Source organism: Fundicoccus sp. Sow4_D5 (assembly GCF_052116365.1).
Lineage (GTDB): Bacteria > Bacillota > Bacilli > Lactobacillales > Aerococcaceae > Fundicoccus.
In genome coordinates this window covers 115,344-228,107 of the sequence record NZ_JBQKLF010000002.1, presented here as the reverse complement: position 1 = coordinate 228,107, position 112,764 = coordinate 115,344, and the positions used below count along the sequence as shown (strand labels likewise).

Annotated in this window: 92 protein-coding genes, 1 other RNA gene, 1 pseudogene and 1 other annotated feature (1 of these 95 cut by a window edge); of the genes and pseudogenes, 28 read left to right on the top strand and 66 right to left on the bottom strand. The window is 42.2% G+C overall.

The window, feature by feature from the left end; all coding sequences use genetic code 11:
- Positions 1–420: 420 nt before the first annotated feature.
- Positions 421–1,410 carry an aromatic acid exporter family protein gene (locus tag ACTQ45_RS05340; protein ID WP_441763136.1) on the bottom strand — a complete coding sequence of 330 codons (990 nt, stop codon included), beginning with the start codon at positions 1,408–1,410 and terminating at the stop codon, positions 421–423.
- The gene (locus tag ACTQ45_RS05335) at positions 1,410–2,330 is read right to left on the bottom strand and encodes an NRDE family protein (RefSeq protein ID WP_441751395.1); all 921 of its coding nucleotides are present in this window, start codon (positions 2,328–2,330) and stop codon (positions 1,410–1,412) included. Before ACTQ45_RS05335 ends, ACTQ45_RS05340 begins: the two co-directional genes overlap by 1 nt.
- Positions 2,331–2,551: 221 nt before the next feature.
- Here ACTQ45_RS05335 and ACTQ45_RS05330 point away from each other — a divergent pair, with 221 nt between their 5' ends.
- Entirely contained in the window at positions 2,552–3,475 is a 924-nt protein-coding gene (locus ACTQ45_RS05330; protein ID WP_441763135.1) for an acyl-CoA thioesterase, read from the top strand.
- A gap of 774 nt (positions 3,476–4,249) precedes the next feature.
- Here ACTQ45_RS05330 and ACTQ45_RS05325 read toward each other — a convergent pair.
- The 3 genes from ACTQ45_RS05325 to ACTQ45_RS05315 form a co-directional block, all read right to left on the bottom strand.
- On the bottom strand, positions 4,250–5,230 hold the full coding sequence (locus ACTQ45_RS05325) for an NADPH:quinone reductase (protein WP_441751398.1): 981 nt from the start codon (positions 5,228–5,230) through the stop codon (positions 4,250–4,252).
- A 184-nt stretch (positions 5,231–5,414) separates the two neighbouring features.
- Entirely contained in the window at positions 5,415–5,804 is a 390-nt protein-coding gene (locus ACTQ45_RS05320; protein WP_441763134.1) for a polyphenol oxidase family protein, read from the bottom strand.
- A gap of 155 nt (positions 5,805–5,959) precedes the next feature.
- Positions 5,960–6,133, bottom strand: coding sequence for a hypothetical protein (locus ACTQ45_RS05315; RefSeq protein WP_441763133.1), 174 nt, complete (start codon positions 6,131–6,133; stop codon positions 5,960–5,962).
- A gap of 303 nt (positions 6,134–6,436) precedes the next feature.
- On the opposite strand from ACTQ45_RS05315, the gene ACTQ45_RS05310 reads away from it, so the two are divergent.
- Positions 6,437–7,054 (top strand): NUDIX hydrolase, encoded by a 618-nt coding sequence (locus ACTQ45_RS05310; protein WP_441751402.1) that lies wholly within the window; start codon positions 6,437–6,439, stop codon positions 7,052–7,054.
- Between the two features lie 62 nt (positions 7,055–7,116).
- Complete coding sequence (locus ACTQ45_RS05305; protein ID WP_441763132.1) at positions 7,117–8,178, top strand: AbrB family transcriptional regulator; 1,062 nt, start codon at positions 7,117–7,119, stop codon at positions 8,176–8,178.
- A 72-nt stretch (positions 8,179–8,250) separates the two neighbouring features.
- Here ACTQ45_RS05305 and epsC read toward each other — a convergent pair whose 3' ends face one another.
- From epsC to fdrA, 18 genes are all read right to left on the bottom strand, one after another.
- On the bottom strand, positions 8,251–8,829 hold the full coding sequence (gene epsC / locus ACTQ45_RS05300) for a serine O-acetyltransferase EpsC (RefSeq protein WP_441751404.1): 579 nt from the start codon (positions 8,827–8,829) through the stop codon (positions 8,251–8,253).
- The gene (cysK, locus tag ACTQ45_RS05295; RefSeq protein WP_441763131.1) at positions 8,816–9,733 is read right to left on the bottom strand and encodes a cysteine synthase A; all 918 of its coding nucleotides are present in this window, start codon (positions 9,731–9,733) and stop codon (positions 8,816–8,818) included. The genes epsC and cysK overlap by 14 nt, the downstream gene beginning before the upstream one ends.
- A gap of 204 nt (positions 9,734–9,937) precedes the next feature.
- A complete protein-coding gene (locus tag ACTQ45_RS05290; RefSeq protein ID WP_441763130.1) occupies positions 9,938–11,932 on the bottom strand; it encodes a heavy metal translocating P-type ATPase in 1,995 nt (664 codons plus the stop codon).
- 432 nt (positions 11,933–12,364) lie between these two features.
- On the bottom strand, positions 12,365–12,628 hold the full coding sequence (locus tag ACTQ45_RS05285; protein WP_441751410.1) for a type B 50S ribosomal protein L31: 264 nt from the start codon (positions 12,626–12,628) through the stop codon (positions 12,365–12,367).
- A 122-nt stretch (positions 12,629–12,750) separates the two neighbouring features.
- Positions 12,751–15,219, bottom strand: coding sequence for a zinc-ribbon domain-containing protein (locus ACTQ45_RS05280; protein ID WP_441763129.1), 2,469 nt, complete (start codon positions 15,217–15,219; stop codon positions 12,751–12,753).
- A 35-nt stretch (positions 15,220–15,254) separates the two neighbouring features.
- On the bottom strand, positions 15,255–15,734 hold the full coding sequence (ybaK, locus tag ACTQ45_RS05275) for a Cys-tRNA(Pro) deacylase (protein WP_441763128.1): 480 nt from the start codon (positions 15,732–15,734) through the stop codon (positions 15,255–15,257).
- 614 nt (positions 15,735–16,348) lie between these two features.
- A complete protein-coding gene (gene rho, locus ACTQ45_RS05270) occupies positions 16,349–17,614 on the bottom strand; it encodes a transcription termination factor Rho (protein WP_441751416.1) in 1,266 nt (421 codons plus the stop codon).
- A gap of 30 nt (positions 17,615–17,644) precedes the next feature.
- Complete coding sequence (locus tag ACTQ45_RS05265; RefSeq protein WP_441751418.1) at positions 17,645–18,916, bottom strand: UDP-N-acetylglucosamine 1-carboxyvinyltransferase; 1,272 nt, start codon at positions 18,914–18,916, stop codon at positions 17,645–17,647.
- A 33-nt stretch (positions 18,917–18,949) separates the two neighbouring features.
- Complete coding sequence (locus ACTQ45_RS05260) at positions 18,950–19,777, bottom strand: hypothetical protein (protein ID WP_441763127.1); 828 nt, start codon at positions 19,775–19,777, stop codon at positions 18,950–18,952.
- A gap of 309 nt (positions 19,778–20,086) precedes the next feature.
- The gene (locus ACTQ45_RS05255) at positions 20,087–21,361 is read right to left on the bottom strand and encodes an MFS transporter (protein ID WP_441763126.1); all 1,275 of its coding nucleotides are present in this window, start codon (positions 21,359–21,361) and stop codon (positions 20,087–20,089) included.
- Positions 21,362–21,458: 97 nt separating this feature from the next.
- The gene (pyrE, locus tag ACTQ45_RS05250) at positions 21,459–22,112 is read right to left on the bottom strand and encodes an orotate phosphoribosyltransferase (RefSeq protein WP_441751423.1); all 654 of its coding nucleotides are present in this window, start codon (positions 22,110–22,112) and stop codon (positions 21,459–21,461) included.
- Positions 22,112–22,852 carry an orotidine-5'-phosphate decarboxylase gene (gene pyrF, locus ACTQ45_RS05245; protein ID WP_441763125.1) on the bottom strand — a complete coding sequence of 247 codons (741 nt, stop codon included), beginning with the start codon at positions 22,850–22,852 and terminating at the stop codon, positions 22,112–22,114. The genes pyrE and pyrF overlap by 1 nt, the downstream gene beginning before the upstream one ends.
- A 219-nt stretch (positions 22,853–23,071) precedes the next feature.
- Positions 23,072–23,302, bottom strand: a complete 231-nt coding sequence (locus ACTQ45_RS05240) for a hypothetical protein (RefSeq protein ID WP_441763124.1) — start codon at positions 23,300–23,302, stop codon at positions 23,072–23,074.
- Positions 23,303–23,313: 11 nt separating this feature from the next.
- Positions 23,314–23,925, bottom strand: coding sequence for an AEC family transporter (locus tag ACTQ45_RS05235; RefSeq protein ID WP_441763123.1), 612 nt, complete (start codon positions 23,923–23,925; stop codon positions 23,314–23,316).
- 270 nt (positions 23,926–24,195) lie between these two features.
- The gene (locus tag ACTQ45_RS05230; protein ID WP_441763122.1) at positions 24,196–24,525 is read right to left on the bottom strand and encodes a hypothetical protein; all 330 of its coding nucleotides are present in this window, start codon (positions 24,523–24,525) and stop codon (positions 24,196–24,198) included.
- A gap of 263 nt (positions 24,526–24,788) precedes the next feature.
- Positions 24,789–25,733 (bottom strand): carbamate kinase, encoded by a 945-nt coding sequence (gene arcC, locus ACTQ45_RS05225; RefSeq protein WP_441751809.1) that lies wholly within the window; start codon positions 25,731–25,733, stop codon positions 24,789–24,791.
- Positions 25,734–25,746: 13 nt separating this feature from the next.
- The gene (locus tag ACTQ45_RS05220; RefSeq protein WP_441751432.1) at positions 25,747–26,670 is read right to left on the bottom strand and encodes an oxamate carbamoyltransferase subunit AllH family protein; all 924 of its coding nucleotides are present in this window, start codon (positions 26,668–26,670) and stop codon (positions 25,747–25,749) included.
- A 6-nt stretch (positions 26,671–26,676) separates the two neighbouring features.
- Positions 26,677–29,691, bottom strand: coding sequence for an acyl-CoA synthetase FdrA (gene fdrA, locus ACTQ45_RS05215; protein WP_441751433.1), 3,015 nt, complete (start codon positions 29,689–29,691; stop codon positions 26,677–26,679).
- 176 nt (positions 29,692–29,867) lie between these two features.
- On the opposite strand from fdrA, the gene ACTQ45_RS05210 reads away from it, so the two are divergent.
- On the top strand, positions 29,868–30,761 hold the full coding sequence (locus ACTQ45_RS05210) for an alpha/beta hydrolase (RefSeq protein WP_441763121.1): 894 nt from the start codon (positions 29,868–29,870) through the stop codon (positions 30,759–30,761).
- 63 nt (positions 30,762–30,824) lie between these two features.
- Here ACTQ45_RS05210 and ACTQ45_RS05205 read toward each other — a convergent pair whose 3' ends face one another.
- Positions 30,825–31,964, bottom strand: coding sequence for an ArgE/DapE family deacylase (locus tag ACTQ45_RS05205; protein WP_441751437.1), 1,140 nt, complete (start codon positions 31,962–31,964; stop codon positions 30,825–30,827).
- Positions 31,965–32,167: 203 nt separating this feature from the next.
- Here ACTQ45_RS05205 and ACTQ45_RS05200 point away from each other — a divergent pair, with 203 nt between their 5' ends.
- Together ACTQ45_RS05200 and ACTQ45_RS05195 are read left to right on the top strand one after the other, a co-directional pair.
- Positions 32,168–33,100: an AEC family transporter gene (locus ACTQ45_RS05200; protein ID WP_441751439.1), complete on the top strand. Its 933-nt coding sequence runs from the start codon at positions 32,168–32,170 to the stop codon at positions 33,098–33,100.
- Positions 33,101–33,231: 131 nt separating this feature from the next.
- A complete protein-coding gene (locus tag ACTQ45_RS05195; protein WP_441751441.1) occupies positions 33,232–33,363 on the top strand; it encodes a hypothetical protein in 132 nt (43 codons plus the stop codon).
- Positions 33,364–33,743: 380 nt separating this feature from the next.
- Here the strand turns inward: ACTQ45_RS05195 and allB are convergent, their stop codons facing one another.
- The 4 genes from allB to ACTQ45_RS05175 all read right to left on the bottom strand — a co-directional run bounded on the left by allB (position 33,744) and on the right by ACTQ45_RS05175 (position 39,635).
- Positions 33,744–35,117 (bottom strand): allantoinase AllB, encoded by a 1,374-nt coding sequence (gene allB / locus ACTQ45_RS05190; protein WP_441751443.1) that lies wholly within the window; start codon positions 35,115–35,117, stop codon positions 33,744–33,746.
- Positions 35,118–35,148: 31 nt separating this feature from the next.
- The gene (gene allW / locus ACTQ45_RS05185; RefSeq protein ID WP_441751445.1) at positions 35,149–36,633 is read right to left on the bottom strand and encodes an allantoin permease; all 1,485 of its coding nucleotides are present in this window, start codon (positions 36,631–36,633) and stop codon (positions 35,149–35,151) included.
- Positions 36,634–36,918: 285 nt separating this feature from the next.
- Positions 36,919–38,145, bottom strand: a complete 1,227-nt coding sequence (gene allC, locus ACTQ45_RS05180; RefSeq protein ID WP_441751446.1) for an allantoate deiminase — start codon at positions 38,143–38,145, stop codon at positions 36,919–36,921.
- A 275-nt stretch (positions 38,146–38,420) separates the two neighbouring features.
- The gene (locus ACTQ45_RS05175) at positions 38,421–39,635 is read right to left on the bottom strand and encodes a pyridoxal-phosphate-dependent aminotransferase family protein (protein WP_441751448.1); all 1,215 of its coding nucleotides are present in this window, start codon (positions 39,633–39,635) and stop codon (positions 38,421–38,423) included.
- Positions 39,636–39,875: 240 nt separating this feature from the next.
- Here ACTQ45_RS05175 and ACTQ45_RS05170 point away from each other — a divergent pair, with 240 nt between their 5' ends.
- The gene (locus ACTQ45_RS05170; RefSeq protein ID WP_441751450.1) at positions 39,876–41,507 is read left to right on the top strand and encodes a PucR family transcriptional regulator; all 1,632 of its coding nucleotides are present in this window, start codon (positions 39,876–39,878) and stop codon (positions 41,505–41,507) included.
- Positions 41,508–41,673: 166 nt separating this feature from the next.
- On the opposite strand, the gene allD is transcribed toward ACTQ45_RS05170, so the two are convergent.
- Both allD and allE read right to left on the bottom strand, forming a co-directional pair.
- Positions 41,674–42,750, bottom strand: coding sequence for an ureidoglycolate dehydrogenase (allD, locus tag ACTQ45_RS05165; protein ID WP_441751452.1), 1,077 nt, complete (start codon positions 42,748–42,750; stop codon positions 41,674–41,676).
- A gap of 25 nt (positions 42,751–42,775) precedes the next feature.
- Entirely contained in the window at positions 42,776–43,567 is a 792-nt protein-coding gene (gene allE, locus ACTQ45_RS05160; RefSeq protein WP_441751454.1) for a (S)-ureidoglycine aminohydrolase, read from the bottom strand.
- A 1,909-nt stretch (positions 43,568–45,476) separates the two neighbouring features.
- Between allE and ACTQ45_RS05155 the strand changes: the two genes are divergently transcribed.
- Entirely contained in the window at positions 45,477–46,445 is a 969-nt protein-coding gene (locus tag ACTQ45_RS05155) for a lactate/malate family dehydrogenase (RefSeq protein WP_441751456.1), read from the top strand.
- A 118-nt stretch (positions 46,446–46,563) separates the two neighbouring features.
- Complete coding sequence (locus ACTQ45_RS05150) at positions 46,564–48,918, top strand: HelD family protein (protein ID WP_441751458.1); 2,355 nt, start codon at positions 46,564–46,566, stop codon at positions 48,916–48,918.
- A gap of 342 nt (positions 48,919–49,260) precedes the next feature.
- On the opposite strand, the gene fba is transcribed toward ACTQ45_RS05150, so the two are convergent.
- The 4 genes from fba to ACTQ45_RS05130 all read right to left on the bottom strand — a co-directional run bounded on the left by fba (position 49,261) and on the right by ACTQ45_RS05130 (position 53,547).
- Positions 49,261–50,118 (bottom strand): class II fructose-1,6-bisphosphate aldolase, encoded by an 858-nt coding sequence (fba, locus tag ACTQ45_RS05145; RefSeq protein WP_441751460.1) that lies wholly within the window; start codon positions 50,116–50,118, stop codon positions 49,261–49,263.
- A gap of 441 nt (positions 50,119–50,559) precedes the next feature.
- Complete coding sequence (locus ACTQ45_RS05140; RefSeq protein ID WP_441763120.1) at positions 50,560–52,179, bottom strand: CTP synthase; 1,620 nt, start codon at positions 52,177–52,179, stop codon at positions 50,560–50,562.
- A gap of 244 nt (positions 52,180–52,423) precedes the next feature.
- Positions 52,424–53,083 (bottom strand): DNA-directed RNA polymerase subunit delta, encoded by a 660-nt coding sequence (rpoE, locus tag ACTQ45_RS05135; protein ID WP_441763119.1) that lies wholly within the window; start codon positions 53,081–53,083, stop codon positions 52,424–52,426.
- A 44-nt stretch (positions 53,084–53,127) separates the two neighbouring features.
- Positions 53,128–53,547 (bottom strand): DUF1934 family protein, encoded by a 420-nt coding sequence (locus ACTQ45_RS05130; RefSeq protein ID WP_441763118.1) that lies wholly within the window; start codon positions 53,545–53,547, stop codon positions 53,128–53,130.
- A gap of 88 nt (positions 53,548–53,635) precedes the next feature.
- On the opposite strand from ACTQ45_RS05130, the gene ACTQ45_RS05125 reads away from it, so the two are divergent.
- Complete coding sequence (locus ACTQ45_RS05125) at positions 53,636–54,574, top strand: lipoate--protein ligase family protein (protein ID WP_441751467.1); 939 nt, start codon at positions 53,636–53,638, stop codon at positions 54,572–54,574.
- Positions 54,575–54,586: 12 nt separating this feature from the next.
- Complete coding sequence (locus ACTQ45_RS05120) at positions 54,587–55,984, top strand: HD domain-containing protein (RefSeq protein WP_441763117.1); 1,398 nt, start codon at positions 54,587–54,589, stop codon at positions 55,982–55,984.
- Positions 55,985–56,495: 511 nt separating this feature from the next.
- Here ACTQ45_RS05120 and ACTQ45_RS05115 read toward each other — a convergent pair.
- Positions 56,496–57,860, bottom strand: coding sequence for an oxaloacetate decarboxylase subunit alpha (locus ACTQ45_RS05115; protein WP_441751811.1), 1,365 nt, complete (start codon positions 57,858–57,860; stop codon positions 56,496–56,498).
- On the opposite strand from ACTQ45_RS05115, the pseudogene ACTQ45_RS05110 reads away from it, so the two are divergent.
- The 4 genes and pseudogenes from ACTQ45_RS05110 to citG form a co-directional block, all read left to right on the top strand.
- Positions 57,825–58,802: pseudogene (locus ACTQ45_RS05110) on the top strand (citrate:proton symporter); the annotation flags it as partial. The gene ACTQ45_RS05115 and the pseudogene ACTQ45_RS05110 sit on opposite strands and share 36 nt — an antisense overlap.
- A gap of 185 nt (positions 58,803–58,987) precedes the next feature.
- Positions 58,988–60,625, top strand: coding sequence for a phosphoenolpyruvate carboxykinase (ATP) (locus ACTQ45_RS05105; protein WP_441763116.1), 1,638 nt, complete (start codon positions 58,988–58,990; stop codon positions 60,623–60,625).
- 64 nt (positions 60,626–60,689) lie between these two features.
- The gene (locus tag ACTQ45_RS05100) at positions 60,690–61,385 is read left to right on the top strand and encodes a GntR family transcriptional regulator (RefSeq protein ID WP_441763115.1); all 696 of its coding nucleotides are present in this window, start codon (positions 60,690–60,692) and stop codon (positions 61,383–61,385) included.
- On the top strand, positions 61,378–62,250 hold the full coding sequence (citG, locus tag ACTQ45_RS05095) for a triphosphoribosyl-dephospho-CoA synthase CitG (RefSeq protein ID WP_441751474.1): 873 nt from the start codon (positions 61,378–61,380) through the stop codon (positions 62,248–62,250). The genes ACTQ45_RS05100 and citG overlap by 8 nt, the downstream gene beginning before the upstream one ends.
- Before the next feature lie 156 nt (positions 62,251–62,406).
- Here citG and ACTQ45_RS05090 read toward each other — a convergent pair whose 3' ends face one another.
- From ACTQ45_RS05090 to ACTQ45_RS05080, 3 genes are all read right to left on the bottom strand, one after another.
- Complete coding sequence (locus ACTQ45_RS05090; protein ID WP_441751813.1) at positions 62,407–63,087, bottom strand: methionine ABC transporter permease; 681 nt, start codon at positions 63,085–63,087, stop codon at positions 62,407–62,409.
- A 10-nt stretch (positions 63,088–63,097) separates the two neighbouring features.
- Entirely contained in the window at positions 63,098–64,159 is a 1,062-nt protein-coding gene (locus ACTQ45_RS05085; protein ID WP_441763114.1) for a methionine ABC transporter ATP-binding protein, read from the bottom strand.
- A 246-nt stretch (positions 64,160–64,405) separates the two neighbouring features.
- Positions 64,406–64,700 (bottom strand) — a binding site (T-box leader).
- Positions 64,701–64,823: 123 nt separating this feature from the next.
- Positions 64,824–65,033: a hypothetical protein gene (locus ACTQ45_RS05080; protein ID WP_441751478.1), complete on the bottom strand. Its 210-nt coding sequence runs from the start codon at positions 65,031–65,033 to the stop codon at positions 64,824–64,826.
- Between the two features lie 167 nt (positions 65,034–65,200).
- On the opposite strand from ACTQ45_RS05080, the gene ACTQ45_RS05075 reads away from it, so the two are divergent.
- A complete protein-coding gene (locus ACTQ45_RS05075) occupies positions 65,201–66,313 on the top strand; it encodes an IS4 family transposase (RefSeq protein WP_441763113.1) in 1,113 nt (370 codons plus the stop codon).
- Positions 66,314–67,617: 1,304 nt separating this feature from the next.
- Here the strand turns inward: ACTQ45_RS05075 and ACTQ45_RS05070 are convergent.
- Positions 67,618–68,586, bottom strand: coding sequence for a nuclease-related domain-containing protein (locus ACTQ45_RS05070; RefSeq protein ID WP_441763112.1), 969 nt, complete (start codon positions 68,584–68,586; stop codon positions 67,618–67,620).
- Positions 68,587–68,767: 181 nt separating this feature from the next.
- Here ACTQ45_RS05070 and ACTQ45_RS05065 point away from each other — a divergent pair, with 181 nt between their 5' ends.
- The 3 genes from ACTQ45_RS05065 to mscL all read left to right on the top strand — a co-directional run bounded on the left by ACTQ45_RS05065 (position 68,768) and on the right by mscL (position 71,767).
- Positions 68,768–69,931, top strand: a complete 1,164-nt coding sequence (locus ACTQ45_RS05065; RefSeq protein ID WP_441751482.1) for a pyridoxal phosphate-dependent aminotransferase — start codon at positions 68,768–68,770, stop codon at positions 69,929–69,931.
- 183 nt (positions 69,932–70,114) lie between these two features.
- Positions 70,115–71,260, top strand: coding sequence for an NAD(P)/FAD-dependent oxidoreductase (locus ACTQ45_RS05060; protein WP_441751484.1), 1,146 nt, complete (start codon positions 70,115–70,117; stop codon positions 71,258–71,260).
- A 129-nt stretch (positions 71,261–71,389) separates the two neighbouring features.
- Positions 71,390–71,767: a large conductance mechanosensitive channel protein MscL gene (gene mscL, locus ACTQ45_RS05055; protein ID WP_441751486.1), complete on the top strand. Its 378-nt coding sequence runs from the start codon at positions 71,390–71,392 to the stop codon at positions 71,765–71,767.
- Between the two features lie 48 nt (positions 71,768–71,815).
- Here mscL and ACTQ45_RS05050 read toward each other — a convergent pair whose 3' ends face one another.
- The 11 genes from ACTQ45_RS05050 to ACTQ45_RS05000 all read right to left on the bottom strand — a co-directional run bounded on the left by ACTQ45_RS05050 (position 71,816) and on the right by ACTQ45_RS05000 (position 79,586).
- The gene (locus ACTQ45_RS05050) at positions 71,816–72,358 is read right to left on the bottom strand and encodes a DNA-3-methyladenine glycosylase I (RefSeq protein ID WP_441751814.1); all 543 of its coding nucleotides are present in this window, start codon (positions 72,356–72,358) and stop codon (positions 71,816–71,818) included.
- Between the two features lie 39 nt (positions 72,359–72,397).
- Positions 72,398–73,432: a YdcF family protein gene (locus ACTQ45_RS05045; RefSeq protein WP_441763111.1), complete on the bottom strand. Its 1,035-nt coding sequence runs from the start codon at positions 73,430–73,432 to the stop codon at positions 72,398–72,400.
- 180 nt (positions 73,433–73,612) lie between these two features.
- Positions 73,613–74,512, bottom strand: coding sequence for a 16S rRNA (cytidine(1402)-2'-O)-methyltransferase (rsmI, locus tag ACTQ45_RS05040; protein ID WP_441763110.1), 900 nt, complete (start codon positions 74,510–74,512; stop codon positions 73,613–73,615).
- Between the two features lie 17 nt (positions 74,513–74,529).
- Complete coding sequence (locus ACTQ45_RS05035; RefSeq protein WP_441751492.1) at positions 74,530–74,883, bottom strand: GIY-YIG nuclease family protein; 354 nt, start codon at positions 74,881–74,883, stop codon at positions 74,530–74,532.
- A complete protein-coding gene (locus tag ACTQ45_RS05030) occupies positions 74,876–75,631 on the bottom strand; it encodes a tRNA1(Val) (adenine(37)-N6)-methyltransferase (protein ID WP_441763109.1) in 756 nt (251 codons plus the stop codon). The genes ACTQ45_RS05035 and ACTQ45_RS05030 overlap by 8 nt, the downstream gene beginning before the upstream one ends.
- 181 nt (positions 75,632–75,812) lie before the next feature.
- A complete protein-coding gene (locus ACTQ45_RS05025; protein WP_441763108.1) occupies positions 75,813–76,181 on the bottom strand; it encodes an initiation-control protein YabA in 369 nt (122 codons plus the stop codon).
- Between the two features lie 44 nt (positions 76,182–76,225).
- Positions 76,226–77,260, bottom strand: coding sequence for a hypothetical protein (locus tag ACTQ45_RS05020; RefSeq protein WP_441763107.1), 1,035 nt, complete (start codon positions 77,258–77,260; stop codon positions 76,226–76,228).
- A gap of 203 nt (positions 77,261–77,463) precedes the next feature.
- Positions 77,464–77,793, bottom strand: coding sequence for a cyclic-di-AMP receptor (locus ACTQ45_RS05015; RefSeq protein WP_441751499.1), 330 nt, complete (start codon positions 77,791–77,793; stop codon positions 77,464–77,466).
- Positions 77,794–77,837: 44 nt separating this feature from the next.
- Complete coding sequence (gene tmk / locus ACTQ45_RS05010) at positions 77,838–78,473, bottom strand: dTMP kinase (RefSeq protein ID WP_441751816.1); 636 nt, start codon at positions 78,471–78,473, stop codon at positions 77,838–77,840.
- A 151-nt stretch (positions 78,474–78,624) separates the two neighbouring features.
- Positions 78,625–79,221: a recombination mediator RecR gene (gene recR, locus ACTQ45_RS05005; RefSeq protein WP_441751818.1), complete on the bottom strand. Its 597-nt coding sequence runs from the start codon at positions 79,219–79,221 to the stop codon at positions 78,625–78,627.
- 38 nt (positions 79,222–79,259) lie between these two features.
- Positions 79,260–79,586: a YbaB/EbfC family nucleoid-associated protein gene (locus tag ACTQ45_RS05000; RefSeq protein WP_441763106.1), complete on the bottom strand. Its 327-nt coding sequence runs from the start codon at positions 79,584–79,586 to the stop codon at positions 79,260–79,262.
- Positions 79,587–79,815: 229 nt separating this feature from the next.
- On the opposite strand from ACTQ45_RS05000, the gene ACTQ45_RS04995 reads away from it, so the two are divergent.
- Both ACTQ45_RS04995 and ACTQ45_RS04990 read left to right on the top strand, forming a co-directional pair.
- Positions 79,816–80,811: a D-2-hydroxyacid dehydrogenase gene (locus ACTQ45_RS04995; protein WP_441763105.1), complete on the top strand. Its 996-nt coding sequence runs from the start codon at positions 79,816–79,818 to the stop codon at positions 80,809–80,811.
- A 157-nt stretch (positions 80,812–80,968) separates the two neighbouring features.
- Positions 80,969–81,523, top strand: a complete 555-nt coding sequence (locus tag ACTQ45_RS04990) for a hypothetical protein (protein ID WP_441751505.1) — start codon at positions 80,969–80,971, stop codon at positions 81,521–81,523.
- 444 nt (positions 81,524–81,967) lie between these two features.
- On the opposite strand, the gene dnaX is transcribed toward ACTQ45_RS04990, so the two are convergent.
- Positions 81,968–84,247, bottom strand: a complete 2,280-nt coding sequence (gene dnaX / locus ACTQ45_RS04985; protein WP_441751507.1) for a DNA polymerase III subunit gamma/tau — start codon at positions 84,245–84,247, stop codon at positions 81,968–81,970.
- A 347-nt stretch (positions 84,248–84,594) separates the two neighbouring features.
- On the opposite strand from dnaX, the gene ACTQ45_RS04980 reads away from it, so the two are divergent.
- Entirely contained in the window at positions 84,595–85,185 is a 591-nt protein-coding gene (locus ACTQ45_RS04980) for a hypothetical protein (RefSeq protein WP_441763104.1), read from the top strand.
- A gap of 64 nt (positions 85,186–85,249) precedes the next feature.
- Here ACTQ45_RS04980 and ffs read toward each other — a convergent pair.
- Positions 85,250–85,335, bottom strand: an RNA gene (ffs, locus tag ACTQ45_RS04975) — signal recognition particle sRNA small type.
- A 248-nt stretch (positions 85,336–85,583) separates the two neighbouring features.
- Positions 85,584–86,117, bottom strand: coding sequence for a tRNA adenosine(34) deaminase TadA (gene tadA / locus ACTQ45_RS04970; protein WP_441751510.1), 534 nt, complete (start codon positions 86,115–86,117; stop codon positions 85,584–85,586).
- Between the two features lie 140 nt (positions 86,118–86,257).
- Here tadA and ACTQ45_RS04965 point away from each other — a divergent pair, with 140 nt between their 5' ends.
- Positions 86,258–87,139 carry a PucR family transcriptional regulator gene (locus ACTQ45_RS04965; protein WP_441751512.1) on the top strand — a complete coding sequence of 294 codons (882 nt, stop codon included), beginning with the start codon at positions 86,258–86,260 and terminating at the stop codon, positions 87,137–87,139.
- A 355-nt stretch (positions 87,140–87,494) separates the two neighbouring features.
- On the opposite strand, the gene ACTQ45_RS04960 is transcribed toward ACTQ45_RS04965, so the two are convergent.
- From ACTQ45_RS04960 to ACTQ45_RS04950, 3 genes are all read right to left on the bottom strand, one after another.
- Complete coding sequence (locus tag ACTQ45_RS04960) at positions 87,495–87,839, bottom strand: hypothetical protein (protein ID WP_441763103.1); 345 nt, start codon at positions 87,837–87,839, stop codon at positions 87,495–87,497.
- 162 nt (positions 87,840–88,001) lie between these two features.
- Entirely contained in the window at positions 88,002–90,485 is a 2,484-nt protein-coding gene (locus ACTQ45_RS04955; protein WP_441751516.1) for an ATP-dependent Clp protease ATP-binding subunit, read from the bottom strand.
- A gap of 12 nt (positions 90,486–90,497) precedes the next feature.
- On the bottom strand, positions 90,498–90,965 hold the full coding sequence (locus ACTQ45_RS04950) for a CtsR family transcriptional regulator (protein WP_441751518.1): 468 nt from the start codon (positions 90,963–90,965) through the stop codon (positions 90,498–90,500).
- Between the two features lie 272 nt (positions 90,966–91,237).
- On the opposite strand from ACTQ45_RS04950, the gene ACTQ45_RS04945 reads away from it, so the two are divergent.
- The 4 genes from ACTQ45_RS04945 (at position 91,238) to ACTQ45_RS04930 (ending at position 96,304) form a co-directional block, all read left to right on the top strand.
- Entirely contained in the window at positions 91,238–91,963 is a 726-nt protein-coding gene (locus ACTQ45_RS04945; protein ID WP_441763102.1) for a CoA transferase subunit A, read from the top strand.
- Between the two features lie 2 nt (positions 91,964–91,965).
- Positions 91,966–92,619: a 3-oxoacid CoA-transferase subunit B gene (locus ACTQ45_RS04940; protein WP_441751522.1), complete on the top strand. Its 654-nt coding sequence runs from the start codon at positions 91,966–91,968 to the stop codon at positions 92,617–92,619.
- A gap of 418 nt (positions 92,620–93,037) precedes the next feature.
- Positions 93,038–95,635 carry a vitamin B12-dependent ribonucleotide reductase gene (locus tag ACTQ45_RS04935; RefSeq protein ID WP_441763101.1) on the top strand — a complete coding sequence of 866 codons (2,598 nt, stop codon included), beginning with the start codon at positions 93,038–93,040 and terminating at the stop codon, positions 95,633–95,635.
- Positions 95,636–95,713: 78 nt separating this feature from the next.
- Positions 95,714–96,304: a cob(I)yrinic acid a,c-diamide adenosyltransferase gene (locus ACTQ45_RS04930; protein ID WP_441763100.1), complete on the top strand. Its 591-nt coding sequence runs from the start codon at positions 95,714–95,716 to the stop codon at positions 96,302–96,304.
- A 172-nt stretch (positions 96,305–96,476) separates the two neighbouring features.
- Here the strand turns inward: ACTQ45_RS04930 and ACTQ45_RS04925 are convergent, their stop codons facing one another.
- The 5 genes from ACTQ45_RS04925 to ACTQ45_RS04905 all read right to left on the bottom strand — a co-directional run bounded on the left by ACTQ45_RS04925 (position 96,477) and on the right by ACTQ45_RS04905 (position 104,816).
- Positions 96,477–98,504, bottom strand: coding sequence for a beta-galactosidase (locus ACTQ45_RS04925; protein WP_441751528.1), 2,028 nt, complete (start codon positions 98,502–98,504; stop codon positions 96,477–96,479).
- A 13-nt stretch (positions 98,505–98,517) separates the two neighbouring features.
- A complete protein-coding gene (gene yicI / locus ACTQ45_RS04920; RefSeq protein WP_441763099.1) occupies positions 98,518–100,821 on the bottom strand; it encodes an alpha-xylosidase in 2,304 nt (767 codons plus the stop codon).
- A gap of 107 nt (positions 100,822–100,928) precedes the next feature.
- A complete protein-coding gene (locus tag ACTQ45_RS04915; protein WP_441763098.1) occupies positions 100,929–102,401 on the bottom strand; it encodes a glycoside hydrolase family 1 protein in 1,473 nt (490 codons plus the stop codon).
- On the bottom strand, positions 102,402–103,307 hold the full coding sequence (locus tag ACTQ45_RS04910; protein WP_441763097.1) for an ROK family protein: 906 nt from the start codon (positions 103,305–103,307) through the stop codon (positions 102,402–102,404).
- Between the two features lie 15 nt (positions 103,308–103,322).
- Positions 103,323–104,816 carry a glycoside hydrolase family 43 protein gene (locus ACTQ45_RS04905; protein ID WP_441763096.1) on the bottom strand — a complete coding sequence of 498 codons (1,494 nt, stop codon included), beginning with the start codon at positions 104,814–104,816 and terminating at the stop codon, positions 103,323–103,325.
- A gap of 924 nt (positions 104,817–105,740) precedes the next feature.
- Here ACTQ45_RS04905 and ACTQ45_RS04900 point away from each other — a divergent pair.
- Positions 105,741–106,739 carry a substrate-binding domain-containing protein gene (locus ACTQ45_RS04900; protein WP_441763095.1) on the top strand — a complete coding sequence of 333 codons (999 nt, stop codon included), beginning with the start codon at positions 105,741–105,743 and terminating at the stop codon, positions 106,737–106,739.
- Between the two features lie 163 nt (positions 106,740–106,902).
- Here the strand turns inward: ACTQ45_RS04900 and ACTQ45_RS04895 are convergent, their stop codons facing one another.
- The 5 genes from ACTQ45_RS04895 to ACTQ45_RS04875 form a co-directional block, all read right to left on the bottom strand.
- The gene (locus ACTQ45_RS04895; RefSeq protein WP_441763094.1) at positions 106,903–108,081 is read right to left on the bottom strand and encodes an NADH-dependent flavin oxidoreductase; all 1,179 of its coding nucleotides are present in this window, start codon (positions 108,079–108,081) and stop codon (positions 106,903–106,905) included.
- A 107-nt stretch (positions 108,082–108,188) separates the two neighbouring features.
- Positions 108,189–108,491: an ArsR/SmtB family transcription factor gene (locus ACTQ45_RS04890; protein WP_441763093.1), complete on the bottom strand. Its 303-nt coding sequence runs from the start codon at positions 108,489–108,491 to the stop codon at positions 108,189–108,191.
- Between the two features lie 316 nt (positions 108,492–108,807).
- Positions 108,808–110,832 (bottom strand): beta-galactosidase, encoded by a 2,025-nt coding sequence (locus ACTQ45_RS04885; RefSeq protein ID WP_441763092.1) that lies wholly within the window; start codon positions 110,830–110,832, stop codon positions 108,808–108,810.
- 8 nt (positions 110,833–110,840) lie between these two features.
- Positions 110,841–111,704: a sugar ABC transporter permease gene (locus ACTQ45_RS04880; RefSeq protein ID WP_441751548.1), complete on the bottom strand. Its 864-nt coding sequence runs from the start codon at positions 111,702–111,704 to the stop codon at positions 110,841–110,843.
- Positions 111,704–112,764 carry the 3' portion of an ABC transporter permease subunit gene (locus ACTQ45_RS04875; protein ID WP_441763091.1) on the bottom strand. The gene runs 202 nt beyond the window's last position, so the window shows 1,061 of its 1,263 coding nt (coding positions 203–1,263); its start codon lies beyond the right edge, outside the window; the stop codon is at positions 111,704–111,706. The genes ACTQ45_RS04880 and ACTQ45_RS04875 overlap by 1 nt, the downstream gene beginning before the upstream one ends.

Genomic DNA, 112,764 nt, shown 5'->3' with positions numbered 1-112,764 from the left:
ATGAATTTAGAGAGGATTTAGGTGATTTCAGCCCTTTTATGCTCAAGTAGACCATTGATTTTACACGCTATAGGTGATGTTTAGGTTTTAATTGTCCCACTCGGGATTTGACTGGGACAATTAAAACTTTAACGTGACCACTCAGATGGCGAGTGGGACAATTCGAATGAGTTTAGAGGGGAATGACCGAAAAGATAAAGGTGTCACTCCATTGCATTCCGTGACGATTTTATAAAAGCAGTGGTTCATGAACGGGCGCCTAGCAAACACTAGCCCTCCCGCTCTCTGGGTTCGGTAGCTTTTTAGAAGAAAGTATTCCCGTACGAGAAGCTTTTCTGGCGGAGTGCATAAGGCAAGAATGAAAAGACCACACTCTAGGCTTGTTTATCACAAGCTTGAGGGTGGCTTATTTTTGCTCAATTATTTAGGTACAAAGCGGTTTTGGTAGGTGCTTGGGTCCATGTGGACAAAGAAGTCGCGTTTGACTTCTAGAAAGCGTTCGAAGTCGGTTAACATTTGGAACAGTAAGGCGCGAGTTTCAAATTCTTCGCGCGTTGTGGGTAATTGAGAATCGCGGAAAACGCGGTAGAGTTGAGATATGTTGTCCAACAGAGCCGTGCCGGTGTTGAGTTCGTTGAATTCGTCAGCGGTTAGATGGAATAATTGCGACATCATGTTGTTGGATTCAGTCGCCAGGTGCAGGTCTGGTAGGTTAACCGTCATGTGTTGCATGATGTGGACTTGGTCGCGACGCATATTGATGTAATTCAGAAAATAGTCTGAATTTCTAAACAATTGATTATCGTATTCCGTCAAAGCGATTTCTTTCATTTGGTCCAATAAGTGATTCAGCCAACGGCAGCCTTGGTGGATTTCATTAAAATGGTCCGGAGTGTTCGTCAAAGCATCGCCCATCATATGCAGAATGTCACGCATTTGACATTCGATTTCTTCTTTCAACTGTTCGAGCTGCTTGGCGTAAGATGGCATCCATATATGAAAAACGAGCGCCATCAAGGCACCAATTGTCATCAGCATCAGGCCATTCAGTTGCCATTGCCAGGCAATGCTTTCTGCTATCATAAAATGGGTCACGAGGACCGAACATGGCGCAATCCCATCCTGAAGACGAAATTGATAAGCCAAAGGCACATAAAGCCCCAGGTACAAGCTGAAAGCATAAATGTTAAAGCCGACTAGCTTGAAAATCAAGCTCGCAATCGCGAAGGCTAATAAAGTCGATAAAAAGCGCGCAATAGCGGTATTTAAGGACGCTTTACGTGTATCGAGCACACTCAAAATCGCGACAATTCCTGCCGCGAGTGGGTTTTGTAAATTTAACAGCTGCGCTAGTAGGATTGAAGCTAGGGCTGCGAGAACTATTTTGATCGTTCGTTGGACGATACTCACTATTCATTCACCTCATTTGTTACTTGGCCATGCGGTCGCACACTTTGCTCGCTTGGCCCTAATTTAAATTGTTTTTCACTTATTTCGATCATATCTTCTTGATTATAACGCACTTCTTTAGCATGCACCCAACCGTCGCGGTCGACTAAAATCACGGTTGAGCCGACCGTTCCGAAATAATCCCCCTTAATAAATATCGACGAATTATTGCGCGCGACTTCCAGCGGCAACTGTTCAGGAATAATCGTCAAATTGCTGGCCGGGACGCTGTCTTGGAAAATCTCTAACAACTCATCAGGATCCAAGACCTCACGGTGAGTGGTAAAAGTGTCCGTTGTGTCCCCGGATGCAAGCCCACCATCCGCCAAATTCTGGGTTTCCTGTTCGCCACCAATCACACCCATACTCACCGCCATCCCCAGATAACCTGCCAACAAACCAAGCGAACGCATTTCCTTATGCATAGTCAAATCATCATATGTATTGCCGACACTATGTAGGCCATGTGCGTAGCGCTCGACGCAGTCTTCAACATTGGAATAAACCCACAAGCCACCCTCGAGCGAACCGAAAATCAAATGGTAGCCTTCATAACGCTGACGACTAGCACGCAAAACGTCCAAGTAAGCCTCAGCTGAGTGATCCCCCTTTAGAAAATCACTGACCAAACTCCCGCGCGACACCGGTTCATGCGGCTGCCACTCTGTAAAAGGATGATTGGTCAAGGTCGCAAAACGCCCAGCCCGCGTCAAACCTAACCAAGTCCCACCATGATCTAAATCCCGACCTGCCAACACATCTGGCTGATCGTCCCAAAAATGTAGCCCCGCAGTCGGCCGCTCATAACGCTCATCGCGGTTCGCCACCAAAACGAACGGATAACGCTGATGCCCCCCTACCGCAAACGTCACTAAACACATCGCACACACTCCTTCCTCAAACTAATCACCTTAAATTATACACCAAATACCAGCCCAAGACCCCAAACATGATATACTTTACCTATTGGAAAATATTACTATACAGTTTATCAAGAAAAATAAACAGTCCAAAAACCTCAATCGCCACCCAGAGTGAAGGACAAAAAGTATAGTGACCAATTAAATGATAATGAAACTAACACGTCTAGGAGGATTTTTTTATGGCAAGCAATTGGAAACACTTAGTACAGTATTATGAAACAGATCTAGCGGGGATTGTTCACCACTCAAATTACGTCCGCTGGTTTGAAGAAGCCCGTACCTGGATGATGAGCGACATGGGCTACGACTATGCAAAAATGGAAGCCGACGGCGTTTTAGTGCCGGTCTTAGCAATCACAGCTCAATATAAGCGCATGACCCGCTTTGGTGAAACGGTAACTATCGCGGCCAAAGTTGAACAATTCAACGGTGTCACCATGACCCTTTCTTATGAAGTCACTGATGTGGCGACTGGAAAAGTCAAAGCCATCGGTTCAAGCATGCATGCCTTTCTTGATAAAGAAAGCTACCGTCCCATTGCCTTAAAGCGTTCTCTACCAGCAGTTCACGATATCTTCGCAGCTCGTTTTGAAACCGACCAAACAGATGGTAAAGACGGCGACTCAATTAAGAGCACACGCCGTGCGCGTCAAAGCATACCTGAATTTGACTTTACAACGCCTTCATCTGTAAGCACCCTTCATAAGGTTCAAGTCTATGAGACTGACCAAATGGCGATTGTTCATCATTCGAATTTCATTCGCCTGTTTGAAGAAGCACGTACGGAATTGATGGCCCATATCGGTTTCACGGAGAAAGAACAAGCGGAATTGGGTGTCCTAGCAGCCTTAGTGAAATTGAGAGCCGACTATAAAACAATGATTCGCTTTGGTGAATCGGTGACAATTCAAGCTAAAATCAGCGGCGTCGAAGGCAATCAGATTCATATCGCCTACCAAATTCTTGATTTAGTCAGTGGCGAATTGCGCAGTGTCGGACAGACAACGCTACAAGCCATCGATTTAGGCGGCGACCGCAGCTTCAAATTTGCCGACGCCTTACCTGACTTATACGCAAAACTTGAAGCATTGGCGGCCGAGTAAAGTTGATGTGCTCGTGACTTTCGCGAACGGCGATAGCACCGCTCGTGACGTAAGCCTGTGATGTGGACACTCGGATTGAGTTGGCATTCTTCCTATAATCGGTCTTTCCCCACAAAATATAGCTTGATTTAGTGGGGTTTGCTAGAGTTTGTCCCTTTCCACATCATCGCGAATCGAGCCATGATGTGGAACACGCGCCAGGATTCGTGGCTCAAGTCGCCATGATGTGAGTTCAGAATTGGCTGGTCCTCAAAACTAAATTCCCAAGCTTACTTGCTGTTAGTCACAGCCCACCTGAAGATTCAAATGCTTCACGCACCAAATGATTCAGAAGGTGTGCTGGCAAGCCAGCCCGATTTTAAGTCTAGCTGTCTTTATAAAATCGTCGCGAACGCAGAGAGCGACACCTTTGTGTTTTCAATGCGGGCGTCTTTTATCCCAAACAAGAATTAGCTGATTCACCCTGCTTTCCTAAAAAGCATACTAACGTTGTGTCTGCGCGAACAGCGATTGCCCCGCTGGTTACCCAGCACTTCGTCCACAGACATTCAAAACCAAAGGTGTCGTTCGCTTATCGCTCACGACGATTAAAGTTATCGTCAACCCTTATCAAATCGTTTGAAACGCAGTGACGGACGCCTTATAATCGTTCTGCATGAAAATTTTTCCGAGGCGGATTCGAACGACTATCCATTGGCTTGAGCCAGTCACAAGCCAAAAAAAGCTGCAGCCTCGACTCTTCCAAAGAGTTCAAGGCTGCAGCTTGTTGCTTTTCTAAATAAGTTTCAGCACTAACTTACCATTCCCTTTTTTCGTCAAAATTTGTTCATGAGCTTCAGCCGCTTTATCCAGCGGTAGCACATCGCCCACTAATGGTAAAATCTCGCCTTCATCGACCAATCTAGTCAACTCTTTATAAGCTGCAGCCAATTCAGTCGCGTCCAAGTTGATGGAACTCAAACCCAAAATCGTTAAACCTTTAGTCATCGTGTGACGCGGATCGATTTGAATCTTACCACGTGAACCAAGAATGATGATACGAGCTTCTTTGGCCGCAATTTCCATATCAGTCTCCAAGTTCTGGTTGGCTAACATCTCGATTATCACGTCCGGCCCTTGGTCATCAGTCACGGACATAATTTCATCATACTCGCCTTTAGCAACATGAGGCATCGCCACATCTGCACCAAGTGCACGAATCAACTTGCGCCCTTCTTCAGTACTAGCTGTTGCAATCACTTTCGCACCCAATGCCTTAGCAATCTGAATAGCCGTCAGCCCAACTGCGCCACTTCCACCATGAATCAGCACAGTATCGCTTTCTTTAACTTGCGCCCTTAAAACAATCGCCTGATAGGCGGCCAAACCAGGAATCCCCAATGCAGCCCCTTGTTCAAAAGTCAGCTCTTCGCTCAACGGATGAACACAAGTTGCATCTACGACGACTTTTTCAGCATAGGTACCAGTGTTACGTTTGGCCATAAAGCCACCGATATAGACACGGTCCCCTGACTTGAAATGAGTCACGCCTTCGCCAACGGTGTCAATCACTCCTGCTCCATCGAAGCCCGGTGTATAAGGTAACTCTGGAATATAAGCGCCGTAAGTGCCGGTACGTGCATAGGCCTCGTTGGGATTGATCCCTGCAGCATGTATGCTGATACGCACTTCTTGCGGCCCCGGCGTCGGTTCCGCAATCTCTACCAACTTCAAAACCTCAGGTCCACCAAACTCTTTAATTTGTATTGCTTTCATCTTAAATCCACCTTTCCTGATCATCGTTACAGACATCTTACCACTATTGTAACCGATATAACGAAAGGAAGTCGCCTAATTTCGCTAGATAGGTTCACCTTACAGGCCGACTGCGGTTTGCGCACATTACAAGCTTTAGCACCCAACTCACCCCGCGCTAATGCACCCAATAACACAACTAGCTCTATATGATCGTTATCAACGCGTTCAGACCATAGTCCGCTCCTTCTCTCTTAGCAGAATGCAAAGCCGGGTTTTCAAAAGTCGGCTCACGCGACACCTCAATCTGCTCACGTCTCAAGCCATGTGCCAACAACAATACTAAATTGGCATCCGACATACTCAACAAAAACTTCTCCCCATGCGGTTTAAAAAATTGATCGCGCTCTGCAAAGTCCCCAAAAGCCTCATAAACACCTATACCAACTTCATAATTCATCTGATCAATCGACGGCCCTAAATAAACTACCAAATCTTCACGCCGACACTTAAAGTCTGACTCCAGCCGCTCCAATGCATGCGCCGCAATCTCTTGCACCGTCCCGCGCCAACCCGAATGTAAGACAGCCTGCACTTTCTTGACCGGATCAAATAAGACAATTGGCGTACAATCTGCAAATTTAATCTATAAAGCGACAGCCGGGTGATCCGTGATCAAACCATCTGTCTCCGGAAAAATCTTTCCAACCAGAAAATCATCCCCACGCAGACCATCACAATATTCAATAGTCACTCCATGAACCTGCGCGCTTGAATACAAGGCCCCGGCTCAATCTGCATCTGTAACAACACCCGCTCCACATCGCCAGCCAAACGCTCGCCCACCTTCGCATAACGAAAATCAAAGCCCGCCCCCGCAACATAATGTGACAAACCCTTCTGACTCAACTTAATCGAATGCATCTAACCAACCCTCTCCACTGAATACCCTCATCATACTATTAATCAACCCAATTTAAACAAAATAAACCCTTAATCTTCCCAGAGAAAGAAATACACGCCGCTCCGCCTTTTATCCTTTTTTGTCCCCTGTTTAAAGTCTCGTTTTAGTTAAAAGCCCCTCGTCACTTGCACCTAGAAAACAACCGCCTCTTAGACAATGACAGTTGAAAGGACCCACTCTCCAATAAAACACACTTTTAGCACCATAAAAAGAACAGATATCTGATATAATGAGATGGATTATCTTAGAAAGGTTTGAATGGTATGGATCATAACATTAAACACATTATTGAGAACTATCAAGCGCGACCTTACGGAGAACAGCGACACTATTCGGTCTTGTTGCCTTTGATTGACGTCGATGGTGAAACGCACGTCCTTTACGAAGTACGCAGTCATAAGATTTCACAACCAGGCGAAACTTCTTTTCCAGGAGGACGCGTCGAAGAAAACGAAGATTTCGCAACAGCAGCGGTGCGTGAAACGACCGAAGAACTGAATGTTAAAGCAGAAGACATTGAACTCTTTGGCGCCATTGACTATGTGATCAGTGATTGGGCAATTATTTACTGTTACGTCGGCCGCCTCAACGTGAAGCTGGAAGATATTCAATACAACGAAGAAGTCGAACGCGTCTTCACAATTCCGCTCGCCTACTTACTCGAAAACGAACCAAAGTATTATACGATTCGTGTAAAGTCGATGTTTGATGATGAATTCCCTTTCCATTTACTACCCAATGGACCCAACTACCAATTCAAGCATCAAGTGCATAAAACACCCTTCTACAATTTACCGGTAGAAAACTTGTGGGGTTACACCGCCAACCTCACACACCGTTTTTCTCGTATTCTGTTAGATGGAGACTTTACTATAAATTAAACACCAACATCGCGAGTCCAGACTTGTGATGTTTTACTTTGCTAATAAACAGGAGGAAGAAAATGGAAAGTTACTTAATGATGGCCATCACCCTCGCACTCGCGATTCTCGTCGGTCATGGCTTTATGAAAGCCCGCATCCCAGGCGGTCTACTCGTCGGCGTCATGTTAGTCTTTGCGACCATGCAAGTCCTGACCGGCACACTCTGGGCACCACCAGGCACCAAAGAAATCGCCCAAATGATTGCCGGTAGCTTTATCGGCGCGTCCCTGTCAACCGCGGACCTCAAGCGCCTGCCCCGACTGTGGAAAGCCTTCGCGACGATCATTTGCGGCCTAATTATTCTCAATATAACCATCGGCCTCCTACTGACCCAAGTCAGCGAGCTATCGCTCGTGACCGCACTTTTCGCCTCAATTCCCGGCGGCATGGGCACCATCCCAATCATCAGCCAGGACTACGGAGCCGATCCGATTACCGTCACCGTTATGCAATTCATCCGCATGGTGATGGGCATCGGCGTTTTCCCGTCGCTGGTCGTCAAACTCAATCAACATTTCAAAACTGATCAAAGGGCTGACACTCAAAATCAAGAGCCAACACCTCAGTCCACTCTGGCGCGAATAAGACCCATCAACAGCTTGCTTGCCTTAGTGGCCGCTAGCTTGTTCGCATGGGCGGCGAGTCAATTCTTAACTGGACTAAACCTAATGGTGCTGGCCTTAATTGGGATGGCCATCTTAAAGCTAACCATCGGCGTCACCCCCTTGCCAATCGGCTATCGCCGCCTGGCACAAATCCTATCAGGCTGGTATGTTGGTACGACCTTTTACGCCGAACAATTATCAGCCTTGTCCCAACTGGTCGTTCCCATCCTTGTCTTAATCCCAATGTTTCTACTGGGCTGTCTGGTGATTGGCTTTCTGGTTCACAAATTCCAGAAAATGCGTCTGACCGATTCAATGTTAGCTTCAATTCCAGCCGGCGCTTCAGACGTTGTCTTAATTTTAGGCGACTTAAATATCACCAACTCGGATATTGTGGTTTTGCAAGTCTTGCGCGTGATTGTCGTCACCAGCCTCTTTCCACAAATCGCCGTCTTCATCAACCACTGGCTAGTCTAAAAGCACTTGGAGCTTCCATCCACACACATAAAAGCGCACCTTCCACAACAAATGGAAGGTGCGCTTTTGCCTTTAAATCTGATACTCACCAATTCGGTTCCAGTCTTTGTCATGTAGAATGATTCGAGCAGGCACACCCACCGCTGTCGCATAAGGAGGCACGTCATGTAAAACGACCGCTCCCGCCCCTACTTTCGCATGATGGCCCACTGTGATATTCCCTAGCAAGGTGGCATTAGCGCCTATTTCAGCATCATGATGAATACTTGGATGACGCTTTCGACCTTTTTCGCTACCAGTCCCACCTAAAGTGACCCCGTGAAACAACTTCACCCGGTCACCCACGACCGCCGTCTCGCCAATCACCACACCCATGCCATGATCAATAAAAATATCTTGACCTAAACACGCTCCCGGATGAATTTCAATCCCGGTTTCGTGACGCGATGCTTCAGACAGTTTACGCGCCTCGTAGACTTCGCCCACTTGATATAAATGATGGGCTTGATGATGACTCATAACCGCCTTAAAGCCAGGATATAAATCATAAACTTCTTCCCAACTGGACGCTGCAGGATCTTTCTCATAAATATATTGCGCTAATTCATAGGCTTTTTCCTGCAACTCTTTAGGATACCTACGCTTGTCCATCGCCGAAAAACCCTGTCGATAGGTAACGTTCGCCGCTATCTGGTAAAACGACCACGACTTTCTTGCCTTGACCTAATTTTTTAGCCATTCGTAAAGCCACCGCATAGTTGGCACCTGATGAAATTCCCGCTAAAATCCCTTGAGACTTCGCTAATGCTACCGCAGTGGCAATCGCCTCATCGTTAGAAACTGTTTCAATTTTATCGATCACTGATTGATCTAAAATCTCAGGAATAAAGTTGGCACCTAACCCTTGAATTTTATGGGAGCCAGCCTTACCTTCTGTTAATAAAGGCGACCCTTCTGGTTCAACCGCCCACACGAGCGTATCCTTCGACTGCTCTTTCAAGACTTGACCGACACCAGAGACCGTACCACCCGTACCGATTCCAGCTACGAATCCATCGACGTTTGGTAAATCCTCTAAGATCTCACGCGCCGTTGTTTCCACATGAGACACCACATTCGCATCATTCGTGAACTGCCCAAAGACTACAGCACCACGCTCTTTGGCAATCTCCTCACCCTTGTCGCCCGCTAACTTCATACCACCCGAAGCAGGCGTTAACACTAACTCCGCACCGTAAGCTTGAATAATTGTGCGACGCTCCACACTCATCGAATCTGGCATTACAATCACGACATTGATACCTAAAGCCGCACCAACCATCGCCAAACCAACCCCCGTGTTTCCACTCGTCGACTCAACAATCGTGCCACCCTTAGCTACCTCACCACGGTCCAACAAATCTTGGACAATATACTTCACCGGACGGTCTTTAACAGAACCACTCGGATTATTCTTCTCTAATTTCACATACACATCCGCATAAGACTCGTCTAAACCGTTAATCTTAACTAAAGGCGTGTAACCAATCGCATCCACAATATTATTAAAAAGCATGAAAATCCTCCTTCTAAATAGTTAAATTTTAATACAAATTATTATTAGAATGTTATCCTTTAAACACAGAAAAGTCAATCATTCCGCTCAGAAAATAAGACTCAATTTATCATGGCGAAACACGCTAGCCTTCAACCTCACTCGCCTCTTATTTGACACTGTAGATAAGTGCTAGAGAATTATTAGAGCTATTTGGCCTTGGGGTTAATGAAGCAACAAGCGTAGCCCATTCAAGATAACGACCAAGGTGCTGCCTTCATGAATAATCACGCTAAGGGTGATGTCCGCGCGGTTTGTCAGCGTAACAAACACTAAGAAAAGCACGACGGCCATCGAGAAAACCAGATTTTGTCTAATTATTCGATTCATTTTCTTGGCGGTTTGATGGGTTTGAACCAGTTTGTTCAAATCGTTTTTCATCAAGACGATATCAGACACTTCGACGGCGACGTCCGTTCCTTCACCCATCGCGATGCCAACCGCTGCATTGACCAATGCGGGCGCGTCATTAATGCCGTCACCCACCATGGCATTTGTGCCGTAACGTTCTTTCTGCTCGCTGATCAAGCGTGCCTTATCCTCAGGCATCACGTTGGCGATAATTTCCTGGATCCCCAAACTTTGACCAATCGCCTCTGCTGTTTTGGCTGCATCGCCCGTTATCATCGAGGTATGAATGCCCTCGCGATTGAAATACTCAATCGTCGTCTTGGCATAATCCTTGGCCACATCGAGGAAAGATAACACTGCCAGCACTTCTTCGTTGCAAGCAACATAAACAACGGTTTGACCTGCAGCCGCCCATTGGTCATGCTGTTGAGTGATATCGGTCGCAACCGCTTCAAAAGACGACGGTTTGCCGATTCGGTAGTTTTTTCCTTGATAAGTGGTCATCAGCCCTTGTCCCGTTTGATTGTTGACATTTATCAAGTCGATGGTGCTTGCATTAGGAAAACCATTAATTACCGCTTGAGCTAGGGGATGACTCGATTGTTTTTCGAGCGATACAATCAAGTCCGTTAAAAATTGAGTATCGCTAACTTGTGGGCTGAAATAGTGATGAGTCATTTGAGGTTTACCTTGGGTTAAGGTGCCTGTTTTATCAAAGGCAATTGCTTGAATTGTGGCAAACTGAGACAAGTAGGCACTCCCCTTAGAAAGTACGCCTTTTTTGGCTAAGTGGGACGTGGCTGATAATGTGACCGAAACCGTCGCGGCTGCTAAGGCACAAGGCGAAGCAGCTACCAATAGCACCAAGCCTTTATAAATACTTTCTGACCACGTCCAAGCAAGTAATGTCGGACCGGCCAACATCAAAAGGATGACAACAATCAATACTGCATTCACATATTTGGGCTCAAAGCGTTGGATAATGCTCGCGACTTTTGTTTGATTAGTCTGGTTGTGGCTAACGAGCTCGAGAATTTTAGCAAAGACCGTATTCTCATTCGTTTTGGTCACTTCCATTGTAAAGGAACCCGTCCCATTGATTGTGCTAGCATATACTAAATCGCCGACCGTTTTTTCAGCCGGCATGCTTTCACCGTTAATCGCCGATTCGTCAATCGCAGTTGTACCTGAAAGAATGCGTCCATCAATGGGTACTTGGTCGCCATTCAATACACTTAAGCGATCGCCAATCTTTAGTGTGCTAACAACGACTTCTTTTGTTGAACCATCTTCTTTTAACAAGCGTGCCGTCGTTGGATTAAGTTTCATCAATTGGGTAATTTCGCGTTGGCTTTTACCTTCAGCATATTCTTCTAAAAAGTGAGCGCCTGAGAAAATTAAAATCAATAGACACCCTTCCCAATAATTACCTAATAGCGAAGCGCCAATCGCTGCTAAACCCATGAGTATATGAGAATTCGGTGTAAACCAGTTGGCTTTTTTCGTGCGCTCGATTGTTTCTCCAAGCCCTTCTAATACGATCACATGATAACCAGCCGTGATTGACGCTAGCGCGAATAGACTGTTTTGAATCAGCTGTGACTGGTTCGACAGCAAGAGGCCTAAGACAGCAGCCACTAAACCGATAAAATATAGAATAAGTGGTGCTTTACCATGATCGTGAGTATGACTATGCGAATGTGAATGACTGTGTGTATGCTTCTTGTGATGAGAGTTGTGGTTGTGAGCGTCACTGTCTTGAGCATGACGTTGCTGTTGTAGTATAGGTGCTTGAGTATCTTTTTTCATTTACCTTCACTCCTGTTCGTATAATGTAATGAGTACGCTTTACACATGAGCGCCGCATCATGTGTTGAATAAAAAATAAACCCACGCATCATATGCATGTTTAATCATATGATATACTTCTCATGTATATTTGTCAAACGTAATGACTTTCAAGGTAGAATGATAAATGACGGTCACAAAAGATTAATTAACTTCAAAAGAAAACAACACGATCACACGGGTTTGCCTCCTTTGGGGTACTCCCATTTAAAAAGCTCATGCGATAGCTTAGCGTCCAAGCAAATGCTTGGCCTTTACTTCTAGCTTCTACGTACAAATAGATAAAAAAATTGCTAGATTGATTGTCGACCAACTTTTTTTCTATCTCCATACACAAAAAGACTACCTCGAGAGGTAGTCTTCGTGAATGCTTTAAAGCATTTAAGTTTAAAATTAAGCTTCTGCGTTTTTGTCTTGTAGACCGTATTTTTTGTTGAACTTGTCCACACGTCCGTCTGCTTGCGTGAATTTTTGACGGCCAGTATAGAATGGATGCGAATCAGATGATGTTTCAACACGGATTAATGGGTACGAGTTTCCGTCTTCCCATTCTACTGTCTCGTTAGAGTTTCTAGTAGAACCTGTGATGAATTTAAAACCTGTTGATGTATCCATAAAAACAACTGTACGGTATTCTGGATGAATTCCTTGTTTCATTATGTTTACTTCCTTTCTGCCCTAAACTATTTGCTAATTTAGAGTTAATTCATTTGCGTACTCTGCAACACTAGAATAATACCATGACTGTTAGAGAAATGCAAAGGTATTTTGTCGAAATTTTAATTTGCAATATCTTGTACTTCGACAGAGAGAATCGTCAGTTGTCCACCGTTGTCTGCAAGGACATAAACCTTGCTTTGAGCTTGAACGGCGGCTACGCCACCAAGCGTATAATCGAATAATTCTGTTGTTGTTAATACCATTTGTCCGCTATCATTAGGCTCAACGCTGATGATTTCATAGGTGGCAGTATTATAGTAAATACCGTTAGTGACTACCTCGTTTTGAATCCAGCTTGCGGTATTGGCATACCATTCTGATTCATCCCCATATTTAGCCAACATGTCGGGTGCTCTAAAATTAATCGCATCAACGAAATCGTTCTGGAAGATTTGAAGCCAAGTTTCTGCACTTTCAGCAGGTGTACGATTAGCAATCATGTCGGCATTAGCGGCTTCAATCGCTTGTAATTTAGTCAGTAAGTCGCCGTCGTCAGCAAGTGATACGAGCACTTGGCTGTCATCTTCTAAATGAATTTCTTGTTGTGAACTCTCAATGGCTTCACCGAAGTACTCTCCGCGAATGGATACTGTAAAACTTTGACCCACATAACCATTCAACGTAATAATATCAGCCGTATATTCTTGACCATCAATCACAAAACCTGTCGCTGTAAATTCTTGTGGATAGGCTCCCGGTAATGTCGTTAGATCTGCTTGAATACGGTTTTCTACTTCCTTTAGAGAAATAGGTAATGTGCCGTCTGCCATTAAGGAATAATTTAAATCAAGCCCGATTTCGCGCGTTTCATCGTTTTCTGTCAAACGAACTATAATGTAATTTTCACGTGGCTCTAAGATCACGGCATCGCCAGCTGTAATTGGTTGTGCTTGATGTGAAAAGGTTGTTATTGCGATATCGCGGTAATCATTTGGGACAGATAGTGCGACGTTAATCGCATGGACGAAGACTTGGTATTCAGGAAAGAGCCCTAGAAAACTCGGCTCACTATCTACTTCCAATATGAGATGGTTTCCTTGGACTAATTCTGTCGCTTCTGGGTTTTCTGCTAATAAAGTACTTAAATCAACTTGTGCTTGTGCGTAGTTGGCAATCATTTGTTCGACATCGTCACCTGTCCAAGCATGACCATTAGTGCTAGCCGTTAGACTCGCTGCCTTGTCATAATCTTGAGCCACAATCGCTTCGCTATATTCTTGGTAGACTGCATTCGCTGTTTCACCTTTGAAAAAATAGAAATAAGCGAAGACGCCACCTGCGATTAAGAGGACTAACAACAGTAACGTAATGAGCCAACCATAACCACGTTTGCGTTCTTTCCTATGTTTCTTTTTCTTCTTACGTTTGTTTTTAGTTGTTTCTTCCAAAGTTGACTCCGAATTGATGTAAGCTGGAACAAATAAGGCGTCATCAACCGCATCATTTTCTGATGGACTTGTAAAAGTACTCGTTCCTGCTGTCGACTCTGTTTGAGTGTCGATGATTTGATCTTCGTAAGCATATAATTTCTTTTTACATACTTGGCAGAATGAATAGTAATCCGGATTCTGATGGCCACAATGTGGACATTCGATGGTTGAAACGACCGCTGCTAATTCTGCATCCAATTTACGTTGTGCTTCACGCGCACTGGGACCATAGGTTTCTGGTTTTAAATAAACAGGTTCCCGTTTAAACATTGGATTTTCTTCATGTTGTTTAGTCTGTCGTGCTTGTTTTTTATTCGAAGGCTTACAATTTTCAAGTGAGTCGTTCGAGACTGTTGGTTCATCTGCCTCTGTGGTTAATGGGGCTTCGCTTGAACTTGTAGGTTCACTTAGCACCGGTGCTGGTGTAACTAAATCCGTTTCTTGTAAAACAGACTGTTTGTCAGTGACAGAATCCTCTTTAGTCACTTCGTCTTCAAGAAGATCTACTTCCTTTTGAGACGTTCGTCGATTCGCTCGTTCAAAGGGGCGCTCCACTGGTGTGACAGGTTCTGCGGAATGAGCCCTTCCAACACGTTCAACGGGTACCGCTAAACTTTCTGGGTCGACTGGATCGGCATCTTCACTGTGCCAGTCAACGATGTCTGCATCTAAATCGATGTCAGTTTCGATGTTAGCCAACACATCGGCAATAAATACATCGCCTGTATCAGCCAGTCGCGTTGTTTTTGGTGCTGAATCAAGACTTCCAACGAATGCTGGTTCTTCTTGTCTGACCGTTTGGCGAACTTCAGACATTTTCTTATGCTTACTCTGGATTGAGGGTTGGTCCCTCGTTGATGAAACTTGCGTTTCTTCTGTTGAACGCAAACTTACCTTATCCTTCATTCTTAATGTTTTAGGACTTTCATTCGTCAAGTCCGTTTCGACAAACTCTAAATCGTCTAGTGAGGGTCGTTTGTCTTCCTTTGACATGTCATTTTTAGACATAGGCCTCTCGCGTGCAATTAAACCGCCACATTGATGACAGAATTTAGCTTCATCTAAGTTAGCTGCCCCACAGTTTGAACACTTTTTCATCGCTTACTTCACCTCATGTACATAATATATTTGCTTTATTTAAAAATAATATCTGCTATTTTTAAAGGAAGGATATTCTCTAAGATATCAGGCGCCAGTTGGACAGAATAACCTTTTTTGCCAGCGCTAAATAAAATGCTTGAATATTCTAAGGCACTTTCGTCAAGTACCGTTTGAAATTCTTTCTTCATCCCTATTGGCGAACAGCCTCCATGAACATACCCCGTCAGTGGGAATAATTCTTTTTCTTTAATCATGGCCACACTTTTTTCATTTACCGCTTGTGCTGCTTTCTTCAAATCTAATTCAAATTGGACTGGCACCATGAAGACATAGTGCTCCCCTGACTTAGCCTGTGTCACCAATGTTTTGAACATTTGAGTGGGTGAAACACCCATCTTCTCTGCAACATCTGCACCAGAACGAACGTCGTCACCCAAATATTGGTGGATAGTATACGGTATTTTCAGTTGCGTTAATATTCGCATGACATTTGTTTTGGTTACCTTTGCCATTCGACTCACCCTTAACTTTTGTGTTGAGATAAAATCCATAAACTGCACACTTATTATCGGTGCTCATTTGATGGTATGATACAATTCAAAACAATCCCCTTTAATCGTTATTGTTTGAATGTTGTACCTAGATTTTACCATATTGCTGTCTATAATGATAACTCTCTTACGTGTCATTATTAGTATTTTATCATAATTATGGTGATTTGTTATGGTGAGCTTTAATCTTTCCCCGTGACAGGCGCTTAGGACTTGGCCTTTGGGTGTGTAAGTGGAGGCAACTTACTCATTCCCAAGAGCATTCCTATCGAATAAAACCGATTCACCCTTTTATGGCTTTAACGTGTTCACTCCCAGCTTGAGTCGACTCATTTGGCCAGTCGACACGCACAAGCCACACCCCCTATCGCAGTCGAACCAGCTTTCTCACAATACCTCCACCAAAACCGAGCCCTCCCCATACTCCCCAACAAAGACATCATCCGCCCCACACAAAACAAAAAAAGACACGGATATCCAAGATACCCGTGCCCATCACTCTTATTAAATTTCAATTAAGCGCAACACTAAACCAAGCCAAAGCCTTAATTCAAGCTTCGTCTTAGTCAAGTAAATTACTTCATGACAATCTTCTCAAATTGAGTGAAGAAATCATCATTGTTTTTCGTTTTACGTAATAGTTGAATCAATTGCTCGGTGTACTCTAAAGACTCGCCTTGCATCATCTTACGCAAGCGCCATACTTGTTCAAGCTTGTGAGCTTCAATTAATAATTCTTCTTTACGTGTACCAGAACGTTTAATATCAATCGCAGGAAAAATACGTCTTTCAGCCAATTGGCGAGATAAGTGTAATTCCATGTTACCCGTACCCTTGAACTCTTCATAAATGATATCGTCCATCCGACTACCAGTATCAACTAAAGCTGTTGCTAAGATGGTTAACGAACCGCCACCTTCGATATTACGCGCCGCACCAAAGAAACGTTTCGGGAAGTAGAAAGCAGCCGGATCTAAGCCCCCACTTAAAGTACGACCTGAAGGACGAACCACTAAGTTGTAAGCACGAGCCAAACGCGTGATACTATCCATTAAAACGACAACATCACGACCGTCTTCAACAAGACGCATTGCACGCTCAAGCACTAATTCTGAAATACGGATATGATTTTCAGGCTGTTGGTCAAAAGTAGACGATACAACATCTGCCTTCACACTACGTTCAATATCGGTTACCTCTTCGGGACGTTCATCGATTAATAAGACAATCAATTCAACATCTGGATGATTTTCTTTAATACCGTTCGCAATTTCTTTCAAGATGGTTGTTTTACCTGCTTTAGGCGGTGACACAATCAAACCACGTTGACCAAAACCAACAGGCGAAACTACATCGATTAAACGGTTCGAAATCGACTGCTTTTGGTACTCTAATTTAATTTGCTCATTCGGATACAGTGGCGTCAATCCTGGGAAATGATCTCTTTGCTTAGCAGCTTCAGGATCTTTACCATTGACGGTCGAAATTTGCATTAAACCATAATAACGCTCGTTCGCTTTTGGTGGACGCGCTGGACCAGCGACTTTATCTCCATTACGTAAATCAAAACGACGAATCTGTGAGTTAGATATATAAATATCTTCTTGACTCGGCGAATAGTTAATTGGACGTAAATAACCAAATGACTCATCTGAACGAATATCAAGAACACCTTCAACTTGGAAGAATCCTTGCTTTTCTTCTTGTGTTCTCATTACTGCTAAAGCCAATTCTTTCTTACTTAATTGACTATAGTTAGGTATATCGAGTTCACGCGCGTACGCGTATAACTCTTTCACTTCTTTCTCTAACAATGTTTCTAACGAAAAAGCGTCTGCCATGAGATGCCTACTTTCTATACTTTTTTAACTTTATGCTTCTTCTTGGTCATCTTCAATCATGTCGATATCTGCGCCAATTGCACGCAATTTACCAACGATATCTGTATAACCACGTAAGATGTTTTCTACACCTGTGATTGTCGTTTCACCTTCAGCCATTAAACCAGCAATCACAAGGCTGGCGCCTGCTCTTAAGTCACTCGCACGAACCGGTGCTCCTGATAAGTTTGAAGGGCCTTCAACGCGAATAATATCGCCATCCACTCGGATGTTAGCTCCCATACGATTTAATTCTGGAATATGTTTCACTCGTTGAGGATAAATTGTATCCATCACTGTCCCTTTACCAATAGCTTTCACTAATAGTGGCGTAATCGGTTGTTGTAAGTCAGTCGCAAAACCTGGATAAGGTAATGTCTTCAAGCTGACCATTTGTAAGTCATCTGATTTATGGACTAAAATACTGTCCTCACCAATTTCCATCTTCGCGCCCATTTCATCTAATTTCGCAATATAGCTTTCAATATGCTCATAGATGACGTTATTTACACGAACTTCGTCACCCATTGCGACTGCAGCAGTTAAATAAGTGCCCGCTTCAATACGGTCTGGGATTAAAGTATGACTCGTTCCATGTAAGATTTCGACACCTTCAATACGAATCACGCTCGTGCCTGCACCACGAATTTTAGCGCCCATTTTATTTAATAAAGTAACTACATCAATGATTTCTGGTTCGCGAGCTGCGTTTTCAATCGTTGTTTTACCTTCTGCTTTCACCGCTGCAAGAATAGCGTTGATTGTTGCACCAATCGATACAACGTCCATATAAATACGTGTTCCTTGTAAACCGTTAGGTGAACTTAGGCTAATCACGCCAAAATCATCATCAATTTCTGCACCTAAAGAACGGAAGGCTTTAATATGTTGATCAATCGGACGCGGGCCTAAGAAACAGCCTCCTGGTAAACCAATCACACCTTCACCAAACTTAGATAAGGTGGCACCCATAAAATAATAGGACGCACGTAAACTTTGAATCTTGCCTGTTGGCATTGGAATTGATGCAATTTCCGAAGGATCGATTTTCAACGTATTATTTTTAAATTCAGTTTTAACGTTAAAATCGTTTAAAATTTCAAGCAACGAATACACATCTTGGATATCCGGTACACCTTCTAAGATGACTTCTGAATCGGCCATAATAGCAGCTGGAATTAAAGCAACAGCACTATTCTTCGCACCATTAATTGTAATTTCACCTGTTAATGGCTTGCCTCCACGAATGACTAATTTCTTCATACAAACGTAAACTCCTTTAGTATAGTAGATAGTTTAATTTGCCCGAATCTCTTGGATTCTGGCTTTAAATAATTCTTTCAATTGTTCATTTAAATCACTTATAACATCCCATTGCTTTTGATCGTCTAGGCCTGCGATATAGATTAAACGCATTAATAATCCATGTATTTCATCCGCATCCATATTCGATCGTTCTTGCAACCAAGCATCATCTACGAATAGCACTTCATGAGCCACTATGTTTCGCAAGTCTTTCTCAACTTGACGCACTTGAGTCGCTGTCTCTTTAATATCCTCATCTTTGCCATAATCCATCAATAATTTCAAAAGATGACTCGAACTCACATAATGATTGTAATTGAAATGCTTCCCATAATATTTCTGCCAGCTTTTATGCACCTGGTTATGACCACTCTCAATTTCCTCTTGATTCCACTGCAAACCCTTATAAATCAAACGACCATCTGTCGTTTCTTTTGATACTTGTATCATATACTGATCCAAATCGGGTAACGCATGTTTAACCACCACAAGGCGCATAACATCCACCAATATAGGCGTTAAACCACGCAAATAGTCTGCATATTCATATTCTGAAAGATTTAGCATCAAATTTTGCGTATAACTATATACTTTACGCTCAAGAAAAGAAGGGTGTTGTAGAAAATCAAGATGAAGTTTTGGGGCCAATGTTTCGATTGTCTTCAAGTCCACACTAATAATCGCCTGAAGCAATGCTAATGTATCCTGAATTTGGGAGGTGCTCCAATGAGGGTGGTTCGCTAAAAACTCATCCAACGGGATATATTGATAATAATCTAACATATGCGTAATAAGAGCCCCTTGAATCCGAAGCTCCATCGACGAATCAGATGCCTGAACCAAACACAATCACCTCACAATATATTACCCCAGTATTTTAACATACTATCCACCGAACTTACATGAAAAAAAACTAACCTAACCAATTCTTAAAGGCTACGTAACAAAATCCTAAAAGCCAAGACCACTATTAATGGCAAAATAGGGCTAAAAAGTCTCGCTCGATGATTCTATCAGAGCCAGACGCTAAAAAGCAAGCTTTCGGCCTTTGATACTTAGCCACACAAAAACACACGCCACCTTTACAAGGCAACGTGTGTTCATAAGTAAGCTTATCTATAGTAGACTTTAAATTTCTGCCAAGGGAGCTACCGCCACAGAACTGGCTTTGCTGGCACTTTGCCCATGTTTTATATAGCGCGCCTGTTTCAGATTCGGTAAACTCATCATAAATACGAAGCTAATGACATACAGGCTAGCTAGAAAGAGCATCACGGTTGGAACACCTGACGAATCAAGAATCATTCCGATAATTACTGATGAGAAGCCTCCCACGGCACGACCCACATTTAAAATCGTATTGTTCGCGACCGTTCGAACTTCATAAGGATACAAACGAGTAATCATTGCCCCATAGCCGGCAAACATCCCGTTAACGAAGAAGCCTAAGATTGCGCCTCCAATTAATAATTGGGGCCCTGTTTTAGCAAAGGTAAAGCAGTAAACCGATGCAGCAGAACAACAAAGAAAGACGCCGTAAACTAAGCGCGGACCAAAGTGATCAAGTAATTGACCGAAAACTAGCATACCTAAGCACATTCCAAGAATCGTCGTGACCATCCAAGCGCTTGAGCCACTAACACTGACGCCGATATTGGCTTGCATAATCGTCGGTAACCAGTTCATCATGCCAAAGTAACCCGCAATTTGAACAGTCGTCATAACCATTAAAGCAAGCGTTTGATGCATCAAAGCTTTCGTTTTAAACAAGTCAGCGATGCGCCCTTTACTTGTTGATGCTGAATTCGTCGTTTGGCGACCGCTATCTGATACATGAGTGGCATCAACCGCAAAGTGCATCCAGATAACTAAAACAAGTGGTAACAGACCGAACAAGAACAGTCCGCGCCAACCGAATAGTGGGGCGATTAAACCTGCTAGAATCGCTGATGTAATCGAACCAACTTGGCCGACAATCCCATTTAAAGAACTGATACGCCCCATTCTTTCTTGAGGGACAATACCGGCCATAATCGAGATAGCTACACCGTATTCTCCCCCAACACCGATTCCCGCAATAAAGCGCATTAAGTATAGATAGCCTATACTTTCTGTAAAGAAAACTAAACCGGTTGCGACCGAGAAAATAATGACGGTCCATTTAAATACCTTAAATTTATTGTAACGGTCTGCTAAAACCCCGAAAACCACGCCGCCAAATAGCATGCCAAAGTTGGTAATCGTACCGATCCAACCGCCTTGGGCACTGGTTAAATTAAGTTGTGTAATAATCGTCGACATTGAGAACGCTAGAAACATGACGTTTAAATCGTCCATGCCTGAAGCGATAATGGCAGCAACTAGCGCTCTGCGGTCGTTCTTATTCTGTTCATATGTGTTCATTGTATTTTTTCCCCTTAATGGAAGCTCACAGGCTTCCTTTATTAATGGCTATTGAGTTTTCGCAAGTGACTTGAGTACTTTGTTACTATGTGATCGCCTATGATTGAGTAAAGGCTTGTGACCAAGCTTGTGGATCTTGATACCATTGCTCCAACGTTTCTCGGTGGGCTGCTAAGTTTTCGTTTTTGACTGCTTGATTAATTAGAATTTGGTAATCCGTTAAGGTATGTAGCGGATAAGTCGTTTCTTCAAAGGCCACTTTGCCTTTAGCAAGTAAGTAATTGAAGATGGCACACACCCCGAGTACTTCACCGCCGGCTTGTGTGACCATGTCGGCTGCTTGTATCACGCTGCCACCCGTACTGATTAAATCTTCAATCATCACGACTTTTTGACCCGCTTTTAGCTGACCTTCGATGGCATTCTGTTTGCCGTGGGCTTTGGCGCTCGAGCGCACGTAGATCATTGGTTTATTCAGTAAGTAAGCAACAATCGCCGCATGTGGAATGCCGGCTGTGGCTGTGCCTGCAATGACATCGACGTCAGAAAATTCGCTTTGAATTAAATCAGCTAATGCCTGTTCGACTTGTTGACGAGCCGCTGGATAACTGATAATCAGACGATTATCACAATAAATCGGTGTCTTCAAGCCACTTGCCCATGTAAAAGGTTCTGTCGGATTCAAGCTGACTGCACCGATTTCTAGTAAGATATCGGCTATTTCTAAACTGGTTTTAGGTGTGTGTGTCATTAGGCTTCCCCCTTAGTTTTAGCTGCTTGCCAGGCTTGTGTTAGTTGGCGGTAAGTTTCGAGCGGCTTCTGTGCACGCGTGATTGGACGTCCGACTACAATATAGTCGCTTCCGATGGCAGCGGCTTTTTCGGGTGTGGCGATTCGGTATTGGTCATCTTGAGTGACTTCATTACTTGCCAAGCGAATACCCGGAGTGACCGTTAGAAAGTTTTTACCTAACGCTGCTTTGATTTGTGCTGCTTCAAGTGGCGAACAAACGACACCATCCAGACCAGCAGCAGCTGTCGTTTTAGCATATTGGCTGACGCTTTCGTTGAGGCTGACACGGCTCAATTGTTCGTTGAGCACTTGTGCTTCAGTGGTTGACGTTAATTGAGTCACTGCGATCAGTAGCGGTGTTTCAGCTCCTGCTGGGGTACCGGCTACTAAACCTTCTTTGGCCGCTTCTAGCATGCTTGATCCGCCCATTGCATGGACATTAACCATTGAAACGCCTAATTGAGCAAGGATGCTCATGCTGCGCTTGACAGTGTTGGGTATATCGTGCAATTTCAGATCTAAGAAAAGTTTGTGTCCAGCGGCTACCAATTCGCGCACCAATTCAGGACCGTTCATGTAGTACATTTCCATCCCCACTTTTAAATTGAGTGTTTCACCCGTGGGAAATAATGTTAAAAACTCATGCAGCTCGTTGACAGTTGCGAAATCAAGCGCAATAATTGGTAGTTTACTATCCATTTTTATCAAACTCCTTATGCTTAAGATTCATATTTGGCCCATAAAAAAAGATCAGTAACCGTAGTTACTGATCGTGAGTACACAAAGAAAGACACTCAGCCCTATTGTGGGGGCAAAGTTAAACGTGTGATTCTTTCGTGTTTCACGGAACACGATTAAAGAAATTCTATATAAGTTGTTTGTATTTTAGACCTTATCCAGCCCTTTGTCAAGCAAGTATTACGTCAGACCCAATAGATTCACAATGAAAGGGATGGTCACGACCGATAATAAGGTCGAGACAAAGACATAGCGAGCAGCTAGGCCGACGTCCGCCTCATAGAGAATCGCAAAACTGGTAGAAACTGCGGGTCCCGGCATGCCGGCAATCACAATCAGAACACTCAATATAATCGGATTGCTGATAAAGGAAGCGAATATCAGATAGACCATCATCGGGAAAAGCAGCATCTTAATAAAAGCTAAGCCAGAGGCGTTGTCATGGCACCCACTAGACTAAAAAAATCCGCCATTACGATGGGCAATCTCCAATCGAAAACGAAGAAAACAATCACCACAATCGAAGTCAGAAAGCCTGGCGAGAATAGAATTTTTACGAGTGATGGTGGTTTAGCCTCTTGATGGCTGTGTTTGGCCATTGCCCAAGCACCATAAGAAAAAGAAAACAGGTTAGTCGGGATATTCATCAAAGCCGCATAAAACATCGCCCCTTCACCGTACATCGCTAAAATTACCGGTAGACCCATGAAGCCTGTATTGTTGTTGATCAACAAAAACTTGGCGACTCCCAGGGATTTCTGGGGGAATTTAAACCACCTGGTCATTAAGCTCGCGAGGGGAATATACAGTCCGAATAAGAGAAAGGCAATCAACAGGAAGATCATTGCCTCACGCTTAGTTCCTAGTGAACCGGCCGAGTTCACGGTCGATAAAATAAGGGCAGGCGAAGCGATTTGCGTGATCATGACCGATAAGTCCGACTCAGCATGGTCACTAAACAAGGATAACTTAGCCGCAATGAACCCTCCTATCATTACAGCAACTAACAAACTCATTGGTACAATTGCTGACATACGCTCGTCCCCTTTACCATATATTATTCCATATGATACCATATAAATTCGTTTTCATTGCGATATTTTTTTGCGTCTAGCGCTATTCTTTCTTGGGATAGTTTTCACTTGCCTTACTTTTAGGGACGGGCCGCCGGCAGGCACCAAGCGGCTGGGAGTTGAGGCTTTAAGGGCCTTTCAAGTTGAGGGCTGTTGTGCCTCTTTGATTCGTGGAAAACATAAACAGCCAGACGTAACGTCTGGCTGAGTGTGTTAATTTATGTGATTGCGCTAAGCGAATGTTTCTGTTTCGCTAAAGATGAGTCGTTGGGCGTCTGGTTCGGAATAGAAGGTCCATTGGCCTGTTCCAGTTCTGAGTGTTTCTCCGACGGAGACTTTGGCAATGATGTTGTTCAACGCTTCTGCTTCGACTGATATTTCTGCTTCTAGGCCGTCGTTTTTATGGGGGACGAGTTCGATTTCTCGGTCCTCGATGGATAATGTGATGGAATCGTCTGATACTTTAGTGACCTTTGCACCTACAGCTGATTGGGTAGCGAACCAGTCTGAAAGTTCTTGTTTGATCCTCACTGTACTTCTGAACATATTCTTGTTTCTCATTCTATACACCGCTTTCTTCGAAAAACATCTACACCATGTGAATGGTTATGCACATTAAGATTCATTGAAACTACCCTTTTTCGCGCATTTCTTCAACACGCTACTTCTTTAGTATACCATATTTGCTTCTGCTTAGCTAAGGGACACCCTTGTGCTTGGTTTTCCGGCGCTTTTAAGTGGCATTTTTTTCGTTTAGGGTGAAAACAAACAGCCCTCCCTCGTCGATTGTTTTCGTTGAGGAAGGGCTGTTGGATATTTGGATATTATTCGGCTGAGACAACAGTTGCGGAGCCTTCGCCCATGACTGCTTCGATGTTTTCCAATGATGTGATGACTGCTTTACCTTTTGGGTTGTTTTCCACAAAGGAAATTGCGGCTTCTACTTTTGGTAACATGCTGCCTGGTGCGAATTGCTCTTCTGCAATCCAGTTGTTCAACTGAGCGACAGTGACGTTTTCTAATTTTTCTTGGTTAGGTTTGTTGTAGTTTACGAAAACATTGTCGACTCCTGTTAGGATAACTAGGAAGTCAGCTTCGACTAATTCTGCTAATTTGGCTGAAGCGAAATCTTTGTCAATGACGGCTTCAACGCCTTCATAACCATAGTCAACTTTTTTAACTGGGATACCGCCACCACCTGCAGAGATTGTAACAAAATCTTGTTCAATCATTGCTTTGATGACTGGGTACTCTACAATGCTGATTGGTTTTGGTGAGGCAACCACTTTACGGTAGCCACGACCAGCATCTTCCACATAAGTATCGCCGGTAGCTTCTGTAGCTGCTTTGGCTTCTTCTTCTGTTAAGAATGGGCCAACAGGTTTTGTAAGATGAGTAAAGGCACTGTCGTTTTCGTCGACAACGACTTGAGTTACGACCGAAGCGACTTGTTTGTCGATGCCGCCTTCGGCTAGTGCTTCATTCATCATGTTTTGTAGCCAGTAGCCAATTGAACCTTGTGTCATCGCCACTAAAGTGTCTAGAGGCATTGCTGGGTTCTTTTCTGAATCTGCTGCCACTTGTTGAAGCAATAAGTTACCGACTTGTGGCCCGTTTCCGTGACTAATAATCAATTGGTGCCCTTGTTTAATTAATTCAATCAGACGTTTGCTTGTGTAACGTAAGGCTTCAATTTGTCCTTTAGCTGATGGATCATCTGTTAAAATGGCGTTTCCGCCCAATGCTACTACGATTCTTTTTCCCATAATTACCTCCGAAAATTTAAATAAATTTCAACACATTTAACATACCTAAGAGAATATCGTTGCCAGAAGTTGCGCCGTAGGCTTGTATCTGCTGGACAGCAGCTTTGAGTTGGCCTGTGTTGTCTGTTTTGATGGCCGTCAAGAGTTTCACCCAACTTAAGTTAACTTTTCCTGCAAACAGTGCCTGATAATAGGCCTGGCTAACGGCTGTCGTTGAGCGTTCTTGTAAAGCTGTTTGGACATAGTCAGACAAGCTATAACTGGGTCTTTCTTGTCCATGGTGACTTGCTGGTAAGGCGGCTTTGACGACCGTGTCAGACAAGTTCGTGTCCCTAGCGACTGCTTGTTCCAGCAATAGCATTCCTTGCAAGAAGTCGTCACCACTAGGCGTCAGGCCAATTCCTGCTCCGATGAATTGGCGAAGCAAGTCTGGCTGAAGAAAGTCCCCTGAAAGTTGGAGCGCAGCTTGATACTGCTCCAATAGCTGGGTCATGTCTGCTCTAAGTGCGAAACCAGATTGAGCGTAGACGTTAGCTGCCTCGAGGCTTTCCTCTAGAGCGCTAGTCTTCAACTGTTCAAGGGTAATCGGCACAATATCTACAGCCACTTTCTCCACGTGACCTGGCACTAATTGTAGCAAATTTGGTCGCGAATAAAAAGTCCACGCCGTCGGTGTGATTCGAACTCTTTGCCCGACAACAAGGGCCTTTTGCAAATGTGAAAAGACCGATGCTTCGAGTGTTAAACCAAAGGCCGATACATCGCCACCGTGTTTACCGACGAATATCAGCTGACCTTGTAAATCTAAATTAAAGCCATTCGGAAAAACCGAATGGACTTTAATTTGCTGATGCGTCTGTTTGCCTAATAAGTCATCAGCCAAATACTGGCTGATGACAAATGAACTAGTCAGTGTTTGTTGAAAAGATTTAGTTGCCACCTTAACTTACTCGCTATCGACGTCAATACCTACTGATTTCGCATAGCCAATCAGTGCTTTTTCGAAACATGCTAGCGGTGCGCGAACTGTCCCTGCACCAATTTGTCCAACACCTGCTTCTTTATGAGCAATCCCTGTGTTGATGATTGGTGTAATACCTGTTTCAACCACTTTACGAATATCAATACCTAAAGTTGAACCTTTGAAGTCCCAGTTAGGAATTGTCCATGTTGGGTTATTCGTGATAGATATTTTCTGCATTTCATCAGAAATCTTCTCAGCATCGGATAGACCATTTAATCCAACGAAGCGTGTTACACCTGGTGCAGCAATCATTGCCATACCACCCACTCCGACAGTTTCAGTAATCGCACTGTCACCAATATCCGCATTCGCGTCTTCTGATGAGTAACCACTGAAGTATAAGCCGTCTGGTGTGTTAACTGGTGCAGTAAACCACTCGTCGCCAAGTTCTGCAATTCTGACACCAAAGTTTTCACCATTACGAGCCATTGTTGTTACAACTGTTCCTTTTTCTACTTTACGAACATAATCAACCATGGCTTTACCAGCGGCCATCATAATGTTCAAGAAGAATTGGTCAGTATCTGCTAAGAATTGGATAACTTCTTGTTTTTCTTTATCATCAATCGGTAATGTCACGATAGATGGTGTAATTTCTTTAAGGAAGACTAATGAACCAGCGATATTACGTTGGTGGAACTCGTCACCCATTGAGATCGCACGAGCAATCATCACGTTTAAGTTCAAGCCTTCTTCAATCGTGCGTAAAGCTTTTCCTAACACTGGTCCTAATGTATTAGCCATCCATGTTAAGCGGTCAACTACTGCTTGAGAGTTTGCACCGAAACGTAACACTTCACCGATACCTTCGTTCATAATACAGTAACCTTTTGTTCCATCAGCTTTGTTTTCAACAACAAATACTGGGAAATTAGCCGTTGTAATCCCACCCATTGGTCCAACCGCACCCACATGGTGACAAGGGATAAATTTAACTTCGCCTGCTTCTAATTGTCTACGTGCATCTTCTTGGTCAGTTGCCCAACCTTCAAATAACATCGCGCCAATCACTGACCCTTGCATTGGTCCGGTCATATTCTCATATTTAATAGGTGGTCCAGCGTGTAACACAAGTTTCTCGTCTGTGTTTAACTCAGGAATCACGTCTTTAGCTGGTTGAGCATCCATTAAGAACGGTTGTGATTCTAAGAAACGGTCAATAATCATTTGGTTATCTTCGTCGATTTGTGCTTCGCGTTTGTCTAATTCATTTAAAATACGGATTAATTTCTTGTTACCGCCGGCACGTGGTCTCCAGTTAAACTGTAAGGCTTCGCCACCATATGTAACGATTGGCTCAGTGAAACTTTCAATTCCCACATTGATTACTTTAGGTTTAGAATTTAATAAGTCGATGACTTTCTCGCTTGCCATTGGTAATTCAACTTTTTCACCAGTATAGTCAACGTGACCTTTATCAGCTACCACTAAATCATGGCCCATTAATTTAAGGGCTGCACGGATTGCACGCGCGTTACTACTTTCAACAATCACGCCAGCTTCTTTCAATGTTCTTACTGATTCAGCATAGTTTTGCGGATCATTATCTGTTCCAACAACTGTACCAATCACATATAAACGACGACCGCTAGCTGCAGCATTATCTAAAGCCGCTTTAATATCTGGAGCAAGCGCACCAGCCATATCTGGATGTGAACCGTAACCTAATACCACATCAAGTAAAATCACGCCCGTTGTTTCATCTTGAATCACTTCACGTAATTTACGTACACGTACGTCTGGATCAATCATTGGGTGTGGCTTACCTTGCGTATACATATCATCACCAAGGTCCATCACTTGGAAGCCTTGAGTGTTTAAGATATACCCTTCTTCGCCTTTAGCATTTTCCAAGCCTAAAGCGTCCGCAATTAAAGTAGCCGCTTCACTTGCTAACGTCCCACCTGAATAAAGACCTTTAACGGTTGTGCCTTCTGCTAACGTTTCCGTTACTTCTAATTCAACTGGATCTAAGTAGTTGGCTTTCACGGTTTCCCCATTTGAAATATCAACCGCAATACGGGCTGCTTCTTCTAATGTATAAGCTAAGGAAACATTACCTACGTGAGCTTCTGGTTTTTCACCTAAGAAAATAGCGACCACTGGTTTAGATAATGATTGTAAAACTTTCATTACGTTATCACGAACTGACTTTGCTGGTGGCTTAGAAATCACTAAAATCACATCGGTTGGATCATGTTTTTCTAAAGCAACCACTGCATCAATCATTGTAGTGGCTTCAACGGCTTCGTTTAAATCGCGTCCGCCGGTACCAATCGCATGTACCACGCCTCCGCCTAAACGGTCAATTAATGTGGTGGCTTCTTGAATACCTGTTCCAGAAGCAGCCACAATTCCGATATTCCCTGGATTTGTAACGTTTGTAAAGGCTAGTGGAATGCCTGATAAGACACCCGTTCCACAGTCAGGACCCATTAATAATAAACCGCTCTCGTGTGCTTTTTCTTTCAAACGAACTTCATCTTCTAACGAGATATTGTCACTAAATGAGAAAACATGTAAACCTGCATCTAAAGCTTTCTCAATCTCATCCGCTGCATAAGTTCCCGGAATGGAAAATAGCGCTAAATTAGCTTCTGGCATTGCTTCTAAAGCGTCATGCCAATTATCTACACTGGTTGTGCCTGATTCTGCTTTTTTATTAGATAAATCGCCTAAGAAACGCTCAACTTCTCCTAATACTAGTTCTAGAACTGCTTCATCGTCTGCTTCAACGACAATTGCCATATCATTTGCGCCAGCTGCCTCTAATTCTGGAGTATGCATACCTGCACTCTTAAAGATATCTTTATTGGCATCCGTTGCCATCATGACTTGCCCTTGTTTCACCCCGTCAACGTCGTTCACTGAGTTTGTTAAAAGCATCAAGTTAATAGAGTCTTGATAATTATTTTTTTGAATCACTGTATGTAACATTATTTAGCCTCCCTTTCCCTTTCATTATAACCGCTTACATGCCTGCTTTAAATGCTTAAACTCTCTAAAACTTCTAATTGTTTTGTCTACTTTGAATAAAATACAGTCACTAGTCACTAATTTTTACAGTTTTAAGCTACACTTAGAGTATCAATTTGACTAACAGGAGGATGCTTATGACTTATAGCCAAGAAATTTATACTTTTGCTAGCTTCAAGGAGTTACCTTTACAAGCAAGCTTTTACCGCCCCTCTCGCACACAGACTTACCTAGCAACTTTAATTTATTTTCATGGTGGTGGTCTCATCTTTGGACAACGTGACGATTTGCCTGAGGTTTATATCGAACAATTGACCGGAGCAGGCTACGGAATTTTAGCAGTTGACTACTTATTAGCACCTGAAACAGGTCTCGACTTAATTCTTGACTATGCTCAAACAGCTATCGAGTGGTTTTTAGAAAATACTGAGTCTGAATTGGGAAACCTACAATTAACGACTCAACGCTATTATTTATTTGGGCGTTCAGCCGGTGCTTATCTAGCCTTATACCTTGCGGCTAAACAAGTTAACGTTGATAAAAATATGCCTCATAATCAGACAATGCAAACAGCAGCCGGTATTATCGCTCTTTATGGTTACTTCAACCTTAATGAAGCCAGTTTCAGTTTACCGAGTCGTCATTACTTAACCTTCAAAGAAGTCTCTCCCGCTTCCATCCAACGTCTAATTGGTCAACAGCCACTGGTGACTGGATCAATGGATGAACGTTTTTTGATTTATTTAGCCGCTCGACAAGCAGGAAACTGGATGGCTAACTTACTACCGCCTCATCAATCGGCTCGTGATTTTTCACTGAGTTATGCCGACTTAAAAACGCTTCCAAAAACATTTATAGCAGCGGCGTCTGGAGACACCGATGTGCCTGTGCGTCAATCTCGTTTAATGAGTCAACACATCCCAGACGCCCAATTGCATATTATTGATTCAGATGATCATGATTTTGACCGAACCCAAGTAGAAACCCATGGTCTTGAGGTCTATCATGCCATCCTTGCGTGGCTGAATTAGTTATATTTTGTCCGATTTATAAGACTTAAGTTGATGCAATTTACTTGTAATCGTCAGTCTTTTCTACTTTAAGTATTCTAAAGCAATGGCTTGGAAACGATCGATAAATTGTAAATAGTCATCGATTTCAATATACTCATTGACTTGGTGTGGCAAGGTCGGCACGCCAGGTCCGTGAAGTAAGAAATCAAACTTTGTTTTAGATTGAGTAAATTGTGCCGCATCCGTTGTAGGTGAAATTCCAATAATTGGTAAGTCACCCACAATTGCTTGGGCCGCTTTCACTAAATCTGAATCTTCAGGTTTTTCAACTGGATAGTTGTTTTGAGTCCATTCAAGTTCTAGACGACCTTCAATCGCTTGGTTAATTTCTTCAATAATTGTTTCCATTAAAGTGATAATCTTTGTATTGTCATAATCTGGAATTGAGCGAATATTGCCTTCCACTACTGCTTTTTCAGGGATACTATTGATTTGATTTCCACCATTAATAATCGTGACCGCATGTGTGGTACGTCCTAATTTAGAATTGTCGTAAGCTTCAGAAATTTCTGCCATCGCACTATTGGCACGGACAATAAATTCTGCCAATTGGTTAATCGAGTTCACACCTTCTTGTGGCATCGAACTATGCGATGATTTACCAAATGAAGTCACTTTATAACTCATTGAACCTTTATGAGCAGTCACTAAACTACCTGCCCCACTGGGTTCTGCTACTAATAAACCATCTAAGTCGTCAGCGTAACCTAAGGCAGTTAATTGCTTAGCCCCGACTGTTCCGATTTCTTCACCGACAGTGGCTAGAAGTTTGATTTTACCATTGAAAGGAATTGCTTTTTCTTTCAATTCAATCATTGCTAAAACTAAACCTACCGTTCCACCTTTCATATCTGTCGAACCACGACCATATAATTTGTTGCCATCAATAACCGCATCAAAAGGCGGGTGAATCCATTCTGATTCATCACCAGCTGAGACAACGTCTAAATGACCAGTGAAGCCTAGTGTTTTACCGGGAGCACTCCCTATTAACTCTGCCACCAAATTACTACGACCGGGAGCATATTCTACTAAGTTTGAAGCAATATCAAACTCTGCCAATAACGCTTGTAAATACTTAGCGACTTCCTCTTCGTGATCGTTTACCGATTTGAAGCGCAACACATCTTGTAAGATTGAAATTTTACGTTCCTTATTCAACTTATCAGATCCTTTCACACTTTTAATACCTTTATGTTACACCAAAAACTGCTATTAGGGAAAAATTACTGACAGCCTTTAAAACAATCGCGATTTTTTGACTACTTATGACAAGGTTTCCTATATTTTTGTAATCTTTCGCATTGCGTCACAACTCACGAGTCTGTCATAATAGAGAAAATACAACTAGGGAGGATGTCTCCATGCAAATAGATTTTTTCTTAACTTTAGAAAAAGTATCTGTCTTATTTCTGTTAATTGTGATTGGTTTTGTAGCCGGAAAAATGAACCTGATCTCTGAAAAAGGTCAAAAAGATATTACTCAGTTAGTACTTTACGTGACAATGCCCGCCACCATTTTCTCTGCCATGCAGCTAGAAATGAGTGAAGAACGTTTAAACACCGCTTTTATGGTCTTGGGTGTGATGGCCTTTTGTTATGTCGTGATGTTCCTTGTAGGCTTCTTTTCTTCTAAACGCTTACCTTTAACAAAAGGGCAAAAGGATATTTTCCAAACAGCCTTATTACTCTCGAACACTTCCTTTATGGGTTACCCGATTGTCCAAAGTTTACTTGGTCAAGAGGCCTTATTCTATGCTGTTGTCGGTGCCGGTTTTATCTTTGAAACTGTCTCATGGTCCCTCGGTGTTTACTTAATTTCACGTAATGGAACAGAAGCAGCTGGTTTTAATTGGAAGAAAGTTGTCTTCAGTCCAGGGATTTTATCAATTGTTGTGGGACTTATTTTCTTCGGCTTCCAGTGGGGCGTGCCCGAACCTCTCAATAGTGTCATCACGATGATGAGTCCGGCCACTTCACCTTTAGCCATGATTGTTATCGGCTTGATGTTATCACGCAGCAACTTAAAAGAAGCCTTCCAAAGCAAGTACATCTATATGGCTTCAGCCTTAAAATTATTGATTGTGCCAATCGTTATCACACTGGCACTTAAAGCCTTTGGTATCGAAGGGCCTGCTTTAGTCATTCCGGTGATTATGATTTCTATGCCAACCGCTACCTACGTGGCAATGTTCAGCGGCAACTACGGTAACGATGCGAAATTCGCCAGTCAAATAGTCTTCATGACTTCCCTACTTTCGATGATTACCATTCCAATCGTCACTTTATTATTCTAAAGCCTAAACCTTCTAACCAACGTGTTAGAAGGCTTTTTTTTATTTCAACATATGAATGAGTATAACTAAGGTGAGATATATTGAGTGAAGCTATCTGGCAACGTCAGGCTTTGATGGTGGGAGGGGGATCCGTGGAGCGAATGGTTCCGTGGAGCGAATGGTTCAGTACTGATGTGAGTCATGATATGAAACAAGAGCTTGGATGCGTTGCTCGAATCGCCTTGATGCCTTCTTCTGTCTTAGCCCGCAATCCATGGAGTTAACATGCACTAGCTCGCCGACCAAACGACTATCCAATCCTTCCACCAAGTATACAGTTCACTTCTGTTTCAAAAAGACTTCTAGCAAAGACCTTGAGACCGGCGGTGTCGTTCGCTGGAAGCTCACGACGATTATAGTTCGCCGCCTGAGCTAAATTTAATCGTCAGGAACGTGAATGACTGACATCCTCTTTCTTTAACCGACTGCTTTGAAGGGATGTATCGATACGTTTCTATTAGGTGCTTCTCCTGATGTGAAATGTTTATTAAGAGCTTCGACCTAGCAGGTGGTGGTTATAACCCAAAAACTCCCTAGCCGTCTTCTGGCTAGGGAGTTTTCTATTGGGGGATGTTATGAATAGATAAACATTGTGTGTTATTTACTATTTTTTGACGAAGTCGCCAGGGAATGCTTCTGAAATGCCGTCTTCCATTGAGTAAACGACTTCACCACGCAAGATTGTTGAGGCTACTTGAGCGCCAATTTCGCGTCCTACATAAGGGCTTATTTGGTTACGGTAAGCCAAATCTTCTGTAGCTAGTGTGTAAGGTGAATTTGGTTTGATTAGGACGAAGTCTGCATCTTTACCAACTTCGATGCTACCTTTTTCTTCAATGCCGAATAATTTCGCAACGTTTGTAGCTGTGACTGCCGCAAATTGAGGCAAGCTCATACCGCGTTTTTGAACCCCTTCGTCAAACAAGATATCAACGTTGTTTTGTACGCCTGAGATACCGCCCCAAGCTTCAAAGGCGTTTTCTTTGTCTTTCAAGTCTGGGGTACATGGTGAGTGGTCAGATGTAATGAAATCAATCTTACCGTTTAAGACTCTTTCCCATAAAGCATCTTGTTGAGCTTTATCACGGATTGGTGGTGAACATTTAACCACTGGCCCAATCGCATCTAACTCATCTGTTTCGAAGTATAGGTAGTGAGTACATGTTTCACATGTGACGTCTACGCCTTCTTCTTGAGCTTTAGTGATCGCATCGACACCTTCTTTACAAGCCACGTGAACGATATGTAAACGACAGCCTGTTTCTTTAGCTAATTCAATGGCACGGTTGATTGGCTCTACTTCAGTAAAGACTGGACGAGACTCAACATAAGCTTTAAGCGTCGTTTCACCATTTTTATAAGCAATATCGCCTAAACGGTCAGTAATTTCTGCGTTTTCCGCATGAATTGATAATATTTTGCCAGTTTTAGCGATTTGCTTCATGCCTTCATATAATGAATAGTCATCAACGTTCATGAAGTCGCCATCGATTGTACGGTCCCCACATGTTGACATGAAAGCTTTATAAGCAATAACCCCGCCTTCGTCTAACTCTTGGATGCCGCCCGTATTCACTGTGTAAGGAACTAGGCCACCGTATGAATAAACATCAGATTTTAATTTCCCTTCACCTGCTGCATATTTGATTTCTAAAGATTTGGCGTCAACTGTTGCTGGCACTTGGTTTAAAGGCATTTCTAAGAATGATGTGACGCCACCTTTAGCTGCTGCAGAAGTTCCTGTGATATAGCCTTCCCACTCGTCACGGTAGCCGCCGCCTGGTTCGGTAATATGCACGTGTGCGTCAATCATACCTGGACTGACTACCAAACCTTCAGCATCGATTACTTTTGCCCCTTCAGTTGCTAGGTCTGTACCAATTTCGGCAATCTTACCGTCTTTAATCGCAACATCTGTTTGAACTTCGCCACCATCTAAGATAACTAAACCATTCTTAATTACTAAATCAAAACTCATTTACTTTCCTCCTAATATTATATTATTTAACTTATTTTATAGCCCCAATGATTGAATCTTTGCTTGCTGTTTTGGTTAACAACCAATAAACAAGGAAGCCAGTACCAAAACCTGCTAACCAAGCAACGTTTGAAATGAAAGCTAGTGCTGGAATAAACTGTCCGCTTAGCGACACGACTAACCCTACAAATGTTGCGATATAGGCTTGAGTGTTTGTGCCACGGTAGATACTTTTAGCAGCTTTATCTCTTTCATCGAAATACAATTGATCTAAGTCAATTCTTTGTTTGTTTAATAAGAAGTAATGAGCGACCATAATCCCGGCAACAGGACCTAATAAAGCACCAATGGCGTTCAAGAAAATATAGATACTATCTGCATTTTCCATTAGTTTCCATGGCATGATAAGGAAGCTGACCACACTGGCGATGATAACGCCGCTACGGTAATTAATATACTTTGGTAAAAGAGCCGTTAATTGGTAGGCTGCTGGAATAATATTACCTGTTGCGTTAGTTGAAATAGTTGTCATTAATAATACCAGTGACGAGATGATAATGGCTGGTGTGCTGTCCCAACTGTTGATGATGTTTAAAACATCCCACTCAGTTGTGCCGGCATTAATGGATCCACCGATTAAAATAACCACACTCGCAAAAGCAAACCCTACGTAGGAAACTAAGAAACTTGCTGTTTGACCGACAACTTGATCTCGTGATGATTTCGCATTTTGAGTAAAGTCTGCCACACTGACGCCTGGTGCTGCCCAAACCGCTAAGACAGATGCAATAATCATTAAGTAACCGACAATTGGATTAAGACCTGCAGTTGCACCGGCCACATCATATGACATAATGTTTTCGATTCCACCTGCGACATTGATTGCCCAGATAGTCATTCCACCAAATACGATGTAAATAATAGGACTTAGAATAGCTGTAAACTTATTTAGAATACCCCCGCCACCTAGACCAATTAACATGTTGGCTGCCCAGAAAATTGTGAAAGCAATTAATCCTGGAATTGAAATTCCTAGAATGCTTGTACCATCACCAATTTGTAAAAAGCCTGGCCATAATTTACTAATTAGAATAAGAAGTGCTTGTGAACCTGTATAGTTTTGTAAACCGAACCAAGCAATGGCAGCTACTCCACCACGTAAGAAACCTGGTAGTTTTGACCCTGTATTACCATAAGTCGATCTTAAATGCATTGAGAAAGGTATGCCGTATTTGGACCCGGCTAAACCGTTCATTGTCATGAATAATGCGACTACTAGTGCACTAACGACTAAAGCGAGCATCACGTTGATTGGCGCCATGCCTAAAACTAGAAAACCACCAACAGCAGCGTAGTTAGGAATGTTATGCACGGAACCCATCCATAAGGTGAAATAGTTCATTAAACCTGTGTGACGTTTTTCTGCTGGCTTGGGTAAAATATCCTCGTTGGTATATCCCCGTGCTTGAAACTTTGTTATTTCCGCTTGCGTGACTTTATAATCTTGAGCTTCCATAAATTGCCTCCTTAAATTAAGTTTTTTAATTTTTAGCAACCGCTATCAATTCATTCAAGTTCATTGTAAGCGGTTAAACCAATTATCGCATTAGCCACAACTGACAAATGAACAACTTTCAGTGTACAATTAGCACAACAGCTGTTAGGAATCCTTATTCTAGCAAGGTTTCATGCGAGTATCTATTATTCATTCTTCAGAATAAAAATCACAAAGGCGACAGCCAATTAATTTTAATGGTATGTCGCCTCGGTATTACAAATTTTTTAGTAGATATTTAGTTAATTAATAAGCTAATTTCTCTAGTGTGCCAGCTAATGCTTGAATGCCTGGTACAATATCTTCAGCTTCTGTATGTTCGGCCGGGTTATGGCTAATGCCATCAATCGATGGCACGAATACCATGACAGTCGGTACACGAGGCGCAAAAATTTGTGCATCATGACCTGCACCCGAATGCATGAGTTGGTAGTTCAAATCATTTTCTCGACAAACTGCTTCTAATGTCTCAACTAATGTTTCATCCATTGGCACTGGGGATTCATCCATCCAATTATCAATGGAAATCTCAATACCCATCTCTTGACAAATTGCTTGCATATCGGCTTCTAATTCTTGAGTGAAGCGGTTTAACGTGTCTTGATTTGTGTGTCGGCAATCAATCGAAAATAAAGTTTCTCCTGGTACCACGTTGACCGTATTGGGTTTAGGCTCCACCCGACCGAATGTTAAGACCAATGGATTACCTTCGGCACGAGCCTTATCTAAACTTTGTGTCACAATGCGAGCAAAGCAATCCACTGTATCTTTACGGTAAGACATTAGAGTCGTTCCCGCGTGATTGGCTTGTCCTTTTAATACAACGTCATAGCGTTTTTGACCTACAATCGCATTCACCACTCCTACTTGTTTCCCTTCTTTTTCGAGGAAGTTTCCTTGTTCAATATGCAATTCAACAAAGGCCGCAATCTTGGCAAATTTTGGTTCACCTTCTAAATAGTCAAAACCGGCTGCTCGCATCGCTTCTTCAAAGCCAACGCCTTCAGCATCTTTGATGGTTTCCACATCCTTTTTATACGCTAAACCGAAGATGTTCTTCGAGCCCCAGAATACATAAGGGAAACGAGAGCCTTCCTCTTCTGCCATGGATATGATTTGTAATGTTTTCTTAGGTTGACCATTTTTTTGGATCAGTTTTTCCATGGCTAAGTAAGCAGCCATAATTCCTAATTGTCCATCTAATCGTCCACCTTTAGTGACCGTATCGACATGGGAACCAGATGCGATGACTTCTTCCGGTTGTTCGCTACCTTCTAATGTGGCAAATAAATTACCCACTGCATCAAATTCACAAATAAAACCTAAGCTTTCAAACTTTTCCTTCAATTGCTTTTGTGCCTCTATCCATGATGGACTGTACAGTAAACGGGTGGTACCTGGTCCTTGTGCATCTGAAATGCCTGCAAGCCAGTCCATCGTTTCATCGACTTCTTGAGGTGTTATTTCTATCATATGATCCCTCCTGATTATATCTTCTGCTTCATTATAAATGAAAGCGTTTCATATGTAGATAGCAAATTCTATAAAATTTGAGATTTAGCTGTTCAATCTGCATAAACCCCTTGCTATAACACACTTTACTTAAATTTTTACTAAAGCACTTCATTTAAACGACCTCGGTGACCTAGAAGTCAAATGCCGTGTCATAGTTAAACTCTTCACTCAGGCTCTTTACACAAGCTCTTTACACAAGCTCTCTAAACAAGCTATTTACACACGCTATTTGCTTAAGCATTCTCCAGAAAAATATTCAAGGCAGCTTTGACGGCTTTTCCGACGTTAATATCTACTTCATAATATACTAAAGCGCCTTCTAGTGCACTCAACACTTGTAAAACATTTTCATGGCGACTGCTGTAACCCATATTACCGATTCGCCAAATTTTTCCGTTTAAGTCTCCGAAACTATTGGCGATTTCCACCCCGAATTGATGCAACATCAATTCCTGTACTTTGACTGCATCCACACCTTGAGGAATGATAACTGGCGTCACTGTCGGCATCTTAGTGTTTGCTTGTCCGTAAATTTCTAGCCCCATCGCTTGCACACCGGCCATAATGGCTTGATTGTTTAAGCGGTGACGGGCATACACTTTCTCGAGACCTTCTTCTAACAATAAACGTAAGCCTTCATGAACACCGTAGATTAAAGTTGTCGCTTCCGTATGGTGATTGATTCTTTGTTCATTCCAATAGCATATCAGTTGACTCAAATCAAGATAATTACTTTGGATATGGCGTTCATTACGCAAATCAGCACTTAAGCCTAACTCTAGTTGATAACGTTCTGCTAACAATTTTTCGATACGTTCATTAAACGTGACAAGTGATAAACCTGCTGGCACGCTCAAACATTTCTGACTGCCTGCTATGGCTATATCAATGCCCCATTCGTCGACTTTCAATTCCATCCCAGCATACGTTGCTACCATATCAACTAAAAAATAAATATTGTTTGCTTGAGTATAAGCACCGATTTGATCTAAAGCTTGCACTTGGCCGTTGGCTGTTTCGCCATGTATCATTGCGACTAATTTAGGTTGAACCTCTTTAATTTTGTTAATAATATCTATTTGCTCAAAGGGACTTTCCCAATCTTTTTCCATCAACACCACTTCTGCACCACAACGTTCTGCGATTTCCGCTAATAAGTAAGCGAAACGTCCATAAGCTGGGATAAGTACTGTGTCACCTCGTTCTAGAATAGCAATCATCGCTGCTTCAATCCCTGAACGTGACGAGCCGTCGACCGCAAAGGCCTGCTTGTTTTGGGTACCAAAAGGTTGTTTGATTAATTCTTTAACTTCATCCATTATCGTTAAAAAAGCCGGGTCGTGTTGACCAAGAATTGAATTACTCATAGCTTGCAGTACTCTAGGATGCACTTCGACTGGGCCGGGCGTCATAATAGTTCGTTTGGGGACTTTGATTGAATGGTACATAAGATGACCTCCATAGTTAATTTTTTAAGTGACTTATCTGCAAAGATTTCTTTGATATTTTGTAATGAGTCACTAATTTAGTTATCTTAGGTATGCAGATTGAACAATGATTCGTTCAGTAGTATACTCATATTATACTCGAAAATTATCGCTAACGAAAAAAATTTACAGCCTTCATTTGAAAATGTATGCGCTGTTGTAACTTAACATCAGTTGCTTATAAATAGAGGGGGACTTTCGATGACAAGTTTGAATGACTTACTTAACTTACCACGTTTTTCAGATATAAAATTAATTACACCTGGTTTGGATCGGATAGATTTGCCAATAAAAAGTGTCGAAATTACGGAAACGCCTGATATTGAACACTTCGTAACAGAAGATTGCTTGTTACTGTCGACTGCCATGGTATATCAAGATAAGCAAGAAGAGTTGCTGCCACTGATTGATTCCTTGCTGCGTGCGAAGGCTGTTGGCTTAGGGATTAAAGTGGGCCGTTTTTTAGGGCAATTGGATGAGCACGTGATTGCTTATGCTGAATCTGTCGGTTTCCCTTTACTTTTGATTCCGGACAATTATTCGTTAGGCTCTTTACTGCATCAATTTCTGGATATCATCTGGGGAACCCGTCATGAAGAATTATCATTTGCTTTAGATATACAAAAGCGTTTTTCAGACCTATTGATTCAAGATGCTTCTAACAAAATAGTCATTGATCAATTTAGTCACATGGTCAAAACACCCGTTATTTTATTAAATCCTTATTGGAAAATATTAACTCATTCGATTCACTTCAATGATTCAAGCAATCGGGCAGATTATTATACAAGTCAATTGTATGATCTAATGAAAACTACCTCTAAACAAGAAGGTTCTTTTCTTATTCAAGACGTTAATCATAAAGAGTTGCATGTGTCTTTAGTACCGATTAAAGTTTACAGCAATTTCCCTCATCACTTGGTGATTTTGAATCCAGAGCATATTCCTTACCCGATTTCGAATTTCGCCATTGAACAAGCTTCGATGGTGCTATCTTATATTCTATTTAAAAATGAACGAATTGAGGACAGTAAGTATGCTCAAGAAGCTGACTTTTATCGGGAACTCATTGACTACTCATCACAAAACCAGCATAAAGCGCCTGATCGTTTGATGAATGAGAAATTTGGTTACATTAAATCTACCTACTATCAGATCATACATGTTTATGATAGCTCAGCCTTAAAGCTGTCAAAATTGACACCTTATGGTGAAGAATTGTTACTAATGGCCTCACGTTGGTTACGTCAAAACATTAAGACGTATTGCCCAGATGCGTTAGTGTTTTATTTCTCTCAAACTAAAGAAGTCATCTTGATGTTGCAAGCAAAGCCAGCTCACTTAGACAAGATTTTATTGAAAATACGGGAAGATATCGCCAACGTTTTACCATTAAAGCTGATTTTCAGTGTAGGCAATGCCTATCCAACGCTTGGCCAAATCGACCAATCACATACTCAAGCTCACTTAGTGTTTGAAGAACGTAAAACACAGCAACTGACAGACACCATTATGACTTATGAAAATAAAGGCATGTTCCATTTGTTTAATCACTTGCAACATAATGATGTCCGGTTTTTCTGCCAAAATATTCTTCAAGATTTTGCTTATCCGGAAGATGCTTCTTTACTAGAATTACGTAAAACGTTACATGTTTACTTAGATTCACAATGTGAAATAGCCCGCACGGCCTCTGCTTTATTTGTTCACCGAAATACGGTTAAATACCGTATTCAGCGTATCGAAGAGACCTTGGGTTTCTCAGTGAATTCGCCAGAAAATTCATTGAACTTGCGTTTAGCTTTAGAGTTAAGCGATGAAAATCAAACGTAATTCCAAAGACTTGAGTCCTAGCTTTTAGTTTTAGCATTTTTTAAGGCGACTAAAACAACAAGACACACGAAAGCCAGTGAACCAGCTCTGTTCGTCAGAGCTGGTTCACACCAGTTTTCGTGTGTTTTTTGTATACTATTTAAAGTCTTATTCTTGAAAAAAGGGTTTAGTTGGCAAATGCGCCTAAACCGTCGTAAGAATTATGGTGGATATCGTCGGATTCCAGATAGGCGATGATGGATTCTGGGATGTCTACGCCGTTGGCCAGGTTGTTGGCGTAACGCTCGTTACTGCCTTGGCCTGGATATTGGACGCGGTCAAAACCGGGTGCAGGCTTGATGCCATTTAAATCATGCATAGTTTTGCTAACGTTGGCTTTAACATGGTCAAGGCCGGCAAATCTTTCTGGATCGATGATGATGTAGATTTGGCCTAAGTCGCGGGTTGCGGTTAGATCAGAGTACATCGATGAGACTTCGCGGCCGAATGGCACGCCGAGTAAGATACCTGATAACATATCAACCATCATCATCAAGCCGTAGCCTTTTGGTCCGGCGATTGGTAATAAGCCGCGGACTGCATTAGGGTCAGTCGTTGCTGCACCTGTTTCGTCTACTGCCCATGTGTCGGGAATTTCGCGGCCTTTCGAGCGGGCGTCCAGTATTTTACCCCATGCTTGAACGGTTGTCGCCATATCAAAAATCAATGGATGCTCGTCGTCACTTGGTGCGCCAAAGGCTATCGGGTTAGTTCCGTAATAAGTTTCTGCACCTCCAAATGGCACAACCATTGGGTCCGATTGCGTCATGGAAATACCAATTAAATTCGCTTCAGCAATTTTACGCATATAGTATGACAATGTACCGGTATGCCCGACGCGAGCTACCCCTACAACTGCCACGCCACTTGCTTTGGCCATTTCAATGGCAGGTTCTAGTGCTAAGTTGGCCACATAATGACCTTGAGCGTTGTCTCCGTGATAGATTCCCGTACTGTCGCCTGTTTTTTCAAAGCGTAAGTTTGGCTGCGTGATAATGCCGCCTTTATTAATTCTTTCGGCATAATATTCGACGCGAACCGCGCCGTGTGAATGCACGCCACTTAAATCTGCATAGACTAAATGATTGGCTGTTTCTTCTGCCTGTTCATCCGTTAAACCAGCTTTATGTAATTTTGCTTTAATTAGTTCGTGCAAGCGTGTGGCTGAAACGGTTACTAATTTTTCTTCTTCATGATTTGACATGTGTTACTCCCCTTCTTCTGTTAGACTAAACGCCTGGATTACGATTGGCATCTTTGGAATACACATAACTCAATGGTTCGTCACGTCCTACGCCATAAGCCGCTTGAGGAACGTAAGCTCCCATAAAGATGTAATCTCCCTTTTCAACTGGGAACCATTGATTGTCTAGATTATACATGCCTTTTCCTGACAATAAATAAGCCCCGTGCTCTTGATAGTGAGTTTCAACATAACCATGACTTGCGCCAGGTTCAAACGACAAGATATGCATGTTCATATCAAAGCCTAAGTCATCCACTGGCAGTAAATCCCATAGTAAAACATCTTCCATACCTTCATAGTGAATCGGCGTAATATCTGAACGGTTGCCAACAACTTTATGCGCTTGGTAACCTTCTAAGGCATCATAGCGACGTTGATACAAGAAGGCTTCAGTCATTTGCGTTTGGTTGTTTTCGAAAAACATTGATTCGTCAACTGGGAAGAATGCATAGCCGCCATCTGTCAATTCGTGAACGTCTCCTTGTGAGTCGCTCACTTTTAGTGCACCTGATAGTACATAAACGAAGGTTTCAATCCCTTCACCACCGAAACCGCTTGTATTCTTGCCACCTTCTTGAAATTCAGCAATAAAATCACTGAATGAGCCGCCTAAACGTGGCGATCCTAAAATTGAAATTCGTGTGTTCTCAAAACCTGGTACCACATTATTTACTAAACCATCATGAGGCAATATCGCATAACGCCCCTGTTTAATCACTGCTCGCGACTCTAACAGACCATCACGGTAACCCGTATTATTATTCTTATAACCCATTATATTCCCTCCAGAATTCTATTATTCATTTCACCTCCAATTGTAAACGCTTTTCACCTTAAACCCAAGTCGCACACCTCACAATTAATGGCAACTAATTGTTGATAATAGCTAATCCTGATAAAATAGTGCTTTGAGTGGGTGTCAGATGGGGCTTGGATCGAACTCTGCTAACACAGTAGGCACTGGAAAGCGACGAGACTGCCGACCCTAAACTACAGTCGGCAATAGACAGCGGCGAGACTGCCGACCCTACACAACAGTCGGCACTGGACAGCGGCGAGACTGTCGACCCTACTACTACAGTCGGCACTTGACTGGCGAGAGACTGCCGACCCTAAACTACAGTCGGCACTTGACTGGCGAGAGACTGCCGACCCTACACAACAGTCGGCACTGGACAGGCCAGAGGCTGTCGACCCTAAACAACAGTCGGCACTGGACTGGCGAGAGGCTGTCGACCCTAAACTACAGTCGGCACTGGACAGCGGCGAGACTGTCGACCCTAAACTACAGTCGGCACTGGACAGCGGCGAGACTGTCGACTCTAAACAACAGTCGGCACTGGAAAGCGGCGAGACTGTCGACCCTAAACTACAGTCGGCACTGGACAGGCCAGAGACTGTCAACCCTAAACAACAGTCGGCACTGGAAAGCGACGAGAATGCCGACTCTAAACAACAGTCGGCACTGGACAGGTCAGAGACTGTCGACCCTAAACAACAGTCGGCACTGGACAGGCCAGAGACTGTCGACCCTAAACTACAGTCGGCACTGGAAAGCGACGAGAATGCCGACCCTAAACTACAGTCGGCAATAGACAGCGGCGAGACTGCCGACCCTACACAACAGTCGGCACTGGACTGGCGAGAGACTGCCGACCCTACTACTACAGTCGGCACTGGACTGGCGAGAGACTGCCGACCCTAAACTACAGTCGGCACTGACCCTAAACTACAGTCGGCACTGGACAGCGGCGAGACTGTCGACTCTAAACAACAGTCGGCACTGGAAAGGCCAGAGACTGTCGACCCTAAACAACAGTCGGCACTGGAAAGCGACGAGACTGCCGACTCTAAACAACAGTCGGCACTGGACAGGCCAGAGACTGTCAACCCTACACAACAGTCGGCACTGGACAGGCCAGAGGCTGTCGACCCTAAATTACAGTCGGCACTGGACAGGCCAGAGGCTGTCGACCCTAAACAACAGTCGGCACTGGACAGCGGCGAGACTGTCGACCCTAAACTACAGTCGGCACTGGAAAGCGACGAGACTGTCAACCCTAAACAACAGTCGGCACTGGACAGGCCAGAGACTGTCGACCCTAAACAACAGTCGGCACTGGACAGCGACGAGAATGCCGACCCTTCACAACAGTCGGCACTGGACTGGCGAGAGACTGCCGACCCTACTACCACAGTCGGCAGGTTCCATCCAAAACCAGACTACCCTCTCACCCAGATTCAGCTTGATTAACCAAGAAGCATCTTTCTACTTCAAAAATTGTTTCTTCTATAAGAATAAACCCCAAAACTAGGAGGTGTCGTTCGTCTTTGACTCACGACGATTAACGTTAGCTGACGCTTTTATAAAACCGTCAGACACTCAGTGGCTGACTCCTTATTTATTTCCACAATTAGCGTGGGCTTGAAGCAAGATATTATTCAGCGTGCATCCCTCACTTTCTAATATACATTTCACAAGACAAATGGGAAAAATCCCAATCACTGTAAGCCAGCCACCCCTACTTTATACATTCTCAGCAAATAAAATCCACCATCCAGCCCCACCGCTCCATACGAACTTAGCGATGACAGTTCTAGAAAGCTAAATAGAAACTATATTTCTCTGCTTAATGTGTGGTATATTATAATCATTAGAACTTTATTAGAATCGAGGTTTATTTATGAAAACTCAAAAATTAGCAGTCATCGGTGCCGGCCATGTTGGTTCGCACGTTTTAGCTTATGCAGCAAAGTCAGAATTGTTTGGCGAGATTGCGGTCATTGATCCGCGTGGGAACATTGCATATGGTGAGGCGCTAGACCAAGACCATGCCACTGGACTCTTGTCAAGGCGTAACATCCATATCCATTCGGGTGGCTATGAAGAAGTAGCGGATGCAGATATCGTGATTGTTTCAGCGACACATGTCTATGCGCCTGAACCTGTTCCAGCTGATCGTCAGGAATTGATGAAGAATAACGCGTCAATTATTCGTGAAATTATGGATAATGTTGTCAAACATACACGTGATGCGATTTTAATTTTCATTACTAATCCAGCCGATACGGTTGCTTACATTGCTGCAAATGAGTATGACTATCCTAGCCAGCAAATTTTAAGTACAGGTTGTATGTTAGACTCCGCTCGTTTACGTCACTTTATTGGACGTCATTACGGCGTCGATCCAAAATCGGTTGCTGGTTATATGATGGGTGAACATGGCTACACAGCCTTTCCTGTCTTAAGTCGCTTAACCGTTGGTGGTATTGCTTTTGATGACTTAGCTGAATACTTCCCGGATGTAGAGCCACTGACAGCCGATCAAATTAAAGAACATGTGGTACAAACTGCTTATGAAGTTTTTGATGCTAAAGTTGGAGTTACCAACGCCGGTGTCGCAGAATCATCCATCGAATTGGCAAGGGCTATTTTGTTAGATGAAAAAGCGATTTATCCAGTCGCAGTCTCTTTCACTAACGGTGAATACGGCTTTGACCAACCGAGCGCCTTCAGCGTTCCTTGTGTCTTAGGACGTCGTGGTGTGGAGCGCCGCTTAATGGTTAGCTTAAACGATTGGGAAACAGAAAAATTAAAGATTTCAGTCGCAAGTATTCAAGCGTCGATTGCCTTAGCAGAATCTTTAAAATAATTTACCCTCCAGACCTTTCCCAGCAATAGCTTGGAAAGGTTTTCTCGTGTATGATTGTCTAGTGAGCATAAATATAGTATGCTATGGGGTCCAAGCAGACGCGAAAGGAGTTGCTGTTATGAAAACAGAATTACAACATGAACAAGACTATTTACAGTATGTCTATGAGCAATTGTTACACAGCCAAGTAGAGCTGAGTGAATTACTCGACTATTACGAAACTGACGGACGCGCTAAACTAAGCGTCTTAGCCAATGAGGTTCGTCTAAATTTCGGGGATGATTCGGATACGTTAGAAACTTATGCGAACTTTGAAATGAAGAGTCGCGAGATTGATCAGATGAACCTTCGGATGGAAACAGCTTCTAACTTATTACAAAAGGTTGTCCAGTTATTGAAGGCGCCGTATTTCGGTAAGATTGTTGTGGATTTTCTTGACGGTGACGAAGGCGATGATCTTGATACCTTTTATATCGGCCGTCACGGCTTTGCGACAGAAGAATCGCAACATTTGATATACGATTGGCGTTCGCCAATTGCTGAGTTGTTTTATAATAACGATATTGGTCCTTCTAACTATGAAGTCCACCAAAATCGAATTGATGTGGAAATCGCAGCTCGTCGCCAACTCATTGTCGAAGCGAACCGTCTTTTGAATTTCTTTGATGCCTCAGTTGCGATTCAAGATGATGTTTTACTTGAAGCCTTAAAACAAGACGCGACGACACAAATGACTGATATCACATCGACGATTCAAAAGGAACAGAATGTGATTATTCGTGACATGGACCACCCATTATTATTGGTTAATGGTGTAGCCGGAAGTGGAAAGACGTCGACCATTATGCAGCGAATTGCTTATTTGCTGTATACCTTACGCACAGAAATCACGTCAGATAACGTCTTGATTCTATCACCTAATCATAACTTTATTGATTACATATCGAATGTCTTACCTGCATTAGGTGAAAGTAATCCCTTGAATATGACTTTCTTACAGTTGATGGATCAATATTTAACTTGGCAAATTGAAAATGAGACAGACTACTTCGCAAGAATTAGTGCCGAAACAGTAGACGAGCAAACAAGCACTCTACGTACTGCCGATTACTATCACTTTGCTAAATTAGCTGGACCAAGCCTCGCAGGCAAACAGATTTTCAGACCCCTTACCCACAAAGGTAAGGCGATTATTTCGACTGAGCGTATTCAACAATTTTTTGAAGAAACGCCCGTTGAGAACAGCCTACAAGCTCGTATTCAAGCGACTAAACAAAAGCTTGCCGCTTATTGGGAAAGACGTATCCGCAAGCAAGCTAGCAAGCCAAAAATGCAAAATCAAATCCTGACACTATCAGAAGAAATGCAAGAAAAATATTTCGGTAGCTTGATTGCAGATGAATCGAATGCCAATGTGGTGAAACTCGGTCGCAAGTTATTAACGAAGAAATACCAAGGCATTACAAATGGGATTCAAGATAACCAATGGATTAATTTAGAAGCCATGTTTGATTTGGTCTATCAAGACTATACAAAAGGCAAAACGTATCAACATATGGCCGATGGTTTGTCGACGGTAGATGAAGCCGTGATTTACCTGTCATTGACTCACCATTTCATTGAGAAATTGACGCTACCTGAAATGCGTTTTGTCTTAATTGATGAAGTTCAAGATTATTCAGCGGCTCAAATTAACTTATTGAAAGATTTATTTGTGAAAAGCGAATTCACCATGGTCGGAGATGAAAACCAAGCGATTTTCAATAGTGCAATTGCTTTTGATGATATTAAAACTATCTTCGAGAAAACACGACACCAGGATAGCTCGACCGTTGGTATGAGTGGACGCGGTGCGGTTGTTAGAGCAAGACGTGGTCGTGACTTTGTTCAACGTTATGACTTATTGAACAGCTACCGTTCAAGTGGCGCCATCACGCAAGCCTTTAGCGAACTAGCAAGTAGCCAAGAGAATATTGCAATCACACCGATTCGCCCTTATGGAGCGACACCGGAAATTTATTCAGTAACCGATCATTCAGATTACCCGGCCCTGTTAACGAAGCTACTAGCCGACTTACCTGCCGAAAGTTCTTTAGCAATTATTACGAAAACAGCTGACCAAGCCAATGACTTGCGCGACTATCTTGACGTACATTTCACTGATCGCCAAGCAAGCCACACTACTGAACTCAAGCAAACTGATGACCCAAGTGAGGCAGTAACTGACGTAAAAGCAGCACAACTGCAGGAACTATTGACGACCAAACGATATCAAGTGCTACCAATCAGTGTCTCAAAAGGTTTAGAATTCGATAATGTGCTGGTAGATAATGTCTCAGCCGACAACTACGCAACGGCTCGTGAACAACGCATTCTCTACACTGCTTTCTCACGTGCAATGGACCGTTTGTTTATCACTTACACAGGCATCGCCAGTCCGTTTTTAGAAAAAATTCAATCCTTAGCAGAATAAATAATAACAATAATATCAATAAACACCTCGATCATTCTCTACAAGATCGAGGTGTTTATGCTTGCCCGTCTAATCCATCGGCTCAAAACTTCCAAAGAAGCGTTTAAAATGCCGTCAAACCATAAAGAGTACATTAAATTTTAGTCCATAAGTAATAAAGTATAGTAAGTAGTGAACATTTCCTTAATATATACGTTTTTGAACCACTAAATTCTATATAAAAAGTACAATGCCTTTCAGTGCACGACGATTTCGTTCAATTCATCACCCCACAAACACACGAAAAAAAGCACTTCAGTTCCTGCTCACGCAGCAACTAGAGTGCTTTTTAATGTGAAAGACTTAAGCTTTGTTTGATGAACCAAACATATCCATAGTTTCTTTCGTAGTTTTAACAATAGCGTCAAAACCTGGCTTGATTACTTTACGTGGGTCGTAAACTTTATCGTCAGTGTTTAATTTCTCACGAACAGCTTTCGTCCATTGTTGTTGTAATTCAGTGTTCACGTTGATTTTCGCGTGTCCACGTTCGATAGCCTTTTTAACTTGGAATTCGGGAATTCCTGAACCACCATGTAATACTAATGGTGCACCTGTTGCGTCTGAGATTGCTTGCATTTCGTCGAAACCTAATTGAGGTTCGCCATCGTAAGTTCCGTGTACAGATCCTAAAGCAGCTGCTAAAGCATCAACATTAGCTTCTGTAACCATACGCTTACATTCTTCTAGGTCAGCATATTGAACGCCACCTACAACACCGTCTTCTTCTCCACCAACAGTACCGACTTCAGCTTCAACTGAAGCACCGTTTGCGTGTGCGTACTCAACAACTTTTTTCGTTAATTCGATGTTGTCGTTGATTGGATCGTGAGAACCATCAATCATTACTGATGAGAACCCAGCGTCGATTGCTTCTTTACAAGTTTCGAATGAAGAACCGTGGTCTAAATGTAACGCTACAGGTACAGTGATGTCCATTGAATCTAATAAAGCAGTTACCATTGCTGAAACTACAGTAGGGCCACCCATATACTTACCAGCACCTTCAGAAACACCTAAAATGACTGGTGAATTGTTTTCTTGTGCAGCAGTTAAAACAGCTTGTGTCCACTCTAAGTTGTTAATGTTAAACTGACCTACAGCATATTGTCCCTCTTTAGCTTTGTTCAACATGTCTGTCATACTTACTAAACGACTCATGATCAAATTCCTCCTTGATTACAATACAAAATTTTATTCCTCTATAATTATACTCCAAAAAAGCCGATGATGCTAGGGATAAAGCCAAAGTAAAGGACCCTTTTCACAATAAACCTCTATTTAAGACCATTCCCTCTGACAAAATAAGACCAATCAACACCTAGTCGAAAGCATCAGGATGATAGGTTTAAATTTTGACAGCAAGAATCTGTCGCCCCCACCAAGGAAGCCCTGACACTAAACGCCCCACATATTCTCCCATCCAAAACCTAGGTGAAACAACTAATCTTCACTCGCGCTTGACCGCTTGATTTTCTATCAAGCGCCTTGCTTTACGAACATGAAGCGCTCCGTCTGACGCATCGCTGCCCCGCCGAAAGCCCAAAAGAGCCTCACCAACTCTCTCGTCGGCAAGGCTCCATTTTTTGACTTAGTGAACGCTTATTTTTTGATGGTATGTTGGTAGGATAAAGCTGCTTCAACAAAACCAGAGAAAATTCTTTGTGGTCGGTTAGGACGCGAAATGAACTCTGGGTGGAATTGTGAGGCAATAAAGAACGGGTGGTCCGCTAATTCGATAATCTCCACTAAACGACCATCTGGGCTGACACCTGAGAATATTAAACCATTCTCTTCTAAAACTTCACGGTAAGCGTTATTGAACTCATAACGGTGACGGTGACGTTCTTCGATAACATCTTGATCCATGTAAATTTCGCGAGTCTTTGTCCCTTTTTTTAAGACACATGGGTAAAGACCTAAACGTAATGTACCGCCTAGATTTTGTGTTTCATCTTGGTCAGCCATTAAGTCAATAATTTTATGAACCGCTTCTGTATTTTCTTCGGCAGAATCTGCTCCTTCTAGACCAACAACATTACGTGCGAATTCCACACAAGCTAATTGCATCCCTAAACAAATTCCGAAGAAAGGCACTTTATTTTCACGAGCGTATTTGATGGCAGCAATCTTGCCATCAATCCCACGGCTACCGAAACCACCCGGCACTAGAATACCATCCACATCGCCTAAGATTTCTTTAGCATTTTCATCCGTTACTTCTTCAGCATTGATCCAATGAATGTCAACATCGCTATCGAAAGCATAGCCAGCATGTTTCAAGGCTTCAACAACAGATAAGTAAGCATCTGGTAATTCAACATATTTACCAACTAAGGCAATGGACGTTGTTTGCTTCAGATGTAACACTTTATGCTCTAGTGCTTCCCATGCAGACATATCCGCTTGAGGTAAATCAGACATACCGAAGTGCTTCAAGACTAAATCATCCATGTGTTGCTCTTGTAGGCTTAAAGGAATTGTATATAAAGTCTCAACGTCACGCGATTCGATGACTGCCTCTTTAGCCACATCACAGAATAAAGCTAACTTATCTTTAATTGAGCTCGCTAATTCTTCTTCAGTACGTACAACAAGAATATTAGGTTGAATACCTAAACTACGTAATTCCTTGACACTATGTTGTGTAGGTTTAGTTTTCACTTCACCCGCTGCTTTTAAATAAGGAATTAATGTTGTGTGGATATACAACACATTATCCGTTCCAACATCCGAACGCATTTGACGCAAAGCTTCCAAGAAAGGTAAACTCTCGATATCGCCTACCGTTCCACCGACTTCTGTAATCACGATATCAGCATTGGTAATTTCACCAGCACGTATTATTTTCTCTTTAATACCGTTAGTAATATGAGGAATTACTTGAACCGTTGCGCCTAAATAGTCGCCATTACGCTCTTTGCGTAATACTTCTGAATAAATTTTACCGGTCGTCACACTCGAGTATTTATTGGCATTGACATCGATGAAACGTTCATAGTGACCTAAGTCTAAGTCAGTTTCTGAACCGTCATCTGTTACGAATACCTCTCCGTGTTGATAAGGACTCATCGTACCTGGGTCTACGTTAATATAAGGATCGAATTTTTGAATAGCGATTTTTAACCCACGGTTTTTCAGCAAACGCCCTAAAGATGCAGCAACAATCCCTTTACCGATTGAGGAAACCACGCCACCTGTTACAAAGATGTATTTTGTCATAAAAGTTTACTCCCTTTACTTAATTATTTCTGCGCGTCCAAACAAATGATTGGCACGCGGGTGTTACCGAAGTCCGCCATAAAAATAAAAGAGCTCCCCATTCCATTGGAACGGGGAGCTCAGACGACTTACATACCCTAACAGTCTGCCAGGGTGCCCAATGAAGATAATACTTGATTGGGATTTTATAGTCAAGTGATTATAAAAATTTAATTTTTAAGCTTGAATTTTAAACTAACTAAAATTAATCTTCTTCCTCTTCGTCAAAACTTTGTTCTTCGTCTTCTTCGTCTTCATCATCGATTTCGATTGCTTCATCGTCATCTAATTCAATCTCTTCATCACCAAGCTCAGTTAAATCGCTCTTATAAGCCACTAACTCTTTATCTTCCTCTTCTTCTTCCTCTTCGGCGTCTGGATCGATAATTGTGTTCAAGCTCGCTGTATCGTCTTCTTCGTCATCATCATCTTCATCATCAAATGAATCATCTTCTTCATCGTAAATACCATCCACATCTTCTGGATCATCATCATTGTAGTCAATCATGTCATCAGAATCAGCAAAAGCATTTAATTTACGTTTTTTCTTCAGCTTACGTTTCGGTTGCTCTTCTTCTTCAGCAGACGTAATAATTTCCTCGTCTATCTCATCAATCGCATACCATGCGCGTAAACCCCAACGATTATCACCTAAAGAAATAAAGCGACCATCAATATTAATATCCGTATAAAAACGCGTCATACGTGACTCTAATTCTGAATCATCAAAACCAAGATAGTCTTGGACCAACTCTAATAAGTCAGTAAAGTCAACGACATCACCCTTAGTTTCTAAAATTGCATGTGAGACCTCAACCATTGATAATTCATCTTTATTTAAATGTGTTAATTGTTTTAATTCCATCCGGGCACTTCCTTCCTAGTGTACCTTTATATATTACCGATTTGTCACCGATAAATCAATTGAAAATCATACTTACCCAGCAATTCCTCATTAAGAATTAATTCATAAGACAAATCCAAACGCCCCGCACCCTCACCCTGCTCCCAAGACATCGCCAACGTCCTCACATTCAAGTCCCAGACACCTTGAGGCGTCTGATAGGGCGTCACCGTCACCTGATCCAAATTAAAAAACAAAGAATAAGCCGGCTGCCTAATCTCCAATACTGGTGAAGGATTCAAAATACCTTCTGGACGCCACTTCAACTCAATTCTCGCCCCATTCTCATCCACATAAGCCAAACGCGAAAAAGACGACAACTCAACTAATTCACCCGAAGACATAAACTTATAATGCTCCTTAGAAACCTCCATCTGATACTCAATCCACTGATTAATCTCCAATGAAACTTCACGCTTCCCCATAAGCCACCTCACTCCTAAACATTCTGCTTATTCATTATAATTCAAAGCATGCTATAATCAAAGTAACAACCAAAACAAGGAGCAATACATGCCAACATTCGACTACCTAAGCCACCATCACTGGCTCATATACGACGAAACATATAACCCTGACGCCCAAGAAAAAGACACCGCCATGGCCCTACAAGATAGTTTCATCCGATACTTACCCGGGAAAAATAAGGCACTAGACACACCAGCAAGCGCCACAACCGAACCCTCGAACAGCCTTGTCGATTCCCCTGCGGCCCTAGAAGAAGCGAGTGCCAAACCAACGGCCCTTCTTCACTTCTACCCGTCAGTTCGCGACACAATCTTGCTAGGCGCCAAAGATAAATTACTCGCTAACTTTACTGGCGGGGTCGACTATTTAATTGACCAAGGCTACACCGTTAGCTTGCGCCCTCACGGGGGTCTAGCAGTCGTCAACGATGCCGGAGTTTTAAATATCGCTCTGGTATCAGATAATAACTATTATCCCTTAACGATAGACGAGGCTTACGAACAAATGGTCAAACTAATCGAACTAGCGCTCGCTCGCTATGATTTAACAGTAGATGCTTATGAGATAGAAGATTCTTACTGTCCAGGAACATTTGATTTAGTGGTCAACGGCCGTAAAATCGGTGGCATCGCCCAAAGACGCTTTAAGAGTGGTTTAACAACCGCTGCTTATATTAGCGTGTCCGGTGACCAAGCAAGCCGTGCAGAATTGATTCGTGAATTTTATGCCATTGGCCAAGCAGATGAGCGCTTCCCTAGCGTCAATCCTGCTTCGATGATTAGTCTAACTGATCTACTGCCTGAAGCGGCAGCCGATAAGCTAACTGTTTCAGTCTTTAAACAAGATATATTAGATACGATTGCTAACTATAGCCAATACGAACGAGGCGATTACCTTGATCCAGAATTACAAGCCATCTACTTACCGCGCCTGGAACAAGCGGTCAAACGTAGTCGTAGCATTCAACCGAAAAACAACCAATAAGGAGGCCGCTTTATGCTGTCATTTGAGGAAAAAGTAAAGGCTCAAGAACTCCCCCGCGAAAAAGTATTCCGTGACCCAGTCCATGACTACGTGCATATTCGCGACCGCATCATCATCGACTTAATCGACACCCGTGAGTTCCAAAGACTACGCCGCATCAAACAATTAGGCACCTCATCATTTACATTCCATGGGGCGGAACACACGCGTTTCAACCATTCACTGGGTGTTTATGAAATTACACGCCGTATCATCAGCCAGTTCCAAAGAAACTACCAATCCATCTCAGCAAATGACGGACTGTGGGATCAAAATGAGCGCCTCGTTGCCCTTTGTGCAGCGCTCTTGCATGATGTAGGCCACGGTCCTTTCTCACATACCTTTGAAGGGATTTTCAATACGAATCACGAGCGCATCACTGGCCAAATCATCACCTCGCCTGAGACGGAAATTAACCTTGTTCTTCGCCGCCTCGGCGATGACTTCCCAGACAGAGTGGCCAGTGTGATTGATAAAACTTATCCTAATAAACAAGTAGTCGAGTTAATCAGTAGTCAAATCGACGCAGATCGGATGGACTATTTACTACGTGACGCTTTTTATGCCGGCGTGAGTTATGGAACGTTCGACTTAACCCGTATTTTGCGCGTCATTCGTCCCTTCAATAACAAAATTGTTTTTGATTTTTCCGGCATGCACGCAGTCGAAGACTACATCGTCAGCCGTTATCAAATGTACATGCAAGTATACTTCCACCCCGTTTCACGTGGGATGGAACAAATCCTTAAACACTTACTGGCACGTGCCAAATGGTGCTACATGCAAGACGACGTTCATATGAAAACGCCGATTGGTCTTTTGGAACCTTTCCTTTTTGAAAAGTGGACACTAGAAGACTACTTACGTCTGGATGACAGTGTTGTTAACAGCTATTTCGTTCACTGGTCTCAAGAAGAAGACCGTGTTTTAGCCGATTTGGCTTACCGCTTTTTAAATCGTAAACCACATAAATCGATTATCGTTAACGAAAAAGAGGTCACACAGCTATCGATTGCCCTGAGTGAAGAATTATACAATTTCAATTATGATCCAGAATATTATTTCAGTGAGAATAGTAGCTACGATTTACCTTATGACCATTACCATCCAGACCGTCTCAGCAAGAATACGCAAATTGACCTTATTACAAAGACGAATCAGACGGTTGAATTGTCAAAAGTCAGCGCCCTAGTGAACTCTCTAACTGGTAAATCACGTGGCGACCACCGTCTCTATTTCCCTAAAGAACTCCTCACTGAACTCAATCGCATTCCAGCTAACCAGCTCAACGAAAATCAGAAAATGATTCTCGTCGCCTACGTCAATGAAAGAAACGATGTCACTCATCAAATCCAGCAACGTCTATTCTAGTCACCTTATCCCTGAAGCCATTCACGCTTCCGGGATTTTTGTTTTAACAGCTCCAATAAATTTCTAAGGAAAGCTGTCACTAGATGACAACTTCTCTTAGTTGGCTATCGGAACTTTTTAGTACGTCAATACTATCTAGCGAAAAGACAGGTAGTGTCACTTGACTACGTTCGTGGCAAAATTACAAAAAAATTCTGTTCATTATAAATCGTCGTGGATCCACAGAAGGCAAGACTCTACTGATTTCCTTTACATTTAGGCGTGTGGCAATGACCTTCAGTAATAAGTAAAACGTCGGCTTGCGCAACTAATTGACCCATTCACTCAATGTTTAGACTGCGTTTGTCTGTCGTATGTCTCGTATAGCCATTTATTGTTACCGCAATTAAATCAAACTCTAAAGCTGTGACATCTTATCCTATCGAAATAAAAAGACAACGCATGACCTATGTTGGGGAACACGGTCATGTGTTGTCTTATTGGAATAAATTTGTCGTCCTATTGTGTGTAATTATTGAGGCATATTGATGCTGACGGCAACTGTCTGTTCAGGTACATCGTAGAAAGGATCTTCGCGACGACCTAGGAAATCACGTGCTTGCGCAGGGAATGAAGCGTAACTCAAGACATCTTCATCGCTATGGGCATACTCTTTGATTTCCTCTCGTAAGGTTGGTAATTGAGGTTCAATTAAGTCCGCTGGACGCACGGTCACCGTCTCCTCGTCTCCAATAATTTGCTTTCTAATCGCTTCATTAATCGGAGCTGGAGGTCGACCATACAGCCCTTTCAAGTAATCTTTGATTTCATTAGGGACCATCTTATAACGTTCGCCAGTAATGATATTCATGACTGCTTGAGTACCAACCATTTGTGATAAAGGCGTCACCAATGGTGGATAGCCCATATCAGCACGCACACGTGGCACTTCTGCAAGTACTTCATCATACTTATCCGCTAGGCCAGCTTCTGTCAATTGGCTCAATAAGTTCGACAACATGCCTCCTGGTACTTGATAAATCAGAGTTTTAGGTTCAACATCTTTCACTTTCGCTTTTAAGATATCTGCGTCACGGAAACGATCACGAATTGGATTGAAATGTTCAGCCACTTGCGTCACTTTTTCCATATCTAAGCCTGTGTTATAGCCTAAATCTTCTAAAGCCATTGCCACGGACTCGGTCGCTGGTTGAGAAGTCCCGCCCGCAAATGAAGAGATGGCTGTATCAATCACATCTGCACCCGCTTCAGCGACCTTCAAGTAAGTCATTTCTGAAATTCCACCTGTGGCATGTGTATGAACCACAATCGGTAAGTCGATCGTCGCTTTAATCCGGCTGACTAAATCAAAGCCCGCTTGTGGCGTTAATACTCCAGCCATATCCTTGATACAGATTGAATCCGCTCCTAAATCAGCCATTTCTTGAGCCAGTGTAACGAAGTAATCGACCGTGTGAACTGGGCTCGTTGTATAGGATATAGCTGTTTGGACGTGTCCTCCGGCAGCTTTTGTTGCACGAATGGCTGTTTCCAAGTTGCGGGTATCGTTTAACGCATCGAATATACGAACGATATCTATCCCGTTTTCGACTGCTTTCGTGACAAAAGCTTCAACGACATCATCGGCATAATTTTTGTAACCTAGAATATTCTGGCCACGTAACAACATCTGGAGTTTGGTGTTTTTAACATTTGCCCGGATTTGACGTAATCTTTCCCAAGGATCTTCGTTTAAAAAACGTAGACAAGAATCAAATGTTGCCCCACCCCACACTTCAAGCGAATGGTAACCTGCTTCATCTAGTGTGTTTAAGATTGGTAACATATCTTCGATTGGCATACGCGAATTTGCTGTAGTGCCTTCATTCCAATTTATAAAAAATTAGATATGAAATTAATGAACTTAGGTGTATTGGTTATTTTACAAAACACCATCATGAACTTATTACCATGGGGTGGACCAACGGCGCGTGCGATGGCTGTAATGGATGTTGGGGCTGAAATCTTAGGCTACTTAGTACCAGGAATGGTGCTTTCATTAGCTTACGTGATCTTCATTGTCGCACCGATGATGGGCCGCAAAGAAAGACAACGTTTAGGAATCGTTGATCTAAGTGAAGAAGAAGTATTAGCTTTAACACAAATCACAGACGAAGAAACAAAAGCAATTCGCCGTCCTCAAAACTGGACTTTCAATATGATTTTAACGATTGTTTTAGTCGGATGGTTAGTGGCTGGTTCATTTATCGAACCCATTGAATTACCCCCTCTAATGTTATTCCTAATCGGAACATGTATTGCTTTAATGGTCAACTATCCTGTCCTTAAAGATCAAAACAAACGTATTAGCGAAAATGCTGGAGATGCAGTGCAAGTAGTTATCTTAGTATTTGCTGCTGGTATTTTTATGGGACTATTCCAAGGTTCAGGAATGGCTGATGCTTTAGCACAGAGCTTCATCAACATTATTCCAACTCAATTAGGCGGATTCTGGGGTATCATCGTTGCGATTATCTCAGCACCAGGTACGTTCTTTATCTCTAACGATGGTTTCTACTTCGGAGTATTACCTCCTCTAGCAGAAGCTGGTGCTTTATACGGCTTTACAAATATGGAAATGGCTTTAGCTTCACTAATGGGACAAGCATTCCACTTATTAAGTCCTTTAGTCGCTTTCATCTATCTATTACTTCGTTTAACTGGTTTAGATATGGGTGAATGGCAAAAAGAAGCAGGTAAATGGGCATTAGGAATCTTCTTGATTTTCATCGTGACAATTGTATTGACTGGACAGTTACGTCTCTTCATTCCACAATAAGCTCACACACTTTATAAAGCTAGCCAGGAGCCTCAAAGCTCTTGGCTTTTTTGTCAGTTAACAGATGGTTTAATTTAATGATATTGCACTTTAGTAACTTAAATGACCCCCTTTTGAAAACGCTTAACTTTTCATTTTTAATATAGTACAATGAACTTAATATAAAAAGAAAGGCTGATGTATTTATGGCAACCATTGAGATGTTTCAAACGAATGATATTCGCAAAAGTAACCCTCACTTCTCTCGTCTCAAGTCCACCGTCGAAACAGCTTTTTACTCAAACAACATCACACAAGTCAACTCTTTAGAAGAGGCTTATCTAAGGGCCTTAAACGCTCCTAATACAATCGTTTTAGACACTGAGGTCAAGCACTCTGTGGAATTAGGCTTACCTGCTGATGCAAAGCAATTATTAACCCAAGATGGTCGAGTGTTTGGTCGAACTGCTAAAGCTCGTCGCAATTATGGTGATGATTCTGAGGAAGACGATAAATTACTAGGGATTGTTCGTGACGCCATTTTCGCTGGTTCACACCAACCTTTCTTAAAAGCAACTGCTTATGTTGGCTTAGATACTGACTTCATGGTGAAGGCACATATTACGATGCCTGAAAGCCAAAGTAATAATTTATATTCATGGTTAATCAATTTCCAAATTGCCAATGCAAAATACGATAAGCTTTATGCAGAGTCTAAAGAATACCCTGAAAATGATATTTACATCTTCTTCTACCCTGAGTTTAAACACCCTGATTATCCAATGGGCCTTTCTTATTTTGACTCAGAACACAACGTGGTCGCCGTCTTAGGTATGAACTATTTTGGCGAAATAAAAAAAGGAACGCTGACTTTAGCTTGGGGAACCGCGGCTCGTAACGGTTATGTCGCTTGCCATGGTGGCTTGAAGATCTTTAGAACAGAAGCTGATGCTCACGTTGCGTCTTTCTTCGGTTTATCTGGATCAGGTAAATCAACATTAACCCATGCCAAACATGAAGGACGCTTTGATATTGAAGTTTTACATGACGATGCTTTTATTGTGAGCATCGAGGATGGCTCTTCGATTGCTTTAGAGCCTTCCTATTTTGATAAAACGAGTGACTATCCCGCTGGACATCCAGAGCAAGACTACTTCGTGACTTTACAAAACGTTGGTGTGACGCTTGATGAAAAGGGCAAGAAAGCGTTAGTGACAGAAGATATCCGTAATGGTAACGGGCGGACGGTTAAGTCACGTTATTCGACCGCCAACCGTGTTGATAAAATTGATGAGCCGATCGAAGCGATTTATTGGATTATGAAGGATGATTCTTTGCCACCGATCGTTAAAGTAACCAATCCCTTGCTCGCTTCTGCTTTTGGGGCTACCTTGGCAACTAAACGTTCAACGGCAGAAAACACGACGGATGACCACGATGCATTAGTCATTGAACCTTATGCGAATCCATTTCGTGTGTATCCTTTAGTTGAAGACTATGAAAAATTCAAAGCTTTATTTGAAAAAGGGGTCGATTGTTATATCATTAATACGGGGGAGTTTTTAGGTCAGAAAGTAACCCCTAAAGATACCTTAGGGTTGATTGAAGCTAATGTCTTGAAAGAAGCTAAATTTGAACCCTTCGGTCCATTGGAGCATTTCGAATTCGTTGCATTAGACGGTTTCGATGTCCCATTTGAAGATGAAGTCTACTTAGATTACTTAAAGAGCAGAATGCAAGGACGCCTTGATTTTATTATTAACTTTAATGCCAAACACACGATGGATTTATTGCCAAATGAAATAATTGAAGCCTTTCAAAAGATTGTGCGTTCAATCAATTAACTAGACACTAAATGTTGCTGAAAGAGTTCACTAATCAGCAGCTGAATTATAAGGAGTATAACGAATGAATGACATTTTTGAAGCAGTAAAACTTAATCTTGATGTAAGTCAAAATCGCTCCTTAAAGGAGTCGGTTTATCAGGCTTTTAGGAAAACAATCATTCTAGGAGATATTCCAGCAGGTGTACGTATCAATGAAATGGAATTTGCTGATGTGCTGAATATTAGCCGTACTCCGATTCGTTATGCCTTGAAAAAACTGACTGAAGAGAATCTGGTCGAACATGTCCCCCGCATTGGAATGATGGTTAAAGGGATTCGAATTAAAGATGCTCACGAAATATATGATATTCGTAAAGCATTGGATACTTTAGCAACGATCAAAGCCATGGAAAACATGACGTCAGAAGATTACTGCGAGTTAGAAGCCTTGTTAGAATACGGCGAACAGCTCAATGCTCTTGACAAGGTTGATGAAGTCTTACAGAATTTTTCTGATTTTAACGCCTTTATTTACGAAAAATCAGAGATGTTGCGCTTACGTGAAATTGTAACTGACTTACAAACTTATCTAGTTTATTTCCGTGACGTGGCGATTCGATCATCTGCGCGTCGTAGCATTGCACTAGAAGAACATTGGTTAATTTTAAAAGGTATGAAAAATAATGATATTCCTTTAATCACGATGATGGTTCATGACCATCTCGATCGGTCATTGGACTTTATTTTAGCAGAAATGGAGCGTCGACGCCTTGGCTAATAAACTTACGAAGCAAGTTGCTCAACTAGCCACTAAGGCTCTACTTTATGAAGTGGCCTTAACACCTAAGCCTGGTTTAGTTGACCGGGCCAATAACGGCTCTCACCATGATATGAATTACTATACTTTTCTTAATAGCATTATGGCCTTAACGCCCTATTTTCAAGAATATGTTGACCTTGGTTACCAACATGAAGGCACTTTAGAAGATTTGTTTGATTATTGCCGTGTCATTGGTATTCAAGCGGAACAAGATATGTTGGAGGCGACGCGTGGGATCAATACACACAAAGGCGCAAACTTTTCCTTTGGCGTGATTTTAACGGCCACTGGCTATTTTCTAAAAAATAATCCGAAGTTACCTTTGGAAGCGATCGATGTTGAAACGATTTTAGTCATCGTACAGAAAATGACAGAAAATCTAATTAAACATGATTTTGCCAAGATTCATTTAAAAGCCAAGTTATCTAATGGCGAGCGTTTATATTTAGAAAAAGGTATGACCGGTATTCGAGGTGAAGCGGCTAATGGTTATCCTGCAGTGCATCATTTATTGTTGCCTTTCTTGCGTCAATACCGAGAAAGTCACGAGAAAGATGAAGTTGTTCTTTTACGTTCACTTGTCTTATTAATGAGTGAAGTGGAAGATGGCAATATTTTGCATCGTGGGGGCTATGACGCCTGGCAGCAAGTCAAAAAAGACATGCTGGAGTTACATGAAGCGAACTTAAATCAAGTTGATTTCATGGAAGATTTGACCGCTTACGATCAGAAAATGATGGAGCGTCACTTGAGTCCTGGTGGGGCGGCGGATTTATTAGCGATTGGAATCTACTTTGCTTTTTTAGAAGAAATATTTAATTAACGTTTAAGCCCTCACTCCGACAAAGAGTGGGGGCTTTTATTTGCCAATAAAAAAAGTCCCTTCCACTCTGCGTTCGAATGGAAGGGATTGTTTGTGGGTCCATTTGGGCATGTTTAATCCCTAAGTAAGGCTTGCTTATCGTGGGGAATATTCTGCCTAATGTTGTGTTCGTTTGATTAGCCAGTTGAATAGGCGTTGGCTGATGAAAACGATGACTAGGATGAGGAAGGTTGATACTAAAACAACGTCCATGCGACTGCGTTGATATCCGCGGGCGATGGCCATCGTTCCTAGTCCACCTGCTCCGACGGCTCCGGCCATTGCGGTTAGGCTGATGATGTTGATGACGGTCGAGGCGCTGACGCGCAGTAGTGCTGGCAGTCCTTCGCGTAGGTAAACGCGGAAGATGATGCCCAGTGGGCTTGAGCCCATTGCTTGTGCGGCTTCGACGACGCCAGGATCAACTTCTAATAGGGCGATTTCCACTTGTCTTGCGAAAAATGGGATGGTCGAGATAATGATTGGGACAGATGCCGCTGTGGCTCCGATTGATACGCCAACGAGTAGGCGAGTAAATGGTACTAATAAAGCTAATAAGATGATGAATGGAATCGAGCGGAAGATGTTAATAAATGAGTCGAGCGCTCCATAGATCACTTTGTTTGGTAGGATGCCTTTTGGTCCGGTCACAGTGATGACGATTCCTAGTAATAAGCCGAGTAGTCCGCCGAAGAAGACTGTTAAGCCAAGCATATAGATGGTTTCCCAGATAGCTTCGCCGAATTTGTCGCGTAAGTCCCATGCGTGTGGTAAATATTCCATCATAAAATTATTGATATACTCCATTCTAATCCTCCTTCGTTACGTATTCTTCGAGTAGTTCGCTGACTGAGTCGACCTTCACATCGCTAGTGCGCAGGTAGTCGATCGCGTCTTGGATTTTTTTCTGATCTCCGGTAAAGGCAACGAGTAAATTACCCACTGGTATATTCTGTAGGATTTCAACGTGTCCATATATGATGTTGACAGTCACATCGAAATCGCGGACAAGGGTTGATATCAGTGGTTGCGTGGTGCCAACACCCACGTAACTTAAACGCGCTAGAATACCTTCGCGATTTAGTTTCTGTGTTTCTGGATGTGCTAAGACCATGGCCATTTCTTGGTCAAAATGGGTGGCGGTGTCGATAAATTCTTTGGTTAAATGTTCAGTGGGCTCTGTAAAGATATCTACGATTGGGCCTTGTTCGAGAATGCGCCCGTCTTCCATTACGGCTACTTTATGGCAGAGGTCTTTAACGACTGACATTTCATGAGTAATAATCACGATGGTTAGGCCGAGTTTTTCGTTTAGTTCTCGCAGTAGGTCCAGAATTGAGCTGGTCGTTTTCGGGTCCAGTGCGCTAGTTGCTTCGTCACATAAAAGGATGTCGGGGTCGTTGGCTAGAGCGCGCGCAATCGCGACTCTTTGCTTTTGTCCACCAGATAGTTGTTTAGGATAGGCGTCCGTTTTTTCTTTTAGGCCGACTAAGTCCAGTAACTCTGCTACTTTGGCTGCTTTTTCTTTTTTATTTAAACCACTACCTTTTAGTGGGTAGGCAACGTTGTCGAAAATCGTGCGGGATTCCATCAAGTTAAAGTGTTGGAAGATCATGCCAATTTTCTTGCGTGCTTGGCGCAGGCTATGCGGTTTCAGGGTCATTAAATCTTGTCCGTTGACTAGGACACTTCCGTTTGTTGGTCTTTGTAGCAGGTTAATGGTACGAACGAGAGTACTTTTCCCTGCCCCGCTGTAGCCGACAATGCCATATATTTCGCCTTTTTCGACGTCTAAGTTGACGTCTTTCACGGCTGTTACGACACGATCTTCATCATGGAATACGACGTCTATGTCACGTAGTGTTATCATGTTTTTCCTCCTCTTGCGCCTGGTTGTTTGGCTGGTGCTTAATTTGATAGTGCTGGGCGCGTATTGTGTTGTATTTGTTGCTTTCTTTGCTGCTAGTTCGTGCTTATTTGTGCGAATTCGGTGCAGCTCGCCGGTTGTGATGTAATCTTTTGATTAGAGTGTACGCTTGGCTAGCCTCTAATTGCTTCTTAAATTCAGTATCACACGTCAATCGCTTGGTGTAAATGCAAAAAACTCCCCTCCTATGAAAAGGACGAGAGTTTGTTAACTTCGTGTGACCACCTTAATTTGCTGTTACATCACTGAAACAGCCTCAAACAGTACGCATGATTTTTAGACTCTCTGCCTCAAATGGACAGAGCTTCATTTAATACTGTGGCTTCCTAACGGTTGCTGCCGTTCATCCCTATTGCGCGATTGCTCGTGCATTCGGAATGACCGCTCAATGGCCATTTTCAATTCATCATACTGTACCTGCTTACACCCACACAGGCTCTCTTTGACAGATGATTAAATTTACTTTCCACTTCAAAGCGTTTTGCTTTATTAATCTGAATGTATCTTACAAGTAAAATGAGAAGGTGTCAAGCTTTTTTATCATTTAATTCTCATAATCAGAAGGGGTGATATTTTGGATGACGTCGGATGGAGTCAGTGAGGACGCTTAGTAAATCTGAAAAAGCCAGACCATGGTCGCCAAGACAGCTAGTTGGAAAAAGATATTGCGATTGATTTTATTTGGGTATTTATACATGAGTAATGTGGCTGCACCAAGCACTGCGGAATTGATCGAAATCACTTGCAGCCAATCTAAAGTTGCCACTACAATAAAGGCAGCCAGAATTACTAAATTATGTTTGATTTCTTTTGTCATGTTACCAATTCCTCTCTTTTAGATGGTGGATATCTATATATAAATACTCACTAATGGTGCATAAAAATTAATAAAACTATCGTCAAATTGTTCCATGAAATGAACCGAAAAAGTCCTCTATAAAAGAGTTGGATGACTTATCCAAATCCACTATAAAGGAACATACCATGGATAAGTATAATACAAACATAACATTTAATAAATGGTTTTCGCCAATTAATTTAACAACCTTGTCAAAAGGTGCTCAAAAAGAGATGGCTCAATTTAATCAGTATGTGAAGAAGGTGGACTTTGAGGCTTTTCTTAAGCTATTACTTCATGCGATTCACGATGAAAAAGAGAGTTTACGCCATTTGGAAAACACCGTCATCAACCCTAAACTACAACAGGAAGTAGGATTAACCGCCATTTCATATTCTCAATTAGCTAGGTCATTGAAACGCTGTCCCCAATCGGTGTTATTAGAACTATTCTTTCAATTACTGGGACAAATCGAGCAATATCATCCAAAAATCTCCCACAAAAAGTTATATATCATTGATTCGATCACGTTTTCGTTAAGTCAATTAGCGTATAAGTGGGCCAAGTTTCGTCCAACGAAATCTGGGATTAAGGTCCATCTCATGCTTCGTTATATCGACAAAGGAGCCATTTACCCGGTTAAATTCGAGCAGAGTACAGCTTCTGCGCATGATAAAAATTTTCTACTAAACATTGTAGAAGAACCCAATGCCACCTACGTCTTTGACCGAGGCTATCTGGATTATTTAATGTTAGATCACTTAGACGACCACAGCTATTTCTTCGTGACACGTCTTAAAAGCAATTCGCTCACCTGTTATACGGAAGATTCCACTTGGAAACTGTCGAACGATTCACCCATTATCTCTGACCAACTGACGCGACTTGGTGGAAAAAATGACATCACTCATCGCTTTCGAGTTGTGACGATCCAGCGTAAAAATGCGTCAAATTTACGTCTGGTAACCAACCGTCATGATTTATCGGCAGAAGAAATCAGTGCCATTTATCAGTCACGCTGGGAAATTGAATTGTTCTTCAAACACATGAAGCAGCATCTAACGATCAAACATTATTTCTCACAGTCAGAAGAAGGCGTCACTAACCAAGTGATATTGGCGATGATTGCGTATCTCCTGACTTATCTTATGCGACTAAAACTCCAAACAAAGCGGTCAATTTTTCAAGTGTTAAGGACCCTACGTACACTCTTGTTTGAACCGTTTGAGCAACTGTTCGTACAATTGGTCCCCACGTAAGATAAGGGCTTGGCACATTACTTTGATTTAACTAAACAGGTAAAAAAAACTGGCAAAGTCATCCACTTGCGTCAGCATTCAGTTTTTTTAATTGAAGCGTTAAAATTATCTTGAATAAAAAGCAATCTGTGTTGGTCAATATTTTATTAATTTTTATGCACCACTAGTGATAAATACTATACTTTTTATTAACGATAAATACAACTATTATCGCGGCTTCATACAGAAAGCACCAGCCTAGCCAGTAGAGCTAACAAGTAACTTAACTCGTGTCGCTTTAACATTAAGTGAGTGGGCTTTAAAAGAATAAAGGAGTCGCTCCCCGATGGTCCGCGACGGTTTTGCAAGGGCGGCAGGCTCTTTGTTTAATCGTCGGGAACCGTAGGTGAGCGACTCCGCTGGTGTTGCAGGGTTTTGGGAGGTGTGAGGTAATGGGAGCCTTGGGGTAGAACGCTAATTCTACGTCGCGAAATAACCACGTGGCGTTAGACCCTCTAATTCAACGTCGCGAAATAACCACGTGGCGTTAGACCCTCTAATTCAACGTCGCGAAATAACCACGTGGCGTTAGACCCTCTAATTCAACGTCGCGAAATAACCACGTGGGGTTAGACGCCCAATTCTACGTCGCGAAATAACCACGTGGCGTTAGACCCTCCAATTCTACGTCGCGAGATAACCATGTGGGGTTAGACGCCCAATTCTACGTCACGAAATAACCATGTGGGGTTAGACCCGCCAATTCAACGTCGCGAAATAACCACGTGGGGTTAGACCCTCCAATTCAACGTCGTGAAATAACCACGTGGGGTTAGACCCTCCAATTCAACGTCGTGAAATAACCACGTGGGGTTAGACGCCCAATTCAACATCGCGAAAAAACCACATGGGCTTAGACCCTCCAATTCAACGTCGCGAGATAACCACGTGGCGTTAGACGCCCAATTCTACGTCGTAAAATAGCCACGTAGGCTTAGACCCTCCAATTCAACGTCGCGAAATAACCACGTGGTGTTAGACACTCCAATTTAACGTCGCGAAATAACCACGTGGTGTTAGCCCTCCAATTCAACATCGCGAAATAGCCACGTGGGCTTAGACCCTCCAATTCAACGTCGCGAAATAACCACGTGGGGTTAGACCCTCCAACGCCACGTCGCGAAATAACCACGTGGGGTTAGACCTCTATAAAGTGGACCCTGTAGAATAGACACTTTTAACAAGGTAATCAATAATAGTAAATCGTCATCATTCTAGATTAACCAATGTTATTTCATCAGACTTATTAAAACAGATTGTTGATATTACCTCTTAAAGTTATATTTTTTGAGTAAAGTGATATCCTTTAAGCCAGTCGATGGGTTTTCATAATGAGAATAGCGCCCTGTCATTAATTGTTGGAAGTTTTTGCTAAGATTTTTTGAAACATAATGAAACGGCACCTGATTCCCCAAAAAGACCTGAACTTCTGTGGAGCGAAGCACCCGCTCATGTGTCAACAGCCCGTACTCACAAATCGTGCGGACGATTGCCCGCTCCTTACTCTCCATGTGTCCACACTGACAACAGGTCGCTTTATAACGTGACAACTCGACCTCAAAACTCGAACACTCAGGACAGCACAATCCCGCCTTCAACTGGCTCACCTCTTCAACCGACAAGCTTTTAGGCGGATAAGGATTCTTAATTCTATAGCGCTCCGAGATCAGCTTCTGCATTTGAAGGGGAGTCATGTTGGCTGGCATCGAAATAACTTCACTCTCATAAACTTGTTGAACCAAACCAATCAAACCCGCCCGATTCAAAGCTAGTTCCGCCGCAGCGCCTTCCACCTGAAGCTGACTATCCGGATTGACGAACACCACCCGCCCCTTAACCGTCCCGTTGTAACCTAGTTGCTTGCACATTTCTCTAACCTTTTCTACAGACCGATTCAGTTGGGTGAAAATGTCGTGATTCACCCGTTTGCCGTTAATCATCGCCTGTCCATTAATATGTGAGTAATGGCCCTCATAATTTTTAGCATCCAAAACTAAAATCCCAGACCGGCTCACCAGTAACAAGTCAATTTGACTCGTGCCCCCTACTCCAAGCCACAGGTCATGCAAAAACGCCCAATCACGCTGCCCATGCTTCAACAATAACTCATACAATTCACTTTCACCTAAAAAACCTCGCTGTTGCAATTTTAAATTAAATTGCTCCTTCTCATTTAGACCATTGCGCCCTTGCATAATCTCTAAATATTGTAACTCTAAATTCTTCTCTAACATCTAATCGCTCCTTATAATTGGTCTTTTATATAAATACGCAAAAAGCCCCCCCAATATGCTTTTTTTTCTAAAACTTAATGAAAAAAAAACAATTCGACGAGTGCTGTTCCTTCTTTCTATCGTACCTACTCATCTTTTATGCTACAATATAAGAAAATACTTAAAAAGTGGTGAGTTTACGATGAAAAACATAAAGTTAAACGAAAGCTTGGCGGCCCTAAAACCAAGTCCGATTCGTACATTTAATGATTCTATCAGTGAAATTGAAGGAATCATTCGCTTGACGATTGGTGAGCCGGATTATCCGACTCCACGTTTTATTAAAGATGCCGCGATTGAATCCATCGATAAAAGCTTTAACGGCTATAGCCACTCGCGCGGTCTCATTGAATTACGTGAAATCATTAGCCAATATATGGACCGCAAATACGGCCTAACTTATTCAGCAACGGAAGAAATTATAGTAACCGTTGGTGCGACTGAAGCACTCTTTTCGACTTTTTACGCCTTACTTAATAAAGGTGAAAAAATCATTACTCCGTCGCCACATTATGCGGTATACGGCACTCAAGTTAGCTTAGCTGGCGGAACGTTTGTCCCGGTTGACGTCTCAAATGACGACTTTATCCTGACACCGCAACGCCTGGAAGAAACGCTAAAAGAGCATCCAGAAACTAAAGCCCTACTATTCAACTACCCATCGAACCCGACGGGAGTAACGTATACGGCTGACCAATTGGAAGCACTAGCAGAAGTGATTAAGCAACATGATATATTCGTAATTTCTGACGAAATCTATTCTGAATTAACCTTTGACGGCAAGCACACATCGATTGCCCAGTATATTCCTGAACAAACGATTGTCATCAACGGCGCATCTAAATCTCACTCGATGACAGGTTGGAGAATGGGCTTCATCTGTGGCCCACAATGGGTAATTAATGAGATTTTCAAAGTTCACCAATCAGCCGTCAACGCACCAAGCACGCAAGCACAATATGCAGTCATCAAAGGCTATGCCGAAGGTGACGAGGCGATTAACGAAATGCGCGAAGGCTATATCGAACGACGCGACCTACTAGTGGCTGGCTTTGAGAAGCTCGGCTTTGAACTGGCTGCCCCACAAGGTGCCTTCTACCTATTCATTAAGGTTCCCGCTTGGTTTGACGGTGACGGCTACGAATTCGCGACTAAATTAGCCCACGAAGCAAAAGTTGGCGTTGTACCCGGATCGGCTTTTGGCGAAGCAGGTAAAAATTACTTCCGCCTAAGCTATGCTGCCAGCACTGAAAAACTGACTGAAGCACTGAAGCGAATCGAAACATTTGTTAACGCAAATAAATAAATGCATCCGCCGCTGAATCTTTCAGCGGTCTTTTTTCCTCCAGGCAAAATAAGACTGTAAACCAGCTAGCGTTACCTCAAGCCTGCGACCTTAAATTGATAGTCAATCACTCTTTGTTAAAGTCTAAGCTTTTCAAGTAAGCTAAATTCCATTAAACTAGAGAGACGAAACGGAGTTGATTTGATGACACAAGCAACAATTGGAATCATCGGAGGCGGCATTGTCGGTTCGACGGCTGCCTATTACTTAGCTAGAAGTGGACACAAGGTGACAGTCTTTGACGAAGGGGTTGGTCAAGCGACGAGTGCCTCAGCTGGGATTATCTGTCCTTGGTTCACTTTAAGACGCAATAAACCTTGGTACTTCCTCGTATCGAACGGTGCAGAATTCTACCGAAAAATGATGGCCGATTTGAACGCGGACGGCTTTGATACCACGGATATCTTCCAACAAGATGGCACCTTGATTATGCGCGATAAGCCCAATCGCTTAGAACGAGACTTGACGGATGGCGCTAAAAAGCGCGAGACAGCACCAGCAATTGGGGAAATCCAAACAGTTCCTAATAATGAATTGCAAAACTTTTTCCCGCATCTAGAAACAGATTATCATGCAACTTTTGTTGAAGGTGGCGCTCGCATTAACGGTCGTGCCTTAATCCAAAATCTGCAGGCCGCTATCGAAACATTCGGTGGGACAATCATTCGTGAACGCGCGCAAACCAACTTCAATGAAGAACAAGCTGTCACGCTTGCCAGTCCATCAAGCCTTGCAAAAACTTACGATCGCATCCTTTTAAGCGCCGGCCCACATTTGCCTAGCTTATTGGAACCTTTGGGCTATGAAGTGGCTATTACGGCGCATAAGGGGCAGTTGTTAAGTTTCTATTCAGATGATTGGAAAGACCGTCACTGGCCAGTTGTGATGTTGCCAGGTAAACTCGATTTGATTCCCTTTAACAATGGGGAGATTGTCGTGGGGGCGACTCACGAGCATGATATGGGATATGATCTAAACTTTGACGAAGAGCGCTTAGCAACACTTCGAGCAGCGGCAGAGCAGTGGATGCCTGCTCTTAAAGGCCTGCCGATTCATCGCCGTGAGGTTGGAAGCCGAGCATATACACCGGACGCGTCGGTTTTAGTAGGGCAAGTGCCCGGTTTGAAGAACGTCTGGGCCGTTAGTGGTTTAGGCGCTTCAGGCTTGACGAGTGGGCCTTTCTTAGGTCATCAATGGACCCAGCTAGTTCAGCAAGGTCAATGGGATATCAAGCCAGAAGACTTTCCCATCGAGCGTTTTGTTCGCCGCAAGGACCAGCCACCTGAGTAATGCAGTTTCATAAGGTTTACGTCTCGCTTGAGAGTGGCTTATTTTCCCAAAAGTCTTTTTAGTGGTGTTATTGCATTCCTTTATGGTATTATTTGAGTATAATTTAGTAGTTTTAAGGAGGAATTATTTATGTGGAAAGAGTTTAAGGGGTTTATCGCGAACGATAGTATTGTGACGTTGGCGACTGGTTTTATTATGGGTTCTGCTTTCACGGCTATCGTAACGAGTTTAGTTGACGATATTTTTATGCCATTGATTGTGGCGGTGACTGGTCAAGCGGATGTGTCTGCTTTGTCGCTTCAAATTGGTAACACGACGTTAGGGATCGGCTCTTTCATTCAAGCGATTATTAATTTTGTTTTAATTGCGGCGATGTTATTTATGGTTCTTAAAGGGCTTGAGAAAGCTCAAAACAAAAAGATTATTTCGCCAGATACTGAGCCGGATGCACCTTCTAATGAAGAAGTATTGCTCGGTGAGATTTTATCTGAGTTGAAGAGAAAATAATTTTTCAATAACAAACACCCGAGCAAATTTGCTCGGGTGTTTATTTTGTTAGCGGAAATCGCAAGCCAAGTCGTGATCGTTGATGATGCCGATGGCTTGTAAGTATGAGTAAATCGTGATGCTTCCGATAAATTTGAAGCCACGTTTTTTCATATCATTGGTGACGCGCTCACTCAGTTCGTTAGACGCCGGGCGCTCATCGGTTTGACTAATGAGGGTTTGCTCCTGCGTGAATTGCCAGATGTATGTGTCAAAGCTGCCGAATTCTGCTTGCACAACTTGAAAGGCTTGTGCGTTGGCAATGGCTGCTTTAATTTTACCTCGGTGGCGGATGATGCCTGGATCATTGGCCAATGCCTCGATTTTAATTTCATCGTATTGAGCAATAATATCATAAGCAAAATTATCAAAGGCTGCTTCAAAGTTTTCTTGCTTTGATAGAACGAGTTGCCAAGATAGGCCAACGTGAAAAGATTCTAAGATGAGCCATTTGAATAGTTCTTGGTCATCGTGGGTGGGTTTGCCCCAGATGTTGTCATGGTAGGCTACGTAGTAATCAGGTTTGCCAGCAATCCATTCGCAACGTTGAATCTCTTCCTTTGTCGTTTCGCTTGTCATATCACACACTCCTTAGTAGATTTGGAATAGTTGAAAGATTGAGTAAACGCTTAAACTTACCATACAAATAAAATTGATTTCTTTCGTCAGAATTAAAAAGGCTAAATATTCGCGAACGAGGTTGTAGCCCCAGGAAAATAAAGAGGACGGTGCGCCTTTCAAGTCGATAGATACGCCGTTTTGCCAAGCAAAATAGTAAGCTCGAATCAAATGGAAGGAACTGGTCACGACTAAGACCGATTGCTCACTATTGAGTAAGGATTTTGAGAAGTAGAAATTCTCGTGTGTATTCAACGCTCTAGATTCCAGAATAATGTCTTCGGCTGGGATACCTTGAGCTAGTAAAAAGCCCCCCATTTCTTCTGCTTCTGTCGGCACCTCCGGATCATAACTGCCTCCGGTTACAATGATTTTACTCATGATATTCTGCGAGCGATTTTCTAAGTAACTTTCGACCGCCAATTGAAGGCGAGATCTTAAAGTTGAACTCAGGACTCCTTCGTCATCGATACGGACCCCTAGCACAATAATTTCTGAATGATGTTTCTGTTTTGGCCAGTATTTCATGCTGAGATTTACCAAAACATAGCTAATAAAAGTCGCGATTAAATACATGGCGATATAAACGTAAATACTCATAAAACGCATGATGGCTAGCGGGCCATAAAGCCAGATTATCCACACGGTGTATAGGGTAAAGGCCAATACGGTCCCTACCATCAAAAAGCCAAAAAGCTTACGTAAGTAATGTTCCTGTCGATCTCTAAGTGTTCTTTGGAGCACTAAGGCGGCGAATAATAATAAAAAGAATGGAATAATGGCAGTCATAAAAGCGCCTGAAATATAGAAAAAGTAACGTATCATAAAAATGGGCGTCAAAGAACCATTTTCAAAAATCGCAAATAATAGGCTTGTGACACCGTATATGACAAATACAATCGGTTGCCATTGTGGATGTTTAAAGCGTAGCGTTACAATCGACAAAACAAATAAGATTAAAGCAAGGATATAGAATATAGAGTTCACCTCCTCATCTTGTGTTAGCATTCGTAGTCGGCTGATAATCTCAGCGGCTCTCATCTTGCTTGCACACATTTCAACATCTTAATTGTAACGTAAAGTCTCGCAATTTTCTTTGGTTTTTTCAAAGTATTTTAAATAATTTCTTGTAGGTAAGGCTTTTGAGTGACGGCTTGTATTTGCTTAACTTTCACCAGCTGACGATGGCTATAAATCATGATAGGCTTGGTAAACGTCTTGTTTTTTAATACCTAATTGTTTGGCTACTTGCTTGATGGCGTCTTTCGAAGACAAACCATCCTCGGCCATTGCTAATTCAACTTGCGCCTTATACGGTAACTCAAGTTGGGCTGCTTTTTCAGCTAAATTGCTTTGAGGGGGTAATTGCCCACCTTCCAGCATTAAAACAATTTCTCCCTTTAACGGCTGTTGGGCTAAATAAGCTGCTAACTCTGCGGCGGTTCCACGTATATACTCTTCATAACGCTTCGTCAGTTCGCGTGCCACGACGACTGATGTATCCGCTCCGAGTTCTTTTTCAATCGCAACCACAGCTTTTTTAATTCTAAAAGGTGACTCATAGAAAATTGCTGTTTCTTGCCGACTTCCAACTAATGCTAACACTTCTTTCTGTTCTTTCATTGAACGCGGGAAAAAACCATAATAAGTAAAATGTTCGCTCGACAAACCTGAGGCAATTAGAGCCGTTAAAGCTGCATTTGCACCTGGTAAAGCTACGATATCAATCGCTTCTTCTAGACACGCTTGAACCAAAGGATGGCCCGGATCATTGATTAATGGCATTCCTGCATCAGATACCAACGCTAAATCTTGACCACTCTCTAATAATTCCACCCATTCAGTCACTTCGTGAGCGCGACTATGCTCATGAAAACTGCGCATTTTAGTTTCGATATTAAAATGATTCAATAATTTAATCGTATGACGCGTATCTTCCGCTAAAATCAAGGCAACTTCTTTTAGTGTGTTGATCGCACGAAAGGTCATATCATCTAAATTACCAATCGGTGTCGGTACAAGATAGAGTTTTCCTTTGGCCGTTAAACCTACTCTTGTATTCTCGATAAAACTTGTTTGAATTTGCATGCGACTCTCTCCTTAATTTAAATCTTTTGAAAACGTTCAATAGATACTTCTATTTCTTGCATGCGATTGACTAAAACGAAGGGACTCTTGGCAACATCGGCCAGCCCTTCTTCGCTAAGGTAACGTTCTTTGGCTGGACGAGTCAGGCGTTTAAAATGATATTCCGCTGACATGGCCAATGATTTACTGGCCCATCTTTCGGCGTATATCAGTTTGACTGGCTGTCTTTTGCCAACGCGCGTGTACTTGGCCCCTTTACCTGCATTGTGCGTTTCAAGTCGGGCAGCTAAATCGGTTGTATAGCCACCGTACAAAGTGTGATCTGCACAATACAACACGTAAAAGTAAAAGCTTTTGACTTCTTTAGCCAAAATATATCGCCTGCATCTCTTCGGTATATTGATTATCTTCCGTATGAACGACAATCGGTGGATCGATATTAACACCTTGACGACCGCCTCGATAAATCGCTTCGATTAAGACAGCATTAGCTTTCTGGCTAGCTTTGGGATGAACGAAACGAATACGGTGAAGTGAAAATTGGTGTCTCAATAAGGTTTCGGTAATATCGTCTAAACGGTCAGGACGATGAACTAAAAATAATCGACCCTTTTCTCTAAGTAAGACAGACGCTTTATAGATCCATTGATCTAATGTTAAAGTCAGTTCGTGTCTAGCCATTGCATGGCTAGTCAAACGGTGATGGTCTTTTGAACGATCCACTGGGAAATAGGGGGGGTTGCAACTGATGATGTCGAATAATGGACGTGGCTTTAATAAGTCATTCACGTCAGCTTCTAGCATTTCAATCTGGTTTTCCAAACCATTCAATTGAATGCTGCGACGAGCCATATCGACTAGTTCTGGTTGTAATTCCACCCCCAGCAAAGGCGCCTTTGTTCGGTGACTTAATAGTAATGGAACGACGCCATTACCACTACAAAAGTCTATATAGCGAAAAGAGCGACGTTCTGGCAGTTTGATAAACTCAGCCAAAAGCACCGCATCGACTGAATAAGCAAAGTAGTCTGGACTTTGGATAATCTTTATATTTTCGCGTATAAATGAGTCAACTCGTTCATTCGCATGAACGAGTTGTACGAGTGATTCATTTAACATTCTTTCATTTCTCCTTGTAAGAACTGTGGAACAGGTTGATAATCTAAAAGTGTATAGGCTTGTTGGGGAGCTAGATTTTGCTAAAGTTTACTAGTTGATACGCTAGTGTGTTGATATTTCAAAAGCACTCTGCAAAGCCGTCACCGCTGTTACCTTCCAAGCAAGTCACATCAACATCTGGCTACTCTAAGCCATCAAGGACCCCCTGACAGAACATGCACTCTTCATCTGGATATCTTTGCGATCCAAAATATGGATGACAGACATGAATGCCTTCATCATAAAAAGTCTGCAAACGCGCTTTTCCACTGATACTATCATCTGTCGAATTTTCAGCTGGTAATTGTTGAGTCGAAGTCCCTGATTCATTCGTATTCGTATGGTAATTTTGGCTAAATAGGGCCATTAAATCCTGATTGCGTATGCGCAATCGGTTATTTTCTTCCATCAAATCATTCAATGCAACGGTGAGTTGTGCCACAGTTTCATTAAGTTGTATTAATTGCTCTGATGATTGGTCGAGTAATTGTTTAATATCTTGATAATCCACGCACACACCCCCTGTCTTGGTATTCTTTTGTTTAATATATTACGCTAAGTCCATTTAGATAGTTTGACAGCTAGCCTTTCAAAAGCTAATTGTGGACTGACGTTTGCACCGACGCGTTGTTTAACTTCATAAAATGTATGATTCATTTTTAGTAGATGAGCGAGTGAAATGGACTGTTGCTCAAGCAAAGCTTTAACAAACTTTTCTTGGATAATTGCTACCGGTTTGACTTCTTGCGCACTCTCCATATTTTCTGCTTCATCTGTTTCAAGACGAACTGTTTGCCCAGTTTTTAATTGTTTAATTGTACTATGATTTAGTAGTAATAAATAATCTAAACCATCCAATGATTGTTGGACGGATAAGTAGACTTTCAAGCGACTTTGAATCACGACAAAAGCCGTACGGTTGCTTGTTGCTAAAAGACGATACAACTGATTCAATGCCGTGAACCAGTCCGTCATATTGGCTTCGTCATAAGTATCACTTAGACGCTCAATGGCTTCACTCGAAAAACGAGCCATAATCTGAGCATGCGACGCTAAAATGCCTTGTGACATTAATTGGTCAATGATAAAGGTTTGATCATCCGGTTGGAAGTGAATTTGTTGTACTCGTGAACGAATCGTTGGTAATAAAAGTTCGGCTTCTTTGGCAAATAAGAATAGATAGACATTGGCTACAGGTTCTTCTAAAAAAGTCAGTAAAGCATTGGCAGCCGACGGATTCATACTTTCCGCCGCTTCAATCACAACAATTTTAAACAAACCCTCAACTGGACTTTTCACGAGCCATTCTTTTAATTCACGAATTTGATCGACACGAACAGATTTCCCATCCGGTTCAATCGTTAAGATATCAGGATACTGGTCAGCCGCGATTCTCTCACAGACTTCACAACTTAGACAAGCATGTCCATCTTCCGCTATATTCGGGCAAGCTAACGTCTGACCAATGTTTTTCACAACGGCCCGTTTCCCCAACAAATCATCACCCGTCAATAAATAACCGTGTGATAGTTGCTTTTGAGCCACTAAGCCACTGAAATATTTTTGGAATTGTTCTGTTTGCTTATTCATATTCAACCACACCTACATATCTTATTGAGATTAAAGCTTGTTCCAGTTAGGCTACTATAGCACAACTAGAACAAGCTTAGTCTGTTAAACTTTATAAAATTGCTCGGCAACTAAAGGCAAAAGCCTAGCGTCTATAATCAACACTTCAACAGCTGCTCGTTTCTTAGAGAAAATAGAGCGAACACTTTGAAAAGTAAGCTCATTTAAAATTGGTGAAAACTGTCAATTGGTAACACAAAAACTGTAGCGCCACCCACTTCTACACGAATTGGATAAGACGCTGAGATATCTAAACTAACGTCTAAATGGATAGGTGATGAAATGTACTGTTCGCGTGATTCAGAACAGTTCTTGATGATTTCCAACACCTCGTCTACTAGATGATCTTCCACCCCTAGTAAAAAGGTAGTGTTTCCTGAACGTAAAAATCCGCCGGTACTACTCAATTTTGTTGCTCGAATGTTGGCTTCCAAAAAGGCATTACTCAATATGTTCTGATCTTGATCTTGTACAATTGCGATTACTAATTTCATCTTAAACCCCTCCTGTTTTGTCTTTAATCGTTAGTGATAAGCTTTTAAATAACTGCTTTGTTTTTCAAAATATGATAGATTGTCTCAGTGACTTCTTCTACTGATTGCGTGCCATCTACTAAAACGATTCGCTCCGTTTCTTTTTCTAAAAATAAGAAAGCGTCTCTCACTAAATTGTGGAAAGAGACATCTTCTTGATCTAGACGATCGAACTGGCGCTGACCTTTCGCTTGATAAATTCGCTCGAGTCCAACTTCCGCCGGCACATCGATTAAAATAGTCAATTCGGGCAAATGATCTTCAATCGCAAATTGATTGATTTCCCAGATTAAGTCGATAGGAATATTGCGAGCAACCCCTTGATAAGCTAAAGAGCTATCAACAAAGCGATCGCAAAAGACCAATTTACCAGCTTCTAGAGCGGGTAATATTTTTTCTACTAGATGTTGACGACGAGAAGCGGCAAATAATAACGCTTCTGTCCTTGCATCCATCTCAGTATTGTCAACATCTAAGATGACTCGACGAATCTGCTCAGCAATCTTGATGCCGCCTGGTTCTCGAGTCGTCACTATATCTGTCACACCTTCAGCTTGTAACTTTGCTACAAGCGCTTGAACGACACTAGTTTTACCAGCGCCATCCGGTCCTTCAATCGAAATAAACTTCCCGTATGTCATGGTATTTCCTTTCAAAAGCTATCCTCCAGCGCACTTGGGCGCCGGTAGCTCGAGTTCTCTTTACATCCTAATTCTAAAATGCCAGCACTTTTCAGTGTGACGAATTCAAAAACACGCCTGTTAGCCACTTGACTTACTAGGTGCCTGTTACTTATAATTCCCGGCGACCTTCAATCGCTCTAAAAAGCGTCATCTCATCCGCATATTCAATGTCGCTTCCTACTGCTAGTCCGTGCGCTAAACGAGTCACTTTAATGCCAGCCGGTTTTATCAATCGAGATAAATAGGTAGCCGTCGCTTCACCTTCTGCTGTGGCATTGGTTGCGATAATCACTTCTTGGATGGTATCTTCTTGCAGACGTTTAATTAGCGGTGCAATATTTAAATCTTCTGGTCCCGTTCCTTCTAAAGGCGACAGCACTCCATGCAAGACATGGTATAAACCATGATATTCTTGCATACGATCGAAAGACGCTACATCGCGCGGGTCCTCAACCACGAGCACTTGCGAACGATCACGTTGTTCATCTGCACAAATTAAGCAAGGATCTGTATCTGTAATATTGCCACACACGCTACAATAAGTTAAATCACGCTTCACATTGATTAAAGCTTGAGCAAAATCTGTCACATCTGCTTCATTCATAGTCAGTACATAAAATGCCAGTCGCGCTGCCGATTTAGCACCAATTCCTGGTAATTTAGTAAAGCTATTCATCAATTTTGCGATAGGTGCAGGGTATTGCATAGTCAAAACGCCTCTCTTCTTACACAATCAATCTTCTATTAGAATGGTAAATTTAAACCTTGTGTAAATTTACCCATACGAGTTTCTGTTGTTTGGTCCACTTGATTTAACGCTTCATTGACTGTCGCAAGTACTAAATCTTGTAACATTTCAATATCATCTGGATCCACTAAGGCTGGCGCTAATCCGATTTCAAGGATTTCTTTTTTACCAGAAACCTTAACTTTCACTAATTCGTTGACGCTCGTAGCGGTGAACTCTGTATTTTGGATAGCAGTTTGCTCTTTTTCCATATCTTTTTGCATTTTCTGCATCTTTTGCATCATGCCTTGCATGTTACCCATATTTCCCATTCCTCTGACCATTTATAAAACTCCTTTAATCTTTTTAGCTATTATCATTTTAGCATATCTATAGGTAAATAACCAAAAGATGTTCGTCTCCCCGGACAAAATATAACTCATCATCTTCTAACTTAAAGGCGTGTTTTTAACCTAACTTTAACACTTGTGTTGACTTAGCGAAAAGTGACTTCTATACTTAAACAGAAAGAAAAGAGAGAGTAGCGCGTTTGCTCATTGGAGGTAAAATATTGTGGTGAAAATAATGTTATACGGTGTACGTGATGAAGAGATTGCAATGGTAGAGGCTTGGTCTTTAAAAAATGACGTTCGGGTTGATTATACAAAGCTTAATTTAACCCCGGACACTGTCACTTTAGCTAAAGGTTACGACGGTGTGACCATTTCCCAAGTTGCTGACCTTGACGTCAGTCTCTACTCAACGCTAGCAAGCTACGGCATCAAGCAAGTGGCTCAACGCAGTGCTGGCTTTGAAATGCATGACTTAGAAGCTGCCAACGCCAATCAACTCATCATTTCCAATGTGCCAAGTTACTCACCTGAATCGATTGCTGAATATGCTGTGACTGCAGCTTTGAACCTGGTGAGAAAAACCGAGCTAATTCAAACCAAAGTGGCTGAACAAGATTTTCGTTGGATGCCAGCGATTCGTTCACGTGTCATCCAGGAAATGACAGTAGCCGTGATCGGTGTCGGCCGGATTGGTTCAAGAGTCGCTAGCATTTACCGTGGCTTTGGAGCGCGTGTTGTAGCTTATGATATCGAACCACGCGAAGAATTTGCTGACTTAGTGGAATTCCAATCCTCCCTCCAAGCAGCCATAAAACTAGCCGACATTGTCACGATTCATATGCCTGCTACTCCACAGAATTACCAACAATTCTCGCTCGACTTATTCAAACAATTTAAGCCAGGCGCAATCTTAATCAATACGGCCCGCGGCCCGATTGTTCATACCGAAGCATTATTCACTGCCCTAGAAGCAGGTTATTTGGTCGCAGCAGCGCTTGACGTTTACGACGGCGAAGCGCCTTATGTGCCTGTTGACTGGCGTGGTCGTGAAATGTTAGATCCCGTTTTCCAACGTCTCATCTCACATCCACAAATCATTTACACACCACACATTGCTTACTACACAGATACAGCGGTCCGAAATTTAATTGATAGCCCATTAGACGCCACACTGGATGTGATTCGCACAGGCGATACCAAACTCAGAGTGAACTAAATCAGTCTAGCTATTTATAAGCGCCGCTTTTATTAGGGCGCTCTTGGCCTTTTCCTAATCTTAAACATTTCCATAAGTTATACGTGCACCAAGCCTTTCCTTTTGAATTGGGAGCCACTTTCCACTAACCTTAAGTTAAAGAAAAGGAGTGAGGAAAATGAAGGATTTATTTGTATTTGATCGCTTTAAAACGTTGGACGCTGCAGAAACGGTTGCGAATCAATTGGTGGATCTTGGTGTGCCTCGTCTGGCGATTATTTTAGGTGCTGAGCGAGATTTGAGTGATGAAACTAGAACAGACTTTAAAGTAGTAAATGGGAGCGAATTGGCTGATGCAGATGATAAAGAAGAAACGAGCCTATGGGATCGTATTGTCGGCATGTTCCAATCAGAAGAAGACGCTAACGAGGCTGCGATCGATTTCGATGGTTATCGATCGGCCCTTGCTTTAGGTGAGGTTCTTTTATTAGTTGAAGAAGAGTTCCGTCTTATGATTGATAATACTGTCGAAGTAGCGACCGTCGATGAACCACAGATTCCGACCGATTCTGATAATCGCATCGAACGAGGCGGTAGTTTTGCTAGTGAAGACTTAAATTACCATAGCCCCGATGGGTTGGATGTCCCATTAAAAGAGATTAACAATGAGAATTCATTAAGTAAAGATCCTATCAATTTAGACCGTGATTTCGAAAAGGATCCCCACCGCTAAAAATATACCAGCTATGCTTATTGCAGATAAACTAAAGAAGGCGAAGAACGCGTGTCATTCGCTGACACGCGTTTTCTCATGCTTATTAACCGAAACAAATAAGCGGTCAGTCACTCACGTTCCTGACGATTATAGAAGAGCGGTCGGCTCTTTTTTTAATCGTCTTGAGACTAGACGAACGACACTTTTTTTTTGGGGGGGCAAATGACAAGTCCTCTCATAAAGCTAAGGTACATTGTCAGAATTGTTTGCTTTTTCTGCTCGCGAAGGTCGCGAACGGCGATTCACCTGCTCGCGCACTACTATAACCGCTTCATAGTCGCTAGCTATCCTTAACTAGAAGCTCACCCCATAATTTTCACTCATATAATCAGAAAACAGCACGTCTACCGACTGAAAAGCCGAGTAGATGTGCTGTCCTATTGTGCCTGTAGTTCGTTTTTTTTATTCTTCCATCGGTATTTCTTCATGAATGATATTCACTCGTTCACCAAATAATTCGAGTGCCTTAGAAATCACTGGCGGCACTTCAACTTCTTCGTTTTCAGACAAGGCGACGTCATTGTTGGTATCCAGTTCTCGACCAACTTGAGACGATCCACTCGCTAAAGTTTCTCGTTCTGGCTGACCGGTTTGCCCTGATGCTTCTGGATCACTTGCTTCGAGCGAAGGATCCACGTATTGATCCGCATCAGAATGGGCCTTATCATAAGCCGTTTGAGCGGTTTGGACAATGTTGTGCGTCATATCTCGCATTGTAGGAAGCGAAGGTTTCGCCACTGGCGCTTTAGCTTGACCACTCACTTGAGTTTTGGATTCAGAGTCCGTGTTTGCTTTAGCCTGACCACTCTCACGAGCATTCGCAGCAGCACCGTTAGAGTCAGCCTCATTGATGGCTGGCTTTTCAAGTGCAGCTTCTTCAGCAACATAAGCAGCCTTATCATTATCATCATCGTCGTCTTGCCCTTCTAAAATCACTGGCTGACCATTGTTACGATCGTGAAGGATTTTATAGTTTTGGCGCTCTTTTTGCCATTCTCTCGATAAAATAAAGGCTAACTTCGTTGATTCACCAAGTTTTTCACTTGTAATATTCTCTAGCAATTGCTTCAACATGGCATCATTTTGAACCAAACCACACATCTGCTCATTATCAAAGCTAATCAACACCCGATTAGGGCCTGCTGCCAATGGCTGTGTTGCCATTAACTTCGCTCGGTGTTGCGGAGATAATTCGTTTAAAATCACACTCCACTGTTGCTTGATCGCCATAATATGCTGACGCGTTGCCACATTTAAAACGTCGTACACTTGCTGTAATCGTAAACGGTAAACCATTTGCGGTACCTTTGGACGTGGACGTGGTGTTAAAGGCTCGTCTTGCTTAACGACCTCAGCCGCTCCAGAACCAGAACCACCCCTTCCACCACCAGCAGCCTCTCCTTCATTAAGAGGCGCTACCGACAGACGCTCTGTTTTCCCTTCGCTAACACGCTCCAATTGTTGTTGGGTCCCCTTCAGTTGTTGATACATTTGCGACATTTGCTCTTCCAATTCCGCAATTCTTTGTTGCATCGCTTGAACCGCTTCGCTTCCAGCAGCCTCAGCGCCCGCCGAAGCCACAACACCAGAACCAGTCGTCACTTGCAAGTCAGGTTGCTCCACCAACTGGACCGTCATAACCTCCAAATATAAATCTGGCTGATTTGAAAAACGCATTTGATTTTGCGCTTCATTCAGGCCGTTGATTAACGTATAGTAGAAACTTCCTGGCACACTATCACGCAATGGTTGTAACTCAGCATCACTCAATAAAGTCTTATTCGCCGACGAATGCATCGTCAACAAGACATCACGACTAAATAGAATCAGTTCCTCAATAAAACGACTCGCTTGCTTACCCGACTGCAATTGCTCATCGAGAATCGTCAAAGCCGCTTCAACCTCACGTTCATATAAAGACAGAATATACTTCACGTACGTCATCTGATCAAAACTTCCCGACACCTGCAGCGCCGTTTGTGTCATTAACTCTTCATTATTGAAAGACAAAGCCTGATCCAGCAAACTTAAGCTATCGCGCATCCCACCATTGGACGCACGCGCAATAATTGCCAAAGCTTCCTCCTCATAATCCACCTGATACTCATCGAGAATATGCCCCATATGCGACATAATGTCGCGATCCTTCAAACGCTGAAAATCAAACCGCTGCGTCCGTGACAGAATTGTCGCCGGAATTTTATGTGGCTCCGTCGTTGCTAGAATAAACAAAACCTGAGCTGGCGGCTCCTCCAACGTCTTTAATAAAGCGTTGAAAGCACCTGTCGTCAACATATGAACCTCATCAATAATATAAACCTTGTAAGAAGCTTGCGTTGGCGCATAACGCACTTTATCACGCAAATCACGAATCTCCTCGACCCCATTATTACTCGCCGCATCAATCTCAATCACGTCACTCACTTGACCAGCCGTGATCCCCTGACACAACTCACACTCATTACAAGGATTACCATCCACCTGATTTGGACAATTGACCGCCTTCGACAAGATTTTCGCCGCACTCGTCTTCCCCGTCCCACGCGGACCCGTGAACAAATAAGCATGACTCAACTGCTCATTTTTAATCGCATTTTTCAAAGTCTCAGCGATCATACCCTGACCCACTAACTGATCAAAATTCTGTGGCCGCCAAACTCGATAAAGTGCTTGATAACTCATGCTTAAACCCTCCCTGAAAATAAAAACTTGACCTAATTATAACGAACTTCCAAACACATTACCACGACACAGGCAAAATAAGGCCCCAGAAAAAAGAGCGACCCAAGCAAGCGCCCACCCCCTCAAACCGCCCATCCACCGCAACCTTCGAATAAATTCCCAGTAACAAGCCATTACTCCCATCTCCAGCCGTCTATTATGGTCTACTTGAAAATCTCAACGCTCACCCATTGTGACGTCTCAATGCTCACTATTATACCATATGTCTTCTTGGCACTTCACAAATTGAAGTCCGCTAAGCGCCTATGGTATACTATTTTCAGATAGATTAGAGGAGGTAGCTTTATATGAAGGAAACTGATTTTTCTAAATTAAATGGGAGCGCCGCAGACATTCAGCGTTTGAAGGAACTTTATGCTAACCACGAACACATGCCTTACATATCACCCGAGCGTGATTTAGCGTTATGGTTAGACAAGGCTGCCATGAGCTCTGGTGAAGCAGTCCCTAAACGTAATATGGTCAAAACACCTGAAGGCTACTTACCAGGACATATGATTATTTTATGGCGTGTTCAATTTGGAACTTATGACAACACGACGGTTATTTCCAAATATTTCGAATATGATTATGGGATTGATGCCAAAGCAGATATCGAAGACTTAATTGAAGATGGCTTGGTAATGGTGATGACAGCTAAAGAATCACTAACTTATATGACTGCACCGCTCTTGAAGAAGTGGTTGAAGGATAAAAGCGTGACGGGTTTTTCTAAGATGAAAAAAGATGAATTAATAGAAGCCGTCCGTGAAGCTTATACAGAGGAAGAGTTGGCGAAAAAATTTACCTTGCGTGGTTACTACTTGAGTGAAGCAGGCGAAAAAGTACTCGCAAATAATCCGGCTGTTATCGATAAACACCCTAAGAAAAAGTATTAAAAGAAAAACGCGACGATTTAGCTTTAAGAAAGCGTAGATCGTCGCGTTATGTTTAATGTTAAGTAAAAAAAAATGGCACATGGTATCGTCACTTATAGCTGCTACCTTCCGGTCCTGACTCGATTCGTGACTCAACCATTGCCAATTAGTATTATAGCACAGTAAAATTTATTTGTAAAACATAGATTTATGAGGGGAGTATTTGTTTCCAAACAATCGTTATCCACTTGTTGAAAGCCACCAACTAGCAATTCCCCCTGTTTCGCCTTGAGTTCCATGCACAAACTGTGCATAAACATGCACTTATGAACAGAACATCTGTGCGTAACTTTTATTAAGCAGTCATTTAAGTAAAAGTTATCCACTAAATCACAGACTTATGCACAGCACAAGTCTTTTTAGGCTTCGTCAGCCGCTTCTTTCTTCAACTGTTTGCGTTCTTTGTTGCGTTTGCGCAGCGATTGGAAGAACGTTGTTAATAACTGCCCACACTCCTCGCGCAAAATCCCTTCCACTACTTCCGGTTGGTGATTAAAACGTTCGTCTGCCAATAAATTCATCAAAGTGCCGGCACAACCCGCTTTAAGGTCCGGCGCCCCATATACGACACGCTCAACACGCGACATAATCAACGCACCGGAACACATTGGGCATGGCTCGAGCGTCACATAGAGGGTCGCTTCTTCCAGTCGCCAAGCATTCAGCGCTTGGTTGGCCTCTTGAATCGCAAGGATCTCGGCATGTCCGACCGCACTATGGCTCAGCTCGCGTAAGTTATGGGCTCTGGCGATGATTTCGCCGTCTTTGACAATGACTGCCCCGATTGGCACCTCGCCTTTCTCCCCTGCCATTACCGCTTCATCCAGGGCGGCACGCATCCACCGCTCATGTTCCAGTCTGTCCTTTTCGCTTAATTCTTCCGCTGTTATCATTCACTCACCTATTTTTTCTAAATATTTGATCTCTTTACACTTATTGTAGCATGTCTGATGCTTGGAATGCTTGTCGAGCCTTCAGTGTAAATGTTAAACTAGTAGAGACAAGACCTTAGTTTCTCGAAAGGACAACATATATGATTGATTCATTAAAAAATATCTATCCAAATAGTTTGCATAAGCCAAAAAAAGTGCCGAATAGTGATGAGTATTTTCACTTTCTTTGTGATGAGGACAGTCTTTATATTCCTCTTCGTGATTTAGACGCTTCTCAACTCCAATTGTTAAAGATTTTTTCTCAAAAAACGATCGATGCGAGTCCTAACTTTCTGACCACCCACTTGGAAGAAAGTTGGTATCAATTTTTAGTTCATAAGCATCCGAATATGCCGACGGGTGTGGAACATATTCGGATGCTTCAGTTTGATTATTATAAACGCCCCGATGCGTTTGATTATGCGATGTGGCGAGAAACCTTGACGAATGCAATTGATGCTGTCGTAACAGTTATTCAGCTGAACGAAAGACGCATGTTAGTCATTCTAGACTCAGATAAGTTAGAAAACGATGCTATGACGCAAATCACGGGCCTCGTGAATACATTAGATGATGATTTTGAGTTATCCACAAGAGGGATTATTGGTCAAATTCATACTGTATCACAGGCCTTGCCAACGTTATATGAAAATGAGCAAGCCTTGTTTGATAAGGCGCTTCAGTCGGAAGTTTTTAATCATATCCAATTTTTATCCGATAGTCTCTTAACTTATATTGGCCATGAAGCAACGCTTCAACAGCCAATCCTATCGAATTTACGTCAACAAATTTTAACTAATTCTGAATACGAGGCGACAATCCGGACTTTATTCGAGCGTCGCGGAAACTTAACGCAAGCTGCGGACGCTTTATTCGTTCATCGCAACACCTTGACCTACCGCATGAACAAGTTTACTAAAGAGACTGGTTTTAACTTACAACATTTGCCTGACTTAATTATCTGCTACTTGGCACTCAATTAAATACAATAAGGTGTCAGTCACTCGCATTCCTGACGATTATAAAAGATCTCTGTGCTTTAATTTTTAATCGTCGCAAATCGCGATGAGCGACACCTTTTGTTTTTGTGGCTTGTATATAGAAAGATGTATTGAATGTAGGTGTGTGTGAGCTTTGCAAGGGCTGTGTGAGAATAGCTTTTGTTTCCCTTCTTGTGTGCGTCACATCATCGCGAAAGTAACAAGGATGTGAGACATATTCCAGAATCCGTCGCTCGAGTCGTCATGATATGAGAGAATTTTCAGACTTTATAGGTACACAAAAAACCGTGCCTAGCGCTAATTAGTCAGCGCTAGTCACGGTTCTTTTTCTATTTGCTTAGTCGAAGTAATCTGAAACTTTTGATGTCGCGTCCGAAGTTACCTTTTTCGCACGATCAATAATTTCACTAAACGCATCGCCTGTTTTATCCTTTAAGCTGCCTGCTTGATTCGCAAACTTCATTAAAGTGTTGATTTCTGCATCATCCAAATTATCAACAGCTGAAACAAGGGCATCTGATCCGTTTAAAGTATGTTTTACAAATGATTTTGCTTTTTCACGATTAATAATGCCTTCTACTTTTTCACGTGCTGAATCATTCATGTAAACATAAGCTGCTAATCCAGCCACTGTAGCAGCTGATCCTAGTAAAACCGTCGCAATATATCCTTTTCTATTCATCTTTGTTCCTCCTACTTTCAAAAAATTAAATTTTTCTATAATTAAATTATAACACACACCCTATCAGACCTCTATTTAAAACACTTACTCTTTTCTTGCGTTTCTATACAAAAACTCCCTCTAAGACCATTCGCCTTGAGGAAGCTTTGATGTTTAGATTAATTATTTAGAACTTTGTTTCGAACGATTATTGATATTAATGTTACCTGAACGGCCACCGATGGTGATACTATCACCTAGCTCAATGTCGCCTCGCAGCATCATTTCGCTCAGCTCATCTTCAATTTGTTTTTGGATGGCACGGCGGATTGGACGCGCTCCATATTCTGGATCGTAACCCGCTTCTGCGATAATATCTACGGCAGTATCCGTTACGCGCGCTTCAATTTCAAGCTCATTCAAGCGGTGAATAATTTCTTGCGCTTGAAGTTTGACGATTTCGCGAATTTCTTCTTTCGTCAACGCATGGAAGACAACTGTCTCGTCGATACGGTTTAAAAACTCTGGTCGGAAAGCACGTTTCACTTCTTCAAGGATTCGTTTTTCCATTGCATCATGATCATCTTTATAAGAGACTGCACCGAAACCAACTGACTTCTCGTCACGTAAGGCGGTTGCTCCTAAGTTTGATGTCATAATTATGATTGTGTTACGGAAGTCTACGCGACGTCCTTTACCGTCTGTTAAATGACCGTCATCAAATACTTGTAACAAAATATTAAAAACATCCGGATGGGCTTTTTCAACCTCATCTAATAGAATGACGCTGTATGGTTTTTGACGAACTTTCTCAGTCAATTGCCCCGCTTCGTCATAGCCGACGTAACCTGGAGGTGAACCTACCAAGCGAGAAACACTGTGTTTTTCCATGTACTCTGACATATCAACACGAATCATGTTATCTTCGCTACCAAACATTGAATGAGCAAGTGTCTTCGCTAATTCCGTTTTACCCACACCTGTTGGCCCCAGGAATAAGAATGAACCGATTGGACGTTTGGGACTCTTCAAACCACTTCGTGCACGACGAATCGCGCGAGCGACAGCTTGAACAGCTTTATCTTGGCCGATTACACTTTCATGTAGTTCAGCTTCTAGATGGACTAATCGTTGGGATTCAGCCAATTCCATTTGGTTAACTGGAATACCTGTTGATAAAGCAATGACTTCTGCCACGTGATTTGCATTCACCACTAAATGTTTCACTAATTCACCGTCTTTTTCTTGCTCGGTCGCTTTTTGAATATTAGTTTCGATTGCTTGTTCTTCTTGACGTAATTCAGCTGCTTGTTCAAAATTACGATCAAGAATTGCTTTTTCTTTTTTCTTAGATACTTCGACTAATTGACGTTCAAGGTTGGCAACTGACGATAATACGATCGACTCGTCGATACGCACTTTTGCTGCTGCTTCATCAATTAAATCAACGGCCTTGTCTGGTAAACGACGCTCTGTTAAGTAACGTGCACTTAATTTCACGGCTGCTTGAACTGCTTCGTCTGTAATTTCAACTTTATGGTGATCTTCGTACTTGCTTTTCAGACCTTCAATAATTTGAATAGATTCGACTTGTGTTGGTTCATCGATTTGAACTTTTGAGAAACGACGTTCTAAAGCAGCATCTTTTTCAATGTACTTTTGGTACTCATCTAAAGTTGTTGCACCCACTGTTTGGATTTCTCCACGTGCTAGTGCAGGTTTCAAGATGTTAGATGCATCGATTGCACCTTCTGCACCACCTGCGCCGATTAATGTGTGTAATTCATCAATGAAGAGAATCACTTGGCCATCGGCTGCAATTTCTTCAATAATCTTCTTCATACGTTCTTCGAACTCACCGCGATATTTCGTACCTGCGACTAAAGATGCCATATCTAACATCATCAAGCGTTTGCTTGCGATATCTTCTGGTACTTCGCCGTCAATCATTCTTTGGGCTAAGCCTTCAGCAATCGCTGTTTTACCAACACCAGGTTCTCCTACGAGGACTGGGTTGTTTTTCGAACGACGGCTAATGATTTGGATGATACGACGGATTTCTTTTTTACGACCAATAACTGGATCGAGTTTGCCATCACGAGCGAGTTGTGTTAAGTCGCGCGCAACAGAATCTAATGTTGGTGTTTGGCTTGTTTCGGCTTGTTGACCTCTTTGGCGGCCATTGCCACGTTTGTTACCCATTTGAGCACGCTCGTTATTGCCATTAATACCAATTAATTCATAGATTTTTTTGCGTAATTCATTTATATTAATGCCTAAATTTTTCAATAAGACTGTTGCTAAAATTTCTTCTTTTAACATACCTAATAGTAGATGTTCTGTGCCAACTTTTGGTGCACCTAGACGTTTGGCGTCATTAGATGCATTCATAATAATCTTTTTAGATCTAGGTGAATAAGGAATGACGATTTCGCCTTCGACGCGCGGATTCACGACTTTGCCATGAATTATTTCAAGCTCCATCAATAGTGATTGATAGTCGGCACCCACCTCGCGTAAAGCTTTTCCAGCAATTCCTTGTTCTTCACGGGCTAGTCCTAAAAGAATATGTTCTGTGCCTACCGCTTGATGTCTTAAATAATACGCTTGTTCAGCTGCGTATATCATGACTTGACGGGCACTCTCTGTAAATAGTTCTTCAAACATTCATTTCACCTCTTACTTTATTGTATATCTTAGTTGTACTAAGAAAGTTTTGAGCAACATGGCTCTGGCAGATTGTTCTTGGCTTGAGATACTGTGCAATACTGATTTTTCTATGACCGATAAAATCAAGGTACCTTCACGTTGAGTAATTATACCAGAATCTATCAACGTCTCAACCAAATTGATGCCATTTCGTTGATTGATTTGGCTACCAATTAATTCAATCATTTGGTCAATGTGATCCACTTCATCCACGACACGAATTTTAAATATGCGAATGTAGCCTCCACCACCACGTTTACTTTCGACCATGTAACCATGTTCTTGGGTAAAGCGCGTATTAATGACATAATTGATTTGTGAAGGGACGCAGTCAAAGCGTTCGGCTACATCGCTGCGTTTTATTTCTAATTGCTCATTATTACGTAAAAAACCTTTTAGATACGCTTCGATAATGTCCGACATGTTACGTTGCGACAAAGTTACCCCTCCTTTTTCACTAACATTGACTTTCTTTGACTATTATACAATAAAGGATCGCTTTTGAGAAGTCTTTTGACCAACATTATCAGAACCGTTTGATTGCTGGGTTTATTTTGTTCGAAAAGTTATAAGAATAGCTTATAGTACGCTTTAATTTTCGATGGTGGCAGATTTTTATGTTTCAACATAGAATGTTTATTGTAAGCGCTGACGTTATGCGTCATTTTATTTAAAGGCCAAATATAAACTTTTTATAAGGGGGAAAACTCATGGCAGAGATTATTACTGTCCAAGAAGCCGTAGCTAAAGTTAAACAAGGTGATTCTTTAGGTACTTCAGGTTTCTTAGGTGTATCGACACCGATTGAATTAATTAATGGCTTAGTAGAAGCCGGAACTAACGAATTAACTTTAGTACAACCAGTAACTGGTTATCCAGGTGAAGAGCACGATGTGGGTAAATTAGCGGAAAACCGTCAAATCAAAAAATTTGTCGGCGCTCATACTGGAACGTCAAAAGCGTTCAACAAGCAATTTTTAGCGGGTGAAATCGAAGTAGATTACGTTCCAATGGGAACTGTTGTTGAAATGATTCGTGCAGGTGGCGCAGGTCTTGGTGCCGTTGTCACTCCAGTTGGTATCGGTACATTACAAGAAGAAAAGCAAGACAAAATTGTACGTAATGGTCAAGAATACTTAATCTATGATCCCGTTAACCTAGATGTTGCCTTTATTAAAGCAAATAAAGCGGACAAATATGGTAACTTATATAGTTTTGGTACGGCTAAATCAATTTCTGTTGAATTAGCTTTAGCTTCTAAGATTGTTATTGCGGAAGTTGATGAGATTATTGAAGTTGGCGACATCGCACCAACGGATGTAACAGTTCCTGGTATCTTAGTAGACTATATTGTTCAAGGTCAAACTGAAGAAGAACGTTACGACTACTACCGTGAATTATGGGGTAGAAACAATATGTTGAGAGGAGAAGCATAATAATGAATCCAAAAGAATTGATTGCTCGTCGTATTGGACAAGAATTTAAAGATGGAGATATCGTTAACTTAGGTTTTGGTATCCCTAACGCTTCAGCAAATTATATTCCTGACGGCGTAAACGTTATTTTACAAGCAGAGAATGGTGCGCTTCGTTTTGGTGCTACACCAACAAAAGACACATTAACACCAGACTATGGTAACTCAGGGGGCGCACCAATCACTTTATTACCTGGTGCTTCAACATTTGATTTACAAACTTCATTTGCAATTATTCGTGGTGGACACGTTGATGTCACTGTTTTAGGTGCATTAGAAGTAGACCAAGCTGGTAACATTGCTAACTGGATGGTTCCAGGTGTAATGGCTCCAGGTATGGGTGGCGCGATGGATTTATTAGTTGGCGCTAAAAAAGTTATTGCTTCAATTCAACATACTGATAAAAAAGGTAACTCTAAATTATTAACTGAGTGTACTTTACCATTATCTGCAGCCAATGCAGTTGACATGGTGATCACTGAATTAGCAGTTTTTGAAATCAAAGACGGTAAATTCTACTTAACAGAACACGCTCCTGGCGTAACTGTGGAAGAAATTTTAGAGAAAACAGCTGGTGAAGTGGTTGTTTCTGAAGATATTAAAGAGTTCTTCTCTTAATATTACATAGGTTAACTTAATTTTTATTCCAACCCGTGCAAATGTAAGACGCCTGAAAACTCACTGTTTCAGTGATGGCATCGAACATTTACACGGGTCTTTTATTTACCCAATTTTCCCCCTAGTAAGTTAATAGTTTCGATGTTAGACTAATTAAGTTAAGTCATTATAAGACAGACGATTTTTTAAGCAACTAGAGTATGTGTTTGTTTTTCTAAACTTTTAATAGTTAAGTAATTGTATAAATTGTGTGTTAGACTAGCTAATCAGATTGATTTAGTTTAAACTAGATGACAAATGAACCACCATATATTGTGGTGGTTCTTTTCTTTTAACACAATATATGGCAATTCATCTATAAGAATACACGTTGTTGTCTTAAAGTTGATATTTCAGTAAATAAAGGGGTAATGATAGGATGGCTACAGAAATTAAAAAATACATTGAGTGGGATCAAGCTCAATTAAACAAAGATATTGAACAGTTTCCTCAGATTTTTCCGATGACCGATGACATGCAAATTACGCATAAAGGTGTTTCGCGTATGGTGATGCTCGATCGTTACGCCTTTAAAGATTCGGCCAAAACTACTTTAGCTCCTGGCGATTTAGTTGTGTTAACGGTTAAAGCAGATCCTAAATATCCTGCACGCGGGATTGGGATTGTTCAACAGTTAAATTTCGAACGCAATGAAGCAGTGATTTGGTTAGAAGAAGAATACCGTGGTTCTTTAGAAGAGACACAAGAAAAAGAAAGCGGTCTTGTGACCCGTCATATTGACACTTTGGATAAGCCTTTAGAAGTTTATTATGAACAAATCGCTAAAAGAAATGCCCGTGGTTTAGCAGCGACAGAAACAACCCAAGCAGACCGTGCAACGTCCTTTGATAAATTCTACGAGCAATTAATGAGCATGAACTTTGTGCCTGCTGGTCGTGTGTTATACGGAGCTGGTTCAGAAACAGATGTGACTTACTTTAACTGTTATGTGATGCCTTTCGTACCGGATTCACGCGAAGGGATTTCAGATCACCGTAAAGAAGTGATGGAAATCATGTCACGTGGTGGTGGGGTGGGGACGAACGGTTCAACTTTACGTCCACGTAATACCCTAGCTCGTGGGGTTAATGGTAAATCTTCTGGTTCAGTTTCATGGTTGGATGATATCGCGCAATTAACGCACTTGGTTGAGCAAGGTGGTAGCCGTCGCGGTGCCCAAATGATTATGCTAGCAGATTGGCATCCAGATATTATTGAATTTATTATCTCAAAAATGCAAAATCCTCGAGTGTTACGTTACTTGATTGAACAATCCAAAGACGAACAAATTCAACGCCTGGCAGAAGAAAAGTTAAAATTCTCACCTTTCTCAATGTCAGAAATTGAAATGTTTGAAAATATTGTACGTTATAAAAACTTCCCAGGTCGTGGTGGTTTCACTGAAAGCAACATTGCGGAAGCCGAAGCTAAAATTCGCGATGGCGGAACTTATAGCGTCCATAATCCAGACTTCTTGACTGGAGCGAATATTTCAGTGACTTTAACGGATGACTTCATGCGAGCCATCGAAGAAGATGCTGACTGGCAATTAAGATTCCCAGATGTTGAAAACTACTCTAAGGAAGAAATGTCAGCTTATAACACGGACTGGCCAGTGGTTGGTGACGTACGTGAATGGGAAACAGACGGTTACGCGGTTAAAACTTACCGTACAATTCGTGCCCGTGAATTATGGAAGTTAATCAATATTTGTGCGACTTACTCAGCTGAACCTGGTATCTTCTTTATTGATAATGCCAACAAAGACACCAATGCTAAAGCATACGGTCAAAAAGTTGTCGCAACAAATCCTTGCGGGGAACAACCTTTAGCACCTTATTCTGTGTGTAACTTAGCAGCTGTCAACTTGGCCAACATGGCCGATAAAGAAAATCACACGGTAGATTTTGAGAAATTAAAAGAAACCGTTCGTGTTGGTGTGCGTATGCAAGATAACGTCATCGATGCGACGCCTTACTTCTTAGAAGCTAACCAAAAACAAGCGCTAGGTGAACGTCGTATTGGTTTAGGCGTGATGGGCTTGGCTGACTTATTGATCTATACACAGAGCCTATACGGTTCAAAAGAAGGTAACCAAATCGTTAACGACGTCTTTGAGACTATGGCCATTACAGCTTACGAAACATCGATTGAATTAGCCAAAGAAAAAGGCAGCTTCCCATTCTTAATTGGTGAAACCGACCAAGAAACACAAGCATTACGTCAACGCTTCGTTGAAACTGGCTACATGCAAAAAATGCCTGCTCACATCCGTGAAGGGATCTTAGCACATGGTATCCGTAACTCTCATTTACTGACTGTTGCGCCAACAGGTAGTACAGGAACAATGGTCGGCGTAGCGACTGGTTTAGAGCCCTATTTTGCCTTTAAATATTTCAGAAGTGGTCGTCTAGGTAAATTCATTGAAGTGAATGCGGATATCGTTTCTGAATATTTAACTGCTCATCCTGAAGTGGATGAAAACAATTTACCGGAGTACTTCATTTCAGCGATGGAATTAGCTCCCGAAGCTCACGTTGATACACAAACCACCATTCAATATTGGGTGGATAGCTCGATTTCTAAAACGGTTAATGCCCCTAAAGGTTATACTGTTTCTCAAGTTGAGAAAGTATACGAAAGACTTTATAAAGGTGGCGCTAAAGGTGGAACGGTTTATGTGGACGGTTCCCGTGACTCACAAGTCCTCACTCTAGCCGCGGAAGAAAACGAAGTGGATCACATCGAATTATTCGAAATGGAAGAAACGCGCATTGTCGATGATAAAAACGAATTGCGTCAATTAGTTCAATTAGCTGAAACAGAACATTACTTAACGAAAGGTCATACAGATGACGTGGTTTACGGTTCAGAAGTGGGCGATACGTGTCCTATCTGTCGCCAAGGTGTCGTAGAAGATATCGGCGGCTGTAACACATGTATCAATTGTAACGCTCAGTTACGTTGTGGCCTGTAGAGTCAACTAAGTAAACTCTCGCTAGACCCTTTTCAAAGTGGTCTAGCTTTTTTTATAGCAAAGCAAGGAGGAAGAATGATGCAACTTTACACACGAACGGGTGATCATGGAACGACCCGAATTATTGGCGGAAAATCTGTCCATAAAAACAGTGCGCAAGTCGAAGCCTATGGGACGGTCGACGAATTGAACAGTATTCTCGGCATGGTGGCTGCTCACGGCGATCTGTGGCCGGAGCTGCAGACTGAAATTATGGCGATCCAACAATATCTGTTTGACTGCAGCAATGATTTGGCGACGCCTGGAGCTTCTGAGCGCTACCCTTTTCGCATGACGAGTGAGCACGTGACTTGGCTCGAAAGTCGCATTGATGCTTACAGCGACATCCCACCGGTTATCGAATCATTCATTTTGCCCGGCGGAAGTTCGCTGGCGGCCCTGATTCATTTGGCCCGCACTGTCACTCGACGCGCTGAGCGTTGCACCGTGACGCTGCAGCAAAAGCAGGCCATCAACCCTGCCTGCCAGAAATTTCTCAACCGCCTCTCGGATTACTTTTTCGCCCTGGCCCGCCTGGCCAACCACCGCCTCGGCGTCAAGGACGTTTTATACGAGCGCAGCGGCAAAGTCTTCCATAATGACTTAACCAAAGACCAAATTCCTAAGTAAGCCACAGGCAAAATAGTCCGCTAGCTTTCGCGTTTCCTTTGCTTGGCCACCATTAAAAAGACAGAAAGACCACAAAATACCCGCTACAGCTTCCTTGGGGAGAAAGCTGTAGCGGGTATTTGCTGTGTGTGTGTATTCGCAAAAATATTTAGTGGCCTAATGAGACCGGGAATTACTTGTCTTTGACAGCGATTTTTACATCGAAGCCTTTTAATTCTAAATCGTTTGTTAACTGTTCGCCTGTCAATAGGTCTGTGTAACCTTCATAGGCTAAGTTTGTGCTGATGGCTGTGTCATTGTGATTCATGATAAAGACAAACTCTGTGCCATCTTTGCGGCGAGCCGTCACTTCAACACCTTCTGGTACATCTTCTAATGTCGCAATGTTTTGGTCATTTAATAATAATTGAACGACGTGTGCCGTTAAATCGTCATCTGCCTGGGTGCCGATATAGTAGGCAGTCCCTTTACCAAAATGATGTTTTGTAACTGCTGGCATGCCGGCATACCAATTGCTATCATAGTTCGCTAGACTTTCAGCACCTTCAAGGTGAATCAGGTCGCTGACGAGGCTACCTTTGTAGTCGGCTGACTGGATCGCGTCAGAGGCACTCGTAATCGCATTGGCTGCATTAGGTGCTAACGCATCAATTTCTTCTACCCATAGGCCAAGCAATTTTCGTAGCGGTCCTGGGTAGCCACCTAAGTGCACGTTGTCGCTTTGATCAACGATTCCACTCATGAATGTTGTCAGGAAACTACCGCCTGCTTCAACAAATTTTTCTAATTTTTCAGCAACGCCTTCTTTGACCATGTATAAAACCGGCGCTAGAATCACGTCATAGTTAGAGAAGTCTGAATCCATATGGAGGATGTCGACTTGGACTTGTTTTTTATACAAGGCGTTATAGTAGTGTTGGACTTGATTAACATAGTATAAGTCAACGTTGGGTCCACTGGTAAATTCAAATGCCCAGTAGTTATCCCAGTCGAATAAAATACCGACTTTAGAGTCTGAACGCGCACCGATTAATTGGTCGCCTAAAGCTTCCAATTCCTGCCCTAATTGAGCCACTTCACGAAAGACTCGTGTGTCTTCATGACCAACGTGTTCAATGACAGCACCGTGGAATTTCTCACAGCCACCTTTTGAACGACGCAGTTGGAAGTATTGAACCGAATCGGCACCATGGGCAATCGTATGGTAACTTTGCACACGCATACGGCCAGGGGCTTTCAGCGAGTTATAAGGTTGCCAGTTTTGTTGACTAGGTGTTTGTTCCATTAACATAAAGCTTTGGCCGTCTTTAACACCACGCATCAAATCATGCATCATCGACACATGCGCCCAGTCTGGTTCATAGCTTGGGTAACTATCCCAAGATACAATGTCCATTTCTTTCGCCCATTTGAAATAATCTAAGCCTTTATAAGCGCCCATCATGTTCGTCGTGACAGGTGTTTCTTTGTCATAGCGACGGATGGCTTCACGTTCCATAATAAAGTTATTGAGTAAACTATCGGATTGGAAGCGTTTATAGTCAACCGCAAGCCCCGCAAAGGCAGTCATGGTATCACTAATGCCGTCACCTAAATAGTTCGGTGGCACGATGTCGTCAAAGTCGTATAAGGTATGACTCCAGAAATCCATGTTCCAAGCTTCATTGACTGCTTCAATTGTCTCGTATTTTTCCTGTAACCAGACACGGAACTCTTTGGCACAGTTATCACAGTAACATTCTGTATTGTATTCGTTGGAGATGTGCCACACTTTAAGGTGTGGGCTATCGCCGTAACGTTCAGCAATTTTGGAGACTAAACGCTCCGCATATTTCTGAAAGGTTGGACTGTTCGGGCAATGATTGTGACGATGACCATACTTATGCTCGCGCCCATAGAAATCGGTCCGGTTCACATCTGGATATTTACGGGACATCCAAGCAGGCATAGCTGCTGTGGATGTACCTAAGACAATATCATAATTCTCTTTTTCAAGCATTGCCATTATGTCATCTAACTCTGAAAAGTCATACACTGCTTCAGAAGGTTGTAATTTCGCCCAAGAAAAGACGTTTACAGTCGCTGAATTAATATGCGCTTTTTTAAACATGCGCATATCTTCATCCCAAACCTCACGCGGCCATTGGCCCGGATTATAATCTCCACCAAAAATCATTCGATCAAAAAGTTGTTTTGTCATGCCTGCCTCCCAATTAATTTAATGTGATGCTGACGTTTGTTGCTAGGTCACTGATTAATACGCCTAGGTCGTGTGCTTGCGCGTCAACACCTGAAACATCTGAAATATTACGCAACAAGACATTGAAGTTTGTTAAGCCTGGTGCATCAATCGTCAAGGTATTGTCTTGGCGACTTGCTTTAACTTCGGATATTAAGTCCCCATCTTTTGTATAGATCGCCGTTTGTGCTTGCGCACCTTCTGCTAATTCAAAGACATGTAAGGTAACGCCATCGGCATAGTCATATTCGGCTTGGTTGTCCACATTACCTTCAGCTAATAGGGTATTCGGCTTAACAAGTAGTGGTAAGGTCATGTAGTCATATGTTTGGTCATAGAATCTTTGCCCTTCATACACTTCATTTGTTAAGTAATTTGTCCATTTGCCCTCAGGTACGTAGAAATCAACGTGACCTTCTTCGTTGAAGATCGGTGCGACTAATAACTCTTCACCTAGCATGTATTGACGGTCGAGTGTGTGTGTGGCTAAGTCTTCTGGGAATTCCAAGACCATCGAACGCATCATTGGCACACCTGTTTCATGCGTGTAAGTCGACTCTTTAATAAGATACGGCATGAGACTTAATTTTAATTTAGTAAATTTACGCGCGACATCAACTGCCTCATCCCCATATAACCATGGCACTTTATAATCCCAGCTACCGTGGTAACGGCTGTGAGAGGATAGTAAACCAAACTGTGTCCAACGTTTATATAAATCCGGTGTACAGCCTGATTCGAAGCCACCAATATCATGACTCCAGTAACCAAAGCCACTCATCCCGAAGGATAAACCGGCTCGTAATGATTCAGCCATTGAAGGGTAATCCGACGTACTGTCACCACCCCAGTGAACAGGGAATTTTTGACCACCGACTGTGGCTGAACGAGCGAATAAGACGGCTTCTTTTTCACCACGTCGTTCAACTAATAAATCAAAGACAATTTGGTTATATAATTGCGTATAGTAGTTGTGCATACGGTGTGGATCTGAGCCATCGTGATAGACACAGTCTACTGGAATTCGCTCACCGAAGTCGGTCTTAAAGCTATCCACGCCCATATCTATTAAAGCACTCAACTTGTCACGGTACCATTTGACAGCTGCTGGGTTTGTAAAGTCGACAACTGCCAGACCTGCTTGCCATTTATCCCATTGCCAAACATCGCCATTGGCACGTTTAATAAAGTAACCATGCTCCATGCCCTCTTCGAACATCGGTGATTTTTGACCTACATAAGGGTTGATCCAGACACAAATTTTCAGCCCTTTGTCTTTCAAGCGAGCTAACATTTTTTCTGGGTCTGGGAAGGTACGTTCGTCCCACGTAAAGTTACTCCACTCAAATTCTTCCATCCACAAACAGTCAAAGTGGAAGACTTCTAAGGGAATATCACGCTCGCTCATGCCATCCACAAATTGTGTGACCGTCTCTTCATCATAGTCCGTTAGGAAAGATGTACTTAACCATAAGCCGTATGACCAAGCTGGTGGGAAAGCTGGTTTACCTGTAAAGGATGTATAATGTTGTAAAACTTCTTTTAAGTCGTCCCCCGCAATGATGTAATACTGCATCGTTTCGCCTGGCACGCTGAATTGAACTTTCGATACTTTCTCACTGGCTACTTCAAAACTCACTTTATCCGGCGAGTCAACGAACACACCATAACCACGGTTACTAATATAGAAGGGAATGTTTTTATAAGCTTGTTCCGTGCCTGTTCCACCATCTTCGTTCCAAATATCAACTGTTTGACCATTTTTTACGAAGGGTGAAAAGCGCTCGCCCAAGCCATAAATTAATTCTCCAACACCAATCTCTAATTGGTCACTAATATGTGCTTGTTGCTTATCATCGATCACATAAGCTTGGCCGCGAGGTTTACTTTCAGTTAATAACTTGCCTTTATATAAGAACTTTAAGTTGAAACCTTCACCTTTACTTGCTTCAAGTGATAAATCACCATTCGAAAAGACATAAGCCTCGTCAGTTTCTGAAATTTCAGCCTCTACTAAATCCTTATACAATTCGAAATCTGGTCCATGATTGATCGCACCTTTATGATGATAGGCTTTGACGCCAATAATATTTGGACGTGGTGCTGTCACTTCAATTGTCATCATACCACCATCTAAGGACATGCCTTTATGGCTCGTATATTTGAAAGGTGCATATAAAATTAGCGTCTCTTCCGTTGAACGCGTCGTATAAACATGGGCTGGAAAGCTCACTTCATAGCCGTCTTTAAATAACCATCCACCATTTGAATACTTCATTTAATTCCCTCTTTCTTTCGGTTTAATTTTTTTCTTTATTTGTTGTTGAAATTTGTTGGTTGTGCTTTATTAGTTGAGATTTATTGTTGGGATTTGCTGATTGAGCTTTATTGATTGAGATTTGCGCCGTTCGTGGCAATCAAGTCTTGATACCAATAGAAACTCTTCTTAGGTATCCGCGCTAAATTTTTTTCACTGGCTTCATCTCGATTAACGTACACAAAGCCGTAACGTTTCTTATAGCCGTTCAACCAACTTAATAAATCGGTGAATGACCACGCACAGTAACCGATCATCTCTACACCATCTGTCATTGCTTTTTGGACTTCCAAAATATGCGCTTTTAAATACTCAATACGGCCATCGTCTTGAATCGAACCGTCTTCTTCTAACACATCAATGGCTCCTAAGCCATTTTCAGTAACAAAAATAGGCAAGTCATATTCTGCATAGACTTCTCGCAGAGCAACTCTAAAGCCAACAGGATCAATCTCCCAACCCCAGTCAGTTGTTTTCAAATGTGGATTAGACACGGCTTCAAACATTGGGACTTCCGGTGACTGTGCTTGTTCTTCTTTGGGTTGCATTAAGTAAGGATCAATGGCAGAGAACTCTTTCTTCACTACATCCGTCTCGCTCGTATTCTCGATGCGGTTTTCACGAACAGTACCGCCGTGATAGTAGTTAATCCCTAAGAAATCTGGTTTGGCACTCGTTAATAAGTCATGATCGGCGGCTGTCACTTCTGGTGCAATCCCTAAACGACTCAATTGTTTATACATAAATTTAGGATAGGTTCCTTTACAATAAACATCCATCCACCAACGATTATTGGCTTCATGACTGTTGACTGCTGCCAGAATATTCTCTGGACGAGCATTCAAAGCGTAAGTCGGACCATAGCCAAAACTTGGGCCAATCTTTCCTTGCGGTACTAAGTCATGAAACAGCTGAATAGCTGCCGCATTCGCTAAATTAATGACATGATTGGCTTGATACATCCGTTTTAAATCTGACACATTTGGTGGATGACTTTCCCAACGATATCCCATCGCTGTAAAGACATTTTGTTCATTAAAGGTTACCCAGTACTTCACTTTATCGCCTAATGCTTCAAACAAAATCCGGCAATATTCTTTAAAGGCCGGTATCAATTCACGCGACTCCCAACCGCCATATTTATCCTGCAGGGCTTGTGGCAAGTCCCAGTGATAAAGGGTCAGCACAGGTTCAACGCCGTGTTGAATGAGTTCATCTACTAAGTCAATATAAAATTGCAAGCCAGCTGGATTAACAGGCCCTTCACCATCTGGAACGACACGTGACCAAGCCACTGAAAAACGGTAAGCTTTTAGCCCCATCTCTGCCATCAAGGCGACATCCTCTTTGTAACGGTGATAATGAGCAACCGCTACATCACCATTGGTTCCCATAAAGGTTTTGCCTGGAATTTTTGAAAAACTATCCCAGATAGAAGGCCCTTTACCATCTGTGTCGAAGGCACCTTCCACTTGATAGGCTGCCGATGCAGCTCCCCAGAGAAAATCTTTTGGAAATTCATCCAGTGTATCGTAAAACATTTAATGCTCCTCTCTTAATTCCGTTGCTTGTTTGATCAGACCTAACGCACCTCGCAAGCCCGCTTCGTTATAATATTTACAAGCCAATAGCTGACAACGCATGCCCTCCCAACTTGGGTCTTTATTTAATTGCGCTTCAATGGCAGGAAGCAAATCAGGATTAGCACTAATGCCACCACCTAATAGAATCTTCTCTGGATTAAAGAAAGTCGATGCATTAAAAATAACGGCGGCCAAATAAGCGAGCCATTGATCAAAGACTTCCTTGACCGCAGCGTTGGTTGCCATTTCTGACAAGATATCTCTGGCATCCACATGGACACTCTCGGCTAATTGCTTGTGGACTTTATAAGCTTTCACTAGCGCACTCGTGGCCGCTAATTCGTGCGTTGTTGTGTAAGGATTCTTCGACACATCGATATGCATCTGCCCAAACTCACCAGCCCTAAAGGTATTCCCCCGGTAAAGTTGACCATTTAAAACGATCGCCCCTCCAATACCAGTGCCAATCGTAATTAACAAAAAATTCTCCAGACCAACCGCATGACCACTCATTTGTTCTGCTAAAGCAGCACAATTTGCATCATTTTCAATCGCCATTGGATAAGTTTTATCCAGACCAGCTTGAATCCCGGCAAGAATATCTTCATCATACAGTTCATATAAAGCCCCAGCCGTTAAAGCATGCCCCCTTTTAGGATCAATAAAACCTGGCATACTCAGCCCAATCCCGGCAATCGTATAAGTTTCCTCATACAGTTTAATTTGTTCAACAAGCCTTTGATAAAAATAGTCCTTTGAACTTAGCGGCGTTTGGTAGTCGCCACTTGCTTGTAATTGCCCGTCTATACTATAGACAGCGTGCTTAATGAGTGTTCCTCCAATATCAAAGCATACATAAACCATGCTTAACCCCTCCAACTACTGATAAGTAAACCACTCGACTGTGACAGGTGTTTGACTCTGCTGACCATTCCCACTAGCATAAAGAGCTAGGAAGTTGCCAGTAAAGGCACCACCGACTTCAGTCGTTAGATATTTCACCTCTGCTTGACCTAATTGCGTCAAGTTATCTAAATCTGTTCCGTAAGCCATATGATAATCTTTCGGTGTCCCACTAATTTGTAGAATAATCGACTCACCCGTGTAAGCAGTTTGTGCTTGAACTCCGCTTAGTGGACCAATTTGTAAATTAGAGAAGACGACATTGCCTGTCTCAAGTCGTTTAACCGCAATGTTGTAATGATGCTTAGCATTCATAAAAATAGTCATACCCACTTCTTGATTCAATTCAAGTTCTGGTAGCTTCAAACTTGCGGTTGCTGTAAAGCTAAATTCTTCTTGACGACGGCCATACCAAGCCATTTCTTCTTGGCTCGCTAGGTTAACCTCATTGCCTAATAATTCTAACTGCCCATCTTGAGTTACTTTAATCAGCTCGTCATTTTTACTAAATAAGTAAGTCCAATTTAAATCATTGAAACTCGCCGGCCGTTCGTCAGTCTTATCCTCGCGTGAAGCAGGTAATTGAGCTTCGATTTCTGTCTCCAATGTCCCATTCTTTCCAAAGACTGGCCATTCGCCTTCTTCCCATGTGACAGGTGTTAAGGACACCTCACGTCCCAAGTTATGTCGCACTGGGAAAGCCGGTAAGGAACGGATGCCTAAGCAGACTGACCACCAAGCACCGTGTTGATCTTGGAATAAATCTGCATGTCCTACTGCTCGAATCTCATTGGCTAGTGAGCGGTTGGTTAAGACCGGATTGTGTTCGTATGACTCATAGGGTCCGGTTAAGTGACGACTGCGAGCCATCGTAATCATATGCTCGTAAGTCGTACCACCTTCAGCCAGTAACAAGTAGTAGTAGCCATCTTTTTTGTAAATATGAGGCCCTTCTGGATCACGACCACCTGAACCTGCCCAAATGTTCACGCGTGGACCTGTTTGTCCAGTTTCTAAATCAAGTTCACACACATAGATTTCTTGGTGAGTCCCGTTATAGTAAACGGTCCCATCATCATCTATAAATAAAGATGGATCGATGCCTGGCACATCTAGCCAAATTGGATCTGACCACTCGCCATGAATATCGTCCGTCCATAATAGGAAGTTCCCTGACTCATAATCACGCGTCGACACATTCGTACACAATAAGTAAAATCTACCCTTATGGTGTCGTAAGGTTGGTGCATACAGCCCTAGGGCATTGGGCATCTCATTCGATAAAGTTAACTGATCTGGACGACTGATGCCGTGGCCAATCAGTTCCCAATCTACTAGATTGCGACTATGGAAAATGGGGATACCTGGAAAATATTCAAACGTACTGGTCGCAAGATAAAAATCCTCGCCCACTCTACAAATACTTGGATCCGGATTAAAACCACGGATTACTGGGTTTTCATACTTCATATCTAAGGCTCCTCTTCATCACTAACTCTCTTCAATTTCTCTAAATGAGCAGTTAAACTGTTTGTTCTTCCGACATGACACTTCACTATAAGTCTATTTGATACCGTTTTCAGTTTGAACGTCTAAATTAGACTTCTTACCCTAAAAATTAGCTATTTAGCCTTTTTGGTGAATGAATGATGGGGATGGGAAAATAGTTGGTGGTGGAGGGATTGGGATGGTGAGTTGGAAGTGTGTGATTGGGAATAAAATGATTGGTGCAGTTTGGGGGGCTTGCTTTGTAAATAGTGCTTTGGAGGTGAAGGTGGGTGGGTGCTTGGGTGTCAGGAGGCCAATTTTCGTGTTTTCCCTGCAAATCTTCACATTTCGCCAAAATCCACTTCTAATGTGTGACTCAAATGCCCAGTCACACGTTAAAACAAGTTCCTACTGGCTGGGTGAGGATTCAATGTGAAACGCCATCACATCCAGGGATATTCTCTGAAAATCTTCATATTTCGCCAAAATTCAATTCTAATGTGTCGACTCGAGGTTTGAGTTAACACGTTAGAAGGGTTAACGTGTCGACTCAAATGCCCAGTCAACACGTTAAAACTTAAAAATTTTCTGCCGAAGCCTCCACGTGAAATTTCAGTAACAAATTTTTCATATTTTACACCTAGTGTCCTTAGTTATTTAAACTTGAAGACACTATTGGCCTCAAACAACTACTCTTTAATAAAATTTGCCCCCGCCCCACTAGAAAGCATTATAATCTCGCCAGTCCCTCCCCACTTACAAAAATATATCAGCCAATCATGAGACTCTAATCACAGCATCCTCACTTTTTCCTATTCTTTCTCCCCTTCCATACTCTTGCACTATGTTATACTATGGGATAGAAAGCGTTTTTTTTAAGATATTCAACTAAAAGTAGGTGATACAATGGTAACGCTAAACGATATTGCAAAGGCTTCCGGCTATTCTCCAGCGACTATCTCTCGCTTGTTTAAGAACGACCCAAGCTTGTCGATTCGGCCACAATCTAAGAAAATTATTTTTGATACTGCCATGCAACTTGGCTATCCACTCGAGAAGATTAATTTTGCATTCGATAGAGTACTGCTCCTGTATTGGATTTCAGAGAATGAGGAACTTCAAGATGAATATTTCCTAGAAATGCATCAGCAACTGGACCAATTTGCCCGAAACAAACATTTCTCACTGACCATTCTACGAAAAGGAAAATTAGATCCACATTACTTAAGAACATATGATGCTTTTATTGCGGTAGGTTCCTTCAGCATGCTTGACCTTGAAATACTAGAGAAAAACTTCGAATACGGCGTCTTTGTTGAAGCACAACATTTTCAGAATAAATTTGATACTGTCAATCCTGACCTGGAATATATCACCAAGAAAGCGATTCGTTTGTTTCTCGATAAAGGCTATCGTAAGATTGGTTTTATCGGTGGATCGTATTTCTCACCTGATCACTCAGTAGAATCTCGCGATATTAGAGAGAGTTATTTTCGTCATTATTTAAATTCTTATAACTTATTACAAGAGAAATATATTTTTTCAGGCGGGAAATTCTCGATCGAGAGTGGGAGAAAATTAGCCAATGAGATGCTGCAATCTTTAGAGAAGGATCCATTGCCCGAAGCCATCCTAATCGCTTCGGACACCATTGCGCTCGGAGTGCTACAGATTTTGGAACAACATCATGTAAAAATTCCAGAAGATTTAGAGATAATCAGTATTAATAATAAGGCACCTTCTCAAGATAACCTGCTAACTTTGGCGAGTTTTGCAATAGATATTCCAGAAATCGCACGGACTGCGATTAATTTGCTATACGAACAACTAACGAGCCATAGAAAAATCAGCAAAAATGTCTTAATAGGCTCGATGCTATCCGAAGGTGATAGCTTCCAAGCCTAATCCACGCCGTGAACCATAGCAATTTACAATAAAAAGCCCAGACAGAGTTAGAACATAATCTAACTCTGCCTGGGTTTATTGTTTTCATTCAATGTGTCGATCATTACCAATGATTTTCACAAAAAACTTAACATTCACCTATTTAACCAGTTATTTATAAAACCTATCTAAACATATCGTAACGACCAGTATGCAGATGACGGATCGAGTCTCCTCCAGGTAAAGGTGGTAGACCCAGTGAGTCCTCACGACTGAATGCCTCTTTTAGCCCGGCGGTCCACTGAACGTAATCAATATTTTCAGCCGTTAATTCATGGAAAATTTCATGCCCCCTACCTTCAACCACTTTCTTAGCAAACTGCGGATCAATTAACGTCCCACGTCCTACGACTACAATATCAGCTGACTTTTCAATAGCGTCACGTGCACTCTCTTCACTTAATACGCCACCCACCGCTAATAATTTAGTATCATCATCCAGCACTTCTTTAAACAGCTCCGTGAAAGTTTTATCCGTTCCTTGAGGCGAAGAAGCATAGCCACCATATAGGGACAAATGAATGTAATCTAATTCATTTTTTACAATTTCAGACACTAATTGAGTCGCTTCCTCATAAGTGTAGCCAACATTTGGCTCATGAATTTCTTCTGGACTTAGACGATAACCTACAATAAAATCGGCAGGTCCTGCTTCAGCAATGACTCTTTTCACTTCTTTCACTACTGCTAAGGGGAAAGCCATCCGTTTTTCTAGGCTGCCACCCCATTTGTCCTCACGAACATTGGAAAAAGCTGAGAAAAATTGTTGCAGCAAATAGTGATTAGCTCCGTGAATCTCGACACCATCAAAACCTGCTTGAATCGCACGTTTAGTTGCACGACCGAAATCTGCAATAATCTCGTCAATCTCGTCCAAAGTTAATTCACGAATTGGATACTTTAAGAATGAAAAATCAATCCCACTCGGTGCAACAACATCTTCTCCACTAACCGCTCTACCTCTAGCTTCACGTCCGCCATGATGAATTTGTAAGATTGCTTTATTGCCATCTTTCTTTAAAGCCGCAGCCAATTTGGTTAAGCCTTCAAGATGGGCATCTGAATAAGCACCTAATTGTTCCGGATAACCAGGAACATAAGCTGGTCCGCCATTCTCACTCACATAATGAAACTCTGTTAACAACAAACCTGCCGCTTGAGAACGTGCTGAATAATAGCGCAGTGTATCGTCCGACACAAAGCCGCCGCGTCTTCCAGAATGCGACTGCATGGGGGCCATCGCGATTCGATTGGATAATTCTGCACCATGACGTAATGTCACTGTATCTGTAAGTTTTTTCATTGATTAAGCTCCTTTTCATTTATAAACGCACACAATTGTCACGCTGTCACATCGACAATCTTCGATGTATCCTGATAAAAATTTAGCACACTGTTCCAACAATGTGCCTACAACTCTTGGCCTATATAATCTTGTAACTTTGCTATCGTCTCTTCATTCCGACGATAATATGTCCACTTTCCGATTCGAGTGACAATCAGCAAATCCGCCTGACTCATCATTGACAGGTAATGCGACGTCGTCGACTGCGTTAATCCTAACAAACGTTGAATTTCACTCACACACACGCCAACTTCACGCATATCAACACCCGATTCATGGACAAAATAGTCCTCGGGATTTCTCAGCCAAAAGATTATTTGTAGACGGTTCTTATTTGCTAAAGCTTTAAAAATTTCGATCGTTTTCATAAGATTACCCGAATTCCTTCATATTATACTCATTCCCGTTGTAAATACCTTTTTCAAAAGATAAAACAACTGTGCGACTAGCTCTTCATCCGACAACAACTTCTAATAAGCCACAAGGCCGACGATTACCCAAAAATGAAACCTGTTTGCTTATCCTTTCTTGTTTATATTTATACTTTCATTATATCTATCATCATCGATATGTCAATTTCAACGCCTTCATACAATATCACCCTTAAGCACCGAATTCGTCCAAATTAAAAAGAACTCTTACAAGGCAAATTAAACCGCCTTGTAAGAGAATCTCTCAAACTTCTTATGTTTTACTGATTAATACCTTTACTTCAAACGCTTGTAAATCAAGTGACGTCTCGACTTCTTGCCCTGTTGAAACATCCACCAAATTGGGAGACAATTCAACCGATTGAAGTTGATTAGAAAAATTCATGGCGAAATAATATACAGTACCATCAATTGCTTCGCGCGTTTGAACTGACACATCTTGCGATGTTTTAGTTGAACTGTTGCTCGAAATATTCAGTTGCTCCAACAAATCAGTATAAAACGTCGCTAAGAAATCATCACCTGTTCGTGCACCAATGTAATATGCTTGCCCGTCTCCATAATGATTCACTGAAACTGCAGCCTCACCTTGATAGAAATCACTGCCATAATAAGCCATCGCTTCGGCACTAGTCCTTTCAAAAACTGTCGCATAATCATGGACTTGATAGGTAGCGTCACCTAAAAGCAGTTGATTGGTCTGACTCGGATAATAAACATCCGTTTCATTAATGATCACGCCTAATAGATCTTGTAGACCTGCTAGTGTTCCACCTTCGTATACTAAATCTGTCTCATTCGCCATGCCAGACAAGTATGTATATACTACCGTCCCACCCGATTTAACGAACGTCTGGATTTTCTCCAGTAAGTCCTCAGAGTGTAAATAAACCATTGGCATAATCAACAACTTGTATCCTTCAAACGCATTATTCTTCGTAATCACATCAACATTCACATCTTGCTGCCAGAACGGACGGTAATGATCATGTAAAGTACGGTGATAATGCATACCTGTCTTTGAGAAGCCTTGAATATCTTGTAAGGCCCAGTCATTCTCCCAATCATAGTAGACAGCTACTTCAGACTGTTTCATACTACCCACCAGGCCATCCAATTCAGCCATGCGTTGCCCTAGCGTCGCTACTTCTTGGTAAACTCGATTGCGTTCAGGTGGAACGTGCCCAATGACCGACCCATGGAATTTCTCCGAAGAACCTTTGGATGCACGCATTTGGAAATACAAAACACTATCCGAGCCATGCGCTAATAGTTGCATTGACGCCAATTGATGCATGCCTGGACGCTTAGGTCGATTGACATCATGCCAATTGACAAAGCTAGGGGATGATTCCATGATTAGAAATGGTTGCTCTTTTAAACTACGATATAAATCATTGATGAAGCCAACTTTTAACGCTAAGTTTGCCTCTGACTCCCAATCATTATGCCAAGCAGGATAACAGTCCCAAGTAACTACATCCACTACTTGAGAAAATTTGGAATAATCTAATGCTTGAAACGGAATCAGATGCTCCGTATCAGCCATAAAGTTAGTCGTAACAGGCACATCGTCAGAATATCGTTGTAAGGCCGCTTTTTCATGTAAATAGAAATCAATCGTTTGATCCGTAACGAAACGACGCCAATCTAAATTGAGAGCATGGACGGCCATTTCTCCCACTTCTGTTGGTGAGTGAATCTGCTGCCAGTCCGTATAGGTGTGGCTCCAGAACGTATTCCAATACGCTTGATTCACAGCTTCGAGCGTACCATACTTCTCCTGCAGCCAGTGTCGAAAAGCTGATTGACATTGCTCACAATGACATTCTCCTGAATATTCATTGGATAGATGCCACATCAATAAACTCTCTCGCTGACCATAGCGTTCCGCTAATTTTTCATTAACTATACGCACACGTTCCCGATAATTCACAGAAGTAAAGCAATGATTGTGTCGACCTCCAAAGAGATTCCTCTCTAAACGCGAATTCACTCGCAAGACATCCGGATATTTACTAGCTAACCAATTAGGGCGAGCACCGGAAGGTGTTCCTAAAATCACCTTTATCCCATTCTCTTCAGCCAAATCAAATACTTGATCTAGCCAAGCAAAGTTAAAGTGGTCTTCTTCAGGTTCTAATATAGACCAAGCAAACATGCCAACTGTGACTGTATTAATATTCGCTTGCTTAAAATAAGCAAAGTCCTCTTTAATTGTTTCAGGTTGTGTTTGCCACTGTTCTGGGAAATAATCTCCACCATGTAATAATTTCATTTGTCTTTCTATCCTTTCGTCCCACCTGCTGTTAGTCCTGATACAAAGTTTTCTTGGAATAACAGGAATATGATTACTACAGGCACACTAATCAAAATAGAGCCTGCCGCAAACTTAGTATAACTAGCTGTCATTGGATTGGTCACTAACTGATACAAGCCTAATGGTAATGTGTAACTTTCAACATTTCTCAATACAACCGATGATAAGGCAAAGTCCCCTAAGGGCCCGGTGAAACCATTTATAGCAACTACCGATAGCATTGGTTTCGATAAAGGAAGCAAAATATTCATTAATATCCGCGTCGGACTAGCTCCATCGATTTTGGCACTTTCATCCAATGATAAAGGAATCGTATCAAAATAGCCTTTCATTAAATAAGTATTCATCGGAATCTGTCCGCCTACATAAATAAAAACTAAAAAGAGATGATTATTAATCAATCCAAGCATTTGCCCTAAGACAAATATGGCAATAAGTGCCGAAAATTGGGGAATCATCTGCAGTAGCATAAACAACATGAGGCTATTCTTGCGTCCCTTAAAACGAAACCGTGAAAAAGCATAAGCTGTAAACGTAACCGAGATAGTTGATAATACCATCGTTGATAAAGAAACAATAATCGAGTTTTTAAACCAATTCAGATACTGCAGCGTGCCTTCATTCTGAAATAAAGCTTGATAGTGTTCCGTCGTCGGATTTTTAGGTATCATGCTCGTACTTATTAGACTATTACCCGGATTAAAACTAGCTCCAATCGTCCATAAAATTGGGTACAGAATAATGACGATAACGATCGAAATAAGCAGATAAGAGAAAAAGAGTGAACTATTAAATGGTTTTTTCCTACTATTTCTTACTCTACTTGTCATTATTGCACCTCCTTAAATGAGTTTGAACGTCTGAATTGCCATAGGGCAATGATAATCACAAAGATGGATAATAGAATGGTTAATGCTGCAGCCAAGGCATATTGGCTATTCTGCATGGTCAGTTTATAAATCCAGGACACTAAAATATCTGTTCCGCCTGCATTCGACCCGAGCACCGCCGGCCCACCACCGTTGAATAGGTAAATAATATTGAAATTATTAAAATTAAACGTATATTGTGTAATGATAATCGGTGTCATTGAATAGAGAATGATCGGCAATGTAATCCGTCTAAACTGCTGCCAAGCGCTAGCGCCATCCATGACGGCTGCTTCATATAACTCTTCAGGTATTGACTGCAAAGTCCCAGTCGTCACCAAGAAAATATAAGGGAAACCGAGCCAAGTCTGAATTAACAACAAGGCGATTCTCGTCCAATTAGGATCTGTCAGCCAAGAAATTGGATCAATACCAACACTCGCTAAAATTTGATTATTGATTGCTCCAAAAGAATCATTGAATAATCCCCCAAAAATAAGGATTGTCACAAATCCTGGAACAGCCCAAGGTAACATAAAAATTGTGCGGATGAATTTCTTTGCTTTCATTCGTTTCTGGTTTACAATAACTGCCAATAAAATACCTACTGATACTTGTAATGTAGAAGCCGCTAACGTCCACACAACCGTCCAACCTAATACATTCACAAAAGTATTTCGCCAAATATCAACAGAAAAAATCTTGGCAAACGTCTCTAAACCAACCCAATCGGCCAAATTAGCCGGTGCAGAATGATATAAATCATAATTAGTAAAGGCTAGAGAGACTGTGAACAAAATAGGAAAAATAACTGAAAATAATAACACGAAGAAAGCTGGCCCTGTTAATAAGTAAGGATAGCCTTCGTTTAAAATCGCGTGGTAAGTACCACGAATTGAGTTTACCTCTTTGCCTTGGCTCAAACGCTGACCATTGAGATAAGCATCTCGAATATTCAAGACATAGAAGATGACAGCAATGCCAGTAATAATTAAAGCAACTAAGCCTTCTGACAATAAAA

Bases quoted from the DNA above. Each gene is read 5' to 3' on its own strand.
- ACTQ45_RS05230 (WP_441763122.1), bottom strand. From the start codon at position 24,525: ATGAGAAACAAGAATATGTTCAGAAGTACAGTGAGGATCAAACAAGAA.
- ACTQ45_RS04915 (WP_441763098.1), bottom strand. From the start codon at position 102,401: ATGTTTTACGATACACTGGATGAATTTCCAAAAGATTTTCTCTGGGGA.
- ACTQ45_RS05070 (WP_441763112.1), bottom strand. From the start codon at position 68,586: ATGTTAGAGAAGAATTTAGAGTTACAATATTTAGAGATTATGCAAGGG.
- mscL (WP_441751486.1), top strand. From the start codon at position 71,390: ATGTGGAAAGAGTTTAAGGGGTTTATCGCGAACGATAGTATTGTGACG.
- yicI (WP_441763099.1), bottom strand. From the start codon at position 100,821: ATGAAGTATTCAAATGGTGGATGGTTATTTAAAGACGGCTATGAAGTG.
- ACTQ45_RS04935 (WP_441763101.1), top strand. From the start codon at position 93,038: ATGGCTACAGAAATTAAAAAATACATTGAGTGGGATCAAGCTCAATTA.
- ACTQ45_RS05085 (WP_441763114.1), bottom strand. From the start codon at position 64,159: ATGATAACACTACGTGACATAGACGTCGTATTCCATGATGAAGATCGT.
- allC (WP_441751446.1), bottom strand. From the start codon at position 38,145: ATGATAGAAATAACACCTCAAGAAGTCGATGAAACGATGGACTGGCTT.
- ACTQ45_RS05240 (WP_441763124.1), bottom strand. From the start codon at position 23,302: ATGCTGCTTTTCCCGATGATGGTCTATCTGATATTCGCTTCCTTTATC.
- allW (WP_441751445.1), bottom strand. From the start codon at position 36,633: ATGGAAGCTCAAGATTATAAAGTCACGCAAGCGGAAATAACAAAGTTT.
- fdrA (WP_441751433.1), bottom strand. From the start codon at position 29,691: ATGTTACATACAGTGATTCAAAAAAATAATTATCAAGACTCTATTAAC.
- ACTQ45_RS04925 (WP_441751528.1), bottom strand. From the start codon at position 98,504: ATGACAAAACAACTTTTTGATCGAATGATTTTTGGTGGAGATTATAAT.
- rho (WP_441751416.1), bottom strand. From the start codon at position 17,614: ATGGCAGACGCTTTTTCGTTAGAAACATTGTTAGAGAAAGAAGTGAAA.
- ACTQ45_RS05045 (WP_441763111.1), bottom strand. From the start codon at position 73,432: ATGCTAACACAAGATGAGGAGGTGAACTCTATATTCTATATCCTTGCT.
- ACTQ45_RS04910 (WP_441763097.1), bottom strand. From the start codon at position 103,307: ATGGTTTATGTATGCTTTGATATTGGAGGAACACTCATTAAGCACGCT.
- pyrF (WP_441763125.1), bottom strand. From the start codon at position 22,852: ATGGATAGTAAACTACCAATTATTGCGCTTGATTTCGCAACTGTCAAC.
- ACTQ45_RS04955 (WP_441751516.1), bottom strand. From the start codon at position 90,485: ATGTTTGAAGAACTATTTACAGAGAGTGCCCGTCAAGTCATGATATAC.
- ACTQ45_RS05265 (WP_441751418.1), bottom strand. From the start codon at position 18,916: ATGAAGAAATTAGTCATTCGTGGAGGCAAGCCATTAACAGGTGAAATT.
- ACTQ45_RS04930 (WP_441763100.1), top strand. From the start codon at position 95,714: ATGCAACTTTACACACGAACGGGTGATCATGGAACGACCCGAATTATT.
- dnaX (WP_441751507.1), bottom strand. From the start codon at position 84,247: ATGAGTTATCAAGCACTTTATCGAGTTTGGCGGCCACAGAATTTTGAT.
- ACTQ45_RS05075 (WP_441763113.1), top strand. From the start codon at position 65,201: ATGGATAAGTATAATACAAACATAACATTTAATAAATGGTTTTCGCCA.
- ACTQ45_RS05330 (WP_441763135.1), top strand. From the start codon at position 2,552: ATGGCAAGCAATTGGAAACACTTAGTACAGTATTATGAAACAGATCTA.
- ACTQ45_RS04885 (WP_441763092.1), bottom strand. From the start codon at position 110,832: ATGAAATTATTACATGGTGGAGATTATTTCCCAGAACAGTGGCAAACA.
- ACTQ45_RS05255 (WP_441763126.1), bottom strand. From the start codon at position 21,361: ATGAACACATATGAACAGAATAAGAACGACCGCAGAGCGCTAGTTGCT.
- ACTQ45_RS05140 (WP_441763120.1), bottom strand. From the start codon at position 52,179: ATGACAAAATACATCTTTGTAACAGGTGGCGTGGTTTCCTCAATCGGT.
- ACTQ45_RS05065 (WP_441751482.1), top strand. From the start codon at position 68,768: ATGAAAAACATAAAGTTAAACGAAAGCTTGGCGGCCCTAAAACCAAGT.
- ACTQ45_RS04905 (WP_441763096.1), bottom strand. From the start codon at position 104,816: ATGAAGTATGAAAACCCAGTAATCCGTGGTTTTAATCCGGATCCAAGT.
- ACTQ45_RS05125 (WP_441751467.1), top strand. From the start codon at position 53,636: ATGCCAACATTCGACTACCTAAGCCACCATCACTGGCTCATATACGAC.
- ACTQ45_RS05170 (WP_441751450.1), top strand. From the start codon at position 39,876: ATGACAAGTTTGAATGACTTACTTAACTTACCACGTTTTTCAGATATA.
- recR (WP_441751818.1), bottom strand. From the start codon at position 79,221: ATGCAATACCCTGCACCTATCGCAAAATTGATGAATAGCTTTACTAAA.
- ACTQ45_RS04980 (WP_441763104.1), top strand. From the start codon at position 84,595: ATGAAGGAAACTGATTTTTCTAAATTAAATGGGAGCGCCGCAGACATT.
- ACTQ45_RS04990 (WP_441751505.1), top strand. From the start codon at position 80,969: ATGAAGGATTTATTTGTATTTGATCGCTTTAAAACGTTGGACGCTGCA.
- ACTQ45_RS04880 (WP_441751548.1), bottom strand. From the start codon at position 111,704: ATGACAAGTAGAGTAAGAAATAGTAGGAAAAAACCATTTAATAGTTCA.
- ACTQ45_RS05335 (WP_441751395.1), bottom strand. From the start codon at position 2,330: ATGTGTTTAGTGACGTTTGCGGTAGGGGGGCATCAGCGTTATCCGTTC.
- allE (WP_441751454.1), bottom strand. From the start codon at position 43,567: ATGGGTTATAAGAATAATAATACGGGTTACCGTGATGGTCTGTTAGAG.
- cysK (WP_441763131.1), bottom strand. From the start codon at position 9,733: ATGCTTTTTAATAATATTGTGGATGCGATTGGTTACACGCCTTTAGTT.
- ACTQ45_RS05020 (WP_441763107.1), bottom strand. From the start codon at position 77,260: ATGAATAAGCAAACAGAACAATTCCAAAAATATTTCAGTGGCTTAGTG.
- rsmI (WP_441763110.1), bottom strand. From the start codon at position 74,512: ATGCAAATTCAAACAAGTTTTATCGAGAATACAAGAGTAGGTTTAACG.
- ACTQ45_RS05315 (WP_441763133.1), bottom strand. From the start codon at position 6,133: ATGCATTCGATTAAGTTGAGTCAGAAGGGTTTGTCACATTATGTTGCG.
- rpoE (WP_441763119.1), bottom strand. From the start codon at position 53,083: ATGGAATTAAAACAATTAACACATTTAAATAAAGATGAATTATCAATG.
- ACTQ45_RS05015 (WP_441751499.1), bottom strand. From the start codon at position 77,793: ATGAAATTAGTAATCGCAATTGTACAAGATCAAGATCAGAACATATTG.
- ACTQ45_RS04895 (WP_441763094.1), bottom strand. From the start codon at position 108,081: ATGAAAAAACTTACAGATACAGTGACATTACGTCATGGTGCAGAATTA.
- ACTQ45_RS04945 (WP_441763102.1), top strand. From the start codon at position 91,238: ATGGCAGAGATTATTACTGTCCAAGAAGCCGTAGCTAAAGTTAAACAA.
- ACTQ45_RS05285 (WP_441751410.1), bottom strand. From the start codon at position 12,628: ATGAAACAAGGAATTCATCCAGAATACCGTACAGTTGTTTTTATGGAT.
- ACTQ45_RS05260 (WP_441763127.1), bottom strand. From the start codon at position 19,777: ATGGAGCTTCGGATTCAAGGGGCTCTTATTACGCATATGTTAGATTAT.
- ACTQ45_RS05000 (WP_441763106.1), bottom strand. From the start codon at position 79,586: ATGGTCAGAGGAATGGGAAATATGGGTAACATGCAAGGCATGATGCAA.
- ACTQ45_RS05280 (WP_441763129.1), bottom strand. From the start codon at position 15,219: ATGAAAAAGTGTTCAAACTGTGGGGCAGCTAACTTAGATGAAGCTAAA.
- ACTQ45_RS05235 (WP_441763123.1), bottom strand. From the start codon at position 23,925: ATGTCAGCAATTGTACCAATGAGTTTGTTAGTTGCTGTAATGATAGGA.
- ACTQ45_RS05060 (WP_441751484.1), top strand. From the start codon at position 70,115: ATGACACAAGCAACAATTGGAATCATCGGAGGCGGCATTGTCGGTTCG.
- ACTQ45_RS05325 (WP_441751398.1), bottom strand. From the start codon at position 5,230: ATGAAAGCAATACAAATTAAAGAGTTTGGTGGACCTGAGGTTTTGAAG.
- ACTQ45_RS05290 (WP_441763130.1), bottom strand. From the start codon at position 11,932: ATGAAAAAAGATACTCAAGCACCTATACTACAACAGCAACGTCATGCT.
- ACTQ45_RS05200 (WP_441751439.1), top strand. From the start codon at position 32,168: ATGCAAATAGATTTTTTCTTAACTTTAGAAAAAGTATCTGTCTTATTT.
- ACTQ45_RS05310 (WP_441751402.1), top strand. From the start codon at position 6,437: ATGGATCATAACATTAAACACATTATTGAGAACTATCAAGCGCGACCT.
- ACTQ45_RS05305 (WP_441763132.1), top strand. From the start codon at position 7,117: ATGGAAAGTTACTTAATGATGGCCATCACCCTCGCACTCGCGATTCTC.
- ACTQ45_RS05155 (WP_441751456.1), top strand. From the start codon at position 45,477: ATGAAAACTCAAAAATTAGCAGTCATCGGTGCCGGCCATGTTGGTTCG.
- ACTQ45_RS04890 (WP_441763093.1), bottom strand. From the start codon at position 108,491: ATGAAAACGATCGAAATTTTTAAAGCTTTAGCAAATAAGAACCGTCTA.
- fba (WP_441751460.1), bottom strand. From the start codon at position 50,118: ATGAGTCGTTTAGTAAGTATGACAGACATGTTGAACAAAGCTAAAGAG.
- ACTQ45_RS04960 (WP_441763103.1), bottom strand. From the start codon at position 87,839: ATGAATAGAAAAGGATATATTGCGACGGTTTTACTAGGATCAGCTGCT.
- ACTQ45_RS05105 (WP_441763116.1), top strand. From the start codon at position 58,988: ATGGCAACCATTGAGATGTTTCAAACGAATGATATTCGCAAAAGTAAC.
- ACTQ45_RS04965 (WP_441751512.1), top strand. From the start codon at position 86,258: ATGATTGATTCATTAAAAAATATCTATCCAAATAGTTTGCATAAGCCA.
- ACTQ45_RS05130 (WP_441763118.1), bottom strand. From the start codon at position 53,547: ATGGGGAAGCGTGAAGTTTCATTGGAGATTAATCAGTGGATTGAGTAT.
- ACTQ45_RS04900 (WP_441763095.1), top strand. From the start codon at position 105,741: ATGGTAACGCTAAACGATATTGCAAAGGCTTCCGGCTATTCTCCAGCG.
- ACTQ45_RS05150 (WP_441751458.1), top strand. From the start codon at position 46,564: ATGAAAACAGAATTACAACATGAACAAGACTATTTACAGTATGTCTAT.
- ybaK (WP_441763128.1), bottom strand. From the start codon at position 15,734: ATGGCAAAGGTAACCAAAACAAATGTCATGCGAATATTAACGCAACTG.
- ACTQ45_RS05030 (WP_441763109.1), bottom strand. From the start codon at position 75,631: ATGTTAAATGAATCACTCGTACAACTCGTTCATGCGAATGAACGAGTT.
- allD (WP_441751452.1), bottom strand. From the start codon at position 42,750: ATGTCAAATCATGAAGAAGAAAAATTAGTAACCGTTTCAGCCACACGC.
- ACTQ45_RS05175 (WP_441751448.1), bottom strand. From the start codon at position 39,635: ATGTACCATTCAATCAAAGTCCCCAAACGAACTATTATGACGCCCGGC.
- allB (WP_441751443.1), bottom strand. From the start codon at position 35,117: ATGAGTTTTGATTTAGTAATTAAGAATGGTTTAGTTATCTTAGATGGT.
- ACTQ45_RS05100 (WP_441763115.1), top strand. From the start codon at position 60,690: ATGAATGACATTTTTGAAGCAGTAAAACTTAATCTTGATGTAAGTCAA.
- ACTQ45_RS04940 (WP_441751522.1), top strand. From the start codon at position 91,966: ATGAATCCAAAAGAATTGATTGCTCGTCGTATTGGACAAGAATTTAAA.
- tmk (WP_441751816.1), bottom strand. From the start codon at position 78,473: ATGACATACGGGAAGTTTATTTCGATTGAAGGACCGGATGGCGCTGGT.
- ACTQ45_RS05210 (WP_441763121.1), top strand. From the start codon at position 29,868: ATGACTTATAGCCAAGAAATTTATACTTTTGCTAGCTTCAAGGAGTTA.
- ACTQ45_RS05120 (WP_441763117.1), top strand. From the start codon at position 54,587: ATGCTGTCATTTGAGGAAAAAGTAAAGGCTCAAGAACTCCCCCGCGAA.
- tadA (WP_441751510.1), bottom strand. From the start codon at position 86,117: ATGATAACAGCGGAAGAATTAAGCGAAAAGGACAGACTGGAACATGAG.
- epsC (WP_441751404.1), bottom strand. From the start codon at position 8,829: ATGGACAAGCGTAGGTATCCTAAAGAGTTGCAGGAAAAAGCCTATGAA.
- ACTQ45_RS05080 (WP_441751478.1), bottom strand. From the start codon at position 65,033: ATGACAAAAGAAATCAAACATAATTTAGTAATTCTGGCTGCCTTTATT.
- pyrE (WP_441751423.1), bottom strand. From the start codon at position 22,112: ATGACACACACACCTAAAACCAGTTTAGAAATAGCCGATATCTTACTA.